Below are 113,466 nucleotides of genomic sequence, written 5' to 3'. Positions count from 1 at the left end.
CCGTGCGGGCGGGCCAGTTCACGGTAGTCGCGCCACAGTGGGTCGCGTTCGATGTCCTCGACCACCACCAGTTGCTTACGGAAGGCGGCGGTGCCGCAACTGCCGGCGTTCGGGCCGATGGCGACGCCGTCGATGGCGCGGTTGTAGGCCTCCGGCAGGCTGGGGGCGGCGCCGGTGTGCAGGTGCTGGCCGTTGTCGTCGAGCAGCAGCACCGAGCACAACGCCTCGGGCTGCTGGATTTCCACCATCTGGCAGATCGCCTCGAGCACTTCGCGCAGTGGGCGGTCGGTGGAAATCATGCTGAGGATGTCGCGCTGGCTTTCCGCATAGGCCTCGTTCTGCACCAGCGCGGTGATATCGTGGGCCACGGCGAACAGGGTCTGCTCCTCCGGCGACCAGTCGGCCGACCAGAGCACGTGCAGCACCTGGCCGTCGCGGTGGCGGTAGCGGTTGCGGAAGGTGCGGGTCGGCCGCCCGGCCATGATGGCGGCGGCCTCCGCCTCGGTCGCCTGGCGGTCCTCGGGCAGCACCAGGTCCAGGTAGCGGCGGCCGATCAGCTCTTCGGGCTTGTAGCCGAACAGCTTCTCGCAGGACGGGCTGATCTCGCGGAAGCGGCCTTCGCCGTCGACCGAGCAGAGCACGTCGAGGGTGAACTGCATGATGCGCTGGTTGAGCTTCTGCGCGCGCATCTGCCCGGCCAGGCTGAACTGCAGCTGGTCGTTGAGCCGTGCCAGGCGCTGCGAGCGCTCGTTGGCCAGCCAGGCCAGGCGCTGGCTGAGCATCAGCAGGAAGCTCAGGGTGAGGCCGAACAGCATCACCAGGGCCGGCAGATAACCGGCGCTGTTGAGCGCCTGCGGCCGGTTGATCACCGACACCAGGCGCCAGCCCGTGCTCTCGGCGATGGGCACCAGGCGCTCGCCCACCGGTGTGTTGAAGCGGTTGTAGCGGGCCTGGTTGGAGTCGTACAGCGGTTGCTCGTGCTCGTAGGCGCGCACGATGAACCCGCTCAACTGCGGGCCCAGCACATGCGCCATGACGTCGTGCACGTTGAGGCTGGCGACCAGCAGGCGAGTCGGCGCGCCGGGCAGGCTCAGCGGCGTGGCGACCAGCGCGTTGAGCCCGGCGGCCTCGCCGTAGGCGCGCACCGGGCTGAGGTGGGCGTGGCCGTCGTCGAACACGTGCTGCAGCCAGGCCTGGTTGTCGCCATCGGCGAGAAAACTGCGCAGCCACTGCGCCTCGTCGTTGCCGCGCGCCTCCAGCCAGTGCGGTTGCAGCTGGCGGTCGAGCACGGCGACCAGTTCCAGGCTGGGGAAGTCGCGCAGGTAGCTGCCGGCCTCTTGCTGCCAGAGGCGCGGCGAGGGCAGCGCGCCGTTGGCCTGCCAGCGTTCGCTCATGCGCTGGATCAGCGTCAGGTGTTCGTCCAGGGTGCGGCTGGTGGCCGTCTGCACCTTGGACAGCAGCAGGTCGCTCTCGCGGCTGAGCGCCTCGATGGCCTGCAGGCTGAGCAGGTACCAGCCGGCGCAGGTCAGCAGCACGCCGAACAGCCCGGCGGCCTGGCTCAGGCGGTCGAGCTGGCCGCGTTGGCCGATCGGCAGCCAGCTATGCAGCACTGCCGCCAGGCCCAGCAGCAGGGTGAAGAGGTTGGCGACATGGGTCGAGGAATACTTGAAACCGAGGTTGAGCAGGCCGGGGCTCGGCTGCTGGCCGGCCAGCTGGGCGAGCAGCGCCAGCAGCATCACCGCCACCCCGATCAGCTGCGCCAGCAGCCGCGCCGGCTTGGGCCCGAGGCCCAGGCAGATGGCCGCGGCAATCGCCAGCAGGATCAGCGCCAGGCCGCTGCGCATGCGCAGGAAACCGCTGACCAGCGACGGGCCCTGATCCGAACCGCCGGCCAGGTGGTTGTGCACCAGGGTATAGAGCGTCAGGCCGGCGAGCAGCGCCGCGCACAGCAGCAGGCTGCGCCAGGCGCGGCGAATGGCGGCCAGCAGCAGCGCGCCGGCGAGCAGCGCCAGCAGCGCGCTGTCCGGCAGCAGCACCACGCTGTGCCGGCTCGGCTGGTCGACCGCGAGAAAGCCGAGCAGGCTGACCAGGCCCAGGCCGAGCAGGGCGAAGGCCAGCACATGCAGGTAGGCTTCGGCGATCAGGTAGCGAGTCTTCATGCCTATTCCTGTAGGTTCTGCGGGCCGAGCAGGCGCAACACTTCTTCCACCGTGGTCAGGCCCTGGGCGATCTTCTCGCGGGCGTCGTCGAGCAGGGTGGTCATGCCCTGTTCGCGGGCGATCGCCTGCAGCTGCATGGCGCCGGCGCCCTGGGCGATGGCGTCGCGCAGGCGGTCGCTCATGGTCAGCACCTCGTGGATGCCGACGCGGCCCTTGTAGCCCTGGTTGCACTGGTTGCAGCCCTTGCCCTGAAAGAAGCGCATGCCGGGCTCGAGAAACTCCGCGCCGAGGCTCTGCAGGCGCTCGCGTGGCGGCTGCACCGGCTCGCGGCACAGGCTGCAGATGCGCCGTACCAGGCGCTGGGCGATGATCGCCTCCAGCGCCGAGGCCAGCACATAGGGTTTGAGGCCCAGGTCGAAGAGACGGGCGATGGTCGCCGCCGCCGAGTTGGTGTGCAAGGTGGAGAACACCAGGTGGCCGGTCAGCGCGGCGTGGAAGGCCACCTCGGCGGTGTCGCCGTCGCGGATTTCGCCGAGCAGGATCACGTCCGGGTCCTGGCGCAGGATGGCGCGCAGCACGCTGGCGAAGTTCAGGCCGATACGCTCGCGCACCGGTACCTGGCCGGCCAGGTCGACGTGGAATTCCACCGGGTCCTCGATGGTGACGTAGTTCTTCTCCGGCGAGGCCTCGTGCTGCAGCAGGGCGAACAGGGTGGTGGTCTTGCCGCTGCCGGTGGGGCCGGTGGCGAGGATGATGCCCTGCGGTTTGCCCACCACATGCAGCAGGCGCCGCAGGTTGTGCGGCGACAGACCGAGGTCTTCCAGCGACTGCGCCGCCGACTGGCGTTCGAGCACGCGCATCACCACCTTCTCGCCGTTGATGGTGGGCAGGGTGGAGATGCGCAGGTCGACGATGCGCATCGGTGTCTTCACCGTGATGCGGCCGTCCTGCGGACGGCGCCGTTCGGTGATGTCCAGCTCGGCCATGACCTTGATCCGCGACACCAGCGACATCAGCAGCGCACTGGGGATCTGGATCTTGTCCTGCAGCACGCCGTCGATGCGGTAGCGCACTGCCACATGCTTGGTGCGCGGGTGGATGTGGATGTCGCTGGCGCCCAGGCGCAGCGCTTCGAGTATCACCGCGTTGACCAGGCGAATGGCCGGCGGATCCTCCGAGCTGCCGAGCAACTGTTCGAGGCTCTCGTTGCCGCTGTCGTCGTCGAGGACGATCTCGATGCCTTCGTAGGGGTCGCTGCTGCCCACCACGGTGGTCAGGTCTTCCAGCTGGTTGCCGGGTGCGCCGAACAGTTCGTGCAGCTGGTCCTGCAACTGGTCCAGGCGACACAGCAGCGGGTGGATGCTCAGCCCGGTCATGAAGCCCAGTTCGTCGATCAGGCCCTGGTCCAGCGGGTCGGCCATGGCCAGGCGCAGGCGCTTGTCCACCACGCGCAGCGGCAGCACCAGTTGGCGGGTGCAGATGGCCTGTGGCACCAGGGCCAGCAGCGGGGCATCGACCTGGAACTCGCGCAGGTCGACTTCTTCGAACATCAGGTCCTTGCGCAGCAGCTCGTAGACCTTCTCGCCGTCCAGCCACTCATGCTGCATCAGCTGGCGCAGCACCGGGGTCTTGTGGGTCTGCATCTCCTTGTGCAGCTGCTGGATCTGCTGGGCGTTGAGCAAGCCCTTCTTGTGCAGGAGTATGGCCAGCTGGCTGCGGTTGGTGACGCTGAGCTTGGCCAGGGTCTCCAGGTCGCGGTGCTGCTTCTGGTTCTCCTGCTCCAGGCTGCGGTTGCGCTGCTGCAGGCTGTACTGCTCCAGGGCCAGGGCGATGGTCAGGCGCAGGTCGTCGTCGTTCCACGGCTTGAGGATGAAACGGTACACCGCGCCGCCCTTGATCGAGCCCATCACCGCCTCGGTGTTGGCATGCCCGGTGAGCATGATGCGGATGGTCTCGGGCCAGCGCTCGCGCACCTGGGCGAGCAGCTCGCTGCCGTTCAGCTGCGGCATCATGAAGTCGCTGATGATCAGGTGTACCGGCTGGTTGGCGAGGATTTTCAGGGCCTCGACGCCGTTGCGGGCGAAGTGCAGCTCGTAGTTCTCGCGCTGGAACACCCGGCGCAACGCGGCGAGGATGCCCGGTTCGTCGTCCACCAGCAGCAGCCGATAGGGCGCTGCCGGCGCCTGCTCCAGCGGCTCGGCACTCGGCTCCTGGCCGACGAACAGCGATGAATAGCGTTTGCCCACGGCGACTCCTCAAAGGCTCAGAAAGCGCAGGGTGACTCGGGTGCCGGCGCCCGGCTTGCTGCGCACCAGGATCTCGCCCTGGTGCGCGGCCATGATGTCGCGCGCCACGGTCAGGCCCAGGCCGGTGCCCGAACCGACCGGGCGCGTGGTGAAGAAGGGGTCGAACAGGCGCGCCTGATCCTCGACGGCAATGCCGCAGCCGTTGTCTTCCACCAGCACCTCCGCCGCGCCCTGTTCGCCCAGGCGGCTGATGACGCGGATGCGCCCCTGTCCGGCGATGGCCTTGGCGGCGTTGTCCAGCACGTTGTACAGCGCCTGGGAAATCTTCGCCGGGTAGCCGGCCAGCTCGGGCAGCTCGGCCAGCTTCAGTTCGACGTCGAGCGCCTGGCTGCTCTCGGCCTGCAGCAGGTGGCAGGTGCTGGCGATCAGGGCGTTGAGGTCGCAGGGGACGAAATCCTCCTGGTCGATATTGGCGAACGTCTTGAGGTCGGCGACGATGGCTGCGATGCGCTGGGTGCCGACTTCCGACTCCTGCAGCAGGGCGCGGAAGTCCTCGAGGATCAGCCCGGTGGCGTGGTCGCCGGGCAGCTTCTCGCCGAGTTCGTCGAGGTAGTCGCCGGCCACCCGCAGGTTGCTGGCGATGAAGCCGACGGGGTTGTTGATCTCGTGGGCGACGCCGGCGGCGAGCTGGCCGACGGCGCGCAGGCGGGCGCTCTCGTAGAGCTGCTGCTGGGTCTGTTCGATGACCTTGACCTGCTCCTCGACGCGCCGTTGCAGCTGCGCCGAGAGCGCCTTGTAGCGCGTCTCTGAGGCCTGCAGGGCGGCATGCTGGCGCTGCAGTTCGGCGAAGCTGGCTTCGCTGGCGTCGTGGTGCAGGTTGGCAGCCAGGCGGTACTTGCCGACGTAGAACAGCACGAATTCCAGTAGGCGCGCGGCGGCCGCCTGCAGTTGCGGCTGGGTCGGGCAGCTGAGCCAGCCGAGGGTTTCCAGGTTGAACTCCACCGCCTCGGCGCCGGGCCCGGGTTGTTCGTCCAGTCGCAGGGCGTGGCCGCTCAGCGCTTGCAGCAGCTGCAGCAGTTGCTGCTGGCGCTCGCCCGGCAGCAGTTCGGCCAGGTGCGGGTCGTCTTCGAAGCTACGCATCGGCATCCCCTTGCGCCGCGCTGAGCAGGCGCACGAAGCTGGCCGCGTCGATGCCCTCGCGCTCGGCCAGGCGGTACTCGCGGTCGAGCTGCGGGTAGAGGCGGGTGAGCAATTGGCGGAAGCTCTCGACCACGCCCCGGCCGTGGAGCGCCGAGGCCATGCTCAGCGGCGCCCAGGGCGTCTGCGCCCAGCGCGCCTGCAGTTCGACCTCGGCCACCGCGTCGGCCACGTCGCGCTTGTTGAACTGCACCACCAGCGGCAGCCGTTCGATGTCCATGCCCAGCTTCTGCAGGTTGTCGGCCAGGTTGTCGAAGGCGTTGGCGTTGTTGTCCTGCTGCGCCGGCTGCGAGTCGGCGACGAAGATCACCCCGTCGGCGCGCGACAGCACGGCCTTGCGCGTGCTGTCGTGCTGCACCTGGCCGGGCACGGTGTAGAGCTTCAGGCGCAGGTCGAGACCGGCGCCGCCGCGCAGGCCGATGGGCAGCACGTCGAAGAACAGGGTGCGGTCGTCGCGGGTCTCCAGCACCATCAGCTCGCCCTTGCGCTGCGGCCGCAGCAGGGTGTGCAGCTGCATCAGGTTGGTGGTCTTGCCGCTCAGCGCCGGGCCGTAATAGACCACCTTGAGGCTGAGCTTGCGCAAGTGCGGCTGATAGTCAGCCATGGCCCGGCTCGTCGCCGTCGAGCAGCACGGCGCCCTGTTCGTCGCGGCGCACGCGGGTGATGCCCGGGTGCTCGGCCTCGAGGCGGCGCAGCTCCTGCTCCTGGCGCTGCAGCGTGCTCTGCTGGCTGCGCACCTGGGCCAGCAGGCGCTGGTTCTCGTCGCGCAGCAGGTAGAGGTCGATGGCCGCCTTCAGCGCGGTCTCGATCTCGTAGTCCTCCCAGGGCTTGGACAGGAAGCGATAGATCTCCGCGCGGTTGATCGCCTGCATCATCGACTGCCGGTCGCCGTGGGCGCTGAGCACCATGCGCATGGCGTTGGGCTGGCGCTGCTTGGCGAACTGCAGGTAGGTGATGCCATCCAGGTTGGGCATCTTGTAGTCGGACACGATCACCGCGTACTCGTGCTCGGTGAGGGCCTGCAGGGCCTGCTGGCCGTCGCTGAAGGCGTGCACTTCCCAGTGATGCGGACGCAGCACCCGCTGCAGCGCGCTGAGGATGTGCGGTTCGTCGTCCACCAGTTGGATCTTGATCATCACCCGTCTCCCGGTTGAGCCCCGTCGGGCTTGCGCACGAACAGGGTGTAGCGCCCCCCTTCGGAGGCCTCGAAGGCGATCAGCTTGTCGATCAGCGCGCGCGTCAGCGGTTTGCCCGCGTTGAGCAGGAGCATGCCGTTGTCGGCGTGCAGGTTGCGCGCCAGCAGCATGCCCGGCTCCAGCCGCCGGGTGTCCAGCGCGAGGATGCTGGCGTCGGCCAGCACCAGGTCCGGCGCCAGGCTGGTGCACAGTTCGATGAAGACGTCGCACAGCGCGGGGTCGTAGAGGCGCCCGGCGTATTTCTTGATCAGCAGCAGCGCTTCGTCGCGGTTGAGTCGGCGCTCCAGCACCAGGCCGCGTTGCAGTTCGATGAAGTCCACCGCCAGCTTGAGCAGGCGCGCGCCGAAGGGGATGGCGTCGCCTTCCAGGCGGTCGGGAAAGCCGTTGCCGTCCCAGCGCTCCTGGTGGTGGCGGATCAGGCGGCCGGCGTCCTGCACCGGCTCCAGGGTCATCAGTAGGCTTTCGCCGAGCACCGGGTACTGGCGGTAGCGCGCGCGCTCCTCCTTGTACAGGGTGTCGGCGGGGCGGCCGAGCAGCTGGTCGTCCCAGGTCAGCTTGCCGATGTTATACAGCGCCGCGGCCATGGCCAGGTCATTGCTGCTGCGCTCGTCGAGCCGGTGGTGCTCGGCGTAGGCCTTGACCAGGGCGATCACCTGGGTGTTGGTCTGGCGCTCCTTGCTCAGGCGCTGGCCCACCAGGTTGGCGAACACCTCGGTGGCGGTGACGTAGCTCTTGCGCAGCTCGGCATAGGCCAGGTCGAGCATGTCGGCGGTCTGTTCCAGCTCGGCGGTGCGGTCGCGCACGCGCTGTTCGAGGCTGGCGTTGAGGTCCTGCAGGCGCTCGTTCTGCTCGCGGGTGAGGGCCTCCAGGCGCAGGCGCTCGCGCTCGGAATGCTGGAAGGCCAGTGCCTGGCGGATGATCAGACGCAGCTCGTCGTCGTCCCAGGGCTTGCTGATGTAGCGGTAGATCTGCCCCTCGTTGATCGCCTTGACCGTGGTGGTGATGTCCGCGTAGCCGGTGAGCAGGATGCGCAGGCACTGCGGCCAGCGCTGCTGCACCTCGGCCAGCAGCGTGGCGCCGTCCATGCCGGGCATGCGCGCGTCGGAGATCACCAAATCCACCGGCTGCTCCTCGAGCAGGTCCAGCGCGGCCTCGCCGCTGCCGGCGGTGAGCAGGCGATAGGGTTCGTTGCGCAGCACGCGGCGCAGGCTGTTAAGGATATTGTCCTCGTCGTCCACCAACAGCAGGGTGGCGAGCGAGGCGGGCGTGGCGCTGGTCATGCTGGCGGTGCGTCCTGTTGCGGCGCGGGGGCGGGCTGGCGCACGGGCAGCCAGACCCGGAAGCGCGTGCCGAGTCCCGGTGTGCTGTCGACCTCGATACGGCCGTTGTGTTTCTGCACGATGCTGTAGGACAGCGCCAGACCCAGCCCGGTGCCCTTGCCCACCGGCTTGGTGGTGAAGAAGGGCTCGAAGATGCGGTTCAGGGTCTTGGCGTCGATGCCCTTGCCGGTGTCCTCCACCTCGATCCAGGCCCAGTCGTCGGCGCCGCCGGTGCGCAGGGTGATGCGGCCGAACTGCTCGATGGCGTGGGCGGCGTTGACCAGCAGGTTCATCACCACCTGGTTGATCTGCGAGGGAATGCACTCCACCTCCGCCAGCACGCCGTATTCCTTGACCACTTCGGCCTTGTACTTGAGCTCGTTGTTGACCACGTTGAGCGTGGTGTCGAGGCCGCGGTGCAGGTCGGCGGGGCGGAACTCCTCCTCCTCGATGTGGGAGAAATCCTTGAGCGCGCTGATGATGCGCTTGACCCGGTCGATGCCGTCCTCCGACTCGTTGACCAGGGCTTCGACGTCACCGCGGATGTAGTCGTACTCCAGGTTGCGCTTGAGCTGGCGCAGCTCGTCCAGATCGGCGGCGCTGTCCACCGCATCGGCGATTTTCAGCAGGTCGCGGACGTAGCCGTCGAGGGTCTTGAGGTTGGAGAACACGTAGCCGATGGGGTTGTTTATCTCGTGCGCCACCCCGGCGGCCAACTGGCCAATGGCTGCCAGCTTCTCCGACTGCAGCAGCTGGCTGTTGGCGGTTTCCAGCTTGCGCAGCAGCTGTTCCTGTTCGCTCTGCTTGCGGTTGAGCGCCTTCAGCGCGGCTTCCAAGTGTTCGCTGGTCTTGGCGATGGCACTGGTGTCGTACATCACCAGGCCGAAATGGCGCTCGCCGTTCGCCGCCTTGAAGGGGAAGAATAGGGTGCTCTGCAGTTGCCGTACGTGTTCGCCACAGTCGCCGCTGAGCTCGACCAGTGGCAGGTTGTCCAGCCAGTGGCTGTAGACGTGCTTGGCGCGTTCGCGGGCCAGTTCAATTACCTTTACGAAGTGCTCGCCGTTGGCTTCGGGGAAAACCTCGACGAAGTCGCGGCCCTGCGCCTGTTGTAGGTTCTTACCGCTACGCTGGCTGATGAAGCTGTTCCAATGGCAGATGCGTAGCTGGTCGTCCAGCACGATAATGCCCAGGTCGATCTGGTCGATAAAGGCATCGAGGAGGTTGACTGGATAGCTGTCCATTTCCTGCTCCAGTGGCGAGGAGTTAACGTGGGACACTCGAGCGCTGGCGCGCTATTTTTATGGCGTCATAATACCGACCGTAATGGCGAAAGGCTAGCTAAGCTGTTCTAGGCACACCAGGAGGTTAGACCATGGCAATGGATACCGAACGACAGACCGTGCGTTACAGGTTGGTTGCCGGGCAGGCGGAGCTGGAACTGCAGGTTCGCCTGGGCGAGCCAGGCGCCCCGGCGCAGAGTGCTCCCGAGTGGACGCGTCTGGCCTTCCAGCAATGCCCGCATTGCCCGCTAGACGTCGAACTGCATCGCGACTGCCCCTTCGCCCTGGCGCTGCAGCAACCGGTGCGCCTGCTTGCTGGGCGCGCCTCGTTCGAGGCGGTTGAGGTGCAGGTCCAGCACCGCGGTCGCGAGGTGCGCCAGCACACCACCGTTCAACGCGCAGCGGGTTCACTGCTCGGTCTGCTCGGCGCCACCAGCGGTTGCCCGCATACCCGTTTCCTGGAGGCTATGGCCTGGTTCCATCTGCCCTTCAGCAGCAGCGACGAGACGCTGTTCCGGGTGCTCGGCACCTACCTGCTGGGGCAGCACCTGAAGGCGCAGAAAGGCCTGGCCGCGGACTGGCAGCTGGATGGCCTGCGCGAGGCCTATCGCAACCTGCGCAAGGTCAATCAGGGTATGGCCAAGCGCCTGCAGGCAGCCTGTAACGAGGACTCCAGCCTCAACGGCCTGGTTCTGTTGGATCTGCTCGCCGCCGATACCCTGTACAGCCTGGAGGAGAGCGAAGGGGATTTGGATAGCTATTTCTCTTGGTACTTTGATGCCTCTATAGATCTCTAGCGGCGATCTACCTGCTCCTGGATGTCGTCCAGCTCCTAGGTGGCGTCTATCCAGACCTGGACACCCTGCCATAGGGCCGGCCGAGGCTCCGGGTTTGGCCCGTCTCCCTATCATGGGGCATCGTCAATTTACCACCTCCAGATCGTAGCGAAAGCAACCTTTAATCGAGTCGATGATTCCGCCTGGCACATGCTCTGGAGGTGGGCAAAGCGCAGGCATCCCGCCAAAAGTGCATGGTGGATCAAGAAGCGGTACTTCCGGACGATCGGAGACCGAACTGGTGACTTCTCCACGAAAGGCTCTGCCGACGGCAGACTATCGGCCTTCGGCTGTTTCGTGCGATGACGGTGGCAATTACTCGCCATGTCAAAGTCCCTGGAGCGGCTAAACCGTCATTCCACCGCTCTCACAGGCGCTACCAGCAAGCGGAGCGCGCAGGCTCTATCGATCCGGCGACAAACGCCCAGAGGCGTTGTTGGCGAGCAGCAGAAATGAGCCATGGCATGTCACAGCCAGTGCGGGAGGCAGGAGACATACTCTCGCTATGTGACCAATGGCCCATCCTGCAGGGTTGGCAGATGGCCGCCACCGAAATATTCTCCGGTCGCTGGACTAGCGAAGTGCAGGCAGTACGCAGACCCCATGCACTCCGTTAGCTCAGAACCATCCTTCCTGGTCTGTTTTAGCAGGCCACTTCGTTGGCATTTGCCATGGCTCAGGTCAGCCCTGACACCTCGCTTCGGCGAGCGTCAGGGTCTTTCTGTTGGCGAAGTAATCACCCGCGGTATAGGTCTCGGCCTGCTCACCGCAGCGATGGTGCGAGCACATGCGCTGGTGGATGCGGCTCAGGAAACCCACTTCAAAAGCTCGCCTCTCAATAGCGCAGGGCAGCAGATCGCGCTCGGCGATCATCACCGCCCAAAGCCATCCGCTACGAACGTTATCGAGCCAGGTCTGGGCCAGCTTCACGCCCTGGTTGAACGCCTCCCTGCAGTCGGCAGCCCAGGCGATCTCCACGCCTGGATGCCCGTCGTGAGGTGGAAGGCAAGTCATGACACCTTTGCTCATCTCGCACCTCCTCGAACTTCAGAGAGGGCGCGGCGGTATAGCACGACCATCTCATCGAGCAGATCCAGAGCTGAATAAGCAGCGATCCGCACGCGCAGATCCTCCGGCTGCAAGCCGTCAGGTTCAGCCAGTTGATCCAGCAGATTGCCAAGCATGACGCCACGCAGTTCAGCGGCAGCTTCAGAGGGTAGGGCAGATCGCTCGGATTCATGCAGCGGGCTTCGCTGCAATGGAAAAGGTACAACGCAGGATTCGAACTCAGCCATGGCGCACCTCCCGCTCAGAGGTGGACAACAAGACTTGAAGCCCAAGGCGGAGCTCTCGGGTAAAAAAGGGGTAGCGCATTCCTTATGCTCCTCGGACAGTTGGAGGAGCCACCAGTGCCGTTTCGACTCGGAAATGGTGGCGAACCGTACGGGGGTCGAAATACCGGCGTCCGAGGGAACCGGCCAGGCAAAAGCCTGCCCCGCACGGCCCGCCATAGAAATGCAGTAGCTAGGTAAAAAGTACCTGCTACGCAGCTATGAACGCTGCCGCGCCCTCAGACAAAGCGGGTTTCGACTCCCGGTCGCGGGACTTACCACGACGGGCGCACTCTAGCCCGAGGGTTTCGGGATGGCAACCTACTGTGGCGTAGTCGGGTTTCCAGTTTTGTGCGGCTGTTCCGTGGGCTACTTGGCGGGGTAGGTGGGGGACTACCCTGCTTATGGCTTTAGGCTTACGCGGCGGCCAACTCGCCGCGGAAGTCGATCAGCCATGCTGAGAGTCACTCTCAAAAGGAGCAACTTATGTCTGCCAGGGAAGAGCAGTTGACCCAACTGCTGGGGCTGATGGCCCGCAGCATGACCCACATGACCGCATCCGTTACCGCCATGGCGTTCGAGCAACTCAGGTGCAGGGACGAAGCTTTGCAAGCCTCAGCCCGGCGAATGATCGAGCGCATGCAGGCCATCAGTGAAGAACTTGACCAACAGTGGGAGCTGATCGGTCGCATTTCCGACCAAAATGAGCGGGAAGTTCTGGTCGAGGAGCTGGAGATCGCTTCGGTGCGCGTAAATAAGGAAGCGGGCGTTTCCTGAGCCAGCAACTATGTTCAGGCTGAGTTCACCACCAAGGAGGGTATCGCCATGTCCCACCTCCTGTTCACCCGTCGTGTCGGCCAATCCATCGTGATCACAGTCGCCCGTATACAAGTTTAGGGCCAATCCAACCTGTAGATCCCTGCGAATGGGCGCATTCTACTGAACTCCTGCTATCGACAACTACGAAGTCGTCGTCCTCGAGCAGCAGGTTCACGGTCGTGGCAGATGGTCTTCAGGTTCGCCTAAGCCACGGTGGCGTTCTTGGTTGCACCTTCTGCCTCGTGCGCGGCACGGCTCTTTACCTCGCTGCCGGCCAGTACGCCGGCCTCGAACAGCAGCCGCATCGGCAGTGCCAGCAGGGTCTGCGAGCTAGATCATAAGGGTTCGATACCGTGGCATTCTGCAGCGTCACCAGATACTCCTCGTCAAGAGGCTGGCGCTTGTGTGCCTGGCGTAGCAATTGAATGAATCGCCGCGACTTGTCCTCGCTCGGCGCTTCGCGCTTGATAGCGAATGAATCCTTGGTCTCATGCAAATAGGCCCAGTTGATCGCCCGATCCATCATGACCGGAGGCAGGGACTCCATTAAGGCTTTCGCCCGACCAAGAAGTCGTGTTCCTAAAGTTCAATCAGTCTGGTGGCCCTTTCCACGGTGGCGCAGTAATCCATGTTGCCGAGGCCGTTGAATTCCACTCTCTATCGCGAGCTTCTCGCTCCAGGGCGGGTCACGTAGCGCTTGGGATCGAAGAGTGGCACGAAAGCGCCCCGAACGGAGCAAAACCGCGTGCGCGATCGTACCGCCGAGCAGCACATGCTCGATCTGTACATGCTGCGCCAGGAGAATCAGCGCCTACTCGACCAGATCAAGGAGCAGCAGAGCACCCTCGATCTGCAGGAGCAGGAGCTGCGCCGGCTGGAGGCGGAGCGCCCGGGAATCACCCGGGTACGCCGCGACGAAGACGGCTCCGTGCTGCTCGACGAGGAACCGAACTGAGTTTCCCGCCGTGACTGGACGTCGCGCGGTGCTGAGCTAGCGTAAAGGTTAAGAGCTAGCGGCAACTGGATGCCTCTATGGACAGATTCTCGGTGCTGCCCTTTCGGCTAGCGGGGCAGCAGTTGGCAGTGCCTTTGGAAAACGTCATCCGGGTGATCCCCGCGTTGAAGTGCACCCCTTTGCCTGGGGCGCCGCAAACCGTTCTGGGCTTGGTAAACCTGCGTGGCCAGATGGTGCCGGTGATCGACTTGGCGCGCTGCTTCTCCTGGCCCTCGTCGCCGCTTGCCCTGTGGCAGCCCTTCCTCTGGCTGCGCAGCCACCAGCGCGACCTGCTGGCCCCGGTCGATGCGGTGGAGACGGCCTGCGAATGCATGGTCGAGCATCTGTTCGAGGCCGACCGGCCGCAGGTTCCGTCGCAGCGCATCCGCGGGGTGCTGCGCACCGACGAAGGCATGCTGCTGATTCAGGATGTCGAGCAGCTGCTTTCCGACGCGGAGGAGCAGCAGCTACAGCGCGCACTGGAGACGGTGGAGAGCGGCGATGACGACGCTTGAGCCGATCTGCTCGCCGCGGGTGCTGGAGGTTCTGGCCGCCAAGGTGCTCCAGCACCTCGGCCTGGACTTCACCGGTAAGCGCACCGCCGACCTGTCGCGGCGCCTGCAGCTGCTGGCCCTGGAGCAGGAGCGCGAACCCGCCGCCTGGATGGAGAGCCTGGCCTTCGAGGATTGGGACGAGGCGCTGATGCGGGGCCTGATTCCCGCCTTCACGGTCGGTGAGACCTATTTTCGCCGTGACGCCGAGGCCCTCGACTGGCTCGCCGGGCATCACCTCAGGCCATTGCTGCAGCGCCGCCGGCAGAGTGGCCATCGCCATCTGCGGTTGTGGAGCGCGGCTTGCTGCACGGGCGAGGAACCCTACAGCCTGTTGTTCCTGCTTGACGAACTGCTCAAGGAGGAGCGCGACGGCTGGAAGCTGGAGCTGATGGCGAGCGATATCAACGACGCCTTCCTCGCCCGCGCGGAGCAGGGCTGCTACGGCCCCAGTGCGTTTCGTGGCAGCGAGGAAGGCTTTCGCCGCCACTATTTCCAGGCCGAGGGGCGACTCTGGAGGGTGCGCCCCGCCTGGCGTGGGCGCATTCGCTTCCTGCGTCATAACCTGGCCGCCGAGGCCTTGCCGGATCCGGCCAAGGGGTTGGCCGCGCTCGACGTCATCCTGTGCCGCAACGTGCTGATGTACTTCTCGGCCGAGCGCGCGGCGGCCACTCTGCACCGCCTGTTGGGCTGCCTGGCGGAGGATGGCGTCCTGCTGCTCAGTGCGGTCGAGGCCGGCCTCGCCACGCAGGCGGGGTTCAAGGGTTTCTGGGCCGGAAGCAACTACGCGCTGAGCGCGTCCGGGCAGGTCGCGGGGCCGGCGCCGCTGCCAGCGGCGGCCTGGGGCGAAGCGGCGCGTCCGCGCCCACGGCCGGTACGGCGAGGCGCATTGCCCGTCCGGCCCCAGGCGCCACCCCCGGTGCCGGTGCAGCAGGCGCCCTTGGTACCACAGAGCGGCGATCCGCTCGGCGATATCGAACGCCTGCTGGCCTGCGCCGAGCAGGCGCAGGCGCGCGAGGCGCTGCTCGCCTACCTGGCTCTGCCCGGGCTCGGCATGGCGCAGCGCCTCGACGCCTGCCTGCTGATGGCGCGCAGCTGGGCCGACCAGCAGCGGATGGGGCAGGCCCGGGAGTGGCTGCAGCGTGCGCTGGATATCGACCCCACCGCGCTTGCCGCCCAGTGGCTGCAGGCGCTGCTGGCCAGGCAGGAGGGTGACTCGCAGGCGGCCCTGCAGGCCCTGCGCAAGGTGCTCTATCTCGATCCGGAATGCGCCATGGCACATCTCCATAGCGGTCTGCTGCTGCGTGCCAATGGCCGCCGCGCGGACGGCGACCGGGCCTTGCGGCTGTGCCTTCAACTGGCGCAGCGGGGGCCGGCGGATGCCCTGGTGCCGCTGGGCGACGGGCTCGGCTACGAGCAGTTGCGCCAGCTGTGTGACCAGCTACTGGAGGGAGCGGCATGTCCGAGCCACTGATCGACGACAGCGCCTGGGTGAAGCTGCGCGAGCGCCTCGCCGAGCTGGAAAACAGCCTGGGCCGCAACGGCCTGGGCGACGAGCACGAGGAACTCCTGCTGCAGCGCACCCGGCAATGGGCACGCAGCGAGACGCAGGAGGACCCGGGCGCGCTGCTGGAGGTGCTGCGCTTCACCCTCGGCGAGGAACTCTACGCGGTGGAGAGTCGCCATGTCGCGACGGTGATGCCGCTGCCGCAGTTCACCCCCCTGCCGGGTACTCCACCCTTCGTGCTGGGCATCGTCAGCGTCCGTGGCCATATCGTTTCGGTGCTGGATCTGCGAGTGCTGTTCGAGCTGCCCATCGAGGGGCTCTCCGATCGCAACTATCTGGTGGTGCTATGCGGCGACGATATGGAGTTCGGCCTACTGGCCGACCAGATCCGCGGCATCGGCCAGCTTCCGCAGAGCGGCTTGCAGCCGGAACTGGCCAACCTGAAGGGCATTCGCGCCGACTATCTGCTGGGCGTCACGCTCGACCAGACCACAGTGCTGGACGGCGCGCGCCTGCTCGGCGACCGCAACCTGCGCATTCGCGCCGATGACTGAACAACCGGCAAGGAGGGCTTCATGTTGGCAAATCTGTTGAACCTGCGCATCGGCAGCAAGCTGATGTTGGTGTTCGCCGCGCTGATCCTGGGCTTCGCCGCGCTGCTGTACATCACCCTGGAGCGTTTCGTCGCACTGCAGCAGCAGGAGGAGGAGCAGTTCAGCCGACGTTATGAGCGGGTGAGCGACGTTAAGGACCTGCTGATCAACATCAACCAGCAGCGCATCGGGATCCAGGCTGCGCTGAGCGGCAAGCTGGACGGTCTCGAAGAGAGCATCGACGTCAGCGTGCGCAAGAACGACCGGCTGCTGAAGCAGCTGGAAGCCCAGGCTCAGGATCAGCATACGAAGGAGCTGCTTGAGGAGATGAAGGGTGTCCGTGCCGCCTACGTCGCCAGTCGCGATAGCGAACTGCTGCCGCTGCTGCGGGCGGGGCGGCTGGACGAGGTCCGTGCCCTGATCGACGGGCCGCAGCGCTCGCGGGTTGAGCGCCTGCATGGCCTGGCCGAGCAACTGGTCGAGCGTACCAACCTGAGCATCGCCGAGAGCGCCGTGCAGTCGCGCCAGGTGCTGGAGAACCTGCGGCGCGACATACTCGAGGCCGGTGTCGTGCTGGTGCTGGTCGGTGCGCTGCTGGCCTGGTTGCTCAGCCGGCATATCGCCCAGCCGTTGGCACGTCTGACCGCCCTGGCCGAGCAGATCGGCCGCGGCGAAATACCCCGCGAGCTGTCCGACAACCCCCGTCAGGACGAGGTCGGCCGCCTGAACCAGGCCTTCGTCAACATGAGCCAGTATCTGCGCGAGCTGGTCAAGGATCTCAACGAGAGCATCTCGGTGCTGGCCAGCGCCAGCGAGGAGATACTCGCGGTGACCACCCAGGTGGCCTCTAGCACCCAGGAGACGGCCACGGCGATCAGCGAGATCGCCACCACGGTGGAGGAGGTCAAGCAGGCGGCGGTGCTGTCGGGCAGCCAGTCGCAGGCGGTCAGCGAGAGCACCGAGCGCACCCGCCAGGTGGCGCAGAGCGGGCTGCAGGCGGTGGAGCAGAACCTGCAGGGCATGGGGCAGATTCGCGAGCAGATGCAGGCGGTGGCGGAGAGCATCATGCGCCTGGGCGAGCAGAGCCAGATGGTTGGCGAGATAGTGGCCTCGGTCAACGACCTGGCCGAGCAGTCCAACCTGCTGGGGGTCAACGCCTCGATCGAGGCGGTCAAGGCCGGCGAGGCGGGCAAGGGTTTCTCGGTGGTGGCGCAGGAGGTGAAGACCCTGGCCGAGCAGTCCAAGCAGGCCACGGCGCAGGTGCGCGGCATCCTCGGCGACATCCAGAAGGCGATGACCCGCGCGGTGTTGCTGGCCGAGGAGGGCAGCAAGGCGGTGGAGGGCGGCTACCAGCGGGCGCAGAGCAGTGGCGAGGCGATCCGCACCCTGGGCGGTAGCGTCGAGGAGTCCAGCGAAGTGGCGCTGCAGATCGCCGCTAGCAGCCAGCAGCAGATGATCGGCATGGAGCAGATCGGCGGGGCCATGGAGAACATCCGCCAGGCCAGCCAGGACAATGTGGCCGGTGCCCGCCAGGTCGATCTGGCGGCGCGCAACCTGCACGAACTCGGCGTCAAACTCAAGGGCCTCGCGGCCCAGTTCAAGCTGTGAGCGGCAGTCAGTCGGGGCCCAAGCAATGCACGGACAAGGAGAAACAAGATGCTGGACAAGCTGGTGAATCTGCGCATAGGCAGCAAGCTGATGCTGGCATTCTGTCTGCTGATCCTGGGCTTCGGGGGCTTGATGTTCGTGACCCTGGAACGCTTTTCCAATCAGCAGAAGGCGGAGGCACTGCTGTTTCAGAGGACCTACGAGCGCGTGTCCGAGGTCAAGGAACTGCTGATCAACATCGTGCGCCAGCGTGCCGATCTGCTGCTGGCGCTCAGTCAGGCCGAGGCGGGCCGGCGCCAGGCCTACCTGGACTCCGTCGGGCAGAGCTCGCGCCAGAACGATGAGCTGCTGCAACAGCTACGCAGCAAGCTCGGCGATGATGCCGAGATGAGCGCCATCCTCAGTGAGTTGCAGCAGATCCGGGAAGACTACGTGGAGACGCGCGATAACGAGATCGCCCCATTGATTCGCGAGGATCGGGTAGGCGAGGCGCGCAGCCTGGCCGTGGGTATTCAGACCCAGCGCATGGAGCGCATGGATGCCCTCGGCGGGCAACTGGTGGCGGTGAGCGGGCGGCGTGTCGCCGAGTCGGTGGAGCGCTCGCAGCAGGCCCTGGCTACCCAGCGCGATTTCACTCTGGCGCTGGGGCTGGTCCTGGTCGGGGTGAGCGTGCTGTTGGCCTGGCTGTTCAGCCGGCACATCGCGCACCCGCTGGCACGCCTGACCGACTGGGCGGAGCAGATCAGCGGCGGCGAGATTCCCCGCGATATCCGCGATGAGGCGCGGCGCGATGAGGTCGGTCGACTGTCCCAGGCCTTCACGCGCATGGGCCATTACCTGCTGGGCCTGACCGCCAAGGCCGAAAGCCTGGCACAGGGCCAGCTGCATGAGGACATCCAGCCTGTCACCGAGCGGGACGTCCTGGGCCGTGCCTTCACCGCCATGGTGTGCAACCTGCGCAACCTGGTCCGCGAGCTGCATGAGGGCATCTCGGTGCTGGCCAGCGCCAGCGAGGAGATACTCGCGGTGACCACCCAGGTGGCCTCCAGCACCCAGGAGACGGCCACGGCGATCAGCGAGATCGCCACCACGGTGGAGGAGGTCAAGCAGGCGGCGGTGCTGTCGGGCAGCCAGTCGCAGGCGGTCAGCGAGAGCACCGAGCGCACCCGCCAGGTGGCGCAGAGCGGGCTGCAGGCGGTGGAGCAGAACCTGCAGGGCATGGGGCAGATTCGCGAGCAGATGCAGGCGGTGGCGGAGAGCATCATGCGCCTGGGCGAGCAGAGCCAGATGGTTGGCGAGATAGTGGCCTCGGTCAACGACCTGGCCGAGCAGTCCAACCTGCTGGGGGTCAACGCCTCGATCGAGGCGGTCAAGGCCGGCGAGGCGGGCAAGGGTTTCTCGGTGGTGGCGCAGGAGGTGAAGACCCTGGCCGAGCAGTCCAAGCAGGCCACGGCGCAGGTGCGCGGCATCCTCGGCGATATCCAGAAGGCGATGACCCGCGCGGTGCTGCTGGCCGAGGAGGGCAGCAAGTCGGTTGAGGGCGGCTATCAGCGGGCGCAGAGCAGCGGCGAGGCGATCCGCACCCTGGGCGGCAGCGTCGAGGAGTCGAGCGAGATGGCGTTGCAAATCGCCGCCAGCAGCCAGCAGCAGATGATCGGCATGGAGCAGATCGGCGGAGCCATGGAGAGTATCCGCCAGGCCAGCCAGGACAACGTGGCCGGTGCCCGCCAGGTCGATCTGGCGGCGCGCAACCTGCACGAGCTCGGTGTCAAACTCAAGGGGCTCGCGGCCCAGTTCAAGCTGTGAGGATGCCATGAGCCTGGATCGGGAGGAACTCAGGAGAAGGCTGCTGGACAGCTTCCGCAGCGAAGTGGCCGAGCGCCTGGTGACACTGGGCGACACACTAGCGAACTGGCGCGAGCGTGGCGCCGGTCAGACCGACATCGAGTCCCTGTTCCGCGAGGTGCATAGCATCAAGGGCGCGGCGCGGGCCGCCGGCGTCGGCGAGATCGAGCGGCTCTGCCATGCCTGGGAGAGCCTGCTCGGCAGCGTACGCCACGGCGAGTTGGAGCTGACCGCGGAGCGTGTGGAGCTATGCCGCCTGGCGTTGAAGGCGGTGAAGCGCTTGCATGCCGGGCAGGTGCTGGATGGCGACGAACTGGCCCAGATAATCGAGAGCCTCGGCGACAGCGGCGCCGAGCGCGAGGTGCAACTGCCCGGACGCGAAACGGCGTTGCCCGAGGCGCAGCCGGAGCCCGCGGCCACGGCCACGGCTGCAGCCACCGTGAGGGTGCCCACTCAACGTCTGGACGGTCTGCTGTTCCACTGCGAGGTACTGCTGCAGCATAAGCTGGAGGCCGCCGCTCACGCCCGTGGCCTGCAGGGGCATGTGCTGGCCTTCGAGCCGCAGCGCAACAAGCGCAGGCTCGGCAGCGGCACACTCAAGCGCCTGCGTGACGGGCTCGAGGAGTTTCCCGCCGCGCTACGCGACGATCTCAAGGGGTTGCTCGACCATCTGGACTGGAGCCAGGACCAGCTCGACCGCCTGCACTTCGGTGCGGCGCGCCTGGCGCGGGCCGGCAACCACCTGGCGCAGGGGCTGGCGCTGCTGTCCGAGGCACTGAGCACAGAGATGCAGGGCGTGCTGCTGCTGTCCGGCAGCAGCCTGCTGGAAGGCATGCCGGCCATGGTCCAGGACCTCGCCGCCCAGGCGGGCAAGCGCGTGGAGCTGCAGGTGCGCGGCGAGAGTCTGCAGATCGACAAGCGCATCCTCGAGGAGCTGCGGGCGGTGCTCACCCACCTGCTGCGCAACGCGGTGGATCACGGCTTGGAGACGCCGCAGCAGCGCAGCGCCGAGGGCAAGAGCACGGTCGGCAAGCTCAGCGTCGAGTTGCTCCAGGAGTCGGCCGATGCCTTCGAGCTGCGCGTCGGCGACGACGGGAGCGGCCTGGACACGCAGGCCCTGCGTGCCAAGGCGGTGGCCGAGGGGCGGCTGACCGAGGAGCAGGCCGAGGGGCTCGACGAGCGTGAGGCACGGGCCTTGATCTTCGCCTCCGGACTCTCCACCAGCGAGATGATCACCGACATCTCCGGGCGCGGCCTCGGCATGGCGATAGTTCAGGACAGCGTGGAGCGCCTGGGCGGGCGTATCGACCTGGAGTCGAGCCCGGGGCGGGGGACCTGCTTCCATCTGCACCTGCCGCTCAGCCTGTCGACCTTCCGCGCGGTGATAGTGCGCAACGCCGAGCGGGTCTTCGCCGTGCCGGCACATGCCGTGGAGCGCTGCCTGCGCCTGCCGGCGAGCGCCGTGCGCACCCTGGAGAATCGCCCGTCGGTGGTCTACGAGGGCGCGGTGCTGCCGCTCTGGCCGCTGGGAGACGTGCTCGGTCTGGTGCAGCCGCCGCCCGCTGGGGACGAACTGACCCTGTTGCTGCTCAGGGTGCGGGGCGAGCGCTTCCTGCTGCTGGTGGAGGAGTTACTGGGGGATCAGGAAATCGTCGTCAAGGGCCTGGGCCGCCAGTTGCTGCGGGTGCGCAACCTGATGGGCGCCACGCTGCTCGGCGATGGCCAGCTGGTGCCCATCCTGCACCCCGTCGATCTCTACAACAGCGCCCAGGCGGCGCAGGGCAGCAGCCTCGGGCAACAGGCGCAGACCCGCAAGGCAGGAGTGGTTCAGCGCCTGCTGGTGGCCGAGGACTCCTTCACCTCGCGCGGCCTGCTCAAGGCGATACTCGAGGCGGCCGGCTACCGGGTCACCACCGCCAACGACGGCCTGGAGGCCTGGAACGCCCTCAAGCAGGCGCAGTTCGACCTGCTGGTATCGGACGTGGAGATGCCGCGTCTGGATGGTTTCACCCTCACCAGCCGCATCCGCGCCGATCGCGAACTGGCCGATCTGCCGGTGGTGCTGGTCACCGCGTTGCATTCCGCCGAGGACCGCGCCCGCGGGCTCGAGGCGGGGGCCAACGCCTATCTGGTCAAGAGCGGCTTCGAGCAGGACAACCTGCTCGAAGTCATCCGCCGGCTCATCTGAGGAGTTGCGAAATGCGCGTATTGGTAGTGGATGACTCGTCGGTAAGTCGCATGCTGGTGCGCGCCGTGCTCGAAGGCGAAGGCTACGAGGTGCGCGAGGCTCAGGATGGCGACGAGGCCTTGCGGTTGCTGGCGGTCTATACACCGGACATCGTCACCATGGACGTGCACATGCCGGGCATGGACGGCTACGAGACCACCGCGCGCATCCTCGAGCTGTATGCCCTGCCGGTGGTGATCCTCACCGCCAGCGTCGACCATTTCGCCTCCAGCACGGCGATACGCGCGCTGGAGGCCGGCGCCTTGGCCGTGCTGGAGAAACCGACGGCACCGACCTCGCTGGACTTCGCCGACTGCGTCGACGAGTTGCTGCGCACCCTGCGCAACATGGCGCAGGTGAAGATAGTCCGGCGCAAGCGCAGAACGGCCGAGGACGTCGGTGAGGCATCCCCCCTGGTGACCTTCGGCGCGGAGTGCGATCCGCAGCTGGTGGTCATCGCCGCCTCGGCCGGCGGGCCGCTGGCGCTCAAGGCCTTGCTGCAGCGGCTGGAGCCGCAGCCCTGGCCCCTGGCGCTGGTGCAACACATAGCCCCCGGCTTCCTGCCCAGCTTCAGGGACTGGCTGGCCACCCTGACCAGCATGCCGGTGGAGGTAGCCGAGCAGAGCCGGCGGCTGTTGGCGAATACCCTGTACCTAGCCCCCGACGGCCGTCATCTGGGCTTCTCCGCCGATCGCCGGGTGGCCCTGTACGACGGCCCGCCCGAGGATCACGTGCGCCCGGCCGCCAATCACCTGTTCCGCTCGGCGGCCCAGTGCTTCGGCAAGCGGGCGATCGGCATCCAGCTGTCCGGCATGGGCCGCGACGGCGCCCAGGGGCTGGCCGCCCTGTGCCGTCGCGGCGCCCTGACCCTGGCGCAGGAGCCCTCCAGCGCGGTGATCGACTCCATGCCCCGGGCCGCCATCGCCCTGCAGGCGGTGCGCCAGGCGCTGCCACCGGAAGACATAGGGCAATTGCTCAACGCTATAGCCGCGCGTTTGGTCGCGCCGAACGGAAGCGACAGGAGGGAATGACATGTTCGCAGGCGCAGACATCCTGGTGGTCGAGGACAGCCCGACCCAGGCCACGGAACTGCAATACATGCTCGAGACGGTGGGCTGCAAGGTACGCCTGGCGCGCAACGGCCGCGAGGCATTGGAAATGGTGGCGAAGAGCAAACCGACCATCGTCATCAGCGACATCGTCATGCCCGAGATGGATGGCTACGAGCTGTGCCGTCAGCTCAAGGGCTCCGCGCAGACCCAAGGCATTCCGATCATTCTTGTCACCTCGCTTGCTGATGCCCGCGACGTAGTGCATGGCCTGGCCTCGGGCGCGGACAACTTCATTGTCAAGCCGTTCGACGAGAAGTATCTGATGTCGCGCATCCGCTACTTCCTCATCAACCTCGAACTGCGAACCCATGAGCGCGTGCAGATGGGCGTGGAGGTGGTACTGGAGGGTGAGCGTCACTTCATCACCGCCGGGCGTCAGCAGATTCTCGACTTGCTGATTTCCACCTACGAACAGGGAGTGCGCCTGAACCACGAGCTGCAGGCCAAGCACGAGGAGCTGACGCGCACCAACTCGCTGCTCAACTGCCTGTTCCACTTCACCAGCGGGCTGACCGACGCAAAAAGCGAACGCCATGTCATCGATGCGGCGCTGAAGCGCATCCTCGAGTTCCCCGATGCCTTGGGTGCCTGGTTGCTGCTCGCCGATGCCAAGGATCCGCACGAGGGCATCAGCGTGAGCGGCTCCTGCGCCCGCGTACAGGGCTTCCCGCTCGACGCGCTGGGCGACTGCGCCAGCCGCTGTCCCTGCCGGCACGCCTGGTTCAGCGACAATCTCGACCAGCCCTGCAATATCGAGGGCTGCCCGGCTCTGGTCGGCACGTCGGAGGAGGCGGTGCATGCCAGCATTCCACTGCAGATGGGCAGCGAGATAGTCGGCATGCTCAACGTGGTGCGTCGCGAGGCCAGCCCCTGGTCCAAGGAGGCCCTGGGCGCACTGGCCTCTATCGGCCGCCAACTAGCCATGGCGCTGGGTCGCGCGCGCCTGTTCGAGAGCATGGAGCAACTGGTGGCGCAGCGCACCGAGGCGCTGAGCCAGAGTGAGGCGCTGCTGCGCAAGGTGCTGGACAACCTGCCGGTGGGGGTGTTCGTCACCGACCAGAAGGGCCGGCTGATCATGAGCAACCCGGAGAGCAGCCTGATCTGGGGCGGCCCACCGCCCAGCGGCGGGGAAGGCTACGCCCGCTATCGCGGCTGGTGGGCCGACAGCGGCGAGCGTGTCACCGAGGACGACTGGTCGATGATGCGCGCCGTGCGCAAAGGTCAGGTCTCGCGCAACGAGGTCATCGACATCGAGACCTTCACCGGCGAGCGCAAGACCATCCTCAACTCGGCCGTGCCCTATCACGACATCAACCGGGTGATTCAGGGCGCCATAGTGGTGATCCAGGACGTCAGCGAGCAGCGCCGCCGCGACCTGGAGATCCGCACCCGCACCCGCGCCGTGGAGGCCAGCGTCAACGCGGTGATCATCACCGACAACCAGCAGCCGGATCAGCCCATCGTCTACGTCAACCCGGCCTTCGAGCGCATCACCGGCTACTCGGTCGAGGAAGCGCTGGGACGCAACTGCCGTTTCCTGCAGGGCGAGGAGCGGGAACAGCCCGGACTGAACAATATCCGCCGCGCGCTGCTGGCCCAGGAGGAGGGCGCGGCGCTGCTGCGCAACTTCCGCAAGGACGGCTCGGAGTTCTGGAACGACCTGCGGGTGGCGCCGGTGGTCAACGACCGAGGTAAGGTCAGCCACTTCGTCGGCATCCTCCACGATGTCACCGAGAGTAAGCGCTACCAGGAGGAACTGGAGCATCAGGCCAACCACGACAGCCTAACCGGCTTGCCCAACCGCAATCTGCTGGGCGACCGCATCGGCCAGGCCATCGCCTTCGCGACCCGCAGCAAAGGCCAGTTCATCCTGGCGTTCATGGACATCGACCATTTCAAGGTGGTCAACGACAGCCTCGGTCACAGCGTGGGCGATCAGCTGCTGATCGAGATCGCCGAGCGCCTGCGCGCCAGTGCCCGCGACATCGACACAGTGGCGCGCCTGGGCGGCGACGAATTCATCATCCTGCTGGCCGACACCGAGCAGCTGAGCGAACAGGTCGGCTGGCTGGAGCGTCTCAAGGACGACATCGCCAGCCCGGTGATGCTGGAAGGCCAGGAGGTGGTGGTCAGCTGCAGCATCGGCTTCTGCTGCTTCCCCAGCGACGGCCGCGATACCGGCATGCTGCTTCGCAATGCCGACACGGCCATGTACCAGGCCAAGCATCAGGGGCGTAACCGCATCTGCGCCTTCATGCCGGCGATGAACGAGCAGGTGCAGATGCGTTTGGCCATGGAGCGCGAGACCCGCCATGCTCTGCAGAATCAGGAGTTCGTTGTCTTCTACCAACCTCAGCTGAACCTGCAAAGTGGTCGTCTCTGCGGCTTCGAGGCTCTGGTGCGTTGGAATCGCGGCGGCACCATAGTGCCGCCGGGAGAGTTCATTCCGCTGGCTGAGGAAACGGGTTGGATAGTCTCGATCGATTTCTACGTGTTCGAGGTGGTGTGCAAGCAGCTGGTGATCTGGCGCGAGAGTTTCAACTCGGACCTTAGCGTGGCAGTGAACTTTTCTGCCATCAGCTTCGCCGAGAACGACTTCATTGAACGCATCCTCGGGGTACTCAAGGCCCAGGGCATTCCGCCCCGTTGGATCAAGATTGAGCTGACAGAGACCATCCTGGCTAGCGATGCCGACATCGTGCAGCAGAGAATGCAGCGTCTTTGCGAGGAAGGCGTGCGTTTCTCCATCGACGACTTCGGCACCGGCTATTCCTCCCTCGGATATCTCAAGCGTTTTCCGTTCAGCCAGTTGAAAATCGACCGTAGCTTCATCACCGACGTGCTGACCGAGCCAGACAGCGCCTCTCTGGCGCGTTCGATGATCTCCATCGGCCACAACCTGGGGATCAAGGTGATTGCTGAGGGGGTCGAGTCGGCCGAGCAGATGAGCTTTCTGCGCGTTGCCGGCTGCGACGAGATGCAGGGCTACTTCTATTCGCCACCCTTGCCGCCGCAAGCCTGTAAGCAGTTTCTGCAGGGCGGGGGCGCGCTCAAGCTGCCGGCCAACATTATCGACGCAGAGGAGCGCTACCTGCTGATCATCGATGACGAGCCCGGCATTCTCGGTGCCCTGCGTCGCGCCTTGCGTCTGGAAAGCTACACGGTTCTAACGGCCAGTAGCAGTCCGGATGCCCTCAACCTGATGGCGACCCATCCCGTGGACGTGGTGCTCACTGACCTGCGCCTGGCCGACATGAATGGCGTCGAGTTCCTGCGCAAGATCAAAATCATCTACCCCGACGCTGTCCGCATGGTGCTCAGCGGCTCCACCGAGGTCAGCAGCATTCTCAAAGCGGTCAATGAGGGAGTCATATACCGTTTCATAACCAAGCCCTGGGAGCCCGAGGATCTGCGCAATCAACTGCGTGAGGCGTTCCAGCAGCGCGAGCTACACCGGGAGAACAAGCGCTTGCGTGAGCAGTTTGGGGGAGAGCACTGAGTGATCTGCTCGAATGCTCAAGGAAATAGCACGCCGACGTCCGCTTTATGGCCGTTCTCGACCTGTTCTAGGGAGCCCGCGTTGTGGGGGCGTCCCAAAATTTAACGGCATGTTGCGGTTAGCGCGAGCTGGCAAGGCCGGCTCGCGAGCATCTGCATTACAGCTCCAGGGAAAGGGGTTTAGCCGACTGGCCGCAGCAGCTGGGTGAACATATGCGCTGGTGAACGCGGCTAAGGAGGCCAACCTCGAACCGCCACGCTATGCAATGAGCTGGCGTATTCACAAACGGAACTAGCTCAGGGGAGATACTCTGAGCGCGAGGACAGGTTGATGAGGGATGAACCGCTGATGCTAAGGATTTGCTAAATCTAGTTTTTGTATTTATTTATCTAATTGAATTTAAAGCAGAAAAATAAAAAGTTCTTCCAATCCATCATCGGCGCGACGCTGAACTTTCTGCTGATAAGGTTCTGATTCGAAATGTCTGTTTGCAATTGTGCGGCCGTCGTCGTGCAGGGTTGTGCCACATGGGGGGCGCCATGGGCAGGCGAGGTACAAGAGCCGGGCATTATACGGCTGTGCCGAGGGGCCTGCGTCGGCATTGCCCAAGCGTCCGCTGGCCGCTGGATAGTCGGCCAGGCAACCGCAGGGGCGTCGGCGGATTTCCGCCATCCCTCGCCCGGGTAGTGGCGTGCGCTCTCCACTCCAGCGCCTGCAGCACCCGGCAAATCGCCGCAACGGCGGCGCTCCGGCCTTCGGGTACAGGTCTTGCAAAAGCTTGAGCAATACGAGACCAGGACTCCAGACCATGCAGAAAGCCTGTCACCATGAACTGCGCAACGCCTTTCGGGCGTTGCTCGCCAGCGGCGCCTGTTGCCACACCGCCTCGGTGTTCGACCCCCTGTCGGCGCGCATCGCTGCCGATCTTGGCTTCGAGGTCGGCATCCTCGGCGGTTCGGTCGCCTCGCTGCAGGTGCTCGCCGCGCCGGACGTCGCCCTGATCACCCTCAGCGAGTTCGCCGAGCAAGCCACTCGCATCGGCCGGGTGGCACGCCTGCCGGTGATCGCCGACGCCGACCACGGCTACGGCAACGCGCTCAATGCGATGCGCACGGTGATCGAGCTGGAGCGCGCCGGCGTCGCGGCGCTGACCCTCGAAGACACCTTGTTGCCGGCCCAGTTCGGCCGCAAATCCTACGACCTGATCAGCGTCGAGGAGGGCGTCGGCAAGCTGCGCGCCGCCCAGGAGGTGCGCGACGACAGCGCCCTGGCGATCATCGGCCGCACCCATGCCGGCGTGCAGCCGCTGACCGAGGTGGTCCTGCGCACCCGCGCCTATCAGGACGCCGGCGCCGACGCCATCTGCCTGGTCGGGGTGAGGGATTTCGCCCACCTCGAAGCCATCGCCGAGGGTCTGCGCGTGCCGCTGATGCTGGTCACCTACGGCAACCCGGATTTACGCGACGACGGCCGTCTGGCCGAGTTGGGCGTGCGCATCGTGGTGGACGGTCACGCCGCCTACTTCGCGGCGATCAAGGCCACCTACGACAGCCTGCGCGAGCAGCGCGGCATCGCCGTCGGCAACGGTCTCAGCGCCTCGCAACTGGTGAGCAAGTACACCAGCCCCGACGATTACATCGCCTGGGCGCGGGAGTATATGGACGTCAAGGAATAGGGCGGTGGTCGGCCGCGGTGGTCGATATTCGCCCGTCGGGCCGCAAGGAATCGCCTACTCGTCCTGTTTGCTGAGTTCTTCGTGGAAGCCTTCGGCGCCCTGACGCCGGTAGGCGGCTACGCGCATGGCCTGCTTGGGGTGGCCCTTGGCGTCCACCAGGATGCGGCGGATGTCTTTCATCAGCGCGGCTTCGCCGGCGGCCCAGGCAAAGCCTTCGCCGGCCGGCAACTGCAGCGCCGCGACGGCGGCCAGCAGCGCCTCGCCATCCTCGAACCAGTGCAGTTGCAGCGGCGCGGCGCAGGCCAGCTCGCGGCTGTCAGTCGCGATAGAACACTTGGATCAGGTGATAGCCGAACTGGGTCTTCACCGGGCCGTGCACTTCGCGTAGCGCTTTCTTGAAGATCACCTGATCCACCGCGCGCACCATCTGCCCCGGGCGCACTTCGCCGAGGTCGCCGCCTTTCTTGCCGGAGGGGCAGGTGGAGTACTTGCGCGCCAGCACGTCGAAGGCTTCGCCGGCGGCGATGCGTTTCTTCAGCGCCGCCGCTTCCGCTTCGGTCTTGACCAGGATGTGGCGGGCCATTGCCTTTGCCATATGACGGGCTCCTCAAAATTGCCGGGCTGCTATTGTGCCAGTATCCGCGGCGCCAGCAGAATGGCGCCAGATTCTGGGTCATGCATTGCCCGCGACGCCGGCGAATCATGGCCTATGGTATTTCAATCGCGCCTCACGGAAACGTCGCCATGGATCTCCACGCAATGCTGAAAATCCTGTCCAGTCAGGACGGTTCCGACCTCTACCTGTCCACCGGGGCGCCGCCCTGCGCCAAGTTCAACGGCGTGCTCAAGGCGCTCAGCCAGGAGCCGATGAAGTCCGGCGACGTGGCGGCCATCGCCGAGTCGATCATGGACGGCGCCCAGCGCGAGGAATTCGAGCGCGAGCTGGAGATGAACCTGGCGATCTCTCTGGCCGGCGTCGGGCGTTTTCGCATCAATATCTTCAAACAGCGCAACGAAGTCTCGATCGTGGCGCGCAATATCAAGCTGGACATTCCGCGCTTCGAGGATCTCAAGCTGCCCGAGGTGCTGCTCAGCACGGTGATGGAGAAGCGCGGCCTGGTGCTGTTCGTCGGCGGCACCGGCTCGGGCAAGTCGACCTCGCTGGCGGCGCTGATCGACTACCGCAACCGCAACAGCGGCGGTCACATCATCACCATCGAAGACCCGGTGGAGTACGTGCACCGGCACAAGAAGTCGATCATCAACCAGCGCGAAGTCGGCGTGGACACCCGCAGTTTCCACGCCGCGCTGAAGAACACCCTGCGCCAGGCGCCGGACGTGATCCTGATCGGCGAGATCCGCGACCGCGAGACCATGGAGCACGCCCTGGCCTTCGCCGACACCGGCCACCTGGCCATCTCCACCCTGCATGCGAACAACGCCAACCAGGCGCTGGACCGCATCATCAATTTCTTCCCCGAGGATCGCCGCCCGCAGCTGCTCAACGACCTGGGCAACAACCTCAAGGCCTTCGTCTCCCAGCGCCTGGTCAAGACCGTCGACGGCAAGCGCCGCGCCGCGGTCGAGGTGATGCTGGGCACGCCGACGGTGCGCGACCTGATCAAGCGCAACGAGTTCTCCGAACTCAAGGAGATCATGGAGAAGTCGAAGAACCTCGGCATGCAGACCTTCGACCAGGCGTTGATCGATCTGGTCCACGAGGGCGCCATCGACGAGGACGAGGCGGTGAAGAACGCCGATTCGGCGAACAACGTGCGCCTGAAGCTCAAGCTCTACCGCGACAACCCGGCCAATGCCGCGCCAGCGGCCACCCCAGCCACCGCAGCCCGGCCGGCAGCGGCGCCGGTCAGCGCGCCGAAGCTGGCCGATGCCGGCGACTGGGGCCTGGAGCTCAAGCTGGAAGACATCGAGGAAGACCTGCCGCCGGAAGATCCGGGGCGCAAGGGGATCTGACTCAGCGCCGCTCGGGCCGATAGGCCTCGATCAGGCGCTGGCTGATGCCTTCCTCGTGCAGGCTCTGCACGGCGGCGCGCAGGTTTGCCACCAGCTGCGCGTCGCAGTCCCTGGAGCAGGCCAGGTAGAGGTCGGTGCTGGCCAGTGCCGGGCTCATCCGCAGCTCGCGCTCGGAGTGCTGTGGCCAGATATACAGCGCCTCCGGCACGCCGGTGAACCAGGCGTCGATGCGCCCGCGCTGCAGCAGCTGGGCGGGGTTGTCGCCGAGCTTGAGGCTGACGATCTGCTCGCGGGCGAACCCCTCGCTTCTGAGAATTTCCACCTGCGCCGTGCCCAGGCCGACGCCGATGCGCCGGTAGCGCTGGCGCGCCTCGGCGAAGCTCTGCACCGGCTCGTCGAGGCTGAAGAAGGCGCGCTCTAGCGGCATGATCGGCGCGATCCAGGTGTACAGCGCCTCGCGCTGCGGGGTGCGCGACAGGGGAATGATCAGCTGGTTGCGGCCACCGGCGACCGTGCGCTGGGCGCGGGGCCCAGGGCTCGACCTTGAGTTCGGCGAGGTAGCCCGCGCGGGCCAGGGCGGCCAGGGTCACGTCGCCGACCATGCCGTAGCCGCCCTCGAACGCGACCAGGGTCAGCGGCGGCGCTTCCGGCATATACAGCTCGACGACTTCCTCGGCCTGGGCGGCGGCGGCCAGGCCGAGCAGGGCGCAGCAGCAGAGTTGACGTAGCGACACGGCAGGGTTTCCGGTGGGACGGTCGTGCTTGAGTATACGCAGCACGCTCAGGGGCAACCTGTGACGCCGCGCGGCTTTCGCGCGCGCGGCGGCAGGCGGCCAGGATCGAGCCCGTGCGCCGACTCAGCGGCGGTCATGGCGAACGCTGCGATTGCGTCCCTGGGCCTTGGCCGCGTATAGCGCCGTGTCGGCCTCTTCGAGGAGTTGTTCGAGGTAGCGCTCGGGGTCTTGTCCCCGCGGTGCGCGGCTGGCGATACCGATGCTCACGGTAAGGCGCTGGTCGGCGATCCGCAGCTGGGAAACCTGCTCGTGCACGCGGCGGGCGATGTCCGCGGCCTCGTCGCCATCGGCGAACGGCAGCCACAGCGCGAACTCCTCGCCGCCGTAGCGCACGACGCTGTCCTGGCTGCGCACGCTCTTGAGCAGTTGCTGGGCCAGTTCGATGAGCACCCGATCGCCCTCGGCATGACCGAAGCGGTCGTTGATCTGCTTGAAGTAGTCGATATCGATCAGCAGCAGGCTGGCGTGCGCCTGTGCGCTGACCGCTGCCGTCCACTGTTCGACGTGCAGCGACAGCGCCCGGCGGTTGCCCAGCGCGGTCAGTGGATCGGTGTGGCTCAACTGCGCGAACTGTTCCGCCTCGCTCTTGATCTCCACGGCGTATTCGGCGAGCTGGGCATAGGCGCTCTGCAGGGCGAGGTTGGCCTTGGCCAGCTGCGCCGCGTTTTCCTGCGCTTGCTCGCGGGCTTTGAGCAACTCGGCCTCGAAGCGCTGGCGATCCTTGGCGACGAAGAACAGCCAGATCACCTCGCGTTCGCCATCCACCTCGCTCATCCGGGCATTGGCCATCACCGGGATGTGCTGTCGATCCGTCGCCAGGAGCTGCAGGTGCAGTTCGTTGAATTCGCCGTTTCTGAGCAGCAGCGGCCAGGCATGGGTGTGCAGGAAGATGCGGCTCGCCGGCGGAAAGTAGTGATCCATGCGGTCGGCCGGCAGGGCGCCGGCCAGGTGCTTGAAGTCGCGGTTGGAGTGCTTGACCTGGCCGTTGCAGTCGGTCACCAGCACCGGGCAGGGCAGGCGTTCAAGATAGAACAAGGTGGTGGCTTCCTTGCAGGTAGCGGTGCATGGCGACGGCGACCAGCTCCGGGTGGCTCATATGGGCGCAGTGGCCGCTGACGTCGAGGATCTCGAGGATACTGTCGCTGAGGTGAGTGTGCAGGTAGTCGGCTACCGCAGGCGGCACCAGCGCATCGCGACGGTGATGCAGGATCAGGCTGGGCACCGGGCAGAGCGGCAGCGCGGCGCGGACATCGGCGAAGAAGGTGGCTTCGGCAAACAGGCGCGCCATCAACGGGTCGGTCGAGCAGAAGCTGTCGGACAGCTGCGCGGTCACCGGCTGGCCCGCTGCCGCGCCGGACACCAGCGGCGCGAAGTGCTGCGTCCAGCCCAGATAATTGTGCGCCATCAGCTCCAGCAGGCCGTCCAGGTCGCTGCGCTGGAAGCCGCCTTCGTAGGCCGGCGGGTCGTTGAGGAAACAGGGCGAGGGGCCGAGCAGCACGAGTCGGGAGAACAACGATGGCCGCTCGATGGCGGCGAGTAGGCCGATGCTGCAGCTGACCGAGTGGCCGACGAAGGTGATGTCGCCGCTCAGTTGCAGGGCATCGCACACCTCCAGCAGATCCTGGGCGTAGCCCGCGAGCAGCCGGTAGCGGTCGGCATCGAAGGCGCTGGCGTCGGAGCGGCCGCTGCCCACGTAGTCGAACAACACCTGCCGGTAGTGCGGGGCAAATGCCGGGGTGAGCTTGCTCCACATCTCCTGGCTGCAGCCGAAACCATGGCCGTAGACCAGCACCGGGGGCCTCGGCATGCGCCGGCAGCAGCTGCTGAACATGGTTGCGCTGGATGATGTTCACGCGGTCACCTCGGCAAGAAGCACCTCGCCGAGCGAACTCGCGAGGGCGGGAAAATGACGCCAGTATAGGTACTTTCGATTGGCAGAAGGCGATTTGCTATCAGTCTTCCGCGGCGCGGGGAGTGCAAGGTTGTGGGCCAATGGCGGCACCGTTCGGCTCGTTGCCTGGCCGGATAGGGCGGGCTGCGGCTATTGCCGCAACTGCGGCAGGTCGCGGAACAGCTCCAGCGCCTGCGGGTTGGCCAGGGCGTCGGTATTCTTCACCGGCCGGCCATGCACCACGTTGCGCACCGCCAGCTCCACCAGCTTGCCGCTGATGGTGCGCGGGATATCGGCCACGGCGACGATCTTCGCCGGCACGTGACGCGAGGTGGTGTTGGCCTGGATCACCCGGCGGATCTCGGCCTGCAGCGCCTCGTCCAGCACCACGCCCTCGCGCAGGCGGACGAACAGCACCACGCGCACGTCGCCGCCCCAGTCCTGGCCGATGGCGATGGATTCCAGCACCTGCGGCACCTTCTCCACCTGACGGTAGATCTCCGCGGTGCCGATGCGCACGCCGCCCGGATTGAGCACCGCGTCGGAGCGGCCATGGATCACCAGGCCGCCGTGCGCGGTAATCTCGGCGTAGTCGCCATGGGCCCAGACGCCGGGGAAGGTGGCGAAATAGGCGGCGCGGAATTTCTCGCCGCCTTCGTCGTTCCAGAAACCCAGCGGCATGGAGGGAAAGTGCCGGACGCAGACCAGTTCGCCTTTCTCGCCGGTCACCGGCTGGCCGCTGTCGTTCCACACCTGCACGTCCATGCCCAGGCCCTTGCACTGCAGCTCGCCGCGCCACACCGGCAGGGTCGGGTTGCCGAGGGCGAAGCAGGAGACGATATCGGTGCCGCCGGAGATGGACGACAGGCACAGGTCGGTCTTGAAGTCGCGATAGACGAAGTCGAAGCTCTCGTGGGCCAGTGGCGAGCCGGTGGAGAGAAGCGCCTTCAGGCGTTGCAATCTGTGCGTTTCGCGTGGCTTGGCGCCGGCCTTCTGCAGCGCGGCGAGGTACTTGGCGCTGGTGCCGAAGACGCTGATGCCCTCGGCGTCGATCAGCTCCAGCAGGCGTTCGGGCCCGGGATGGAAGGGCGAGCCGTCGAACAGCACCAGGGTGGCGCCCAGGGCCAGGCCGGAGACCAGCCAGTTCCACATCATCCAGCCGCAGGTGCTGTAGTAGAACAGGCAGTCGTTGGCCGTCAGGTCGCTGTGCAGGCCGAGCTCCTTGACGTGCTGCAGCAGGGTGCCGCCCACGCCATGGACGATGCACTTGGGCACGCCGGTGGTGCCGCTGGAGTAGAGGATGTACAGCGGCTGGTCGAAGGGCACGGCGGTGAATTCGGGCTCGCCGCCGGGCTGGTAGAAGTCCTGCCATAGCGCCACCCGGGCCTGGGTGCGGAAGTCGGCGGCTTGCGCCTCGGGCCGGGAGTAGGGCACCACGACGAGCTGCTCCAGGCTCGGCAGGCATTCGAGGATTTCACCCAGCTTGGCGGTCAGGTCGAGGTTCTGGCCGGCGTAGCGGTAGCCGGCGGCGGCGATCAGCACCTTGGGTTCGATCTGGCCGAAGCGGTCGATCACCCCCTGGGTGCCGAAATCCGGCGAGCAGGACGACCAGGTGGCGCCGAGGCTGGTGGCGGCGAGCATGCCCACCACCGTCTGCCAGGTGTTGGGCATAAAGGCCGCGACCCGGTCGCCGACACCCACGCCGGCCTCGCGCAGGCTGCGCTGCAGGCCGGCGACATGCCCGGCCAACTGCAGGTAGCTGAGCTGCTCGCGGCTGCCGTCTTCGCCCACGGCCACCAGCGCCGGATGCCGGTTGCGGCGGCGCAGCAGGTGTTCGGCGAAATTCAGCTGGGCGCCGGGGAACCACCGGGCGTCGGGCATGGAGCTGCCTTCCTGAAGCACGCATTGCGGCTGGGGGCTAAAGCGAATCTCGAAGTAGTCGACTATCGCCTGCCAGAACGCCTCGCGCTGCTCGATGCTCCAGGCGTGCAGGGCGGGATAGTCGGCCAGCTCGAGGCCATGGCGCCGGTTGACCAGGTGGCGGAAGGCATCCATGCGGGTGGCGGCGATACGTTCGGCGGAGGGCGTCCAGAGAGGCTGCTGCATGGCCGATCCTCGTCGTTGCTTGTCGGTACTTTCTACCCTAGCGCAAGCAAGAGCGGTTGCCTTGGTTCTGTAGCCCGGGACGTAAGGTGGTTCGGGGCGCATAGGGTGGATGAACAAAGCGTCATCCACCCTACGATGCTTGAGTAGGGCGGACATGGCGAAGCCTTGTCCGCCGCGGAATCCGAATGGTGGACAAGCCTGCGGCATGTCCACCCTACGAACTTATCGGCTCAGGCGTGCCCGCGCCACCCGCGAGCCATTGGCCTTGCCCAGCACTTCGCAGATGCGCGCACCGGCGGCGATCAGTTTGTCCAGGTCGATGCCGGTGTCGATGCCCAGACCCTGCAGCATATAGAGCACGTCCTCGCTGGCGACGTTGCCGGTGGCGCCCTTGGCGTAGGGACAGCCGCCGAGGCCCGCGACCGAGCTGTCGAACACGTTGATGCCTTCGAGCAGACTGGCGTAAATATTGGCCAGCGCCTGGCCGTAGGTGTCGTGGAAATGCCCGGCCAGCAGGTGGCGGGGGATGTCGCGGCCGACCAGGTTGATCAGGTGGCGGGTCTTGCCCGGCGTGCCGGTGCCGATGGTGTCGCCCAGCGACACCTCGTAGCAGCCCATGGCATAGAGTTCCTTGGCCACGCTGGCGACCTGGGCCGGGTCGATCTCGCCGTCGTAGGGGCAGCCGAGCACGCAGGACACATAGCCGCGCACGCGCACGTTGGCGGCCTTGGCCGCCTCCATCAGCGGCACGAAGCGCGCCAGGCTCTCGGCGATGGAGCAGTTGATGTTCTTCTGCGAGAAGGCCTCGCTGGCGGCGGCGAATACCGCCACTTCCTTCACCTCGGCTTCGAGGGCTGCTTCGAAGCCTTTCAGGTTCGGCGTCAGCGCGGCGTAGGTGACACCCGGCTGGCGCTGGATGGCGGCGAACACCTCGGCGGAGCCAGCCATCTGCGGCACCCATTTGGGCGAGACGAAACTACCGACCTCGACGTAGCCAAGGCCGGCGGCGGACAGGTCGTCGACCAAGTGCACCTTGTCGGCGACGCTGATCGGCTGTTTCTCGTTCTGCAGGCCGTCGCGCGGGCCGACTTCGACCAGGCGTACGGATTTGGGCAGGCTCATCGGGGTTCCTCGTGTGTATACGGGCCGTAGGGTGTCGCGGGGCCGCCTAGGCTGTGCGCACCACGGGGTTTGGCTATCTTAGGACGCCTGGTGCGCACGGCGCACCCTACGAAAGCTCCACCAGCACCGCGCCGTCGCCGACCAGCTCGCCTTCGCGGCAGTAGATGGCCTTGACCGTGCCGGCCTCGGGCGCGCGGATGCTGTGCTCCATCTTCATCGCCTCCAGCACCACCAGGGCGGTGCCGGCCTCCACGGCCTGGCCCGGCTCGACCAGCACGCGGACGATGCTGCCGTTCATCGGTGCGGTCAGGCCGCCGTGCGGGTGGTGGCTGGCCTCGGCCGCGGCGATCGGGTCGAAGCGGTTGAGCGCGTGCAGCTCGCCCTGCCATTGCAGGTACAGGGTGTCGCCCTGGCGGATCGCGGGCAGGCGCTGCTGCGCCGCGCCGGGCACCAGCAGACTGTCGCCCTGTAGCTGCACCTGGCCGCTGGCACGCACCTTGCGGCTGCTGCCCTGGCAGCTCAGGTGCAGCTCGATTTCCGTCGGGCCGCCGCTGCGCCAGCCGCTGCGCGCGGTCCAGGGCGAGTGGGCGTCGTCGGCGCGGCGCCGCTCAGGTTCGCTCTGGATAAAGGCATCGGCCGCCAGCTGCCAGAAGGCCTCCGGCAGCTCGCTCGGCGATGGCAGCAGCTGCGCCTCGTGACGTGGGATAAAACCGGTGTCCAGCTCGGCGGCGGCGAAGGCCGGGTGGGCCAGCACGCGACGCAGGAAGGCCAGGTTGGTCTTGACCCCGCCGACCAGGGTTTCGTCGAGCATGGCCAGCAGGCGCAGGCGCGCTTCCTCGCGGTTCTCGCCCCAGGCGATCAGCTTGCCGAGCATGGGGTCGTAGAAGGGCGAGACCACATCGCCCTGGGCCACGCCGCTGTCGGTACGCCGGCCGGGGCCGGCGGCGGCTTCGCGGTACAACTCCAGGGTGCCGGTGGCGGGGAGGAAGTCGTGGTCCGGGTCTTCCGCGTACAGGCGCACCTCGATGGCGTGGCCGTTAAGCGGCACTTGTTCCTGCGTGATCGGCAGGGCCTCGCCGCGGGCCACGCGAATCTGCCAGGCCACCAGGTCCAGGCCGGTGATCAGCTCGGTGACCGGGTGCTCGACCTGCAGGCGAGTGTTCATCTCCATAAAGAAGAAGTCGCCGCGCTCGTCCAGGAGGAACTCCACGGTGCCGGCGCCGACGTAGCCGATGGCCTGCGCCGCCTTGACCGCCGCCTCGCCCATGGCGCGGCGCAGTTCGGGCGACAGGCCGGGAGCGGGGGCTTCTTCCACCACCTTCTGGTGGCGGCGCTGGATCGAGCAGTCGCGCTCGTTCAGGTACAGGCAGTGGCCGTGACTGTCGGCGAACACCTGGATCTCCACGTGGCGCGGCTTGAGTACGTACTTCTCCACCAGCATGCGCGAGTCGCCGAACGACGATTGCGCCTCGCGCTGGGCGCTGGCCAGGGCCTCGGCCAGCTCGCTCTCGCGCTCGACCACCTTCATGCCCTTGCCGCCACCGCCGGCGGCGGCCTTGAGCAGCACCGGGTAGCCGATGCGCTCGGCGGCCTGGCGGAAGGTGTCGATATCCTGCGCTTCGCCGTGATAGCCGGGCACCAGCGGCACGCCGGCGGCCTCCATCAGCGCCTTGGCTGCCGACTTGCTGCCCATGGCGTCGATGGCCGAGGCGGGCGGGCCGAGGAAGATCAGCCCGGCTTCTTCGATGGCGCGGGCGAAGCCGGCGTTTTCCGAGAGAAAGCCATAGCCGGGGTGGATGGCCTGGGCGCCGCTGGCCCTGGCCGCTTCGATCAGCTTGTCGATCAGCAGGTAGCTTTCCGCCGGCTTGGCGCCGCCCAGGTTCACCGCCAGCTCGGCCTCGCGCACGTGCCGCGCCGTGGCGTCGATGGCGCTGTGCACCGCCACGGTGCGGATGCCCATGGCCTTGGCCGTGCGCATCACGCGGCAGGCGATCTCGCCGCGGTTGGCCACCAGCAGGGTGTCGATAGGCTTGAGGTTCATGCTTGTTGCTCCTGCCAGGCGGGCGTGCGTTTTTCGAGGAAGGCGCGCAGGCCCTCCTGGCCTTCGGCGCTGACGCGCAGACGGGCGATGGCGTTCTCGGTGTAGCGGCGCAGGGCCGGCGTCAGCTCGCCGCTACCGACCTCGCGCAGCAGGTCCTTGCTGGCGCGCATGGCCTGCGGGCTGTTGAGCAGCAGATTGGCGATCCAGGCCTCGGCCTGGGCGTCGAGCTCGGCGGCCGGGCAGGTTTCGGCGAGCAGGCCCAGCTCGCGGGCACGCTGGCCGTCGAAGCGCTCGGCGGTCAGCGCGTAGCGCTTGGCCGCGCGCTCGCCCAGGGCCTGGACGACGAAGGGGCTGATCACCGCCGGGGCCAGGCCGATACGCACTTCGGACAGGGAGAACAGCGCATCGTCCGCGCCGATGGCCATATCGCAGCAACTGACCAGGCCCACCGCACCGCCGAAGGCCGCGCCCTGCACCACGGCCAGGGTGGGGATCTTCAGGGCGGCCAGGTTGTACATCAGTTCGGCCAGCTCGCGGGCGTCGCTCAGGTTGGCGTTGTAGTCGAGCTCGGCGGCCTGCTGCATCCAGGCCAGGTCGGCGCCGGCGGAAAAATGCTTGCCGCGACCGCGCAACAGCAAAAAGCGCAGGCTCTTGTCCTCGCCGACGGCATCGATGGCGAGGATCAGCTCGCGGATCATCGCGGCGTTGAAGGCGTTGTTTTTCTCCGCGCGGTTCAGCCACAAAGTGGCGAAGCCGCGCGGGTCTTTTTCCAGTTGGATGGCGGTGAAGTCGGTCATGGCGATGGGCTCGAAATATGCGCTGGCTCTGGTGGGAGGGGCTTTAGCCGCGAGCTTTGCTGTGGCTGTCGCGGCTAAAGCCCCTCCCACGGATTACATGCGGAACACGCCGAAGCGGGTCGGCTCGATCGGTGCGTTGAGGCTGGCCGACAGCGCCAGGGCCAGTACCTCGCGGGTCTGCGCCGGGTCGATCACGCCGTCGTCCCACAGCCGGGCGCTGGAGTAGTAGGCGTGCGCCTGCTTCTCGTACTGCTCGACGATTGGCTGCTTGAGGCGCTGCTCGTCCTCGTCCGAATAGTGCTGACCGGCGCGCTCGGCCTGCTCGCGCTTGACCTGCACCAGCACGCCCGCGGCCTGCTGCGCGCCCATCACGCCGATCTTGGCGTTGGGCCACATCCACAGGAAACGCGGGTCGTAGGCGCGGCCGCACATGCCGTAGTTGCCGGCGCCGAAGCTGCCGCCGATGATCAGGGTGAACTTCGGCACCTGGGCGCAGGCCACCGCGGTGACCAGCTTGGCGCCGTGCTTGGCGATGCCGCCTTCCTCGTATTTCTTGCCCACCATGAAACCGGTGATGTTCTGCAGGAACAGCAGCGGAATGCCGCGCTGGCAGGCCAGTTCGACGAAGTGCGCGCCTTTCTGCGCCGATTCCGCAAACAAGATGCCGTTATTCGCCAGGATCGCCACCGGGTAGCCGTCGATGCGGGCGAAACCGCAGACCAGGGTGGTGCCGAACAGCGCCTTGAATTCATCGAACTGCGAATCGTCGACGATACGGGCGATCACCTCGCGCACGTCGAACGGCTGCTTGGCGTCCGCCGGGATCACCCCGTACAGCTCCTCGGCCGGATAGCGCGGGGCGATGGGCTCGCGCGTGTCGAGCTGGCCGAGCTTGCGCCAGTTGAGATTGGCGATGCTGCGCCGGGCCAGGGCCAGGGCGTGCTCGTCGTCGTCGGCATAGTGGTCGGCAACGCCGCTGGTCTTGCAGTGCACATCGGCGCCGCCCAATTCCTCGGCGCTCACCACCTCACCGGTGGCGGCCTTCACCAGCGGCGGGCCGGCCAGGAAGATGGTGGCCTGGTTGCGCACCATGATGGTCTCGTCGCTCATCGCCGGTACATAGGCGCCGCCGGCGGTGCAGGAGCCCATCACCACGGCGATCTGCGGAATGCCCAGCGCACTCATATTGGCCTGGTTGTAGAAGATCCGGCCGAAGTGCTCGCGGTCGGGGAACACCTCGTCCTGGCGCGGCAGGTTGGCGCCGCCGGAGTCCACCAGGTAGATGCACGGCAGGCGATTCTCGCGGGCGATGGCCTGGGCGCGCAGGTGCTTCTTCACTGTCAGCGGGTAGTAGCTGCCGCCTTTTACCGTGGCGTCGTTGGCCACGATCATGCACTCGACGCCTTCGACCCGGCCGATGCCGGCGATCACCCCGGCGGCGGGCACCTCTTCGCCGTACACCTCATGGGCGGCGAGCTGGCCGATCTCGAGGAACGGCGAGCCGGGATCAAGCAGGCGGTTGATGCGTTCGCGCGGCAGCAACTTGCCGCGCGCGGTGTGGCGCGCCTGGGCCTTCTCGCCGCCGCCCTCGTGCAGGCGGGCGAGCAGGGCGCGCAGGTCGTCCACCTGTTCGAGCATGGCCGCGCTGTTGGCGGCGAACTCCGGGGAGCGGGTATTGATCTGGGTGTGCAGGATGGCCATGGGGACCTCAGGACGTAGGGTGGACATGGCGAAGCCTTGTCCACCTATGACGTGGCACTACGGTGGACAAGCCGCGCTGCGGCATGTCCACCCTACGAATAGGCATCGAGCCCGCAACCATCACTTGGTCTCGTTGAACAGCTCGCGGCCGATCAGCATGCGGCGGATCTCGCTGGTGCCGGCGCCGATCTCGTAGAGCTTGGCGTCGCGCAGCAGGCGGCCAGCCGGGTACTCGTTGGTGTAGCCGTTGCCGCCGAGCAGCTGGATGGTATCCAGGGCCATCTTGGTGGCCATCTCGGCGGTGTAGAGGATCACCGCGGCGGCGTCCTTGCGCGATTCCTCGCCGCGGTCGCAGGCCTTGGCCACGTTGTAGAGGTAGGACTTGGAGGCGTTCATGCCGGCGTACATGTCGGCCAGCTTGCCCTGCACCAGCTGGAATTCGCCGATCGACTGCTTGAACTGCTGGCGCTCGTGCACGTAGGGCAGCACCACGTCCATGCAGGCGCTCATGATCCCGGTGGGACCGCCGGAGAGCACGGTGCGCTCGTAGTCCAGGCCGCTCATCAGCACACGCACGCCGCCGCCTTCGCTGCCTAAGATGTTCTCTTCCGGCACCTCGCAATCCTCGAACACCAGCTCGCAGGTGTTGGAGCCGCGCATGCCCAGCTTGTCCAGCTTCTGGTGGCGGGAGAAGCCCTTGAAGTCGCGCTCGACGATAAAGGCGGTCATGCCTCTGGAGCCGGCGTTGATATCGGTCTTGGCGTAGATCACGTAGGTGTTGGCGTCCGGGCCGTTGGTGATCCACATCTTGTTGCCGTTGAGCAGGTAGCGGTCGCCGCGCTTCTCGGCGCGCAGCTTCATCGACACCACGTCGGAGCCGGCATTGGGCTCGCTCATGGCCAGGGCGCCGACGTGCTCGCCGGAGCACAGCTTGGGCAGGTACTTGGCCTTCTGCTCGTGAGTGCCGTTCTTGCGGATCTGGTTCAGGCACAGGTTGGAATGGGCGCCGTAGGACAGACCGACCGAAGCCGAGGCGCGGCTGATTTCTTCCATGGCCACCACGTGGGCCAGGTAGCCCATGTTGGTGCCGCCGTATTCCTCTTCCACCGTCATGCCGAGCAGGCCCATGTCGCCGAACTTGCGCCACATGTCCATGGGGAACTCGTTGTCGCGGTCGATCTGCGCCGCGCGCGGCGCCAGCTCGGCCTGGGCGAAGTGGTGGACCGCGTCGCGCAGCATGTCGATGGTTTCGCCGAGGCCGAAGTTGAGGGTTGGGTAGCTCATGGTTCCACCTGTGTCTTGTCTTTATTGAAGGGGTTAGGCCGGCGCCGACTCGGTCGCGGCCAGGGCGGCCAAGCAGCGTTCCTCGGCGGTGTCCAACTCCAGCTGCATCTGCTGGATGTCCAGCAGTTGCTGTTCGAGCTGGGCACGGCGCGCGGCGATCTTGCCCATGAAGGTCTCCAGCTGCTTGCGGTTGCCGCTGGACGGGTCGTAGAGGTCGATCAGTTCCTTGCACTCGGCCAGCGAAAAGCCGATGCGCTTGCCGCGCAGGATCAGCTTCAGGGTGACCAGGTCCCGGGGGCTGAAGATGCGCTCCTGGCCGCGGCGCTCGGGGGCGAGCATGCCTTGCTCCTCGTAGAAGCGGATGGCGCGCGGCGTCACGTCGAGCTCGCGGGCCAGGTCGGAGATGGAGTAGGTAGTTGCCATGGTCATTGCTCGTTTACCTTTACGTTAACGTAAACATGTGTAAATCTGGCTGTCAATCTCACCCCACAACAATTACCGAGGTTGAGCATGCATATCGATGAATCCGTGTTCCTGATCACTGGCGGCGGTTCCGGCCTGGGCCTGGCCGCGGCCCGCGAACTGCTGGAGCAGGGCGGCAAGGTGGTGCTGGTGGACATCAATGCCGAGGCCGGCGCCGCACGTGCCGAGGAACTCGGCGCCAATGCCCGCTTCGTGCCGGCTGACATCACCCGCGAGGAGGATGGCCGCGCGGCCGTGGCGCAGGCGCTGGAGGCCTTCGGCGCCGTGCACGGGCTGGTCAACTGCGCCGGTATCGCACCGGCCGAGAAGGTACTGGGGCGCGGCGGTGTGCATGGTCTGGACAGTTTCCGCCGCACCGTCGAGGTCAACCTGATCGGCAGTTTCAACCTGCTGCGCCTGGCCGCCGAGGCCATGGCGCAGAACCAGCCGAATGCCGAGGGCGAGCGCGGGGTGATCGTCAATACCGCCTCGGTGGCGGCCTTCGACGGGCAGATCGGCCAGGCCGCCTACGCCGCGTCCAAGGGCGGGGTGGCCGCCATGACCCTGCCGGCGGCGCGCGAGCTGGCGCGCTCGGGCATCCGCGTGATGTGCATCGCCCCGGGCATCTTCGAGACGCCGATGATGGCCGGTATGCCGCAGGAGGTGCGCGACTCGCTGGCCGCCGGCGTGCCCTTCCCGCCGCGCCTGGGCCGCCCCGAGGAATACGCCGCGCTGGTGCGCCACATAGTCGAGAACCCCATGCTCAACGGCGAGGTGATCCGTCTCGATGGCGCGCTGCGCATGGCGGCGAAATAACGGACAGGTAGCCCGGATGCAATCCGGGACAGCGCCTCCCCGGATTGCATCCGGGCTACGGTGAACTGATCGACTGTGGGAGGGCTTCAGCCGCGACCCCATGGCAAACCAGCGATTTTCAGGAGACAACCATGCCCATTCCAACCGATCCGATAGTGATCGTCAGCGCCGCCCGCACCCCCATGGGCGGCTTTCTCGGCGACCTGGCCGGCCTGTCCGCCAGTGAGCTGGGCGCCGCCGCCATCCGCGCCAGCCTGGAGCGTGCCGGCCTCGCGGCCGAGGCGGTGGATAGCGTGCTGATGGGCTGCGTGCTGCAGGCCGGCCAGGGCCAGGCGCCGGCGCGCCAGGCAGCGCTCGGCGCGGGCCTGAGTCAGGCGGCGCAGTGCACCACGCTGAACAAGATGTGCGGCTCGGGCATGCAGGCGCTGATGTTCGGCCACGACCAGCTGCTGGCCGGCAGCGCCGAGGTGCTGGTGGCTGGCGGCATGGAAAGCATGTCCAACGCGCCCTATCTGCTGCCGCGCGCCCGCGCAGGCTATCGCATGGGCCATGGCCAGGTGCTCGACCATATGTTCCTCGACGGCCTGGAAGACGCCTACCAGCGCGGTCGGCTGATGGGCACCTTCGCCGAGGACTGCGCGCAGAACTACGGCTTCAGCCGCGAAGAGCAGGATGCCTACGCCCTCGAGTCGCTGCGCCGGGCGCAGCAGGCGATGGAGGCCGGCCATTTTGCCGGCGAGATCGTCGCGGTCGAGGCCCCGGCCGGGCGCGAGCGGCGCCTGATCGCCGCCGACGAACAGCCGCCCAAGGCCAGGCCGGAGAAGATTCCAACCCTCAAGCCGGCCTTTCGCGACGGCGGCACGGTGACCGCGGCCAACTCCAGCTCGATCTCCGACGGCGCCGCTGCGCTGCTGCTGATGCGCCAGTCCGAGGCCGAGCGGCGCGGCCTGAGCCTGCTGGCGCGTATCGTCGCGCATGCAGGCCACGCCCAGGCGCCGAATCTGTTCACCACCGCGCCGGTCACCGCGATCCAGCGCGTGCTGGCGCGTAGCGGCTGGAGCCTGGACGAGGTGGACCTGTTCGAGATCAACGAGGCCTTCGCGGTGGTGCCCATGGTCGCCATGCGCGACCTCGACATCCCCCACGCCAAGCTCAACGTGCACGGCGGTGCCTGCGCCCTCGGCCACCCCATCGGCGCCTCCGGCGCGCGCATCCTGGTCACCCTGCTGGCGGCGCTGCAGCAGCGTGATCTCAAGCGCGGCGTGGCGGCGGTATGCATCGGCGGCGGCGAGGCTACCGCGGTGGCCATCGAAAGATTGTGAGGAAAAAATCATGGTGCGCGCGGCGCACCCTACGGGCCGAACGCGATTCGTAGGGTGTTGCGGGGCCGCCTAGGCCGTGCGCACCAGCCACCTGAGCCCGCACTGTGGGAGGGGCTTCAGCCGCGACAGTCGCCGCTGAAGCGCCTCCCACGGATCGATCAAACCGCATCATCGGAGCCAGCCATGCTGCCCAACGAAGAACAACTACTGATCCGCGACATGGCCCGCCAGTTTGCCCAGGAACGGCTCAAGCCCTTCGCCGCCGACTGGGACCGCGAGCACCGCTTCCCGACTGGGGCCATCGCCGCGATGGGCCAGCTGGGTTTCATGGGCATGCTCGTGCCGGAGCAGTGGGGCGGCGCCGAGACCGGCCACCTGGCCTACGCCATGGCCCTGGAGGAAGTCGCCGCCGGCGACGGCGCCTGCTCCACCATCATGAGCGTGCACAACTCGGTGGGCTGTATGCCGATCCTGAAATACGGCAGCGAGGCGCAGAAGCAGCGCTTCCTCCGCCCGCTGGCCGGCGGCGAGATGCTCGGTGCCTTCGCCCTTACCGAACCGCAGGCCGGCTCCGACGCCAGCGACCTGCGCACCCGTGCGCGGCGCGACGGCGAGCACTACGTGCTGAGCGGCAGCAAGCAGTTCATCACCTCCGGCAGCCATGCCGGCATGGTCATCGTCTTCGCCGTCACCGACCCGGGGGCCGGCAAGAAGGGTATCAGCGCCTTTATCGTGCCGACCGACACGCCGGGTTTTTCCGTGGTGCGGGTGGAAGACAAACTCGGCCAGCACGCCTCGGACACCTGCCAGATCCAGCTCGACGAAGTGCGCATCCCGGCCGAGCTGCGCCTGGGCGAGGAGGGCGAGGGTTACCGCATCGCCCTGGCCAACCTCGAAGGCGGGCGCATCGGCATCGCCGCGCAGGCGGTGGGCATGGCCCGCGCCGCGTTCGAGGCGGCGCGCGACTACGCCCACGAGCGGGTCACCTTCGGCAAGCCGATCATCGAGCACCAGGCGGTGGCCTTCCGCCTGGCCGACATGGCCACCCAGATCGCCGTGGCGCGGCAGATGGTGCACCACGCCGCCAGTCTGCGCGAAGCCGGCCTGCCATGCCTGACCGAGGCCTCGATGGCCAAGCTGTTCGCCTCGGAGATGGCCGAGCGGGTGTGCTCGGCGGCGATCCAGACCCTGGGCGGCTACGGCTACCTCAAGGACTTCCCGGTCGAACGCATCTATCGCGACGTGCGCGTGTGCCAGATCTACGAAGGCACCAGCGACGTGCAGCGGATGGTGATCGCGCGCGGGTTGTAGGGCGCTCTGTGGGAGGGGCTTCAGCCGCGACTGGTCGAGCTAAAAGCTCGCCGCTGAAGCGCCTCCTACAAGGCCGGCTACAGCCTCAATCGAATTGATACTGCATCCCGGCGCCCACATACCAGGCCCGTTCCGGCCCAGGTTCGTAGTAGCGGCCATTGCTCTCGCCGACTATCACCGAGCCGATGTATTCGCGATCCAGCAGATTGTCGATGCGCAGCACCTGGTTGAAGGTCAGCGCGCCGAGCTGCTGCTCGAAGCGTGCCTGCCAGTTGAACAGCGCGTAGCTAGGCGCGGCCTTGGCCTGGTTGCTGTCCTCGACATACAGCTTGCTGCGGTACAGGCCCTCGATGGCGGTGCTGAAACCCTCGCGCGGCTGCCAGGCCAGCTCGCCATACAGGGTGCTGGCGGGGATGCCGGGCAGGCGGTTGCCAGACGCGATCGGCCGGCCGCCGCTGGCGAAGTCCTGGCTGTAGACGGCCTCGATATGGCTGTAGGCGAGGGTGCCGCGCAGGGTGTCGCTCAGTTGGCTTGCCAGCGCCAGCTCCACGCCGCGACGGCGGGTCTGTGCGGCGTTCTGAAAGCGCGTGCGGCCGCCGCTGGCCGATTCCACCACCAGTTCGTCGTCGGTGTCGATCTGAAACAGCGCCAGTTGCAGGTCGCTGGCCTGGCCGAGGCGGGCCTTGAGGCCGATTTCGATCTGCTCGCTGGTCGCCGGCTCTAGATCGAAGCCGAAACCGTTGTCGGGGCCGGAATACGACAGTTCGTTGAGCGTCGGCGTCTCCAGGCCCTTGCCCCAGCTGGCGTAGAGATTCAGCTCGGGCAGCAGCGCGTAGCTGGCGCCCAGGGTCGGGGTCAGCTCGCGGTAGGTGACCGCGCCGCTGTCGTCGCCATTGCTCAGGAAGCGGTCGTCCACCTCGAACCGTACTTCGTTGTGGCGCAGGCCGGCCTGCAGGTCGAGCTTGCCCAGTTGCCAGGCGGCCTGGACATAGGGCGACAGGCTGCTGACCTCATCGCGTTCGTCGCGGCGCAGATTGCCCTTCACCCCCAGGGTGCTGCCGACGAAGTTCTCAAAGCCCTGGCGGTCGTCGCGGGCATGGTCGTAGTCCAGGCCGGCGGTAAGGGTCAGCAGGCTGCTGCCCAGGTCGAAGGGCTGGATCCAGCGGTTGCTGGCGCCGAAGAAGCGCCGCTCGAAGTCGATCACCCCGCCTGAGTGCGACGGGTTGGCCTGCACTGCGACAGGGATCGACTGGTACTGAATCACCCGCCGGGTACCGCTGTACAGGGTGCTCTGCCAGGTGCCGGCGGCGAAGCTGCGCTCGTAATTCAGGCCAAGCTGCTGGTGATCCACCGTCTTGCGCGTATCGAACGCCAAAGCGCTGGGGGCGGCGGCGCGGCGGTCGTCCTGCACCTGAGCCCAGGTCAGGCCCTGCGGGTCCTGGGTGTCGTTCTGGTCGAGCTGGCTGAAGCTCAGGCTGAGCTTGCTGAGGTCGTCCGGGTACAGGGTCAGCTTGGCGAAGCTCTTGTCGAGGATGGCGCCGCTGTGCGCGCGATAACCGTCGGTTTCAAAATGCGAGCGGTTGAGAACAAAGCCGGCCTGGTCGTTGCCGCCTTCGGCACTGACTCGCGTGCGGCTAGTGCCCCAGGCCGCCTGCGAGGTGTCGACGGATAGCCTGGGCGCGCCTGCGCCATCGCGCGAGAACAGCTGGATCACCCCGCCGGAGTTGCTGCCGTAGACGCTGGCGAAGGGGCCGCGCAGCACCTCGATGCGCTCCAGGGTATCGAGCTCGAAGGTCGCCGCCTGGCCCTGGCCGTCGGGGTTGGACAGCGGCACGCCGTCGGCCAGCAGCTTGATGCCGCGAATGCCGAAGGCCGAGCGGGCGCCGAAGCCGCGCGAAGACAGCTGCAGATCCTGCGCATAGTTCTGGCGGTTCTGCACCACCAGGCCGGGCACGCTGCCGAGCGCCTCGGACAGGTTGACCCCCGGCTTGCCCAGGGTGGCCTGCTCGGCATCGATGCGGTTGACCGAGAAGGGCAGGCGCCAGCCGCTGGCCTGGTAACGGCTGCCGGTGACCACCAGCGGTTCGGCCTGGTAGTCGGGCGCGTCCTCGGCTTGCGCGGCCAGCGGCAGCAGCAGGGCGACAAGCCAGGGGCGGGGGCGGAATGGAACCATGGGCGAGGGCTCTTCTGCGGTCGAATGCCGCGATGGTGACCGCAGCGGCGGATCGCGGGCTAGAGCCGCTGCGCCGCCTGACGCAGAAATGCTCTACGAAATGTTGCCGCAATAGGGTTGTCGAACGATTTGGATAGCGCTAACATCCGGCCAAACAATGAGCGGCACCACGCAGATGGCGCCCTGGAGTTCCCATGCAGCAACAGCTTTCTATCCTGCCTGCCCGCACCACTTTGGTGGTCATGGGCGTCAGCGGCTCCGGCAAGAGCGAGATCAGCCAGGCGGTCGCCACCTCCCTCGGCTGGCGCCATATCGAAGCCGATCACTTCCATCCCCGCGAGAACGTCGAGCGCATGCGCGCCGGCACCCCCCTTAGCGACGACGACCGCAGCCACTGGCTGGACGCCCTGAGCGAGCAGATGCTGGCCGCCCAGGCGGCGGGCGAGGGCTTCGTGCTGGCCTGCTCGGCGCTCAAGCGCGCCTACCGCGAGCGCCTGCGCGCGGCGGTGCCGGGGCTGCAGTTCGTCCATCTGCATATCGATCAGGCCACCGCGCTGCAGCGGGTCGGCGCGCGTCCCGGACATTTCATGCCCACCTCGCTGGTCGACAGCCAGTTCGCCACCCTCGAAGCGCCGGCCGGCGAGCCGCATGTCCGCGTGCTGAACGCAGCCGCCAGCCGCGAGGCGCTGCTGGCGCAGATCTGCGCCTGGTTGCGCCGCGATCTGCCGGAGGCTGGCTCGGGCGCCGACGCCGCTGGTTCGACGACAGAAATTGATAGCGCTAACCATGCCTCGCAACTGGGCGCCGAACCCATCTACGAAGGCCGCCTGGCGCGGCTGTTCGACCGCCTCACCGATGGCCTGATGGCGACGCTGATGGCCTTTATGGTGCTGGCGGTGTTCGCCAACGTGGTGCTGCGCTACGCCTTCGGCACCGGCTGGGCCGGGGCCGAGGAGCTGTCGCGGCTGGCCTTCGTCTGGCTGGTGTTCGTCGGCGTGGCCTCGAGCATGCGCCGCGGCGAGCTGATGACCTTCCGCATGATCCGCGACCGCTTCCCGCAGTCTGCGCAACGTCTGCTGGACTCGCTGAGCTGGCTGCTGGTGGCCGGCGCCAGCCTGCTGGCGGCCTGGGGCGCCTGGATGCAGGTGCAGTTCGGCTGGGGCAACCACAGCACCGTGGTCGGTTATCCGGTGGTGCTGGCCATGGTGCCGGTGCTGGCCTGCATGACGGTGCTGGCCGTCCTCGCCCTGGTGCAACTGATCAACCTGTGGCGCCGCGCGCCGCAGGCAAGCCTGGCTCACGCGCAAGTCGATTGAGGCTGCGTCATCACTAACAAGAACGGGCACTGCCCACCGAGGACCTGCCGATGACCGTCGCCGTCTTCCTTTCATCCCTGCTGGGCTTCATGGCCTTCGGCATGCCCATCGCCTTCGCCCTGATCCTCACGGCGGCGCTGCTGATGTGGTACCTGGACTTCTGGGACGTGCAGTTGCTGGCGCAGAACCTGCTCGCCGGCGCCGACAGCTTCCCGCTGCTGGCCGTGCCCTTCTTCATCCGCGCCGGCGAGCTGATGAATGCCGGCGGCATCTCCAAGCGCATCATCGCCATGGCCCAGGCCTATTTCGGCCACCTGCGCGGCGGCCTCGGCTACGTCGCCATCGCCGCCGCGGTGCTGCTGGCGAGCATGTCCGGCTCGGCCCTGGCCGACACCGCGGCGCTGGCCACCCTGTTGCTGCCGATGATGCGCCAGCGCGGCTACCCGCTGCATTCCTCGGCCGGCCTGGTGGCCGCCGGCGGCATCATCGCGCCGATCATCCCGCCGTCGATGCCCTTCGTGATCTACGGCGTGGTCACCAACACCTCGATCAGCCAGCTGTTCATGGCCGGCCTGGTGCCGGGGCTGATCATGGGCGCCGGGCTGATCGTCGCCTGGAGCCTGATCGCCCGCGGCTTCACCGAGCCGACCCCGGCCAAGGCCAGCGCCGCCGAGCGTCGCCGCGTGCTGGTCGACGGCGCCGCGGCGCTGATGCTGCCGGTGATCATAGTCGGCGGCCTGCGCTTCGGCCTCTTCACCCCGACCGAGGCGGCGGTGGTCGCCGCGGTCTATGCCCTGGCGGTGTCGACCCTGCTGTACCGCGAGCTGAGCTGGAACGACCTGATCGAGACCCTGACCCGCGCCAGCCGCACCACCGCCTCGGTGATGTTCCTCTGCGCCGCCGCCACGGTATCGGCCTACATGATCACCCTGGCCCAGTTGCCGGACGAGATCGGCGCCATGCTCGGGCCGCTGGCCGACCACCCGCAACTGCTGGTGCTGGCGATCATGCTGCTGATGATCGCGGTGGGCATGGTCCTCGACCTGACCCCGACCATCCTCATCCTCGCCCCGGTGCTGGCGCCGATCGCCATCAAGGCCGGGGTCGACCCGGTGTACTTCGGCGTGATGTTCGTGCTGATCGGCTCGATCGGCCTGATCACCCCGCCGGTGGGCACCGTGCTCAACGTGGTCGGCGGCATCGGCCGGCTGCGCATGGAGGTGCTGGTGCGCGGGGTGATGCCGTTCTTCCTGATCTACCTGGGCATCGTCGCGTTGCTGATCGCCTTCCCGGCCATCGTCACCGTGCCGCTGACCTGGCTGCGCTGATTCGCCCCAACCGGCGCGGGCGCGCCGGCTTCGTTCACAACAATAAGAGGTAGTTCCGATGAAACGTCCGCTGCTCGCCATCCTCACCGCTGCCCTGCTGTGCAGCCCGCTCGCCGCCGTCGGCGTCCACGCCGACGAAGTCCGCTCGCGGATGATCCGCTTCGGCTACGGCCTCAACGAGAACAGCAACCAGGGCCGCGCGGCCAAGCTGTTCGCCGAGGAGGTGGCCAAGGCCTCGGACGGCAAGCTCAAGGTGCGCACCTTCGGCGCCGCCAGCCTGGGTTCGGACGACCAGATGCAGAGCGCGCTGATCGGCGGCGCCCAGGAAATGATGGTCGGCTCCACTGCGACCCTGGTCGGCATCACCAAGGAGATGGCGGTGTGGGACACGCCCTTCCTGTTCAGCAGCGCCGAGCAGGCCGACGCCGTGCTCGACGGCCCGGTTGGCCGCCAGGTGATGGACAAGCTGGAGGAGAAGGGTCTGGTCGGCCTGGTGTACTGGGAGAACGGCTTTCGCAACCTGACCAACAACGCCCGGCCGATCAGCAAGCTGGAGGATTTCGCCGGCATCAAGCTGCGCGTGATGCCCAACCCGGTGTTCCTCGAGACCTTCAAGCTGATGGGCGCCAACGCCGTGCCGCTGCCATTTTCCGAGCTGTTCACCGCGCTGGAGACCAAGGCCGTGGACGGCCAGGAAAACCCCTTCAACACCATCCTCTCCTCGAAGTTCTATGAGGTGCAGAAGTACCTGACCGTGACCAACCACGTGTACAGCCCGTGGATTCTCACCGTATCCAAGCGCTGGTGGGACGGCCTGTCTGCCACCGAGCAGAACATTCTCATGGAGGCGGCGCAGAAGGCCCGCGACTTCGAGCGCCAGGACACCCGCGCCGAGGCCGCCCGCGCCCTGGCCGAGCTGAAGGACAAGGGCATGCAGATCAACCAAGTGGACGCCGCCGAGGTGCAGCGCATGCGCGAGCAGGCCGCGCCGGCGATCCAGAAGGTGGTCGACACGGTCGGCCAGCAGCTGTTCGATCAGGTGCAGGCCGAGGCCGAGAAGGCTGCCTTGTAAGAACCTGTTCACGATCTCGCGAGCTAGAGCCATACAAGGCGCTACGTCAGTAACAGCCTTCGGCTGGTCAAAACAGGCGAGAATCGGTCGGAGTCGCGCTCGACTTTACGGGTTGTAAATGAGCGTTCGAGCCTGTTCTTAACGCAGTAGGGCCGACGCGCAGCAGATCGTGGATGGGTTCGTAGTTTCGCGGGGCACGTTGGGACGGCCGCTCCTTGCATGGTGGCGGCCTCCCGGGCGGCGTGTCCCGCGCTTTATCCGCTGGCGAGGCTGGTAGAATCCCCGCCAGACCATCTCTGGAGGCGCTATGAGTCAACGTCGTCGCCGTTCCGCCGAACGCGTCACTCTGTCGGATGTGGCCAAGGCCGCCGGCTGCTCGCTGATGTCCGCCTCGCGCGCCCTGTCGCAGCCGGGCAGGGTCTCCGATGCCCTGCGCGAGCAGGTGATGCGCGCGGCCAAGGCGCTGGGCTATGTGCCCAATCCGGCGGCGCGGGCGCTGGCCAGCTCGCGCTCGAACCTGGTGGCGGTGGTGATTCCCTCGCTGTCGAACTCGGTGTTCGTCGATACCGTCGAGGCGATCCAGCGGGTGCTGATGCCGGCCGGCTTCGAGATGATGATCGGCGTCAGCCATTACCGGGTCGAGGAGGACGAACGCCTGCTGCGTTCCTACCTGGCGCACCAGCCGGCCGGCCTGCTGGTCACCGGCTTCGAGCGCAGCGACGCGGCGCGCGAGATCCTCGGCGCCAGCAGCTGCCCGCTGGTGACCCTGATGGAGCTGAGCGACGAGCCGGAGGACTACTGCGTCGGTTTCTCCCAGGTCGAAGCCGGCGCCGCCATGAGCCGCGCCCTGGTGCAGCGCGGCTACCGGCATATCGCCTTCGCCGCCGCCCAACTCGACCCGCGCACCCTGCAGCGCGCCGAGGGCTATCGCCAGGTGATGCGCTATCTCAATCGCCACGACCCGGCGCTGGAGCTGCTCACCCCCGAGCTATCGTCCATCGGTCTCGGTGCCGAGCTGCTCGACCGCCTGCTGGCGCAGCAGCCGCAGATCGATGCGGTGTTCTTCAACAACGACGACCTGGCCATGGGCGCGCTGTTCCGCGCCCGTCAGCTGGGCCTCGAGGTGCCGGGGCGCTTGGCCATCGCCGGCTTCAACGACCTGCCGGCGGCGGCCTGGATGCACCCGGCGCTGAGCACGGTGCGCACCACCCGCGGGCGTATCGGCGAGCTGGCGGCGAACATGCTGCTGGCGCTGATGCGCGGCGAGACGCCGGAGCAGCACTGCATCGACGTCGGCTTCGAGCTGGTGATGCGCGACAGCGCCTGACGGCAACTAATGGCTGCGTCTGGCTGCGCTGGGTAGGTTGGCGCTGAGCGCAGCGAAGCCCAACGGGGAGCGCAACGCGCTCCGCCCGACGATCCCGCTCAGGCTTTACCCGGGGATCAGCCGCCGCTCGTGCTGCTGCCAGCCTCGGCCAACTGCTCGGCCGCCTCCAGGCGCAGGCGCTCGCGTTCGTCGAAACGTTCCGCCGCCAGCGCCTCGATGGCGGCACGCTGGTCGCCGCTGCTGAGCCCCTCGTTGGCCTGGATAGCCGCCTTGGCGGCGAGATACTCATCGAGACGCTTCTGCCAGCCCTGGCGTTGGCTGTCCAGCGCCTCCAGGCGCGCGGTGGCCTCGGCGCCGACCAGCTGCTGGCGCAGTTGGCGAATCTGCGCCGCACTGGCGCCTTCGGCCTGCAGGCGCGCGGTGTGCTGGCGCAGCTCCTGCTGCAGCTGCGGCAGCACCATGTCCTGCAGTTCCTCCGGCAGGCTGGCGCGCAGGCGGTCGACGGCCAGGCCCTTTTCCTCGGCGCTCAGCGAGGCGTCCTGGCGGATCGCCAGGCGCTCCAGGGTGAAGCGGTTGTAGCCTTCCTCGCGGGCGAAGAAGGCCTGATGGCTCTCGCTGTCGAACAGCCGCGCGCGCAGCGCCTGTACCGCCGCTTCGCGTTGGCGCATGGCGTCCAGGCTGGCCAGCTGCGGCAGGTCGCGCTCCAGCAGCACCAGCTCGCGCTTGTAGGCCAGGTACTGGTCGAGCAGCGCCTGCGCGCGGGCCCGGGCCGGTTCCCGCAACTGACCGTCGATATAGCCGCGCAGACGCGCGACGCTGGCGTCCAGGCTCTCCTCGCCGAGGCTGGCGAGGAAGTAGTCGAAGATGCGCCGAATGTCTTCGCTGACGATCAGGTTGCCGGCGGCATCGACGCGAAAGCGCCCGTCCACCTCGGTGCCGACGAAGGATGCCGGCAGCGCGAGCCTGGCGGGCTCTTTCTCGGCCTCGACGACCGCGGGGGCGAGATCCTGGGCGATGGGCGATAGGGTCGTGGCCGCGGGCGCGGGTGGATTAAGTCGATCGGGCAGATGCCCAGGCTGGAGATAGAGCATCGACGCCAGGCAGGCGGCGAACAGCAGAGGCAGGGCAAACAGGGCTTTGTTCACGGCAGGTTCCAGTAAAGCGTCGGATCGGGATTGCTCCCGATCCGAAGCGGGGCTCAGAGCTAATGCCTGGTAGGGTGCGCCGTGCGCACCGAAATACCGGCGTTACCGACATCAGGTGCGCGCGGCGCACCCTATGAGGGGCGTCCGGTCTAGAGCCCGGCGTTCTTCAGGCGGTTGGCATGCTGGCGGTAGACGGTCACCGGATCGGTCTCGAACAGGCTGGTCAGGCCCAGGGTCTGGTTGACCTCGTCGAGGTGGTTCATCCGGTAGTTGTCGCGGATCACCTGGCCCATGCGCGAGCTGCAGCGGCCGACCAGGCCGTCGTTGGCTTCGCTGCCGAAGGTCAGCGCGCTGGCGCCCATCAGCAGGTCGCTGGGGTCGAGCAGGTTGGTCAGCGGGCTGGTGCCGCTCCAGGAGTAGTAGCGCACGCCGTTCACGCTGTAGGCGCCTTCGCCGCAGGCGCTGCTGGGAATGCCCTGCGGGAACTTGGCGTTGAAGCGCGCCGCGCCCTCGCTGTTGAGCGACTCCAGCGAGCCGAGGGCGTTCTGCGGGGTGGTGCTGGGGCTGCCGGAGAGGAAGTTGATCAGCGCGCCGAGGCCATTGATGATGCCCGCCAGCAGCGGGGTGGCGACCGGGCCGGCGGGGCCGTCGCTGATGCCCTTGAGGAAGTCGGCGGTGGCCGAGCCCTTATGCGGCGCGCCGACGCTGGTGACCGAGGCGACCAGGTCCGGGCGCACGGCGGCGACGTAGCGGGTGGTGGGGCCGCCGTGGCTGTGGCCGATCAGGTTGACCTTGGCCTTGCCGCTGATGGCGACTATGTCCTCGACCTGCTGCAGCAATTGCTCGCCGCGCGCTTCGGAGGTGTCCAGCTGGCTGACTTCGGTGACGTAGACGCTGGCGCCGTCGCGGCGCAGGGCGGCGGGAATGCCGTACCAGTAGTCGACGCCGAGGATGCTGTCGAAGCCGAGCATGCCGTGGCCGAGGACGATGGGGTATTTGGTCTGGGTATAGCCGGAGGAGCCGAACCAGAAGGCCTGGGTCTGGCCGCTGGCGAGCAGGCCGGCGCCGAGGCAGAGGGCGAGCAGGGTCTTGTTGTTGTTCATGGGCGCTCTCGATGGGTGTGTTGAGGTGCGTCCTGCAACAAAATCGCGCCCATCCCGTGGCACGTATGGCACGAGGGAGAGGGCAGGAAACATGCCATTGCCGAATTTTCCAGACTAACCCCTCTATCGCGGCACTTTTCCAGAGATTGCCCTGTTTTGCCGGCAATATTACCCAGGCTTCGCTGTTACGGGGCGCTACGCCCGGTTGGGGTCGCAGGCCGCAACGGCCACTGGCCGAGCAGGCGATAGCGGCTGCCGTGGCCGTCATATTCCGAGCAAAACAGGGCGAAATGGCGCAGCGGCCAATCGAAGGTTGGGGCGGCGCCGGCCGGCGGCTGCGGGTAATGCCGCGCCAGGGTCAGGTGCGGGCGGAAGGCGCGCGGCTCCAGTTCGAAACCTGCACCGCTCAGGCGTGCGTGCAGCTGCCGCTGCAACTCGTCCAGCGCCTGCGGCACCCGGCTGGGTGCCAGGTGCAGCACGCCGCCGCGCCAGCGGCCGAGGCGATCCAGGCGCAGCTCGCAGCGCTCGCCCTGTATCTCGGCTGCCAGCGCCAGCAGCGGCGCCAGGCAGCTGGCCGGCTGCGCGCCGAGAAAGGCCAGGGTCAGGTGCAGGCTGGCGGCAGCGACCGGCCTGCCGCCGGGCGCTTCGCGCTCACGCCAGGCGCAGATCGCCGCGGCCAGCGGTGGCGGGCAGGGCAGCGCGAAGAACAGGCGCAACGGGTCGGTGGTCATGGCGCTTGGGCGGTGGTGGCTCGCCTTGACAGTATCGCGCGGGCTTCTCTAGGATGCGCGCTGCGCCGATTTAAACAGCTACTTGCGGGGCGCCACAGGGGGCAGTTTCCAGCACCCGAAATTCCGCTAAAGCGCTGGTTCGGTGTCGCCTCCCACCGCTGCCCAGCGGGATTTTTGAGGCGGAGACTCGAGCATGACCTGTCCCCAACCGCACATTCGCCTGGCCCCCATCACCTCGGGGCTGTTGCTGCGCAACCCGCGCATCCTGCTCGGCGGCAATCACCAGCCGACCCTGCTGCGTTACCTCGACGGCTGGCCCAAGCGCTGGAGCGGGCCGCGTACCTTCCGTATCCAGTTCGTGCAGCGCGGCGAGTCGCTGGCGCGCTTTCCGCGCGACAGTTTCGACCTTGCGGTGGTCCAGGCGCCCAGCGCCGATGCCCTGACGGAAACGGTCGCCGAGCTGGTTCGGGTGGCGCGCCAGGGCCTGATTACCCGGCGGTAGGGAGCCTCAGGGATAGTCGATCTCGACTATGTAGCAGGTCTTCTCGCCGCTCGGGCTGTGCACCCGCACCTCGGCGTCCAGCGGCTTGCCCACCAGGGCGCGGGCCAGCGGCGAGTCGATGCTGATCAGCCCCTGTTTCAGATCCAGCTCGTCGGGGCCGACGATGCGGTAGCGCGACTGTTCGCCGTCTTCGTCCTCGATGGTGACCCAGGCGCCGAAATAGACCTTGTTCGGGTCCGAGGGCCTGTCGCCAACCACCTTGAGCTTTTCCAGGCGCTTGGTCAGAAAGCGCACGCGGCTGTCGATCTCGCGCAGCATCTTCTTGCCGTAGGTGTATTCGGCGTTCTCCGAGCGGTCGCCCTGGGCGGCCGCCTCGCTGACCGACTGGGTCACCTGTGGCCGGCGCACGTGCCACAGCTCGTGCAACTCAGCGCGCAAGCGCGCCTCGCCTTCGGGGGTGATCAGTGGCGTGCCGGCGGGGCGAGGGGGGCGGTAGCGGCTCATGGCGTCTCGGAATGATTGGGCAGGCGCCAAGTCTAGGGGCAGCGCTCGTTTCGTCGCAAACTCCGCTGTCGAGTCGGCATCGGTGTGGGAGGGGCTTTAGCCGCGATCACTGCCAGGCAGGTTATGGCCTCAGCCCTCGCGCAGCACGCTTAGCGGGCTGGCATTGAGCGCGCGGCGGGTGCCGAGCACGCCGGCGCTGCCCACCAGCAGGGCGCCGATCAGCGGCAACAGTAGCAGCCAGGGGTGCGGTTGCCAGCTCATGTCGAAGGCATAGCGATAGAGCAGGAAGCTCACCAGTTCGCAGCCCAGTGCGGCGAGCAGGCCGGCGGCGGCACCGAGCAGGCCGAATTCGGCGCGCCGGGCGCTGACCAGCAGCTGGCGTTCGGCGCCCAGGGCGCGCAGCAGGGCGCCCTGGCGGATGCGTTCGTCGAGCGTCGCCTGCAAGCCGGCGAGCAGCACGGTGACGCCGGCGGCGAGGACGAACAGCAGCACGTACTCGATGGCCAGGGTGACCTGGGCGAGGATGCTGCGCAGCTGCGCCAGCAGCGCGTCGACCTGCAGCAGGGTGACGCTGGGGAAGGCGCGGCTGAGCGTTACCAACTCGGCATCCTGACCCGGCGGCAGGTAGAAGCTGGTCAGGTAGGTGGCGGGCAGGTCCTGCAGGGTCTGTGGCTCGAAGATCATGTAGAAGTTGGGCTGGAAGCTGTCCCAGTCCACCTCGCGCAGGCTGCTGACCTGGGCTTCGCGTTCGATGCCGCCGACGTTGAAGCGCAGGCGGTCGCCCAGCTCGAGTTGCAGGCTCTCGGCCAGTTCGGCTTCCACCGATACCCCCGGCAGCTCGCTGGCATGCGCCGCACCCCACCAGCGGCCGCTGGTGATCTGGTTGTCCGCGGGCAATTGTTCGGCCCAGGTCAGGCTCAGGTCGCGCTGGATCGCCCGCTCGCCGCGGCTCTCCTTGCTCACCAGTTGGCGCACCGGTTCGTCGTTGATCGTCACCAGGCGGCCCGGCACCACCGGGTAGAGCGGCGCCGGATGCGGCGAGAGCTGGGCCAGGCGCGCGGCGAAGGCGTCGCGTTCGGCCGGCAGCACGTTGAGGGCGAAGTGGTTGGGCGCGTCTTCCGGCAGCTGATCCTGCCAGGTGTCGAGCAGTTCGCCGCGCAGCAAGGCGATCAGCGCCATGGCCAGCAGGATCAGGCCGAAGGCCAGCGACTGGCCGGCGGCGGCCAGCGGGTGGCGCAGCAACTGACCGAGGCCCAGACGCCAGGGCAGGGCGGCGCGTTGCAGCAGGCGGCGCAGGCTCTGCAGGCCGAGCAGCAGCAGGCCGCCGAGCAGCAGGGCGGCGAGCAGGCCGCCGCCGAGCAGCGCCAGGGTCAGGCGCAGATCCAGGCTCAGGCGCCACATGATCAGGCCGAGCGCCAGCAGCGCCGCGCCGTACACCAGCCAGGAGCTGGCCGGCACCGGCAGCAGGTCGCGGCGCAGCACCCGCAGCGGCGGCACGCGGCCGAGCGCGGCCAGCGGCGGCAGGGCGAAGCCGGCCAGCGCCACCAGGCCGGTGGCCATGCCGGCCAGGGCCGGCCAGACGCCGGCTGGCGGCAGGTCGGCGGGGATCAGCCCGCGCAGCAGGTGGAACAAGACGTGCTGGCCGAGCCAGCCGAGCAGGGCGCCCAGCAGGCAGGCGAGCAGGCCGAGCAGGGCCAGCTGCAGGGCGAACAGGCTCAGCGCTTCGCGGCGCGACAGGCCCAGGCAGCGCAGCAGTGCGCTGGCGTCGAAACGGCGGGCGGCGAAGCGCGCCGCCGACAAGGCCACGGCCACCCCGGCGAGCAGCACGGCGGCCAGGCTGGCCAGGTTCAGGTAGCGCTCGGCGCGGCCCAGCGCGCCGCCGACCTGACGGTTGCCGTCGCGGGCATCTTCCAGGCGCTGGTTGGGTTCGAGGCGGGTTTCCACCGCCTGGCGATAGGCGGCCAGCATGTCGGCATCGCCGCGCCACAGCTCGCGAAAGCGCACCCGGCTACCCGGTTGCACCACCTCGGTGGCGGCCAGGTCGTCGAGGTGCATCAGCACCCGCGGCGTGAGGCTGTAGAAGTCGCCGGCGCCGTCCGGATCGTAGGTCAGCACGCGGGTCAGGCGCAGGCGCTTGGCGCCGATCTCGATCTCGTCGCCGATCTGCAGGTTCAGGGCGACCAGCAGACGCGTCTCGGCCCAGGCTTCGCCGGGCGCCGGACCCGCGCCGGGCTGCTCCGGCTGATAGGGGGCGGCGGCGCTTTTCAGTTCGCCGCGCAGCGGGTAGGCATCGCTGGCGGCCTTGACGCTGGCCAGCTGGATGCCGTCGCCGGCGGCGACCACGCTGGAGAATTCGACTATCTGCGCGTGATCCAGGCCCAGGCGGGTGCCGGCCTCGATCTGTTCGGGGCTGGCCTGTGTGCTGCCACTCAGGCGCAGGTCGGCGGCGAGAAATTCGCTGGCGCGCAGCAGCATGGCGTCGTTCAGCCGCGCGCTGAAGTAGCCGATGGCGCTGCTCGCCGCCACCGCCACCAGCAGGGCGAAGAACAGCACGCGCAGCTCGCCGGCGCGGGCGTCGCGCAGCAACTGGCGCGCGGCCAGTGCCAGCAGGCGAGTGAGCGGTACGCGGTTCATCAGGGCTCCACGCGGTCGATCAGGTGACCGGCCTCCAGGCGGATCAGGCGTTGGCAGCGATGGGCCAGGCGTTCGTCGTGGGTGACCAGCACCAGGGTGGTGCCGCGTTCCTGGTTGAGCTCGAACAGCAGGTCGCTGATGCGTTCGCCGGTGTGGCTGTCGAGGTTGCCGGTGGGTTCGTCGGCGAACAGCACGTCCGGCTCGGCGGCGAAGGCGCGGGCGATGGCCACCCGCTGCTGCTCGCCGCCGGACAGCTGGCGTGGGTAGTGGCTCAGGCGCTGGCCCAGGCCGACCCGCTCGAGCAGGGCGCGGGCGCGCTGGCGGGCATCGCCATGGCCTTCGAGTTCCAGCGGCAGCATGACGTTCTCCAGCGCGTTGAGGCTGTCGAGCAACTGGAAGGACTGGAAGACGAAGCCGACATGTTCGGCGCGCAGCCGTGCGCGCTGGTCTTCGTCGAGTTCGCCGAGGTCCTGGCCGGCCAGCAGCACGGCGCCGCCGCTGGGCAGGTCGAGCCCGGCGAGCAGGCCGAGCAGGGTGGATTTGCCCGAGCCGGAGCTGCCGACTATGGCCAGGCTGTCGCCTTTGGCCAGGCTCAGGTCGAGGTCGTGGAGGATGGTCAGCTCGCCTTCCGCGCTCTCGACCACTTTGCTAAGGTTCCGCGCAGCGAGAATGCTCGAAGTCATGGAGATTCCAATGCGTGCATGGTGGCTGAGTGGTGCCTTGGCCCTGCTGTTCTGGGCCCAGGGGGCGGTTGCAGGCACCCTGCTTGTGGTCGGCGATAGTATCAGCGCGGCTTTTGGCCTGGATAGCCGCCAGGGTTGGGTCGCGCTGCTGGAACAACGCCTGCAGGAGGAGGGTTTCGACCACGCGGTGGTCAACGCTTCGATCAGCGGCGATACCAGCGCAGGCGGCGCCGCGCGGCTGTCTGCGCTGCTTGCCGAGCACCGGCCCACGCTTGTGATCATCGAGCTGGGTGGCAACGATGGCCTGCGTGGCCAGCCGCCTGCGCAATTGCAACAGAATCTTGCATCGATGATCGAACAGTCCCAGGTCGCCGGGGCGCGCGTGCTGCTGCTCGGCATGCGTTTGCCGCCCAACTACGGCGCCCGCTACACCCAGGCCTTCGCCCAGGTGTTCGCCGACTTGGCGCAGGACAAGCAAGTGCCGCTGGTGCCGTTCTTCCTCGAAGGCGTGGGCGGCGTGCCGGCGATGATGCAGGCCGACGGCATCCACCCCACCGCGGCGGCGCAGCCGCTGCTGCTCGATAACGTCTGGCCGGCGCTGAAACCGCTGCTCTGAGACTTTTCCGCCCCAAGCCTTTCGGCTAATGTGGCGGCCCGCCATGGAGCCCCAGATGCCGCGTCTCGCCTGGTCCCTGTATGCCTATCAACTGATCGAGCCGGACGAGCAGCTGGATCTGTTCGCCTGCCGCGAGGCGCGCCTGCACCTGGTCGCCCGCCAGTTGCGCCTGGGCGGCCACGCCGACCGTACCCTGTGCGGCGGTTTGCTGCCGGCGCAGCCGCGCTGGCGGGCACTGGACAAAGCCTTGCTGCGCGACCGCCGCCTGTGTCCGGCCTGCCTGGCCAGGTTCGAGGCCCAGCGCCAGGGGCTGTGCTCGAACTGGGCGGATGGCTGACGGCTGCCCTGGGCTCGAACGGCGGTGTACAATCGCTGCACTTTTAGTCAACCCATCAAGGATTCCCGGATGTTGTCGCGATTCTCTGCGGTCAACCGTTGCCTGACCCTCATGGCACTGTGCACCAGCGCCGCGGTGCAGGCGCTCGAACTTCCCCTGCCGCCGCCCGGCGAAGACGTGGTCGGCCAGGTGCAGGTGATCAAGGCCAAGTACGAGGATACCTTCGCCGACCTGGGAACCACCCACGACCTGGGCTACCTGGAGATGGTCGCGGCCAACCCCGGGGTTGACCCCTGGCTACCGGGCGAGGGCACCGAGATCGTCCTGCCGACCCGCTACGTCCTGCCGCCGGGCCCGCGCGAAGGCATAGTGATCAACCTGGCCGAGTACCGCCTGTACTACTACCCGAAAGGCCAGAACGTGGTGCATACCTTCCCCCTCGGCATCGGCCGCGAGGGCTGGGGCTCGCCGCTGGGCACCGGGCGCATCACCGCGAAGACGCCGAACCCGGCCTGGTATCCGCCCAAATCGATCCGCGAGGAGCATGCCGCCGAGGGCGATATCCTGCCCACCGTGGTGCCGCCGGGGCCGGACAACCCGCTGGGGCCGTACAAGATGGGGTTGTCGTTCCCCGGTTACCTGATCCACGGCTCGAACAAGAAGTTCGGCATCGGCATGCGCGTCAGCCATGGCTGCTTCCGCATGCTCAACCACAACGTGCTGGAGTTGGCGGGCATGGCGCCGGTGGGGACGCCGGTGCGCATCCTCAACGAGCCCTACAAGTTCGGCGTGAGTGGCGGCAAGGTCTATCTGGAGGCCCATGCGCCGCTGGACGACGAAGGCGCGCCCTCGGTCGTCGACAAGCATACGGCGGTGATTAATACCCTGCTCAAGCGCGAGGAACTCAGCGGCCTGCGCCTGGACTGGGAAATGGTCCGCGAAGTGGTGGCTTCGGAAGACGGCCTGCCGGTGCCGATCGCCGCTCAGGGCGACAACGTGGTGGCGAGCAGCGCCAACCCGTTCTAACGCGATCCGTACCGAACAGCCCGCCCGCACTTGTGCCGGCGGGCTTTTTATTGCTGGTAGTGTGCGTGCAACGGGCAATAAAAAAGCCGACCCAGTTGCCTGGGTCGGCTTTCTAAAAGCCGGTCGCCTATTACTTGCGGCTGGCTTTTTCCAGCATGCGCAGAGCGCGCTCGTTGGCTTCGTCAGCGGTCTGCTGAGCCTTCTGAGCGGCAGCCAGAGCTTCATCGGCCTTGCGGTAGGCTTCGTCGGCACGGGCTTGAGCGCGGGCAGCTGCGTCTTCGGTAGCAGTCAGACGAGCTTCGGTTTCTTTGGACATGCTGCTGCAACCGGTAGCCAGAACTGCGGCCAGAGCCAGAGCAGAGAATTTCAGAACGTTGTTCATCGTGTTCCCCTTGAGGTGGAGTTTTCCATAAAAGCAATTCCCCAACTGCGGGAAATTAGCCGGCCTACATACTACCTATTACTTTTAGTAAGTAAACGGAGGGCGAGCAAGAGTTGCGTGTTTTTTTACTGGGTGAGTCGGTTTCAGGCCAGTGGCTATGCTCTTTGGATAAAAAATAGCCAACTCCGATGCTGTTAGGACGTGCGCGCGGCCGAGCTGTTATAACTGTCGCGCAAGGACTACAACAATAAGGGTGGGGACGAAGATGTTGGGTAACTTGGGGTTGTTGCTGGGCTTGGCGTTGCTTATCTACATGGCGCTGCGCGGGGTGAACATTTTCATTGCGGCGCTGGTCTGCGCCATGCTGGTGGCCTTGAGCAACGGCGTGGCCGTGCCCAAGGCCTTGCTCGAGTACTTTCCGTTCGGCCCGTTGGGCGCATTCACCTTTGCCGGCAAGTTCTTCGTGCTGTTTCTCTGCGGCGCCATCTTCGGCAAGGTCATGGCCGCCAGCCAGGCCGCCGGCAGCATCGCCCAGGCAATCACCCGCGGCCTCGGCACCCAGCGCACGCTATGGGTGGCCATGCTGGTCTGCGCGGTGCTGACCTACGGCGGCGTGGTGGTGTTCGTGGTGATCTTCACCATGTATCCGCTGGGCATCACCCTGATGCGCGAGGCCAACCTGCCCAAGCGATTGTTCTGCGCCGCTACTGCACTGGGGGCGGGAACCTTCACCATGACGGCCTTGCCTGGCTCTCCGTCGATTCATAACGTGATCGCAGCCAGTGCGCTGGGTACGGACCTGTTCGCCGGTGCTTGGATTGGTCTGTTCGCCTCGCTGGTGATGATCGGTCTGGGTATGGCCTATCTGCAGCGCGAATGGCGCCTGGCGCGCGAACGCGGCGAGGGATTCGAGCCGAACGCACAGGACGAGCGTATGCAGCAGTTGGCCGGTGTGCCGGGTAGTGGTCCACATTGGGGTATGGCGTTGGTGCCGATCATCGTGGTGTTGGGGATCATTCTCCTGCCGCGTCTGCTCGCTCTGTCTGGTGCAGCTGTGCCAGGCGAGGGGGCACTGGGTGGGCTGTTGGCCTTCAGCCAGGCGCAGCCGATTCTCTGGCCCAGTCTGGCCCTGGTGATCGCTACTGGGGTGGCTGTGCTGATGTTTCCGGCGTTGCGCCGTAATACCGTCGGCTTGCTGGGGCAGGGGGCTGACGATGCGATCATGCCGCTGCTCAATACCGCTGCGGTGATCGGCTTTGGCGGTGTGGTCACTCAGACCGCAGGTTTCGCCCAATTCGCTCAATGGATACTGGGGGTGGATCTGCCGCCGCTGTTGTCGGTGTTCGCCTCGGTCAGCGTGGTCTCGGGGATAGTCGGTTCCTCGTCTGGTGGCCTGCAGATTTTCATGCAGACCCTGGCGCCGCGCTATCTCGAGATGGGTGTGGAGCCCGAGGTGCTGCACCGTATCGCCAACATCACCGCTGGCGGGCTCGATTCGCTGCCGCATTGCGGGGCGGTGATCGCCATGCTGATGATCATGGGCCTGACCCACAAACAGGCCTACAAGGACATCTTCGTCATCACCGTGCTGATCCCGGTGCTGGCCGTGCTGCTGTGCATCACGGTCTTGAGCCTGTGATTGCGCATGACTAGGCGGTCTGCCGCCTGATAAGCTTGAGGCGCCATGCGCCCCGACGGGCGGGTATTTGCGCTTTCGGCAATGCGCCGGTATGAAGTACGGATGTGTCGCGACAGGTTCGCGGCTAGAGGAGCGAAGATGAGCGAGGGGTTGTCCATTCACCACGATCAGGCGGGTCACCAGTTCGTGACGACCGTCGAGGGTGATCGTGCCTATCTGGCTTATATGGATCTGGGCAAGCAGACCCTGGACATCTATCGCACCTTCGTACCCAACGGCCTGCGTGGTCGTGGCATCGCCGCCGCGCTGACCGAGCATGCCCTGCAATATGCCGAAGGCAAGGGCTACACGGTGATTCCGTCCTGCTCCTACGTCGAGCGCTATATGGAGCGTCGTTCGCGCCATCAGTAGGAATGGTTTTGGAGAGTTACAGCCCGCGCTGACCGTCATGGTGGGCTGAAGCCCACCCTAGGTGTGAATGCGGATACGAAAACGCCGGGCAATGCCCGGCGTTTTCTTTGCTGCGGCCCTCAGCCGCGAGGGCGCTTGGGCAGCACGTCCTTGAGCTTGGCGTGCATGCTGCGCAGGCTCTTCTCGGTGGTGTCCCAGTCGATGCAGGCATCGGTGATGGAGACGCCGTACTTGAGGTCGCCGAGATCCTTGGGGATCGACTGGCTGCCCCAGCCCAGGTGGCTCTCGACCATCAGGCCGACGATGGAGTTGTTGCCTTCGAGAATCTGGTTGGCGACGTTTTCCATCACCAGCGGTTGCAGCGCCGGGTCCTTGTTGGAGTTGGCGTGGCTGCAGTCGACCATGATGTTCGGGCGGATGCCGGCTTTGGTCAGTTCCTGCTCACAAATGGCAACGCTGACCGAGTCGTAGTTGGGCTTGCCGTTGCCGCCGCGCAGCACCACGTGGCCGTAGGCGTTGCCCTTGGTGGTGACGATGGAGACGCCGCCTTCCTGGTTGATGCCGAGGAAGCGGTGAGGGCTGGACACCGACTGCAGGGCGTTGATCGCCACGGTCAGGCCGCCGTCGGTACCGTTCTTGAAGCCGACTGCCGAGGACAGGCCGGAGGCCATTTCGCGGTGGGTCTGGGATTCGGTGGTGCGCGCGCCGATGGCCGACCAGCTGATCAGGTCCTGCAGGTACTGCGGGGAAATCGGGTCGAGCGCCTCGGTGGCGGTGGGCAGGCCCATCTCGGCCAGGTCGCGCAGCAGCTGGCGACCGATGTGCAGGCCATCCTGGATCTTGAACGAGTCGTCCAGGTAGGGGTCGTTGATCAGTCCCTTCCAGCCGACCGTGGTGCGCGGCTTCTCGAAGTACACGCGCATGACCAGGAACAGGCTATCGGACAGTTCGGCGGCCAGCACCTTGAGGCGCTCGGCGTATTCGTGGGCGGCCTTGATGTCGTGGATCGAGCAGGGGCCGACCACCACGAACAGGCGATGATCCTTGCCGTCGAGGATGTCGCGCACCACCTGGCGACCGTGGGCCACGGTATTCAGCGCGGCATCGGTCAGGGGAATCTCGCGTTTCAGCTGATCGGGGGTGATCAGGGTTTCGTTGGAGGCGACGTTGAGGTCGTCGATCGGTAAATCAGCCATCGTGCTATTCATCGGGTCAGGTCGTCAGGTCACGGGTGCCGGCCGCCAGCGATCCCCTGTGGCGGTGCACAGCTAGTTGGCGCAGGGGGAGGCCGAACCTTAGCGCGTAAGGGGCTTCGCGACAATGGGCGGTAGGTTCAATGAGGCCTATAGAGGGGCCGCATCAGGCCAGATAGGGAAATTGTGCGGCGTGCTTGGCGATCCATTCGAGGGCGCAGTGTTCGATGGCCATGGGCTCGCCCGACTCCTGCTCCAGTTGCTGGCGGTAATGCTGGATCTGGCACACCTGTTCGACCATGCGCGCGCGGAACAGGGTGTCTTCGTCGAGAAAGGCGATGCCCACCAGATAGCCCTCGGCCTGGCGGCGACACCAGGCGACCACGCCGGGGTAGCGCGCCTGTTCGCCGAACAGGGGAATGCGCAGTTCCACCGAGGTGCCGCGGCGAAAGCCGCGCGTCGAGTTGCACGCCACCCCGCCGAGGCTGATATTGTTCAGCCGTTGCCGCGGAATGCAGGCCTGTCTGCGCAATACCAGTTCCACCGGCATGTCGCTTGGATGACGCAGAAACTTACGCATGAGCACCGACCTCGAATGCAGGCAAACTGATATCACTGATTTCAGTATAGCGACGCAATTGGAACTGACCGATCTGGATGCGGACCGCTGCCTGCTCGATCTGCCCGGCACCTCGCTACTACTCTTCACAAGCACGGGCTGTGCCAGTTGCCGCTGGGCGCGCCGGGTGCTGCCGGCCATGCCCTTGCCGGTGGCACGTTTGTGCTGGGTCGACGCCGGGCACAACGCCGGTCTGGTGACGCGCTACGAGGTGTTTCACCTGCCGGCGCTGTTTTTGATCCGCGACGGTCAGTTCTTTGGCGCGCTGCAGACGCGCCTCACCCACACCGATCTTGTTGCCGCCATGGGCGAAGCGCTGCGTCGCCCGGCTGAGGAGCTTCCCTGATGTCTCAATCCCCTGCGCCGCGTATCGGCATCATCGGCACCGGTGCCATCGGCGGTTTCTATGGCTTGCTGCTGGCGCGCGCCGGCTACGACGTGCATTTCCTCCTGCGCAGCGAATATGCCGCGGTGGCCGAGCGCGGCCTGCAGCTAGGCAGCGCTGTGCATGGCGCCCTGCAGCTGGCGCCGGTGCAGGCCTATCGCAGTGCCGGCGAGATGCCGCCCTGCGATTGGCTGCTGGTCGGTGCCAAGACCACTGCCAACGCCGAGCTGGCGCCGCTGATCGCCCAGGCGGCGGCGCCCGGCGCCAAGGTGGTGCTGCTGCAGAACGGCCTGGCGGTGGAGGACGAGCTGCGTCCGCTGCTGGCGGACGATCTGCATCTGCTCGGCGGGCTCTGCTACATCTGCGTACACCGCAGCGGCCCCGGGGTGATCGAGCACCAGGCGCTGGGGGCGATCAACCTGGCCTATCACTCCGGACCGGCGGCGGAGGTCGACGCGCGCCTGGCGCTGGCCGAGGAGGGGGCGGGCATGTTCCGCGGCGCCGGGCTGGATTCCGCGGCCATGCCCAACCTGGCCCAGACGCGCTGGCAGAAGCTGGTGTGGAACGTGCCCTACAACGGCCTGTCGGTGCTGCTCGATGCCGACACCCGGCAGCTGATGGGCAACCCCGACAGCCGCGCGCTGATCCGCGACCTGATGCTGGAAGTGGTGCAGGCCGCTCAGGCACTCGGCCACGGCATGCCGGACAACTACGCCGACAAGCTGCTGGCGGCCACCGAGCGGATGCCCGATTATCTGCCGAGCATGTACCACGACTTCGCCCAGGGGCGGCCGGCCGAACTGCATGCCATCTACGAAGCGCCGCTGGCGGCCGCGGCGGCGGTCGGGTGCGACATGCCCAGGGTGCGCGCGCTGTATCAGGCGCTCCGTTTCATTCAGGCGCGTCGGGAGGCTTAGGCCATGGGCAAGGGATTGGGCGACAAGCTGGTGCTGGCGATTTCCTCGCGGGCCTTGTTCGACTTGAGCGAGAGCCACCAGATCTACGAGAGCGAGGGGGTGGAAGCCTACCGCCGCTACCAGATCGAGCACGAGGACGAGGTGCTGATGCCGGGCGATGCCTTTCCCTTGGTGGAAAAGCTGCTGGGGCTCAACCAGCGCCTCAGCGAGCAGCGCGTCGAGGTGATCCTGGTCTCGCGCAACAGCGCCGACACCGGCCTGCGCGCCTTCAACTCGATCCAGCATTACGGCCTGGGCATCTCCCGCGCGGCTTTCGTCGGCGGCCGCAGTCCCGATCCCTACCTGGCGGCGTTCGGTTGCCACCTGTTTCTCTCGACCCACGCCGATGACGTGCGCAATGCATTGAAAGCCGGCTTTGGCGCGGCAACCCTGTTGTCCGGTGGCACCCGGCGAGCGAACAGCAACGAGCTGCGCATCGCCTTCGACGGCGATGCGGTGCTGTTTTCCGACGACTCCGAACGGGTGTACCAGAGTGGCGGCCTGCACGCCTTCCAGAGCCACGAGCGCGAGGCGGCGCGGCAGGCGCTGCCGGGCGGGCCGTTCAAGCCGTTTCTGGCGGCGCTGCACAGCCTGCAGCAGGAGTTCCCCGAGGCGGATTGCCCGATCCGCACCGCGCTGGTCACCGCGCGCTCGGCGCCGGCCCACGAACGGGTGATCCGCACCCTGCGCGAGTGGCACATCCGCCTCGACGAATCCTTCTTCCTCGGCGGCCTGGACAAGTCGGCGGTGCTCGAAGCCTTCGCCGCCGACGTGTTCTTCGACGACCAGACCGGCCATTGCGAGAAGGCCCGTCAGGTGGTGGCGACCGGGCATGTGCCGCACGGGGTGAGCAACGAGCTGCAACCCTGAGCGGCTCGTCGCTATATAGCCATTCGTCCTAAATAGCGCCTCCGATCTTGCTTTGCCTGATGCGCTGCTAAGCTCAATCAAGGGCCTGGGCCAGCAGTCAAGGAGGCCGCGTGATCCGCTCGATACTCTACGCCACCGATCTCGGCCTCTATGCCTCCTACGTGTTGCAGCATGCCCTGGCGTTGACCCGCAGTTTCAACGCCGATCTCTACGTGGTGCACGCGGTGGAGCCGATGGGCCTGTTCGCCGAATCCGTGCTGCAGACCTATCTGGACGAAGACACCCTCGGCGAGTTGCGCCGCAACGGCCTGAGCACGGTGATGGCGAGCATCGAACAGCGGGTGCTGGAGGGGTTTCGCGACGAGCTGGGCGAGGGCCAGCAGGACTTGCAGCTGATCCGCGCGGTGCGCGTGCTACAGGGCGACCCGCCGGCGGTGATTCTCGCGGAGGCGCAGAAACTCGGGGTGGATCTGCTGGTCGTAGGCAGTCACAGCCACGGCGCCGATCTGGCCGTGCCGCTGGGGCGCACGGCGGCGCGGGTGGTGCAGCTGTCGGAGGCGCCGGTGTACCTGGTGCCGATGCTGCAACACCGCGGACATGGCGAACTCTAGGAGGCGAATCTGAATAAATGGTCTAGATTGTTGGTTAAAACCAATAATACGGTTATATAAGGTGTCGGCGGCCACGGGCCGGCCTACCAGCTTTGAGGGAAACATATGAAGCTTCAGCAACTGCGCTACATCTGGGAAGTCGCGCACCACGACCTCAACGTATCGGCGACCGCACAGAGCCTGTACACCTCGCAGCCGGGGATCAGCAAGCAGATCCGCCTGCTCGAGGACGAGCTGGGCGTGGAGGTCTTCGCCCGCAGCGGCAAGCACCTGACCCGCGTCACCCCGGCCGGCGAACGCATCATCACCACCGCCGGCGAGATCCTGCGCAAGGTCGAGAGCATCAAGCAGATCGCCCAGGAGTTCTCCAACGAGAAGAAGGGCACCCTGTCCATCGCCACCACCCACACCCAGGCGCGCTACGCCTTGCCGCCGGTGATCGGCGCCTTTATCAAGCAGTACCCGGACGTGGCCCTGCACATGCACCAGGGCACGCCGATGCAGATCGCCGAAATGGCCGCCGACGGCACGGTGGATTTCGCCATCGCCACTGAAGGCCTGGAGCTGTTCAACGACCTGATCATGATGCCCTGCTACCGCTGGAACCGCTGCGTGGTGGTGCCGCAGGGGCACCCGCTGACCAAGCTGCCGAAGCTCACCCTGGAGGCGCTGGCCGAGCATTCCATCGTCACCTACGTGTTCGGCTTCACCGGCCGTTCCAAGCTGGACGAAGCCTTCAGCCATCGCGGCCTGACGCCCAAGGTGGTGTTCACCGCCGCCGACGCCGACGTGATCAAGACCTATGTGCGCCTGGGCCTGGGCGTCGGCATCGTGGCCCGGATGGCGGTGGACGCCAAGCTCGACCCGGACCTGGTGGTGCTCGATGCCAGCGACCTGTTCGAGGCCAGCGTGACCAAGATCGGCTTCCGTCGCGGCACCTTCCTGCGCGGCTTCATGTGCGACTTCATCGAGAAGTTCGCTCCGCACCTGACCCGCGAGGTGCTGGCCAAGGCGGTGCAGTGCCACAACAAGTCGGAGCTCGAAGAATTGTTCCACGGCGTCGAGTTGCCGACTTACTGAAGGTCGGCGTCGCCCCATGAAAAAGCCCGCGTTGCGCGGGCTTTTTGCTGCTCAGTGTTTGGCGATCAGGTTGCCGGCATGCAGGCCGCATTCCTTCTGCGTGGCTTCCTCCCACCACCAGCGGCCCTCGCGCTCGTGCTGGTTGGGCAGTACCGGGCGGGTGCAGGGCTCGCAGCCGATGCTGATGAAACCGCGCTCGTGCAGCGGGTTGTAGGGGATCTCCAGCATGCGGATATAGGCCCAGACCTCTTCGCTGCTCATCTGCGCCAGCGGGTTGAACTTGTACAGGCTGTGCTCCGGAGTGGAGAAGGCCTGGTCCAGTTCCAGCACGGCGACCTGGCTGCGCGTGCCGGGGCTCTGGTCGCGGCGCTGGCCGGTGGCCCAGGCCTTGACCGTGGCCAGTTTGCGCCTGAGCGGGGCGATCTTGCGCACGCCGCAGCACTCCTCGTGACCGTCCTTGTAAAAGCTGAACAGGCCCTTGGCCTTGACCAGTGCCTCGAGCGCCGTGGCGTCGGGGCTGAGCACCTCGATGGCGATGCCGTAGTGTTCGCGCACCTGCTCGATGAAGCGGTAGGTTTCCGGGTGCAGGCGACCGGTGTCGAGGCTGAACACCTTGACGTTCTTGTTCAGCTTCCAGGCCATGTCCACCAGCACCACGTCCTCGGCGCCGCTGAAGGACAGCCAGAGCTCGTCGCCAAAGTGCTCGAAGGCGAGCTTGAGGATGTCCTGGGGTGATTTGCTGGCGTAGGTCGCGGCCAGTTCGGCGACGTCGAAGGGGTGGCTCATCAGGCGGGCTTCCTTATTGATCGGGGTGGCGCTGGGCGCTCTGGCGGCGATGGTAGCAAAAGCCGGTTATGCGTCTAAATAACCAATACCCCTTGCCACTGCGTGATTTGGCTATAAGGCTGCGTTGCGCGGCTTCCGGCGAGCCGTTAGAGTGCCGCCTTCTTTCAAGCTCAATCGAGGAGTGGCCTGTGGAAATCGCGTGTCTCGACCTGGAAGGCGTGCTGGTCCCGGAGATCTGGATCGCCTTCGCGGAAAAAACCGGCATCGAGTCGCTCAAGGCGACCACCCGGGACATTCCCGACTACGACGTGCTGATGCAGCAGCGCCTGCGCATCCTCGACGAGCACGGCCTGAAGCTGCGCGACATCCAGGAAGTGATCGCCACCCTCAAGCCGCTGGACGGCGCGGTGGAGTTCGTCGACTGGCTGCGCGAGCGCTTCCAGGTGGTGATCCTCTCCGACACCTTCTACGAATTCTCCCAGCCGCTGATGCGTCAGCTGGGCTTCCCCACGCTGCTGTGCCACAAGCTGATCACCGACGACACCGATCGGGTGGTGAGTTACCAGCTGCGCCAGAAGGACCCCAAGCGCCAGTCGGTGATCGCGCTGAAGAGCCTGTACTACCGGGTGATCGCCGCCGGCGATTCGTACAACGACACCACCATGCTCAGCGAGGCCCATGCCGGCATCCTGTTCCACGCGCCGGACAACGTGATTCGCGAGTTTCCACAGTTCCCCGCGGTACATACCTATGAGGACCTCAAACGCGAGTTCCTCAAGGCGTCCAATCGCGAGCTGAGCCTGTAAGCTTCGCCCAATGCTACGAGGCCCGCTGCTGCGGGCCTCGTGCTTTTTGCCTTACAGACTTTCCAGGGTCTGCAGCAGCACCTTCACCTTGGTGATGGACTCCTGGTACTCGGCCTGCCAGTCGGAGTCGGCGACTATGCCGCCGCCGCCCCAGCAACTGACCCGGCCGTCCTTGACCAGCAGGCTGCGGATGGCGATGGAGCTGTCCAGTTCGCCGCGCACGTCCAGATAGAGCAGCGAGCCGCAGTACAGGCCGCGGCGGGTCGGCTCCAGCTCGTCGATGATCTGCATGGCGCGGATCTTCGGCGCGCCGGTGATGGAGCCGCCGGGGAAGCTGCCGGCGAGCAGGTCCAGGGCGTCCTTACCTGGCGCCAGTTCGCCGGTCACCGCGCTGACCAGGTGGTGCACGTTGGGGTAGCTCTCCAGGGCGAACAGCTCCGGCACCCGCACCGAGCCGATGCGGCAGCTGCGCCCGAGGTCGTTGCGCAGCAGGTCGACGATCATCAGGTTTTCCGCGCGGTCCTTGCCGCTGGCCAGCAGCGCCTGCGCCTGCGTCTGGTCGTCCGTCGCATCCGCGCCGCGCGGGCGGGTGCCCTTGATCGGGCGGGTCTCGACCTGGCCTTCGCTGACCTTGAGAAAACGCTCCGGCGACAGGCTGAGGATGGCGCTGCCGTCGGCCAGGCGCTGGAAGCCGGCGAAGGGGGTCGGGCAGGCCCGGCGCAGGGCCTGGTAGGCGGCCCAGGGATCGCCTTCGCATGGTGCCTGGAAGCGCTGGGCGAAGTTCACCTGGTAGCAGTCGCCGGCCAGGATATAGCCCTGGATGCGTTCGATGGCGTGGCGGTAGGCGGCCTGGTCGAGGTCGGCGCGAAACGGCTGCAGCAGACGGAAGCGCGCATCCGCCTCGGCTGCCGGTTCGGCGAACAGCTGGCACAGGCGCGTGCGTTCGGCTGGCGCCAGGGTCGGATGGAACAGCAGCTGGCTGGTGCCGAGCAGGTGGTCGCTGATCAGCGCCCAGCCGTACAGGCCGAAACACGCATCGCCCAAGGCCAGGTCGTCGCGGCTGTGCGCGGGCAGGCGTTCCAGGCGCCGGCCGAAGTCGTAGGCGAGGTAGCCGATCAGTCCGCCGACGAACGGCAGCGCGCTGCCGTCCGGCACCTCGGCCGGGCCGAGGCTCTGCAGCGCGCTGCGCAGGCGGGCGAGGAAGTCGTTGGCCGATTCGTCGGCAGCTGGCGCCAGCTCTGCCAATGGCCAGGCGCTCATAAGGTCATAGCGTCCACGCTCGGCACCCGGCCGGCCGGCATCCAGCAGTACGGCGCCGGGAGCCTGACGGATACGTTGGAAATACTCGGCGGGATCGGCCCGGTAGGGCAGAGAATGCAGGGAGCAGCTAGGCATGCGTGGCAGTCGAGAGGGCTGAAGGGGCGATTGTAGTCTGCCGCTAACATTCATCCTAGAGCTTGCGCCCGGGTTTACTCGGGAGCCGCCGGCTGATTAGTATGAGGCCGTGCCGGAACGTTGAACCGCCGTACCAGAACAATAATTAACGAAGGGATCCAGGCCATGGATGAAGTTATAGATCCAGCCGCTGGAAGCCTGCTGCGCTCGAAACTCTCGCCGCCCCAGGCCTCCACCGACCATCTGGCAAGGCCCCAGGTTGAAGCCGCGCTTTCAGCCCATCCGCATGCCCGCCTCGTGCTCTTTTCCGCCCCCGCCGGCTTCGGCAAGACCACCGCCCTGGCGGTGTTCGCCGCCGAGCGCCGCAGTGCCGGTGCCGGCATCGCCTGGTTGTCGCTCGGTCCCGGCGACGACGAGCCGGTGCGCTTCTTCCAGCAACTGCTCGAGGCCCTCGGCCGCGCGGTGCCCGGGTTGGGCGACGACGCCCTGGGTTACCTGCGCAATACCATGCGCGTGCCGGTCGAGGCCGTCATGGAAAGCCTGCTGGTCGACCTGGCGCAGCGCCAGGAGCCGCTGCTGCTGGTGCTCGACGACCTGCACCTGATCCAGGACGGCGAGCTGCTCGGCTCGCTCAATCGCCTGGTCAAGCTGGCGCCGCCGAACTTCACCCTGGCCATCGGCAGCCGCTCGCAACCGCCGCTGAACCTGGCCACGCTGCGCGCCAAGGGGCTGCTGCTGGAAATCGGCAGCGAGGAGCTGCGCCTCAACCCGCAGGAGGCGCGCAGCTACCTCGAGCGTAGCGGCCTGCAGCTCGACGCCGAGGCGTTCGGCGCGCTGTACAGCCACACCGAGGGCTGGATGGTCGGCGTGCACCTGGCCAGCCTGTGGCTGCGTCATCAGCCCCAGCCCGGCGCGCGCATGGCCGAGCTGGGCGCGGAGCAGCACGCGGTGGGCGACTACCTGCTGCGCTCGGTGTTCGAGCAACTGCCGCTCGAGCGCCAGGAGCAGTTGCTCGCCCTCGGCGTGGCGCAGCAGCTCAGCGGCGACCTGGCCAACGCGTTGACCGGCCGGCAGGACGGCCAGCGCCTGCTGGAGGAGCTGGAAGCCATGCAGCTGTTCCTCCTGCCGCTGGATCGCGAGCGCCAGTGGTACCGCTTCCACAACCTGTTCGCCGAATTCCTCCGCAACCGCCTCAAGGAGCGCGACCCCGAGCGCCTCAAGCAGCTGCATTTCAATGCCAGCCTGTGGTTCACCAATCACCACATGCAGAACCTGGCCATCGAGCACGCCTGCCTGGCCGAGGACGCCGAGATGCTCGCCGCGCTGCTCGACGGCTGCGGCCTGGAGCTGATCAATCGCGGCCAGCTCAACCTGATCTACAAGTGGCGCCAGCACGTGCCGGACGAGATCGCCGGGCGCTTTCCCGTGCTGGTGCTGGCCGACGTCTGGACCCGCGCCGCCGAGCTCGGCCTGAGCGAAGCCAACCGCATGCTCGACGAGTTGCTCGAGCGCTGGGGCGAGTCGCGCAGCAGCGGGCCGCTCAGCGACAAGCTGCTGGCCACCCTGGCGATCAAGGCGGTGATCGCCCTGCAGAAGGACGACCTGGACACCTGCGTGAGCCTGGCGCGGCGCATCGAGGCGCAACTCGGCCAGCACACCGCCTTTCTCGAGGTGGCGATCCTCACGGTCGGCGCCCTGGCCCAGGTCATGCTCGGCCAGGCCGAGCCGGCGCGCCGCCTGCTGGCCCTGGCGCAGCAGCGCAACCATTTTCTCGAAGGTCGCTACCTGGACATGCAGCTGGCCAACGTGGAAATCCTGCTGTGCCTGGAGCAGGGACGGATCAAGCAGGCGCAGCTGTTGTTCGAGCAGCTGCGTGCGCGGGTCATGCCCTGGTTCGGCGAGAAGTCCCGCGCCCTGGCCCTGCCGACCATCACGGAGGCGCTGATCGCCTACCGCCAGGGGCGGCTTGCCGGGCTGCAGGAGCGTCTGCGCTGGGCCCTGGCCACGGTCGACGTGATCAACCCCATCGATCTCTACGCCCAGGCCATGCTCTGCCTGGCGCGGGTGCAGCGCATGCAGGACGCACCCAAGGAGGCGGCCGCGACCCTGGTGCTGATGCAGAACCTGGCGGCGCGCAACCATTCCTGGCGCTTCTACGTGCAGGCGGTGGGCGAGGAGATCGCCCTGATCCTGCAGGAGCCGGCCGCCGACCGCAGCAAGCGCGCCGAGCAGCGCCTGAAGGCGGTGGACTGGCACAAGCTGGCGGCGCACTACAAGCAGCGCAGCTTCAACCCGGTGCTCTGGGTGCTGGGCCTGACCCGCATTCGCCTGCAGCAGGCGCGTGGCCATTACAGCGAGGCGCTGCACGAGATCACCCAGCTGCGCAGCCAGCTGCAGGGCGGCTGGCACGGCCTGCAGCGGCTGCGCCTGGACCTGCTGGCGGCGCTTAGCTACCAGCGCCTGGGCTATCAGGAACGGGCGCAGAGCCTGCTGGTGCAGTGCCTGATCGGTGCCGAGCGGGAAGAGGCGCGCAGCCTGTTCGTCGAGGAAGGCGAGGCCATTCGCCTGCTGTTGCAGCAGCTGGAAGCCGCCGAGCGCCAGCCGGCGCTGCAGGGTTTTATCCGCAGCCTGCTGGCGATCTGGCCGGGACAGGAGTCGCGCCAGCCGCAGGACGCGCTGGAGGAGGGGCTGACCGAGCGCGAGCGCGAAGTGGTCTGCCTGGCCGCCAAGGGCCTGTCCAACGACGAGATCGGCCAGCAGCTGTCGCTGGCCCTGGGTACCGTCAAATGGCACCTGCACAACATCTACGAAAAGCTCAAGGTGCGTAATCGCACCCAAGCCATCCGTCGCGCCCGCGAGCTGAGCCTACTCGAATCATGACCAGTCAAAACCAGCCCCGCCTGCAGGGGTTTCCCCTGCTGCGCACCAAGCTCTATCCCGCTCATGGCGAAGGCGCACCGCTGCTGGAGCGCTCGGCGCTGCTAGAGCGTCTGCTGGCGGCGCGCGAACAACGCCTGTTGCTCCTCAGCGCGCCGGCCGGCTTCGGCAAGAGCACGGTGCTCAGCCAGTTGCGTCGGCGTCTGCAGGCGCAGGGCGCGCGCGTCGCCTGGCTGTCGTGCGACGAGGCCGACAGCGAGCCGCCGCGTTTTCTGCAGTACCTGATCGCCTCCATCGAACTGGCCTGCCCGGGTTTCGGCAGCAGCGCCTCGGCGCTGCTGCAGGGCGATATCAGCTGGCCGCTGGAGGCGGTGATCGACGCCTTCATCGACGACCTCAAGGGCCTGCCGCACGCGCTCTACCTGATGCTCGACGACTTCCACCGCATCCGCCACCCGTCCCTTGGCCAGGGGGCGCGCTACCTGGTCGAGCGCCTGCCCGGGCACGTGCACCTGGTGGTCAGCACGCGCTACCAGCCGCGTTTTCTCGACGAGCCGCCGTCGCTCGGCGCCTGGGCCTTCTGGCTCAAGGCCGAGGACCTGCGCCTGAGCCGCGCCGAGACCGCCGCCTACTTCCGCGAGATCAAGCAGCTGGCGCTGGAGGAGGGCGAGCTCAACCAGCTCTATGCGCGTACCGAGGGCTGGATCACCGCCTTGCACCTGGCCGCGCTGGCCCTGCCGCGTCAGCAGGATCGCGCCGCCTTCCTCGCCGGGCTGTCCGGCGCCGAACGCGATATCGCCGACTACCTGGCCGAGGACGTGGTGGCCAGCCTGCCCGAGGCGCTGCAGCTGTTTCTCGACCAGACCGCGGTGCTCGACGAGTTCAACGCCGAGCTGTGCAACGCCCTGACCGGCCGCCGCGACGGCCGCGACATGTTGCGTCGGCTGCAGGGCGAGCAGCTGTTCGTGATCCCGCTGGACGAGCAGGGCGAGTGGTTCCGCTATCACCACCTGTTCGCCGAGTTCCTCCAGGGCCGCCTGGCCAAGCGCGGCGATCCGGCCCACCTGCTGCACGCCGCGGCGCGCTGGTGCGAGAGCCGCGACCTGGCCGACAAGTCGATCAAGTACGCCCTGCGCGCCCGCGACTACGCGTTCGCCGCCGAACTGCTGGAGCGCCAGGGCGCACGGCTGATCGCCGGCAACCGGGTGTACGGCATCCTCGCCATCCTCAAGGACGTGCCGCCGGTGGTGATCGGCGAGCAGCCGGTGTTCCAGATCTTCTATGCCTGGCAGCTGGCCTTCGAGCAGAAATTCGCCGAATCCGAGGCGCTGATCGAGGAGGTCAGCACGCGCCTGACCCAGGGGCGCGGCAAGGGCATGCACTTCGGCTTGATCGAGCTATTGGCGGCGGCGCAGGTGCTCAAGGCGCTGGTGCTGCTGTACCAGGACAAGCTGGAGGCCTGCCTCAAGGTGGCCGGGCACTGGCTGGCGCTGGTGCCGCAGAACCAGCCGGTGTTCCGCGCCAGCCTGGCCTGCGTGCAGGCCGCGGCGTTCGCCCTGCTCGGCGAATTCGGCGAAGCGGCCAAGGCGATTGCCGTGGCGCGGGAGAACCTGCGCCAGTGCGAGAGCGAATACCTGCACGTGATGGCCAGCCTGATCGAGGCGCTGATCTGCAAGGAATACGGCGAACTGGAGCGCGGCCGCGCCCTGGCGGAAACCGCGCGGGCGCGGGTCGAGCAGGTGTTCGGCCGGCGCAGTCGGGTCGGCGGGCCGCTGGGCCTGGCCTACGCCGACCTGCTCTACGAACAGGATCGGCATGGCGCCATTCTCGCCGAGCTGCCGCTGGCCACCACCTGGCGCGACGTGGCCACGCCGGTGGAGCTGATCAGCCGCGGCAAGCTGGTGATGGCGCGTGCGCGCTTCTTCGCCGGCGAGGCCGAGCAGGGGCTGGCCGAGCTCGACGAGTGGCTGGCCGGCCTGCAGGGGCCGGGCTACGAGCGGGTATTCGCCTTGGGCATGGGCTGCAAGGTGCAGTTCCTGCTGTGGCTGCGCCGGCCCAACGAGGCGCAGCGCATCTACCTGCAGCTGGAGCGGCACCTGGCGGCGCTGCCCATCGAACGCTATGGCGATGCCCATACCGCCCTGGCTCTGAGCCAGGCGCGTCTGGCCCTGGCCGAGCGCCGGGTGGAAAAAGCCCAGGCCAGCCTGGAAGCCTGCCTGGTCAAGCAGGGCGCCGAGCACCAGCGCGACCGCCGGCTGCGTCTGGCCCTGTTACTTTCTGTGGCGTACTGGCGCAAAGGTAACAGCGAAAAAGCCTTCGCCTTGCTCCGCGCGACGCTGGAGGAGGCCTGGCAGTGCGGCTACCGCCGCCTGTTCCAGGACGACGCGCTGTGGCTGCTGCCGCTCTGGGACGCCTGGAGCAGCGCCGAACCCAAGCGCGCCGCGGCCTGGCAGGGGCTCGCCGAACTGCTTCGCGAGCAATGTCGGCGACTGGCCATAGATCCGCAGAGTTTCGAGGAAAATCAGGATGTTAGCCATCGCGAGCGGGAGATCCTGCGGCTGGTGGCGGCGGGCCTGTCGAACCGCGATATCGCCCAGGCGGTGCACCTGTCGGAGGCCACCATCAAGTGGCACTTGCACAACCTGTTTTCCAAGCTGGGGGTGCGCAGCCGCACCCAGGCGGTACTCAAGGGCAAGAGCCTGGGCCTGCTTAGCGAGGCCTGAGCTGGCCGGCGAGGAAAGTGAACGGCCGTGCTCCATCCCTTGGATGGGCTGGCAGTCGGGGAGGGGGTTAGTAGCTTGTAGCCAGGTCGAGAAGCACGCTGCTTCGCGAATCCAAGCCTGGCGCGCCTAGGGAAGCAGCGGCAGGCCTGGTGATCGGTATGAGCCGATCCAACTGCTTGCGACAGGGAGTCGCCGGCAGAGCCCCGGGGAACCCCCATTAGAACTGTGGAGATAACAACAATGATGACCCTGAAAAAACTCGCTCTTGCCGCCGCCATCATGGCCGTTCCGTTCATGGCTCAGGCCGACCTGAAGGCGCTGGACGACGCCGATCTGGCCGGTGTCACCGGTCAGGCTGGGATCAGCATCGCCGGTAACTTCGACGCCACCATCGGCTCCATCGTCTACACCGACACCGAGGCCGGCGTCACCGACGGCAGCAACAGCCTGACCCTGGAAACCGTCACCCTGTCCGGTTTCAACATCGACGAAAGCAACCCGCTGACCATCGACGTGGTCGACAGCAAGCTGGAAATCGGCCTGCCGGGCATCAACGGCGGTGTTTCGGTGGGCGCGGTGAAGATCGGTGCCAACAGCATCGGCGGCCTGGCCATCAACGGCCTGGACATGGCCGGTTCCACCGTCAAGGTCTGGGGTCATTGATCCTCGTGTGACCTGATCCACAGGAGCCCTGTCGCCTGGCGCGGCGGGGCTTCCTGCTTCGTTGTACGCAGTCGCGGATTGACCAATGATCGAGATTCTCGTGGGCAGCCTGATCGGTTTGTACGGTTTTACCGAGGCGGTCGACACCAAGCCGCAACCTGCCGGAGTCGTGAATATCAGCCAACCGCTGGTGCCCAATGGCCCGTTGCGCGAGTCGGTGGTGCTGGAGCCGATGAGCCAGCTGCAGTTTCGCAACGTGATCCGCCAGGCCTACGACTACAGCTGCGGTTCCGCGGCGCTGACCACCCTGCTCGACTACTACCTGGGGCGCAATCTGGAAGAGCGCCAGGTGATGGAAGGGCTGCTGCATTTCGGCGAAGCGGAGAAGATCGTCGAGCGTCGCGGCTTCTCGCTGCTCGACATGAAGCGCTTCGTCACCGCGCTGGGCTACAAGAGTGGCGGCTTTCGCGCCGACTTCGCCGACCTCGAGCAGCTCGAGCATCCGGCCATCGTGCCGATCGAGTATGCCGGCTTCAAGCATTTCGTGGTGGTGCGCGACGTCTACAACGAGCACGTCTTCGTCGCCGATCCGGCGTTGGGCAATATCAGTTTCACCCGCGTGCGCTTCGAGCAGATCTGGGACCAGAACGTATTGTTCGTGATCTTCCCCAGCGGCAACGAGCCGGCCAATGCCATGGCCCTGACCGACCGCGATCTGCGCATCATCGACGACCGCACCATCAGTCTGCTGGCCTTCCGCGAGTTTCCGCAGATGGCCAAGTTCACCGCCAATCAGGCCGATGAGCTGGGTTCGGGGGGCGACATTCAATACATTCGCCGCAAGTGATTCACCCGGCATAACAATAACGACCTGGGGATAGCGTCATGGGAGTTTGGGGGTACGCAGGGCTGGCCGCGCTGGCACTGGCCGTGGCACAGCCGGCCTATGCCGAAGAGGCGACGGTCGACGAGGCGCGCGAGGCGCTGACCAAGAAGGAAGACGACGCCGACAGCGCCAAGGCGCTGGAAGAGGTGTTCCAGGCCGCCGAGAAGAGCTACACCCTGCTCAAGAAGGGCGAACGCACCCTGACCTATGGTTTCGACTACTCGCTGCTGCGCGATACCCAGATCCAGACCGTGCGCACCGGCAGCAACGTGTTCAGCGTGATCGGCCAGAGCGAGGCGCAGCACACCTTCACCAACTCCTTCACCTTCGACTACGGGGTGTGGGACAACCTCACCTTCAGCATGCGCGTGCCGTTCCTGGCCAAGTACGACACCGAGCGCGACCTCAGCACCTACAGCCTCGGCGACGTTTCCGCCAGCCTGCGCTGGCAGCCCTGGTCGTCGGCGCGCGGGCGGCCGGTCACCACGCTGTTCGCCACCCTCGGCCTGCCCACCGGCGACAGCCCCTACGACGTCAGCCTGGACAACGGCCTGTCCAGCGGCAACGGCTATTACAGCCTGGGCGTCGGCGCCAACCTGTCCTACGTGATCGACCCGGTCGTGCTGTTCGGCTCGCTCGGTTACACCTACAACCTGCCGATCCGCGACGCCGACCAGGTGCGCGCCGGCCGCCTGTTGGAAGAGGTCGACCCGGGCTCGAGCCTGTCGCTGAGCATGGGCTTCGCCTACGCCTTGTCCTACGACGTGTCGCTGGCCACCTCGTTCCAGATGGCGCACAACCTGGCACCGACCTTCAAGTTCAGCGACGCCAGCTTCGAAGGCAGCGAGCAGACCAGCGCGGTGATGAACTTCTCCCTCGGCCTGCGCACCTCGCCGAACCATATCGTCAATGTCAACGCCGGCTTCGGCATGACCGAAGATTCGCCCGATGTCCTGCTCGGCGTCTCCATGCCCCTGGACATCAAGGGCCTCAAGGCCGAATAAGCAGCGAGCGAAGCCGATATGACCCATCTTGCGACGCTGCAGGCCGTGCTGCTGGTCGGCCTGAGCGCGGGCTGCGCTCTGCAGGCCCAGGCCCAACTGGCCAATAACCTGACCATCGGCAATCCCAAGGCCATGGCCATGGGCAACGCGGTGACCGCCGATTCCACCGGCATCGACGCCGTGCACTACAACCCGGCCGCGCTGAGCAAGCTCAAGGGCCGGCAGACCACGGTCAAGCTGCTCAGCGGGGTGATGGACATCCGCGCCGAATTCGAGGCCAAGGAAGACTACGGCTTCATGGGCTTCGACGACGACCCGTTCAAGAATTCCAGCAGCCGCACCCTGACGCCGACCATGTACCTGCCCGGCGTCGGCGGCATGACCGAGTTGCCGGTGCTGGTGGCGCCGCTGGCGGGGCTGTCGATCAACCCGCCGGGCTCGAAGTTCACCTTCGCCACCAACGTCTACGCGCCCATGGCGCTGGGCTACTCGCGCGATTCCGACAGCGACCCGGGGCGCTTCCAGGGGCGCCAGGTATCGCTGCAGCGCATCACCTACTTTTCCCCCTCGCTGGCCTATCAGGTCAACGACGAACTCTCCGTGGGGCTGTCCGTGGGCTTCTCGCACCAGGCCGTGGCGCTCAACCAGGATTTCCGCAACCCCGGCATGCTCACCGGCCTGACCCGCATCCTCAACGAGGCGCTGTGCCTGCCCGGTCTGGAGGAGATCCTCGGCCCCTTCATCAACGTCTGCAGCGGCAAGATCGGCCCCTTCGACTCGCTGGCCAACCTCGATCTGGACCTGCAGCAGAGCCTGTCGCCGTCCTACAACCTGGGCATCCTCTGGGAGCCCACCGACTGGTTCGCCTGGGGCGCCACCTACCAGAGCGAGGCGCGGATGAACCTGCAGGGCAAGTACCGCATCGACTACACCGACGACTGGGCCGGGTTCTGGTCGGGCCTGCAGAGCTCGCTGTTCGGCCAGGTGCTCAGCCCGATCTTCCCCTTCGGCGCGGACGAGGAGAGCGGCAACGCCTCGCTCAAGCTGACCTACCCGGATGCCTTCAGCACCGGCATCAAGCTGCGTCCGCTGGACAAGTGGCAATTCAACCTCGACCTGCGCTGGGTCGGCTACAGCGACTGGAACAACTTCGAGATCGAGTTCGACCGCGAGCTGGATCTGCTGCGCATCGCCAAGACCTTCGGCGGCGGCAACGCCACCGATCGCAGCATCATCCTCGACCGCGGCTACCGCGACACCTGGAGCTGGGGCGTGGGCGTGCAGTACGAGGTCAACGACCGCCTGGCCCTGCGCGCCGGCTACGAATACCGTCCCTCGGCCATCCCCAAGGACAAGGCCGACGTACTGGCGCCGGTGGGCGACGCCGATCTCTACGGCCTGGGCCTGGGCTACCGCTGGGACAAGGACAGCAGCATCGACATCGGTTTCAACTACTTCGTCTCCAAGCAGAACATCCCCGCCGGCAGCAGCTGCAACCTCAGCTGCGAGGGCCTGGACAACCTGGTCTACAACCCCTATGCCGGGCTCAATATCGAGACCACGGTCAAGGCCTATATCTTCTCCATGACCTATACCTCGAGGTTCTGAGGCGATGCGCAGTCTGTTATTTGTCCTGTTGTTGCTTGCCTGGGGGCAGGCCGGTGCCGGCAGTCGCTATCTGACCTGGGTCGACGATCTGGGGCGGGTGCACAACACCTTCGTCGATACCCGCTTCGCCGAGCAGCAGCGCCTGGCCCAGCACCGCGCGCAGCAGAGCGAGCAGGCCCGCCTCGGCGATGGCGGCGCCTGGCCGGGCAGTGCGCCGAGCACCGGCGAGAGCAAGCGCCGCTATTTCACCTGGGTCGACGGCAGCGGCCAGCTGCAGAACAGTTTCTATGCCGGCGAGCAGGTCGCCGGCGTGGCCCGCCGCGACCGCCTGCTGGCCAGCGGCGAGCGGGCAGGGGACTACATCGATTCGGCGGTGCTGGAGGGGCGCGGCTTCGTCCGCGACGGCGACGACAGCCCCTATTACACCTGGGTCGACGAACAGGGACGGATGCACAACTCGCCGGTCGCCGCCGGTCAGCGCGATGCCGGCGGCAGCGGGCAAAGCGCCTCGGTGCGCTATAGCGACGGCCGGCAGATCGAGTTCGAGCGCGGCCAGCCGGCCCTGCCGCTGCTCGACGGCCAGCCGACCGCGGCCATGCAGGCGCTGCTGGCCGGCAGCCAGAGCCGTGGCGACGGCCTCTACGGCGAACTGCTGACGCGCTGCTGCGGCCAGCTGCGCGACAGCGATTTCACCGCGCTGTCGGCCGACGAGCCGCGCTTTGAAGAGCTCGACCGTTTCTCGCCCAGCTTCGAGTTCCCCATGGGCCGCAGCTACTACGCGGCGCTGAAGCTGCCGGCATCGCGCCAGACCTACGGCCTGCGTGTGCGCAGTTTCGCCAACCGCCAGGTGGTCTACCCCTCGCTGCTGTTTCTCGACGAGGCCAAGCGGCCGACGCGCCTGGTCAGCGATGCGGTATACCAGCTGCACCCGGAAACCTGGTATCGCTACGCCTTTATCGAGGGCACGGTGCAGGTGCGCGCCGAGCGCGGCGAGCGCTACGTGCTGCTGCTCACCACCGACGAGGATCGCAGCCTGCAGACCCTCGACAACAAGCCGTTCAAGCGTCCGCTGCAGGCGCTGGCGACCGATGCGGCGGGCATGCAGCGTCATGCCCATGCCGACGAGGGAGCCTTCGAACTGGCCATCGTGCGCTGAACGAGCCGTAGGGTGCGCCGTGCGCACCAGCTCTCGGGGACAAACGGTGTGCACGGCCTGTAGCCCGGATGAAATCCCGGCTGCTAGGTGGGGCGGGCGTAACCCGCCATTAGCGGGCTGGCGGGTTGCGCCCGTCTTACGAACTGCTGGTGCGCACGGCGCACCCTACGGCCCAGGCGTCAGACTTCCTTGCTGACGACGTGGCCGAACAGCTGCTGGGAGAAGCGCACGCGTTCTTCCGCGCTTTCCTGGATGCCTTTCTTCTTCAGCTCTTCCAGGCGCGCCTCGACGGCGTGGGCGCGGTGGGTCAGGCCGCAGTCGTTGGCGATCTGGATGTTCAGGCCGGGGCGGGCGTTGAGCTCGAGGATCAGCGGGCCCTTGTCCTGGTCCAGCACCATGTCCACGCCGATGTAGCCCAGGCCGCACAGCTCGTAGCAGCCGGCAGCGAGCTTCATGAAGCCGTCCCAGTTCGGCAGCTGCACGCCGTCCACCGCGTTGGTGGTGTCCGGGTGCTTGCTGATCTTGTTGTTCAGCCAGGTACCGCGCAGGGTTACGCCGGTGGCCAGGTCGACGCCGACGCCGATGGCGCCCTGGTGCAGGTTGGCCTTGCCGTTGGACTGGCGGGTCGGCAGGCGCAGCATGGCCATCACCGGGTAACCCATGAGCACGATGATGCGGATGTCCGGCACGCCTTCGTAGCTGATGCTCTTGAAGATGGTGTCCGGGGTCACCCGGTACTCGATCAGTGCGCGGTCGCGGTGGCCGCCCAGCGAGTAGAGGCCGGAGAGGATGCTGGAGATCTGCTGCTCCAGCTCCTCATGGCTGACAATCTTGCCGGACACCGTCTTGAAACGGTCCTCGAAGCGGTCGGCGATCACCAGGATGCCGTCGCCGCCGGCGCCCTGCGCCGGCTTGATGACGAAGTCGGTACGCCCGGCGATGATCTCGTCGAGCTGGTCGATGCCTTTCTCGGTGTCGATGATGCCGTACAGCTCGGGCACGTCGATGCCGGCCTCGATGGCCCGCTCCTTGGTGATGATCTTGTCGTCGACGATGGGGTAGAGGTGCCGTTTGTTGTACTTCAGCACGTAGTCCGCGTTGCGTCGGTTGATGCCCATGATGCCCTTGGCTTCAAGGGCCTTCCACGTCTTGATCAGGCCGAACATGGCGTTAGTCCTTGAGGAAGGCTTTGAAGCGGAACAGTTCGGTCAGGCGGTAGCCGCGGTAACGACCCATCGCCAGCATGAAGCCCACCAGGATCATCAGCACCGCCGGGAAGGTGAACACGAAGTACACCAGCTCCGGCACGCTCATCAGCAGGTGCGCCAGGGTGGCGGCGACCAGGGTGCCGATGGCGACCTTGAAGGCATGGCTGCCGCCGCGCTCTTCCCAGGTGATCGACAGGCGCTCGATGGTCATGGTCAGAATCACCATGGGGAACAGCGCCACCGACAGGCCACGCTCCAGGCCCAGCTTGTGGCTGAACAGGCTGATGGCGGCGATCAGCACCACGACGAAGGTCAGCACCACCGACAGGCGCGGCAGCATCTGCAGCTTAAGGTGCTCCAGGTAGGAACGCAGCGACAGGCCGAGCGCGGTGATCACGGTGAACAGGAAAATGCCGAAGCCCAACTGGGTCTCGCGGAAGGCCAGGGCGATCAGCACCGGGGTGAAGGTGCCGAGGGTCTGCAGGCCGCCGAGGTTGCGCAGGATCAGGATCACCAGCACGCCGATGGGGATGACGATCATGATCTGGAAGGTCTGCTGGGTCGACAGCGGCAGGCCGTACAGCGAGTACTCGAGGAAGTCGGCGTCGGTGGTTTCGTCGGTCAGCTTGGCCAGGCGAATGGCGTTCATCTCGCTGTTGTTCAGGCTGAAGCTGACTTGCGCCTGCTTGCCGCCCTCCAGGCTGACCAGGTCGCCATCGCCGATCCACCACACCAGGCGGTCGGCCGGCAGGCCTTGTTCGCCGCTTTCCGGGTTGAAGTACAGCCACTTCTCGCCGTTGAAGCTGCGCAGCCAGAGTTCCGGCGACTGGCTGGTCTCGGCCTGCAGGCGAATGGTGTGCACGCGCTCCATCGGCACGTGGGCGATGGACAGCAGCAGGTCGATCACCTTGGCCTTGTTGGCCGTGGAGGCGTCGCCGCCGAGCAGCAGCTTGACGTTGTCGTCACCCGCATTGTTGACCCGCTTGATGGTCTCGCTGATGAAGGTCTCGACGTCGGCCGAGTGCTGGCGGATGGGCGCGAGCAGGGCGTCGGCGGCGATCTTTTCCGGGCCTTCGACCGCGATGCTGTCGCGGAAGATCGGCCCCTTGGCCGGCGCCTGTTCGCCGCTGTAGCGCTTGGTCAGCACCAGGCGGTAGTAGAGGGTCTGCTTGCCGCTGGCGCGACGAGCCGACCAGGTGACGCGGCGGTTGCCGTCGGCACGGTTGACGCTGACGCCATAGTTGTTGGAGATGAAGCTCTCGTTGAGGCTGACGTAGTCCTGGTTCAGCGGCGGCACGTACATCTGCAGCTTGACCGGCTCGCGCGGGCTGGCCTGGAACTCGACCTTGGCGTCGATGTTCCACAGGTCGTCGGTCTCGTCTTCGGTCACCGGAATGCCGAGGATGAAAATTTGGTATGCCGTAATCAGAACGCCCAGGGCCACCAACAAGGTGATCAGGACTTTCAGATGCAGGTTCAGAGAGCGCATGGGGAGTTACTCGCCAGGGGTTGCGTCAGAGTCGCAGCCGGGTTTGCCGGCGGCGTATTTAAGGCTTGGATCGACCAGGGCTTCGAAGTGCTTGAGCGCTTCGGAGCCGATCAGCAGCGGGTATTGGAATGCACTACGGTCGGTCAAGTTCACTTCGATGGTGCGCAGGGCCTGACCCATGCACAGCTGCAGTTCGATTACCGGGCGCGCCGTGTAGGTCTTGCCTTCTTCCGGGTCGTAGTCGCCGGCGCGGCGCTTGATCTTGCTGATCCGCGCCAGCGGGCGTTCGATGGTCTGCTCCTGGCCGCCGTCGATGGCCAGGACGAAACGCACCCAGGTCTCGCCGTCGCGCTTGAAGCGTTTGATGTCGCGGGCGCTGAGCGAGGCGGTCTTGGCGCCGGTATCGAGCTTGGCGGCGACTTCCAGGTCGAAGTCGAGCACGCGGGTGTATTCGTTGAGGCCATAGACGGTTTTGCCCACCGCGAGACTCGGGCAGGACAGGGCCAGCAGGCAAAGCAACAAGGCGAAGGGCTTGAGTGTCATAAGTCCTTGAGGGGAATGTTGCCAGGGGCGTGTGGGCGACTGGCGGCGGATGACCGGCGCGTTTGCCTGCCAGGAGTCTAGCAGGCGTGGCCGGGCGCAAGGCCCGGTCTGAGCGGGCGCCATTCTAGCATGGGGTTTTTCCGTGCCGACAGACGCTTATGTAGCTTTCTGCAAGTAAGGTCGGCGGTTGGCGGGGCAGGCGATCAGATACAGATTGTCGACAATGGCTAATTTTTCTTTGACAGGAATCGGCTATAAGCTTATTTTTTCGCCATCACACAGTCATGGTGTCGACAATTATGTTGGTCGAATCAACGCTCGCCGCTGCGCCCCAGGCCGATTCGGAGACGCTTTCCGAGCACGTCTTTCGCCTGATCCAGGCCGCCATCGTCAAGGGCGAGATCGCTCCCGGCAGCAAGATCTCCGAGCCCGAACTGGCGCGCACCTACGGCATCAGTCGCGGGCCGCTGCGCGAGGCGATCCATCGCCTGGAAGGGCAGAAGCTCTTGGTGCGCGTGCCTCATGTCGGCGCGCGGGTGGTGTCGCTGTCGCACGCCGAGCTGATCGAGCTGTACGAGATCCGCGAATCGCTGGAGGGCATGGCCTGTCGCCTGGCCGCCGAGCGCATGAGCCAGGCGGAGATCGACGAGTTGCGTCGGGTGCTGGACACCCATGAGCGCGACGAGGCGTTTCAGGCCGGCCGGGGCTACTACCAGCAGGAAGGCGATTTCGATTTCCACTACCGGATCATCCAGGGCAGCGGCAACGAGACCCTGGCCAAGATGCTCTGCGGCGAACTGTATCAGCTGGTGCGCATGTATCGCCTGCAGTTCTCCTCGGTGCCGAACCGGCCGCGCCAGGCCTTCGCCGAACACCACCGCATTCTCGATGCCATCGCCGAACGTGACGGCGAGTTGGCCGAACTCCTGATGCGCCGCCATATCGGCGCCTCCAAACGCAATATCGAGCGCCATTATCTGGATGCTCAGTCCAAGACAGCCAAGAAACGAGGTGAGTCATGAGTCAGCTTTCCCCCGGCCAGCGCTTCCGCCAGGCCCTCGCCGAAGAAAGTCCATTGCAGGTGATCGGCGCAATCAACGCCAACCATGCGCTGCTGGCCAAGCGCGCCGGTTTCCGCGCCCTCTACCTGTCCGGCGGCGGCGTCGCGGCCGGCTCCCTGGGCCTGCCGGATCTGGGCATCAATACCCTCGATGACGTGCTCACCGACGTGCGCCGCATCACCGACGTCTGCGACCTGCCGCTGCTGGTGGACATCGACACCGGCTTCGGCCCGAGCGCCTTCAATATCGAGCGCACCATCAAGAACCTGATCAAGGCCGGCGCCGCCGCCGCGCATATCGAGGACCAGGTCGGCGCCAAGCGCTGCGGCCACCGTCCGGGCAAGGAAATCGTCTCCTGCGAGGAGATGGTCGACCGCGTGCGCGCCGCCGCCGATGCCAAGACCGACCCGGATTTCTTCCTCATCGCCCGCACCGACGCGATCCAGGCCGAGGGCGTCGATGCCGCCATCGAGCGCTGCCAGGCCTACGTCGAGGCCGGTGCCGACGGCATCTTCGCCGAGGCTGCCTACGACCTGCCGACCTACCAGCGCTTCGTCGAGGCGCTCAAGGTGCCGGTGCTGGCCAATATCACCGAATTCGGCGCCACCCCGCTGTTCACCCGCGACGAGCTGGCCTCGGTCGGCGTGGCCATCCAGCTCTACCCGCTGTCGGCCTTCCGCGCGGCGAACAAGGCGGCAGAAGCGGTCTACACCGCGATCCGCCAGAGCGGCCACCAGAAGGACGTGATCGAGCTGATGCAGACCCGCGCCGAGCTCTATGACCGCATCGGCTACCACGCCTTCGAGCAGAAACTCGACGCGCTGTTCGCCGCGAAAAAATAACAACGCATCAACCGGATTCGAGGAGATAAGAGATGAGCGCCGAAACCACTGCCGGCTTCAAACCGAAGAAGTCCGTCGCCCTGAGCGGCACCGCCGCCGGCAACACCGCCCTGTGCACCGTCGGCCGCACCGGCAACGACCTGCACTACCGCGGCTATGACGTACTGGACTTCGCCAACCGCTGCGAGTTCGAGGAAATCGCCCATCTGTTGGTGCACGGTAAGCTGCCCAACGTCGCCGAACTGGCCGGCTACAAGGCCAAGCTCAAGGCCCTGCGTGGCCTGCCGGCCGGGGTCAAGGCGGCGCTGGAAACCCTGCCGCCCTCCGCCCACCCGATGGACGTGATGCGCACCGCGGTGTCCGTGCTCGGCTGCCTGCAGCCGGAGAAGGACGACCACAACCACCCGGGCGCGCGCGATATCGCCGACAAGCTGATGGCCAGCCTGGGTTCGGCGCTGCTGTACTGGTACCACTTCAGTCACAACGGCAAGCGCATCGAGGTGGAAACCGACGACGACTCCATCGGCGGCCACTTCCTCCACCTGCTGCACGGCGAGAAGCCACGCGAGTCCTGGGTGCGCGCCATGCACACCTCGCTCAACCTGTACGCCGAGCACGAATTCAACGCCTCCACCTTCACCTCGCGGGTGATCGCCGGCACCGGCTCGGACATGTTCTCGGCCATCGCCGGCGCCATCGGCGCGCTGCGCGGGCCCAAGCACGGCGGCGCCAACGAGGTGGCCTTCGAGATCCAGAAACGCTACGACAACCCGGATGAGGCCGAGGCCGATATCCGTGCCCGCGTCGAGCGCAAGGAAGTGGTGATCGGCTTCGGTCACCCGGTCTATACCGTCAGCGACCCGCGCAACAAGGTGATCAAGGAAGTGGCCCGCGAGCTGTCCGTGGAGCAGGGCAACACCAAGATGTACGACATCGCCGAGCGCCTGGAAAGCGTGATGTGGGAAATCAAGAAGATGTTCCCCAACCTCGACTGGTTCAGCGCCGTGAGCTACCACATGATGGGCGTGCCCACCGCCATGTTCACCCCGCTGTTCGTCATCGCCCGCACCGCCGGTTGGTCCGCGCACGTCATCGAGCAGCGCATCGACGGCAAGATCATCCGCCCGAGCGCCAACTACACAGGCCCCGAAGACCTGAAGTTCGTGCCGCTCAAGGAGCGCAAATGATGAACACTCAATACCGTAAACGCCTGCCCGGCACCGCGCTGGATTACTTCGATGCCCGCGAGGCGGTCGAGGCGATCCAGGCCGGCGCCTGGGACAAGCTGCCCTACACCTCGCGCGTGCTCGCCGAGCAGCTGGTGCGTCGCTGCGAGCCACAGGACCTGAGCGCCGCGCTGGAGCAACTGGTCCAGCGCAAGCGCGACCTGGACTTTCCCTGGTACCCGGCGCGGGTGGTCTGCCACGATATCCTCGGTCAGACCGCGCTGGTCGACCTGGCCGGCCTGCGCGATGCCATCGCCGAGCAGGGCGGCGACCCGTCCAAGGTCAACCCAGTGGTGCCGACCCAGTTGATCGTCGACCACTCGCTGGCCGTGGAAGCGCCGGGCTTCGACCCGGATGCCTTCGCGAAGAACCGTGCCATCGAGGATCGGCGCAACGAGGATCGCTTCCACTTTATCGACTGGACGAAAACGGCCTTTAAAAACGTCGACGTGATCCCGGCCGGCAACGGCATCATGCACCAGATCAACCTGGAGAAGATGAGCCCGGTGATCCAGGCGCGCGGCGGCGTGGCCTTCCCCGACACCTGCGTCGGCACCGATTCGCACACCCCGCACGTGGATGCGCTGGGCGTGATCGCCATCGGCGTCGGCGGCCTGGAGGCCGAGACGGTGATGCTCGGCCATCCGTCGATGATGCGTTTGCCCGATATCGTCGGCGTCGAGCTGACCGGCAAGCGCCAGCCCGGCATCACCGCCACCGACATCGTCCTGGCGATCACCGAGTTCCTGCGCAAGGAGCGCGTGGTCGGTGCCTGGGTCGAGTTCTTCGGCGAGGGCGCCGACAGCCTGACCATCGGCGACCGCGCCACCATCTCCAATATGTGCCCGGAATACGGCGCCACCGCCTCGATGTTCTATATCGACGGCCAGACCATCGACTACCTCAAGCTCACCGGCCGCGAGCCGGAGCAGGTGGCATTGGTCGAGCGCTACGCCAAGACCCTCGGCCTGTGGAGCGATGCGCTGAAGACCGCCGAGTACGAGCGCGTGCTGCGCTTCGACCTGGGCAGCGTGGTGCGCAATATGGCCGGCCCGAGCAACCCGCATCGCCGCCTGCCCACTTCGGCGCTGGCCGAGCGCGGCATTGCCGACGAGACCAAGCTGCAAGCCGGCAAGGGCGAAGAAGCCCAGGGCCTGATGCCCGATGGCGCGGTGATCATCGCCGCCATCACCAGTTGCACCAACACCTCCAACCCGCGCAACGTCATCGCCGCCGGCCTGGTGGCGAAGAAGGCCAACGCCCTGGGTCTGGTGCGCAAACCCTGGGTCAAGACCTCCTTTGCGCCGGGCTCCAAGGTTGCCAAGCTGTACCTGGAAGAGGCTGGCCTGCTGCCGGAACTGGAGAAGCTCGGCTTCGGTATCGTCGCCTACGCCTGCACCACCTGCAACGGCATGTCCGGCGCGCTGGAGCCGAAGATCCAGCAGGAAATTATCGACCGCGACCTGTACGCCACCGCCGTGCTGTCGGGCAACCGCAACTTCGACGGGCGCATCCATCCCTATGCCAAGCAGGCCTTCCTCGCTTCGCCGCCGCTGGTAGTGGCCTACGCGATTGCCGGCACCGTGCGCTTCGATATCGAGCAGGATGTATTGGGCACCGACACTGCCGGCAATCCCGTCACCCTCAAGGATCTGTGGCCGAGCGACGAGGAGATCGACGCCATAGTCGCCGCCTCGGTGAAGCCCGAGCAGTTCAAGCAGATCTACATTCCGATGTTCGACCTCGGGACGGTCAAGGAGGCTGACAGCCCGCTGTACGACTGGCGGCCGATGTCCACCTATATCCGCCGCCCGCCTTACTGGGAAGGCGCCCTGGCTGGCGAGCGCACGCTGAAGGGCATGCGGCCACTGGCGCTGTTGCCGGACAATATCACCACCGACCACCTGTCGCCGTCCAACGCCATCCTGGCGGACTCGGCGGCCGGCGAGTATCTGGCGAAAATGGGCCTGCCGGAGGAGGACTTCAACTCCTACGCGACTCACAGGGGCGACCACCTGACCGCGCAGCGCGCCACCTTCGCCAACCCGCAACTGGTCAACGAGATGGCCGTGGTCGACGGCCAGGTGAAGAAGGGCTCGCTGGCCCGCGTCGAGCCGGAAGGGAAGGTGATGCGCATGTGGGAGGCCATCGAGACCTACATGAACCGCAAGCAGAACCTGATCATCGTCGCCGGCGCCGACTACGGCCAGGGTTCGTCCCGCGACTGGGCGGCCAAGGGCGTGCGCTTGGCGGGTGTGGAGGTGATAGTCGCCGAGGGCTTCGAGCGCATCCACCGCACCAACCTGGTGGGCATGGGCGTGCTGCCGGTGGAGTTCAAGCCGGGCACCACGCGCCTGACCCTGGGTCTGGATGGCACCGAGACCTATGACGTCGAGGGCGATATTTCGCCGCGCTGCGAGCTGACCCTGGTGGTCAATCGGCGCAACGGCGAGGTGGTCAAGGTGCCGGTGACCTGCCGCCTGGACACCGCCGCGGATGTCAGCGTGTACAAGGCCGGCGGCGTGCTGCAGCGCTTCGCCAAGGACTTCCTCAAGTCCTCGGTGGAAACCGCGACCGCGTAAGTGAAATACCCGCTGCGGCAACCCCGCAGCGGCTTCGTAGGTTGGCGCTGAGTGCAACGAAGCCCAACGTCCGCGGCGTTGGGCTTCGCAAGCTCAGCACCAACCTACACCCTAACCGGCACCCTGCAGGAGCCAGCTTCGCCGAACGGCTGTCTCCTACAGGCTACCGAACCCCAGATTGCCGCCAAGGAAACGACATGAGCCACGCACCCCAGATCAAAGTACCCGCCACCTATATCCGTGGCGGCACCAGCAAGGGCGTGTTCTTCCGTCTGCAGGATCTGCCCGAGCGCTGCCAGGTACCGGGTGCGGCGCGCGATGCGCTGTTTATGCGCGTGATCGGCAGCCCCGACCCGTACAGCGCGCATATCGACGGCATGGGCGGCGCGACCTCGAGCACCTCCAAGTGCGTGATCCTGTCGCAAAGCAGCCAGCCCGAGCACGACGTCGACTACCTCTATGGCCAGGTCTCGATCGACAAGGCCTTCGTCGACTGGAGCGGCAATTGCGGCAACCTGTCCACCGCCGCCGGTGCCTTTGCCATCCATGCCGGCCTGGTCGATCCGGCGCGGATTCCCGACAACGGCACCTGCGTGGTGCGCATCTGGCAGGCCAATATCCACAAGACCATCATCGCCCATGTGCCGATCAGCAATGGCCAGGTGCAGGAAACCGGCGACTTCGAGCTGGACGGGGTGACCTTCCCCGCGGCGGAGATAGTGCTGGAGTTCCTCGACCCGTCCGACGATGGCGACAGCTCGATGTTCCCCACCGGCAACCTGGTCGATGACCTCGAAGTGCCCGGCGTCGGCACCTTCAAGGCGACCATGATCAGCGCCGGCATCCCGACCGTGTTCGTCAATGCCGAGGATATCGGCTACCAGGGCACCGAACTGCGCGAAGCCATCAACGGCGATCCGGCGCAACTGGCGCGTTTCGAGCAAATCCGCGTGGCCGGCGCGCTGCGCATGGGCCTGATCAAGACGGCGGAAGAGGCTGCGACCCGCCAGCACACGCCGAAGATCGCCTTCGTTTCCCCGCCGAAGAGTTACCAGGCCTCCAGCGGCAAGCAGATAGAGGCTGGCGAGGTCGATCTGCTGGTGCGTGCGCTGTCCATGGGCAAGCTGCACCACGCCATGATGGGCACCTGCGCGGTGGCCATCGGCACGGCCGCGGCGATTCCCGGCACCCTGGTCAACCTGGCGGCCGGCGGCGGCGAGCGCGAGGCGGTGCGTTTCGGCCATCCGTCCGGCACCCTGCGCGTCGGCGCCCAGGCGAAGCGGGTCGACGGCCAGTGGACGGTGACCAAGGCCATCATGAGTCGCAGTGCGCGCATCCTGATGGAAGGCTGGGTAAGGGTGCCTGGCGACGCGTTCTGAGGGTGCGCAGCCGTCGGAAGGGTTTCCATGCCCCGTCATTCCCGCGAAGGCGAGAATCCAGAATAGGCAACTCGGTGAGACGCTAAGAAACGGTGTCGCCGGCAACTGGATCCCCGCCTACGCGGGGATGACGGAGTGGGAGGGGAGGATCTGTCGGCATGGGTATCGGCGCTGCGCGCCTCCACCGATACTACTTGAGCCGGCGCTCAACACCTTTCTCCACCAGGATCTTGGCCGAGATTTCCTCCACCGAGAAATGCGTGGAGTTGATATAGGCGATGTTCTCGCGGCGGAACAGGTTCTCCACCTCGCGCACCTCGAACTCGCACTGGGCGAAGCTGGCGTAGCGGCTGTTGGGCTTGCGCTCGTGGCGGATGGCGGTGAGCCGGTCGGGGTCGATGGTCAGGCCGAACAGCTTGTTCTTGTAAGGCTTGAGCGCGGTCGGCAGTTGCAGGCGCTCCATGTCGTCCTCGGTCAGCGGGTAGTTGGCGGCACGAATGCCGTACTGCATGGCCATATAAAGGCAGGTGGGGGTCTTGCCGCAGCGCGACACGCCGACCAGGATCAGGTCGGCCTTGTCGTAGTAGTGGGTGCGTGCGCCGTCGTCGTTGTCCAGGGCGAAGTTCACCGCCTCGATGCGCTCCATGTAGTTGGAGTTCTGCCCGATGGAGTGGGATTTGCCCACCGAGTAGGAGGAGTGCGAGGTCAGCTCCTGCTCCAGCGGCGCGAGGAAGGTGGAGAAGATGTCGATCATGAAACCGTTGGCGGTGGCCAGTACGTCGCGGATGTCCTGGTTGACGATGGTGTCGAAGATGATCGGGCGTGCGCCGTCCCTTTCGGCAGCCAGATCGATTTGTTGTACCATGGCGCGCGCTTTATCGACGCTGTCGATATAGGGACGCGTCAGTTTGGTGAATTGAATATTCTCGAACTGCGCGAGCAGGCTCTGGCCCAGGGTTTCGGCGGTGATGCCGGTGCCGTCGGAGATAAAGAAAGCGGTTCGTTTCATTTGCGCCAAAGGCCTTAAGCTGAGTTCGATTCTTGGCTATCATAGGCCGCGTTTTTCGCCGGCCCCACCGGGTTCGGCATTGTTACTTATTCAAGGGCAAGGCCACAATCGCATGGCGGCAGGCCGCCAGAGCATTCCAGCCCCCCAAGAGTTTGTGTAAAGGCTTGCGAGCTAGAGTCATGCAAGGCGCAACGACCAACGGGAGTAACAGCCGCAGGCTGGCCCGAAGGGCGAGCGCCAGCGAGTAAAACAGGCGAGAAAGCGGAGTGTGCTGTAGCACATGAGCATTTCGAGTCTGTTTTTAACGCAGCAGGGCCGAAGCGCAGCTGGCTTTACGCAAACTCTGAGCTTTTCCAACATCCTAGTGGAGAGATCACCTTGGTAGAGTACGTAGTTTCCCTCGATAAGCTCGGCAATCACGATGTTGAGCATGTGGGGGGCAAGAACGCATCCCTCGGCGAGATGATCAGCAACCTGGCTGGTGCCGGTGTCTCGGTTCCCGGCGGTTTCGCCACTACGGCTCAGGCCTACCGCGACTTTCTCGAGCAGAGCGGGCTGAACGCGCAGATCCACGCGGCCCTCGATGCCCTCGACGTCGACGACGTCAACGCCCTGGCCAAGACCGGCGCGCAGATTCGCCAGTGGGTGATGGACGCCGAGTTCCCGGCCCAACTGGATGCCGAGATTCGCAAGGCTTTTGCCGAGATGAGCGGCGGCAACGACAATATGGCCGTGGCCGTGCGTTCCTCTGCTACCGCCGAAGACTTGCCGGACGCCTCCTTCGCCGGTCAGCAGGAGACCTTCCTCAATATCCGCGGCGTGGACAACGTGATCCGCGCGGCCAAGGAAGTCTTCGCCTCCCTGTTCAACGACCGCGCCATCGCCTACCGCGTGCACCAGGGCTTCGACCACAAGCTGGTCGCCCTGTCCGCCGGCGTGCAGCGCATGGTGCGCTCGGAAACCGGCACTGCCGGTGTGATGTTCACCCTCGACACCGAATCCGGCTTCCGTGACGTGGTCTTCATCACCGGCGCCTACGGCCTGGGCGAGACCGTGGTGCAGGGCGCGGTCAACCCCGACGAGTTCTACGTGCACAAGCCGACCCTGGAGGCCGGCCGCCCGGCGATCTTGCGTCGCAACCTGGGCAGCAAGGCGATCAAGATGGTCTACGGCGACGAGGCCAAGGCCGGTCGCTCGGTGAAGACCGTGGAAGTCGACCGCGCCGAGCGCGCGCGTTTCTGCATCAGCGACGCCGAGGTCAGCGAGCTGGCCAAGCAGGCGCTGATCATCGAGAAGCACTACGGCCGGCCGATGGACATCGAGTGGGCCAAGGACGGCGACGACGGCAAGCTGTATATCGTCCAGGCCCGTCCGGAAACCGTGAAGAGCCGTGCCAGCGCCACCGTGATGGAGCGCTACCTGCTGAAAGAGAAGGGCACCGTGCTGGTCGAAGGCCGCGCCATCGGCCAGCGCATCGGCGCCGGCAAGGTGCGGGTGATCCACGACGTCTCCGAGATGGACAAGGTGCAGCCGGGCGACGTGCTGGTCTCCGACATGACCGACCCGGATTGGGAACCGGTGATGAAGCGCGCCAGCGCCATCGTCACCAACCGCGGCGGGCGTACCTGCCACGCGGCGATCATCGCCCGCGAGCTGGGCATTCCGGCCGTGGTCGGTTGCGGCAACGCCACCCAGGTGCTGAAAGACGGCCAGGGCGTCACCGTCTCCTGCGCCGAGGGCGACACCGGCTTCATCTTCGAAGGCGAGCTGGGCTTCGACATTCGCAAGAACTCGGTCGACGCCATGCCGGATCTGCCGTTCAAGATCATGATGAACGTCGGCAACCCGGACCGCGCCTTCGACTTCGCCCAGCTGCCCAACGAAGGCGTGGGCCTGGCCCGTCTGGAATTCATCATCAACCGCATGATCGGCGTGCACCCCAAGGCGCTGCTGAACTTCGCCGGCCTGCCGCCGGAGATCAAGGACAGCGTCGAGAAGCGCATCGCCGGTTACGGCGATCCGGTCGACTTCTACGTCGAGAAGCTGGTCGAGGGTATCAGCACCCTGGCCGCGGCCTTCTGGCCGAAGAAGGTCATCGTGCGCCTGTCGGACTTCAAGTCCAACGAATACGCCAACCTGATCGGCGGCAAGCTCTACGAGCCGGAAGAAGAGAACCCGATGCTCGGCTTCCGTGGCGCCTCGCGCTACATCAGCGAATCCTTCCGCGACTGCTTCGAGCTGGAATGCCGCGCGCTGAAGAAGGTGCGCGGCGAGATGGGCCTGACCAACGTCGAGATCATGGTGCCCTTCGTGCGCACCCTGGGCGAGGCCTCGCAGGTGGTCGAGCTGCTCGCCAGCAACGGCCTGGCCCGCGGGCAGGACGGCCTGAAGGTGATCATGATGTGCGAGCTGCCGTCCAACGCCATCCTGGCCGAGGAGTTCCTCGAGTTCTTCGACGGCTTCTCCATCGGTTCCAACGACCTGACCCAGCTGACCCTGGGCCTGGACCGCGACTCCGGCATCGTCGCCCACCTGTTCGACGAGCGTAACCCGGCGGTGAAGAAGCTGCTGGCCAATGCCATCGCCGCCTGCAACAAGGCCGGCAAGTACATCGGCATCTGCGGTCAGGGCCCGTCGGACCATCCGGACCTGGCCAAGTGGCTGATGGAGCAGGGTATCGAGAGCGTCTCGCTGAACCCGGACTCGGTGCTCGACACCTGGTTCTTCCTCGCCGAGACCCAGCCGGCCTGAGGCCTTGCCTGACGGCGACAAAGGGCGGGTCGATCCCGCCCTTTTTTGTGCACCGCCGTCTCGCAAACCGTCGTGAAACGATCTCTCCCGGCACCATTTGGTGTAAGCGCTTCCGGTCATCCGATTCATGCAAAGCAGCAGTGAGCTTTTCCCCGTCGCCCTGATCAGTGCCGAATTGCGCGGCGATCTCAGTGAGGACGTCTACCTCGTCAAACCCAACAACAGCCCGGATCCCAGCGTCGAGCTGGCCCTGACCCGTCTCGGCCTGGCCGGTGCCGAAGATGCACGCGGAGTGCCGGTGGTGCTGCTGCATGGCAGCTTCTCCAACCGGCGCTTCTGGTACTCGCCCAGGGGCGTCGGCCTGGGCGCGTACCTGGCGCGTGCCGGCTTCGATGTGTGGATCGCCGAGATGCGCGGCCACGGCCTGTCGCCGCGCAACGAAGGCTATCGCTACAACAGCGTGGCGCAGTACGTGCGCCACGACCTGCCGGCCATCGCCGCCTTCGTCGCCGAACAGAACGGGCAGGTCGCCCACTGGATAGGTCATTCCCTGGGCGGCATCACCCTGGCCGCGGCGCTCGGCGGCGGCTACCTGGACGCCCGGCAGGTGCGCTCGGCGGCGCTGTTCGGCAGCCAGATCAGCCGCATCCACTGGCCGCTCAAGCTGCCGCCGGTGGAGTGGGGCGGGCGTCTGCTGCTCAAGGGCCTGCCCTATATTTCCGGGCGGCGGATGAAGCAGGGCCCGGAGGACGAACCCATCGGCATCGCCCTGGAGAGCCTGCGCTGGCACGGCCTGTTCGGCCGCTTCGGCGACCGCGAGCAGGATTGGTGGGCGGGGCTGGCGAACATGACGATTCCGCTGCTGGCGGTGGCCGCCGCCGGCGACCGCCAGGACCCGCCCTGGGCCTGCCGCAAGCTGCTGCAGCAATGCGCGGCGGCGCCGCAGCAGTTTCTCCTGCTGAGCAAGCAGGGCGGTTTCTCCAGCGACTACGGGCATGTCGAGATGCTGGTCAGCAAGGAGGCGCAGCGCGAGGTCTGGCCGCTGGCCGAGTACTGGCTGAACCACCTGCAGCTGCCTGCCGGTTTCGCCGAGCAGCCTTCTGCAACGGGGGCTTGAGGCGGCGCAGGCGTTCCTTCGCCGCGCGCATGCCGTTAAGATATGACGCGATAAAGGCTTGTGGTCATTTATCGGCCTTGCCTGTCTTGCGTGTTCGTCGTTGCGACGTGCGGTGAACGTCCATGGTGCCGGGTCGTTCTGGCCGAAAGCGTTCTACGATGGTGTTGCATCGGTGCTGGGCCGTCACACGCCTGATTAATCCATTGCTGAAAGGAGTTTTGCCATGCACTACATCACCCCCGACCTGTGCGACGCCTACCCGGAGCTGGTGCAGGTGGTCGAGCCGATGTTCGCCAACTACGGCGGTCGCGACTCCTTCGGCGGCCAGATGGTCACCGTCAAGTGCCATGAGGATAACTCGCTGGTCAAGGAGCAGGTCGACCTGCCGGGCCAGGGCAAGGTGCTGGTGGTGGACGGCGGCGGTTCGCTGCGTCGTGCCCTGCTCGGCGACATGCTCGCCGAGAAGGCGGCCAAGAACGGCTGGGAAGGCATAGTGGTGTACGGCTGCATCCGCGACGTCGACGTGATCGCCCAGACCGAACTGGGCGTGCAGGCCCTGGCCAGCCACCCGATGAAGACCGACAAGCGCGGCATCGGCGACCTCAACGTGGCGGTGACCTTCGGCGGCGTGACCTTCCGCCCGGGCGAGTACCTGTATGCCGACAACAACGGCATCATCGTCGCCCCGCACGCCCTGAGCATGCCGGAATAAGGCCCATGCAGGATCAGCAATCGGCCCTGCTGCACGCCTTCGTCCTCGACGGACGCGGCGGCGCACGCAGCATCGCGGGCGAAGAGCTGGACGGGCTGCAACTGGCCGAGCAGGAAAGCCTGTGGCTGCACTGGGATCGCAGCCAACCCCAGGCGCAGCACTGGTTGCGCGCGCACAGCGGGCTGGACGAGTTCAGCTGCGACCTGCTGCTCGAGGAAAACACCCGGCCGCGTCTGCTGCCCCTGCCGGACGACGAGCTGCTGCTGTTCCTGCGCGGGGTCAACCGCAACCCCGGCGCCGAGCCCGAGGACATGGTCTCGGTGCGCATCTTCGCCGATGCGCGGCGGGTCATCTCGCTGCGCCTGCGTCCGCTGCGCGCCACCGAGGCGCTGATCGAGGACCTGCAGGCGGGCAGGGGGCCGAAAACCCCGTCCGAGCTGCTGCTGGAGCTGGCGCGCTACCTGACCGACCGCGTCGACGACCTGATCGCCGAATTGGGCGAGCTGCTCGACGGCGAGGAAGATCGCCTGGACGCCGACGAGCGCTACCGTCCCGAACACGGCCTGATGCTCCAGGTGCGCCGGCGCGCGGCCAGCCTGCGCCGTTTCCTGGCGCCACAGCGCGATCTCTACGCCCAACTGGCGCGCAACCGCCAGCCCTGGTTCGTCGAGGACGACGACGATTACTGGAACGAGCTGAACAACCGCCTGACCCGCTACCTGGAAGAGCTGGAGCTGGTCCGCGAGCGCGTCAGCCTGGTGCTGGAAGCGGAGAGTCGGCGCTTGGGCGAGCGGATGAACCGCATCATGTACCGCTTCAGCATCATCACCGGGCTGTTCCTGCCGCTGACCTTCCTCACCGGCCTGCTGGGCATCAACGTCGGCGGCATACCCGGCGCAGAGAGTCCGCTCGGTTTCTTCGTCGCCTGCGGCCTGATGGCGACCCTGGCGCTCGGCCAGCTGTGGCTGTTCCGCCGCTGGCGCTGGCTGTGATGTGTGACTTGGCCGCTCGCCGCCGCGTCTAGCCGTGACATCCCGTGAGGTGCGCATGCACGATCCATTCGAAGAATCCCTACGCGATTTGCTCAAGTCGTCGCCGTCCGATCATGACGACGATGCCTGCCTGCACCGGGTTCTCAAGACCGCCAACCGTCAGGTCGGCGCCGGCGACCTGTTCAGCCTGATGGGCCACTGGCTCGAAGCCCTGATGATTGCCCTGAACAACGGCTCGGCGCATGTCGCGCCGGTTTCGCGCCGTACCCATTCCCCTGCTTCCGCTGATAAGGCCGATTGAAATGGAACTCGACCCCTGGACCCAAAGCCTGATCGCCGCCATGACCGCACTCTGGACCAAGGTCGCCGGCTTCATCCCCAACCTGTTCGTCGCCCTGGTGCTGGTGCTGCTCGGCTTCGTCGTCGCCAAGCTGCTCGACACCCTGCTGTCCAAGCTGCTCGGCAAGGTCGGGCTGGATCGCCTGATGATGGGCACCGGGCTGACCAAACTGCTGGCGCGCGTCGGCATCCAGGCCTCGGTGTCGACCCTGATCGGCAAGATCGTCTACTGGTTCGTGCTGCTGATCTTCCTCGTCTCGGCGGCCGAGTCGCTCGGCCTGCAGCGGGTTTCCGCCACCCTCGACGTGCTGGCGCTGTATTTGCCCAAGGTATTCGGCGCGGCCCTGGTGCTGCTCGCCGGCGTGCTCCTGGCGCAGCTGGTCAGCAGCCTGGTGCGTGGCGCGGCCGAGGGCGTCGGCCTGGATTATGCCCACGGCCTGGGCCGCGTGGCCCAGGGCCTGGTGATCATCATCAGTATTTCGGTGGCCATCGGTCAGCTGGAGGTCAAGACCGATCTGCTCAACAACGTCATCGCCATCGTGCTGATCTCGGTCGGCCTGGCGGTGGCGCTGGCCCTGGGGCTGGGCAGTCGGGAGATCGCCAGCCAGATCCTGGCCGGCATTTATGTGCGCGAGTTGTACCAGGTCGGGCAACAAGTGCAGGTTGGTGAGGTCGAAGGCCAGATCGAGGAAATCGGCACGGTCAAGACTATCCTGTTAACCGATGCGGGTGAGTTGGTCTCGGTGGCCAACCGCGTGATGCTCGAGCAACGGGTAAACAGTCGCTAACGCGCCAATCCTGCTACTTTATGCCGCCGCCCGACAGGTATAGCCTGTTGGGCGGTTTTCGTCCCGACTCTCGGCCCAACTTGTTTTGAACAAAGCCCAAACCTTGCCCACGCGTTACGACCCCCGCGAGCTCACCGATGAGGAGCTGGTGGCGCGCGCTCACGACGAGTTGTTCCACATCACCCGTGCCTATGAAGAACTCATGCGCCGTTACCAGCGCACCCTGTTCAATGTCTGCGCGCGTTATCTGGGGAACGAAAGGGACGCCGACGATGTCTGTCAAGAGGTCATGCTGAAAGTTCTTTATGGTTTGAAGAACTTCGAGGGTAAATCCAAGTTCAAGACCTGGCTCTACAGCATCACCTATAACGAGTGCATTACCCAGTACCGCAAAGAGCGCAGGAAGCGGCGTTTGATCGACGCCCTGAGTCTCGATCCGCTGGAAGAGGCGTCCGAGGAAAAGACGCCGAAAGTTGAGGAGCGCGGCGGTCTGGATCGCTGGTTGGTACACGTCAACCCGATCGATCGGGAAATTCTGGTGCTACGTTTTGTCGCAGAGCTGGAGTTCCAGGAGATCGCCGACATCATGCATATGGGCTTGAGCGCCACGAAAATGCGCTACAAGCGAGCTTTGGACCGGTTGCGCGACAAATTTTCGGACACTGCCGAAACTTAGTTCAGCTAACCGACCACTAAGGGAGGGGCGAACCCTGCTAAAATCGCCGCCAAGTTGCCGACTGAAACTTCAGGCGACTTATTAACCACCAAGATGGGGATTTAACGGATGAAACTGAAAAACACCTTGGGCGTAGTCATTGGCTCTCTCGTTGCCGCAACTTCCTTCGGCGCGCTGGCGCAAGGCCAAGGCGCTGTCGAGGTGGAGGGCTTCGTCAATCGCTACTTCGCCGACACCCAGCGTGACTTCGCTCACGATGAAGGCAACCTGTTCGGCGCCAGCATTGGCTACTACCTGACCGACGATGTCGAGCTGGCCCTGTCCTACGGCGAGTACCACGACCTGCGTGGCGAAGGCGCTGCCGGCAGCAAGAACATCAAAGGCAACCTGACCGACCTGAAGGCCCTCTACCACTTCGGTCAGCCGGGTGCAGGCCTGCGTCCCTACGTGTCTGCCGGCTTCGGCCATCAGAGCATCGGCGACGCCAACAGCGGCGGCCGTGACCACTCCACTCTGGCTATCGCCGGTGCCGGTGCCAAGTACTACTTCACCGAGATGTTCTACGCCCGTGCCGGCGTCGACGCTCTGTACAACATCGACCAGGGCGACACCGAGTGGCAAGCCGGCGTCGGCGTCGGTCTGAACTTCGGTGGCGGCAGCAAGCCGGCCCCGGCTCCGGCCCCCGTAGCCGCTGTCGAGCCGATGCCCGAGCCCGCTCCGGAGCCGGTAATGGAAGCCGTGCGTGTCGAGCTGGATGTCAAGTTCGACTTCGACAAGGACCGCGTGAAAGAAGAAAGCTACGGTGACATCAAGAACCTGGCCGACTTCATGAACCAGTACCCGCAGACCACCACCACCGTTGAAGGTCACACCGACTCCGTCGGCAGCGACACCTACAACCAGGGTCTGTCCGAGCGTCGCGCCAACGCCGTTCGCGACGTGCTGGTCAACCAGTACGGTGTCGACGGCAGCCGCGTGAACACCGCCGGTTACGGCGAGTCGCGCCCGGTAGCCGACAACGCCACCGACGCTGGCCGCGCCGTCAACCGTCGCGTTGAAGCCGAAGTGGAAGCCCAGATCCAGCAGTAATGCTTCTGGTGCGCTAAGAAAAACCCGGCCTCGGCCGGGTTTTTCTTTTCTGGAATAAAAAAGCCCGCCGAGGGGGCGGCGGGCAAACAACGACTTCGCAGGAGCGCGAAGCGGTCAGGCATGCAGGAGCTGGGGCATGCTGATCTGGGCGCTGGTGCGGGCGACTTCGCCGATCACCAGGATGGCCGGGCTCTTCAGGGCGAAGGCTGTGGCATCGTCCTGCATCGCGCCCAGCTGGCTGCGGCATTCGCGTTGCTCGGGCAGCGAAGCGTTCTCGATCATCGCCACCGGCATTTCGCCGCTCATGCCGCCGGCGAGCAGGCCGGCCTGGATATCCGCCAGCTTGGCTACGCCCATATAGACCACCAGGGTGGTGCCGCCCTGGGCCAGGGCCGCCCAGTTCAGGCTGCTGTCGTCCTGGGTATGGGCGGTGACCAGGGTCACGCCGCGCGCCACACCGCGCAGGGTCAGGGGAATGCCGCAGTTGGTGGCACCGGCCAGGCCGGCGGTGATGCCGTTGACCAGCTCCACCTCGATGCCGTGCGTGCCGAGCCAGTCGGCTTCCTCGCTGCCGCGGCCGAAGATGCACGGGTCGCCGCCTTTCAGGCGCACCACGCACTTGCCCTGGCGCGCGTAGCGCAGCATCAGGCGATGGATAAAGGCCTGCGGGGTGGAGCGGCAGCCGCCGCGCTTGCCCACCGAGACGATGCGCGCGCCGGGGCAGTGCTCGAGCACGGCCGGGTTGACCAGATCGTCGATCATCACGATTTCGGCCTGGTTCAACGCCTTGACCGCCTTGAGAGTCAGCAGCTCGGGATCGCCAGGGCCAGCGCCCACCAGCCAGACTTTCGCATTCATATCGCCTACCTCGTAGGGTGCGCTGTGCGCACCGAATTATTTTGCAGCGGTGCGCACAGCGCACCCTACGCTTGTGTCGCCACTGGCTGCTGAGCCAGCAGGCGTTTGATTTCGGGGACGCAGGAACCGCAGCTGGTGCCGCACTTGAGCTCCTGCTTGAGGCCGTCCAGGTCCAGGCCGCGCTTGATGCCGGCGCACACCGCGCCTTCGCTGACGTTGAGGCAGTTGCACAGGGTCTTGCCGCGCACCGAGGCGCCAGCGTCGCCTGGCGGCGCGGAGACCGGGGCGAGCAGCCAGCGGCGCAGGTCGGCATCGGCCTGACCGTCCAGCCACAGGCTTCTGAGCCATTCGCTGGCGGCGGTTTCGCCGGCCAGGCGGATGCTGACGATGCGGCCGTCCTCGATGCGCACGCGCTTGCCCACTGCGCGGCGTGGATCGTCGTAGGCCAGCACCGGGCCCTGATGCAGGCGCAGCAGGCGGTCGATCTGCGCCAGCAGCTCGGGCTGCGGCGCCACGGCGCTGGCGGCGCGGATCAGCAGGGCGGGGCGTTCGCGACCGGTGGGGGTCAGGCTGGCGTAGGCGAAGTCCTCGAACAGCGGACGCAGCGCCTCGAAGCGGCTCTGCACCTCGCCCTCGACCAGGGCGAACAGCTGCCAGGGCAGCTCGACCTTGTCCACCTCGACGCCGGCGTGCTTGAGCTCCGGCTGCTTGGACAGCGGATCGAAGGCTGGCTGGGTCAGCACGTTGGTGCCCAGACCCTTGAGGAAGCGGTCGCCCCAGTGCATCGGCAGCCAGGCCTGGCCGGGACGTACCGACGCGTCGGCCTGCACCGGCAGGATCAGGCTGCCGCGACGGCTGCGCAGCTTGACCAGATCGCCGTCCTGCAGGCGGCGGCGACGCAGCTCGTCCGGGTGCAGGCCGAGCACGGCGGCCTCGACGTGGCCGAACAGGCGTGCGGCGGTGCCGGTGCGGCTCATGCCGTGCCACTGGTCGCGCAGGCGACCGGTGTTGAGGGTGAGCGAATAACGCGCCTCGCGCTTTTCCTTCGGCGCGCGGTACGGGTCGGCATGGAACTGCGCGCGACCGCTGGCGGTGGGGAAGCGGCCGTCGGCATAGAGCCGCGCCGTTCCCTGATAGGCGCCGGCCGGGAACGGCCATTGCTGGGGACCTTGGTCGTCGAGCAGCGCGTAGCTCAGCCCCGAGAGGTCGAGGTCGCGCTGGGCGGTCAGGTGCTTGTATTCCTCGAACAGCGCTTCGCTGTCGGCGAAATCGAACAGGCTGGGCAGGCCGGGGCGGAGCAAAGTTTCCAGGCGACGGGCGAAGTCGCAGGTGATCGACCAATCGGGCCGCGCCTCTGCGGGCGCTGGCACGGCGCGGCGCACATGGCTGACGCGGCGCTCGGAGTTGGTCACCGTGCCTTCCTTCTCGCCCCAGCTGGCGGCGGGCAGCAGCAGGTCGGCGTAGCGGCAGGTCTCGGTGGTGAAGAAGGCTTCCTGCACCACGACGAAGGGGCAGGCGGCCAGGGCCTCGTGCACCTTGTTCTGGTTCGGCAGCGACTGTGCCGGGTTGGTGCAGGCGATCCACAGCGCCTTGATACGCCCGTCGTGCAGCGCATCGAACAGTTCGATGGCGGACAGACCGGGCGTCTCCGGCAGCGCGTCGACGCCCCAGTAGGCGGCGACTTCGGCGCGGTGCTCGGCGTTGCCGGCCTCGCGATGGCCCGGCAGCAGGTTGCTCAGGCTGCCGGTCTCGCGGCCGCCCATGGCGTTGGGCTGGCCGGTCAGGGAGAAGGGGCCGGCGCCGGGCTTGCCGATCTGCCCGGTGGCCAGGTGCAGGTTGATCAGCGCGCTGTTCTTCGCGCTGCCGGATGAGGACTGATTGAGCCCCATGCACCACAGCGAGAGGAACGACGGCGCGCGGCCGATCAGTTCGGCGCAGCGCTGCAGGGCGTCCAGGCTGATGCCGCAGATATCGGCGGTGGCCGCCGGGCTGTAGTCGCGCACCAGGTTCTTCAGCGCCTCGAAGCCTTCGGTATGGGCGTCGATATAGCGGCGGTCGACCCAGCCTTCCCACAGCAGGATATGCAGGATGCCGTGGAACAGCGCGACGTCGGTGCCGGGCAGGATCGCCAGGTGCAGATCGGCCAGCTCGCAGGTGTCGGTGCGCCGCGGGTCGACGACGATGATCTGCATCTCGGGACGCCTGGCCTTGGCTTCCTCCAGGCGGCGGAACAGCACCGGATGGGCGTAGGCCATGTTGGAGCCGGCGATCAGCAGGCAGTCGCTCTGCTCGATATCTTCGTAGCTGCAGGGCGGGGCGTCGGCGCCGAGGCTGCGCTTGTAGCCCACCACCGCGCTGGACATGCATAGCCGCGAGTTGGAGTCGATGTTATGCGTACCCACCAACGCTCTCGCCAGCTTGTTAAAGGCGTAGTAATCCTCGGTCAGCAGCTGGCCGGAGATGTAGAAGGCCACGCTGTCCGGGCCGTGCTCGCGGATGGTCTCGGCGAACACCGCCGCGGCGTGGTCCAGGGCGCTGTCCCAGTCCGTGCGCGAACGGGCCAGGCCCTTGCCCAGGCGCAGCTCGGGGTACAGGGCGCGGGCGTCGAGGTCGCCGGTCAGGTGCAGGGTCGAACCCTTGCTGCACAGCTTGCCGAAGTTGGCCGGGTGGCTGGGGTCGCCGGCGACGCCGAGGATCTGCTCGCCGTCGTGCTCGATCAGCACGCCGCAGCCCACGCCGCAGTAGCAGCAGGTGGAGGCGGTGACTTGAGTGGGGCTGGCCATGTTCGCAATTCCTAGCGCAAGCGGGGGAAAGGGTGGGAGGGGCTTTAGCCGCGACAGTCGCCGCTGAAGCGCCTCCCACGGGGCGGACTAGTTGCGTTGCGCGAATGCCAGCAACACGCGGCCGCTCTCCACCTTGGCATGGTGTCGATGGGCGCAGCCCACATCCGGCGCCACGGCCTCGCCGGACTCCAGCTCGATCTGCCAGTTGTGCAGCGGGCAGGCCACGCGCTTGCCGTAGATCAGACCCTGGGACAGCGGGCCGCCCTTGTGCGGGCAGCGGTCGTCGAGGGCGAAGACCTCGTCGGCGGCGGTACGGAAGATGGCGATATCGCCTTTGGGACCGTTGACGATGCGCGAGCCGAGCACGTTGATCTCGTCCAGGGCGCAGATATCCAGCCAGTTCATACGGTGGCCTCCTCGATTTGCACGACCTTGATGGTGTCGAACTCTTTCTTCAGTTGCGGCGTTTCGATGCGCTCCTTCCACGGGTCCTGTTCGAACGACAGGGCGTAGTGCAGGCGCGCGGCCAGGGCCTTGCGGTTGGCTTCGTCTTCCAGCACCGCCTTCTTGATGTGCTCCATGCCGACGCGCTGCATGTAGTGCACGGTGCGCTCGAGATAGAAGGCCTCCTCGCGGTACAGCTGGAGGAAGGCGGCGTTGTACTCGCGCACTTCCTCGGCGGTCTTGACCTTGACGAAGAACTCCGCCACCTCGGTCTTGATCCCGCCGTTGCCGCCGATGTACAGCTCGAAGCCCGAATCCACGCCGATGATGCCGACGTCCTTGATGCCGGCCTCGGCGCAGTTGCGCGGGCAGCCGGAGACCGCCAGCTTGACCTTGTGCGGCGACCACATGTTGAACAGATCGTGCTCCAGGTCGATACCGAGCTGGGTGGAGTTCTGCGTACCGAAGCGGCAGAACTCGCTACCGACGCAGGTCTTCACCGTGCGGATGGACTTGCCGTAGGCGTGGCCGGAGGGCATGTCCAGCTCCTTCCACACCGCCGGCAGGTCTTCCTTCTTGATTCCCAAGAGGTCGATACGCTGGCCGCCGGTGACCTTGACCATGGGCACCTTGTACTTGTCGGCCACATCGGCGATGCGGCGCAGCTCGGACGGGTTAGTCACGCCGCCCCACATGCGCGGCACCACCGAGTAGGTGCCGTCCTTCTGGATATTGGCGTGGGCGCGTTCGTTGATCAGGCGCGACTGCGCATCGTCCTTGGCCTCGCCCGGCCAGGTGGAGATCAGGTAGTAGTTGAGCGCCGGACGGCAGGTGGCGCAGCCGTTGGGCGTGCTCCAGTTGAGGAATTCCATGGTCTGCGCCATGGAGGTCAGGTGCTGCTCGCGGATCGCCTTGCGGATCTGCCCGTGGTTGAAGTCGCTGCAGCCGCAGATGGCCTTCTCGCTCTTGGGCTTGACGTCGGCGGCGCCGCCGACGGTGCTGATCAGGATCTGCTCGACCAGGCCGACACAGGAGCCGCAGGAGCTGCCGGCCTTGGTGTGCTTCTTGACCTCGTCGACGGAGAACAGGCCGTTTTCCTGGATGGCCTTGACGATGCTGCCCTTGCACACGCCGTTGCAGCCGCAGATCTCCATGCTGTCGGGCATGTTCGCGGTCTTGTCGGCGCCCTGGTGGCCGACGTCGCCGATGGCGCCTTCGCCGAACATCAGGTGGTCGCGGATCTCGCCGACGTTGTGGTTCTCGCGGATCTGGCGGAAGTACCAGCCGCCGTCGGCGGTGTCGCCATACAGGCAGGCGCCGACCAGCACGTCGTCCTTGATCACCAGCTTCTTGTAGACGCCGCCGATAGGGTCGGAGAGGGTGATGGTCTCGGTGCCTTCGCCGCCCATAAATTCCCCGGCGGAGAACAGGTCGATGCCGGTGACCTTGAGCTTGGTCGAGGTCACCGAGCCCTGGTAGCGGGCGAAGCCGAGCTGGGCCAGATGGTTGGCGCAGACCTTGGCCTGCTCGAACAGCGGCGCCACCAGGCCGTAGGCGATGCCGCGGTGGCTGGCGCATTCGCCGATGGCGTAGACGCGCGGGTCATAGGTCTGCATGGTATCGTTGACCAGGATGCCGCGGTTGCAGGCGATACCGGACTGCTCGGCCAGCTCGCTGTTGGGGCGGATGCCGGCGGCCATCACCACCAGGTCGGCGGGAATCACTTCGCCGTCCTTGAACTTCACCGCGCAGACGCGGCCTTCGCCGTTGTCCAGCAGTTCGGCGGTGTGCTTGGGCAGGAGGAACTTCAGGCCGCGGTCTTCCAGGGATTTCTGCAGCAGCTCGCCAGCGGTGCGATCGAGCTGGCGTTCCAGCAGCCAGTCGCCGAGGTGCACCACGGTGACGTCCATGCCGCGCAGCTTGAGGCCGTTGGCTGCTTCCAGGCCGAGCAGGCCGCCGCCGATGACCACGGCGTGCTTGTGGGTCTTGGCGGTGTCCATCATGGTCTGGGTGTCGGCGATGTCGCGGTAGCCGATCACCCCGGCCAGGTCCTTGCCCGGGATCGGCAGGATAAAGGGGTTGGAACCGGTGGCGATGAGCAGGCGGTCGTACTCGGCCTCGCTGCCGTCGTCGGCGATCACCAGGCGCTTCTTGCGGTCGATCTTGACCGCCTTGCGCCCCAGCAGCAGCTTGATGTCGTTTTCCGCGTACCAGCTGAGATCGTTGAGCACGATCTCCTCGAAGGTCTGCTCACCGGCCAACACCGGCGAGAGCAGGATGCGGTTGTAGTTGGGGTGCGGCTCGGCGCCGAACACGGTGATGTCGTAGAGATCGGGGGCGAGCTTGAGCAGCTCCTCGAGGGTGCGCACACCCGCCATGCCGTTGCCGATCATCACCAGCTTGAGTTTTTGCATGCCGGCCATCTCCTGAAAAATCACGGTAGAAAAGAAAAAACAAAAAAGGCGTCCCGCTAGTCACCTAGCGAGGACGCCTTTGTCCAGGTCCCGTTCTATCGGGAAGTGCAGCCCTCTTCGTTGAAGGTCGCGCTTTATTTAACTCGTGGCAGTTGCAATGCAGCGCCTGTGCCAACTTTACAAAATCACGGTTTTTCAGGCTTTTCAGGCACTTGCCGACCTCTGTCGAGCATGCTCGTGCACCTTTGCGAGGCGGTTTGCGCTGCTTTGGTGCGCGCTTGGCTATTTGAGCAGCAGCAGCGCCAGCAGCAGGTTGAGCAGCAGCGACACCAAGGCCACCGTGCGCCAGACCACCAGCGGCTCGCGCTCCAGCAGCGGCCGCGGGCGGCTGCCGATGGACTGGCGCTCGCCGCTTTCCAGGGCCAGCAGCCATTCCTCGGCGGTTTCGAAGCGCTGCGCCGGGGCGGCGGCCACCGCGCGGTTCAAGACCTCGTCGAGCCAGGCCGGCAGATCCGGGCGGTAGCGGCTGGCCGGCACCGGTTGGCCGAAGCGCGGGTGCTGGAAGGCCTCGACCTCGCCATGGGGGTAATGGCCGGTGAGCAGGTGGTAGAGGGTCACACCGGCGGCGTAGAGATCCTGTTGCGCGCTGGGCGGGCTGCCGGCGAAGGCCTCCGGGGCGATATAGCTGGGCGTGCCGGGCAGGCTGTGCGCTTCGTCGCGGGTCAGGCCGGGGCAGTAGGCCAGGCCGAAGTCGAGTACGCGCAGTTCGCCGTCGTCGCCGAGCAGCAGGTTCTCCGGCTTGATGTCGCGGTGCAGGATATTGCGCCGGTGCAGCAGGCCGAGGGCCTTGATCAGGCGTGGCGCCAGGTCCTGCCAGTCGGCCAGACTCAGTGGGCCGTGCTGTTGCAGGCGTGCGGCCAGGGTCTGGCCGGCATACTCGCGCTGCACGTAATAGAGGTGCTGGCGCAGCGGCAGGGCATGCTGCTCGGGGAAGTGGCGGCCGGCGACGCGGCGCAGGAACCATTCCTCCTGCAGCAGCGCCGGGCCGGCCTGCTCTTCGCCGGCGCGGCTGGGCGGCAGGGTCTTGAGCAGCCAGGGTTGGTTGTCCGCGTCGCGCACCCGGTAGATCAGCGACTGGCGCGATTCGCCGAGCAGGTCGTCGACCTGCCAGCCCTCGAACTCCTGGCCGTCGCGCAGGCGCGGCGGCAGCGGCCAGTGCTCGAGCTGGGCCAGGGTGTCGGCCAGCGCCGCCTCGGGCAACTGCTCGACGTGCACCAGCAGGGCGCTGGCGTTGTCCTGGCTGCCGGCGCGGTGGGCCTCGCCGACCAGCGCCTGGCAGGTCGCCTGGGCGTCGTCGTCTTGCTGCAGCAGTTCGCCGATGCGTTTGTCGCTGAGGCAGGCCCAGACGCCGTCGCTGACCAGCAGGAAGCGGTCGCCGGCCTGCAGCTCGCCGTCGCGGTAGTCCACCACCAGGTGCTGATCCAGGCCCATGGCGCGCTTGAGCACGTGCTGCATGCCCGGCTGTTCCCACACGTGGTCCTCGGTCAGGCGCAGCAACTGGCCATCGCGCCACAGGTAGGCGCGGCTGTCGCCGATATGCGCCAGGGTGTAGCGGCGGCCGCGCAGCACCAGGGCGGTGAGGGTGGTGAGCAGCGGCTGACCGCCGCCGTTGGCTTGCAGCCAGCGGTTGTGCGCGATCAGCAGGCGGTCCAGGCTGTGCTGTACCGGCCAGGTTTCCGGGGTGGAGTAGTAGTCCAGGGCCAGCGCCTGCAGGGTGGCGCGCGCGGCCAGGCCGCCGTCGGCGCACTGACTGACGCCATCGGCCAGGCCCAGCAGGTAGCCCTTGCTGGCGGCCAGGGCCGGCGCCGGGGTGACCACGCGCAGGGCGTCCTGGTTCTCGCTACGCGGGCCGGTGGCGCTGGTTTCGCCGATGCTCAGTTGCAGGGCCATGGAGTGGTTTCCGCAGATCGTTTATTCGGGGAAGGGCTGAGGCAAAGGCGGGGCCGAAGCCCGCGGCACGAGTTGGTCGTTGCCGACTTCACCCGCTTTTCCTGACCAGTGCAATGCCGCGCGGCCGCTCGGTCCCGCCTTTGCCTCAACGCTTCGGATCGTAGGGTGCGCCGCGCGCACCAGCGCTCGACGCGAATTGCTGGTGCGCATGGCGCACCCTACGAAGGGCGCTAATCGCCGAAGGTTCGCTTACACCCGTGCCGCGGTCACCGCGGCGCTGCCCCAGGTGGTGCGCCAGCGTTGCTTGACCCCGTGCAGGCCGACCCAGGCCAGCACGCCGAGGCTGGCGAACAGCCACAGGCCGAGTTGGTAGTCGCCGGTGTGCTGCTTGATGGTGCCCAGGCCGGCGGCGAGGAAGAAGCCGCCGACGCCGCCGGCCATGCCGATCAGCCCGGTCATCACGCCGATTTCCTTGCGAAAGCGCTGCGGTACCAGCTGGAACACCGCGCCGTTGCCGGCGCCGAGGCCGAGCATGGCGGCGACGAACAGGGCCAGGGCGGCGGTCGAACTGGGCAGGTTGAAGCCCACCGCGGCGATGCACAGCGAGGCGATGGTGTACATCATCAGCAGCGAGCGGATACCGCCGATGCGGTCGGCCAGGGCGCCGCCGAGCGGGCGCAGCAGGCTGCCGGCGAAGACGCAGGCGGCGGTGTAGTAGCCGGCGGTCACCGGGTTCAGCCCGTACTGGTCGCTGAAGTAGCCGGGCAGGGCGCTGGCCAGGCCGATGAAGCCGCCGAAGGTGACGCTGTAGAAGAACATGAACCACCAGCTGTCGCGGTCGCCGAGGGCCTTGAGGTAGTCGCCGAAGGCCTTGGCCTTGGGCCGTTCCGGCGCGTTCCTGGCGACCAGGGCGAAGATCACCAGGGTCGCCAGCAGCGGGATCAGCGCCCAGCCGAACACGTTCTGCCAGCCGGACAGCGCGGCCAGGCCGGGGGCGAACAGCGCCGCCAGGACGGTGCCGGAGTTGCCGGCGCCGGCGATGCCCATGGCCT

General features: G+C 66.6%; 95 protein-coding genes and 2 pseudogenes (2 of these 97 cut by a window edge). 53 read left to right on the top strand and 44 right to left on the bottom strand.

Annotated elements, in window-relative coordinates; all coding sequences use genetic code 11:
- The 7 genes in view from ACIGKL_RS01530 to ACIGKL_RS01500 are tightly spaced (at most 9 nt apart) and all read right to left on the bottom strand, a layout consistent with a single transcriptional unit that may run on beyond the window.
- Positions 1–2,159, bottom strand: partial view of a PAS domain S-box protein gene (locus ACIGKL_RS01530; RefSeq protein WP_397484974.1) — the beginning only. It extends 3,265 nt beyond the left edge of the window; only the first 2,159 of its 5,424 coding nucleotides appear in the window; the start codon lies at positions 2,157–2,159; its stop codon lies beyond the left edge, outside the window.
- Between the two features lie 2 nt (positions 2,160–2,161).
- Positions 2,162–4,405, bottom strand: coding sequence for an ATPase, T2SS/T4P/T4SS family (locus ACIGKL_RS01525; protein ID WP_397484973.1), 2,244 nt, complete (start codon positions 4,403–4,405; stop codon positions 2,162–2,164).
- A gap of 9 nt (positions 4,406–4,414) precedes the next feature.
- Positions 4,415–5,545 (bottom strand): sensor histidine kinase, encoded by a 1,131-nt coding sequence (locus ACIGKL_RS01520; protein WP_397484972.1) that lies wholly within the window; start codon positions 5,543–5,545, stop codon positions 4,415–4,417.
- Positions 5,538–6,206, bottom strand: a complete 669-nt coding sequence (locus tag ACIGKL_RS01515) for a GTP-binding protein (protein WP_397484971.1) — start codon at positions 6,204–6,206, stop codon at positions 5,538–5,540. Before ACIGKL_RS01515 ends, ACIGKL_RS01520 begins: the two co-directional genes overlap by 8 nt.
- The gene (locus ACIGKL_RS01510; RefSeq protein ID WP_397484970.1) at positions 6,199–6,738 is read right to left on the bottom strand and encodes a response regulator; all 540 of its coding nucleotides are present in this window, start codon (positions 6,736–6,738) and stop codon (positions 6,199–6,201) included. Before ACIGKL_RS01510 ends, ACIGKL_RS01515 begins: the two co-directional genes overlap by 8 nt.
- Positions 6,738–8,078, bottom strand: a complete 1,341-nt coding sequence (locus tag ACIGKL_RS01505; protein WP_397484968.1) for an HD domain-containing phosphohydrolase — start codon at positions 8,076–8,078, stop codon at positions 6,738–6,740. Before ACIGKL_RS01505 ends, ACIGKL_RS01510 begins: the two co-directional genes overlap by 1 nt.
- Positions 8,075–9,358 carry an ATP-binding protein gene (locus tag ACIGKL_RS01500; protein WP_397484967.1) on the bottom strand — a complete coding sequence of 428 codons (1,284 nt, stop codon included), beginning with the start codon at positions 9,356–9,358 and terminating at the stop codon, positions 8,075–8,077. The genes ACIGKL_RS01505 and ACIGKL_RS01500 overlap by 4 nt, the downstream gene beginning before the upstream one ends.
- A 131-nt stretch (positions 9,359–9,489) precedes the next feature.
- On the opposite strand from ACIGKL_RS01500, the gene ACIGKL_RS01495 reads away from it, so the two are divergent.
- Complete coding sequence (locus ACIGKL_RS01495; protein WP_397484966.1) at positions 9,490–10,194, top strand: DUF6901 family protein; 705 nt, start codon at positions 9,490–9,492, stop codon at positions 10,192–10,194.
- A 39-nt stretch (positions 10,195–10,233) separates the two neighbouring features.
- The gene (locus ACIGKL_RS01490) at positions 10,234–10,539 is read left to right on the top strand and encodes a group II intron maturase-specific domain-containing protein (RefSeq protein WP_397484965.1); all 306 of its coding nucleotides are present in this window, start codon (positions 10,234–10,236) and stop codon (positions 10,537–10,539) included.
- A 375-nt stretch (positions 10,540–10,914) separates the two neighbouring features.
- On the opposite strand, the gene ACIGKL_RS01485 is transcribed toward ACIGKL_RS01490, so the two are convergent.
- Together ACIGKL_RS01485 and ACIGKL_RS01480 are read right to left on the bottom strand one after the other, a co-directional pair.
- On the bottom strand, positions 10,915–11,262 hold the full coding sequence (locus ACIGKL_RS01485; RefSeq protein WP_397484964.1) for a LasR-specific antiactivator QslA: 348 nt from the start codon (positions 11,260–11,262) through the stop codon (positions 10,915–10,917).
- On the bottom strand, positions 11,259–11,528 hold the full coding sequence (locus tag ACIGKL_RS01480; protein ID WP_397484963.1) for a hypothetical protein: 270 nt from the start codon (positions 11,526–11,528) through the stop codon (positions 11,259–11,261). The genes ACIGKL_RS01485 and ACIGKL_RS01480 overlap by 4 nt, the downstream gene beginning before the upstream one ends.
- Positions 11,529–12,050: 522 nt before the next feature.
- Between ACIGKL_RS01480 and ACIGKL_RS01475 the strand changes: the two genes are divergently transcribed.
- Complete coding sequence (locus ACIGKL_RS01475) at positions 12,051–12,341, top strand: hypothetical protein (RefSeq protein ID WP_397484962.1); 291 nt, start codon at positions 12,051–12,053, stop codon at positions 12,339–12,341.
- A 370-nt stretch (positions 12,342–12,711) separates the two neighbouring features.
- Here ACIGKL_RS01475 and ACIGKL_RS01470 read toward each other — a convergent pair.
- Positions 12,712–13,115, bottom strand: a pseudogene (locus ACIGKL_RS01470) (cell filamentation protein Fic); the annotation flags it as partial.
- 13 nt (positions 13,116–13,128) lie between these two features.
- Here ACIGKL_RS01470 and ACIGKL_RS01465 point away from each other — a divergent pair.
- The 10 genes from ACIGKL_RS01465 to ACIGKL_RS01420 all read left to right on the top strand — a co-directional run bounded on the left by ACIGKL_RS01465 (position 13,129) and on the right by ACIGKL_RS01420 (position 27,994).
- On the top strand, positions 13,129–13,338 hold the full coding sequence (locus ACIGKL_RS01465; protein WP_397484961.1) for a hypothetical protein: 210 nt from the start codon (positions 13,129–13,131) through the stop codon (positions 13,336–13,338).
- Between the two features lie 77 nt (positions 13,339–13,415).
- Positions 13,416–13,892, top strand: coding sequence for a chemotaxis protein CheW (locus tag ACIGKL_RS01460; protein WP_397484960.1), 477 nt, complete (start codon positions 13,416–13,418; stop codon positions 13,890–13,892).
- Positions 13,879–15,402, top strand: coding sequence for a CheR family methyltransferase (locus ACIGKL_RS01455; RefSeq protein WP_397484959.1), 1,524 nt, complete (start codon positions 13,879–13,881; stop codon positions 15,400–15,402). The genes ACIGKL_RS01460 and ACIGKL_RS01455 overlap by 14 nt, the downstream gene beginning before the upstream one ends.
- Positions 15,387–15,989, top strand: coding sequence for a chemotaxis protein CheW (locus ACIGKL_RS01450; protein WP_397484958.1), 603 nt, complete (start codon positions 15,387–15,389; stop codon positions 15,987–15,989). Before ACIGKL_RS01455 ends, ACIGKL_RS01450 begins: the two co-directional genes overlap by 16 nt.
- 21 nt (positions 15,990–16,010) lie before the next feature.
- Positions 16,011–17,636, top strand: coding sequence for a methyl-accepting chemotaxis protein (locus tag ACIGKL_RS01445; RefSeq protein ID WP_397484957.1), 1,626 nt, complete (start codon positions 16,011–16,013; stop codon positions 17,634–17,636).
- Between the two features lie 48 nt (positions 17,637–17,684).
- Positions 17,685–19,442, top strand: a complete 1,758-nt coding sequence (locus ACIGKL_RS01440) for a methyl-accepting chemotaxis protein (RefSeq protein WP_397484956.1) — start codon at positions 17,685–17,687, stop codon at positions 19,440–19,442.
- Positions 19,443–19,449: 7 nt separating this feature from the next.
- Positions 19,450–21,669 carry a response regulator gene (locus ACIGKL_RS01435; RefSeq protein WP_397484954.1) on the top strand — a complete coding sequence of 740 codons (2,220 nt, stop codon included), beginning with the start codon at positions 19,450–19,452 and terminating at the stop codon, positions 21,667–21,669.
- 11 nt (positions 21,670–21,680) lie between these two features.
- Positions 21,681–22,739 carry a chemotaxis protein CheB gene (locus ACIGKL_RS01430; protein ID WP_397484953.1) on the top strand — a complete coding sequence of 353 codons (1,059 nt, stop codon included), beginning with the start codon at positions 21,681–21,683 and terminating at the stop codon, positions 22,737–22,739.
- A 1-nt stretch (position 22,740) separates the two neighbouring features.
- On the top strand, positions 22,741–26,319 hold the full coding sequence (locus ACIGKL_RS01425) for an EAL domain-containing protein (RefSeq protein WP_397484952.1): 3,579 nt from the start codon (positions 22,741–22,743) through the stop codon (positions 26,317–26,319).
- Positions 26,320–27,127: 808 nt separating this feature from the next.
- A complete protein-coding gene (locus ACIGKL_RS01420) occupies positions 27,128–27,994 on the top strand; it encodes an oxaloacetate decarboxylase (protein ID WP_397484951.1) in 867 nt (288 codons plus the stop codon).
- A gap of 54 nt (positions 27,995–28,048) precedes the next feature.
- Here ACIGKL_RS01420 and ACIGKL_RS01415 read toward each other — a convergent pair whose 3' ends face one another.
- Complete coding sequence (locus tag ACIGKL_RS01415; protein ID WP_397486229.1) at positions 28,049–28,276, bottom strand: SIP domain-containing protein; 228 nt, start codon at positions 28,274–28,276, stop codon at positions 28,049–28,051.
- A 34-nt stretch (positions 28,277–28,310) separates the two neighbouring features.
- Positions 28,311–28,589 carry a peptidylprolyl isomerase gene (locus ACIGKL_RS01410; protein WP_279922944.1) on the bottom strand — a complete coding sequence of 93 codons (279 nt, stop codon included), beginning with the start codon at positions 28,587–28,589 and terminating at the stop codon, positions 28,311–28,313.
- Positions 28,590–28,738: 149 nt separating this feature from the next.
- On the opposite strand from ACIGKL_RS01410, the gene ACIGKL_RS01405 reads away from it, so the two are divergent.
- On the top strand, positions 28,739–29,968 hold the full coding sequence (locus ACIGKL_RS01405; protein ID WP_397484950.1) for a PilT/PilU family type 4a pilus ATPase: 1,230 nt from the start codon (positions 28,739–28,741) through the stop codon (positions 29,966–29,968).
- 1 nt (position 29,969) lies between these two features.
- Here ACIGKL_RS01405 and ACIGKL_RS01400 read toward each other — a convergent pair.
- The 10 genes and pseudogenes from ACIGKL_RS01400 to ACIGKL_RS01355 all read right to left on the bottom strand — a co-directional run bounded on the left by ACIGKL_RS01400 (position 29,970) and on the right by ACIGKL_RS01355 (position 42,127).
- Positions 29,970–30,621: pseudogene (locus tag ACIGKL_RS01400) on the bottom strand (substrate-binding periplasmic protein).
- Between the two features lie 204 nt (positions 30,622–30,825).
- Positions 30,826–31,797, bottom strand: a complete 972-nt coding sequence (locus ACIGKL_RS01395) for a diguanylate cyclase (RefSeq protein ID WP_397484949.1) — start codon at positions 31,795–31,797, stop codon at positions 30,826–30,828.
- Complete coding sequence (locus ACIGKL_RS01390) at positions 31,784–32,569, bottom strand: alpha/beta fold hydrolase (protein ID WP_397484948.1); 786 nt, start codon at positions 32,567–32,569, stop codon at positions 31,784–31,786. Before ACIGKL_RS01390 ends, ACIGKL_RS01395 begins: the two co-directional genes overlap by 14 nt.
- Before the next feature lie 234 nt (positions 32,570–32,803).
- Positions 32,804–34,759, bottom strand: coding sequence for an acetoacetate--CoA ligase (locus tag ACIGKL_RS01385; protein WP_397484947.1), 1,956 nt, complete (start codon positions 34,757–34,759; stop codon positions 32,804–32,806).
- 222 nt (positions 34,760–34,981) lie between these two features.
- Positions 34,982–35,881, bottom strand: coding sequence for a hydroxymethylglutaryl-CoA lyase (locus ACIGKL_RS01380; RefSeq protein ID WP_397484946.1), 900 nt, complete (start codon positions 35,879–35,881; stop codon positions 34,982–34,984).
- Between the two features lie 106 nt (positions 35,882–35,987).
- Complete coding sequence (locus ACIGKL_RS01375) at positions 35,988–37,922, bottom strand: acetyl/propionyl/methylcrotonyl-CoA carboxylase subunit alpha (RefSeq protein WP_397484945.1); 1,935 nt, start codon at positions 37,920–37,922, stop codon at positions 35,988–35,990.
- The gene (locus ACIGKL_RS01370) at positions 37,919–38,719 is read right to left on the bottom strand and encodes a gamma-carboxygeranoyl-CoA hydratase (RefSeq protein WP_397484944.1); all 801 of its coding nucleotides are present in this window, start codon (positions 38,717–38,719) and stop codon (positions 37,919–37,921) included. The genes ACIGKL_RS01375 and ACIGKL_RS01370 overlap by 4 nt, the downstream gene beginning before the upstream one ends.
- Before the next feature lie 93 nt (positions 38,720–38,812).
- Positions 38,813–40,420 carry a carboxyl transferase domain-containing protein gene (locus ACIGKL_RS01365; protein WP_397486228.1) on the bottom strand — a complete coding sequence of 536 codons (1,608 nt, stop codon included), beginning with the start codon at positions 40,418–40,420 and terminating at the stop codon, positions 38,813–38,815.
- A 120-nt stretch (positions 40,421–40,540) separates the two neighbouring features.
- Positions 40,541–41,704 carry an isovaleryl-CoA dehydrogenase gene (locus tag ACIGKL_RS01360; protein WP_397484942.1) on the bottom strand — a complete coding sequence of 388 codons (1,164 nt, stop codon included), beginning with the start codon at positions 41,702–41,704 and terminating at the stop codon, positions 40,541–40,543.
- A 33-nt stretch (positions 41,705–41,737) separates the two neighbouring features.
- Positions 41,738–42,127: a MerR family DNA-binding transcriptional regulator gene (locus ACIGKL_RS01355; RefSeq protein ID WP_397484941.1), complete on the bottom strand. Its 390-nt coding sequence runs from the start codon at positions 42,125–42,127 to the stop codon at positions 41,738–41,740.
- Positions 42,128–42,214: 87 nt separating this feature from the next.
- Between ACIGKL_RS01355 and ACIGKL_RS01350 the strand changes: the two genes are divergently transcribed.
- The 3 genes from ACIGKL_RS01350 to ACIGKL_RS01340 all read left to right on the top strand — a co-directional run bounded on the left by ACIGKL_RS01350 (position 42,215) and on the right by ACIGKL_RS01340 (position 45,615).
- A complete protein-coding gene (locus tag ACIGKL_RS01350; RefSeq protein ID WP_397484940.1) occupies positions 42,215–42,982 on the top strand; it encodes a 3-hydroxyacyl-CoA dehydrogenase in 768 nt (255 codons plus the stop codon).
- Positions 42,983–43,113: 131 nt separating this feature from the next.
- Positions 43,114–44,304 (top strand): acetyl-CoA C-acyltransferase, encoded by a 1,191-nt coding sequence (locus ACIGKL_RS01345; protein WP_397484939.1) that lies wholly within the window; start codon positions 43,114–43,116, stop codon positions 44,302–44,304.
- Between the two features lie 183 nt (positions 44,305–44,487).
- Positions 44,488–45,615, top strand: a complete 1,128-nt coding sequence (locus ACIGKL_RS01340) for an acyl-CoA dehydrogenase family protein (RefSeq protein ID WP_397484938.1) — start codon at positions 44,488–44,490, stop codon at positions 45,613–45,615.
- Positions 45,616–45,700: 85 nt separating this feature from the next.
- Here the strand turns inward: ACIGKL_RS01340 and ACIGKL_RS01335 are convergent, their stop codons facing one another.
- Entirely contained in the window at positions 45,701–47,788 is a 2,088-nt protein-coding gene (locus ACIGKL_RS01335) for a TonB-dependent receptor family protein (RefSeq protein ID WP_397484937.1), read from the bottom strand.
- A gap of 194 nt (positions 47,789–47,982) precedes the next feature.
- Here ACIGKL_RS01335 and ACIGKL_RS01330 point away from each other — a divergent pair, with 194 nt between their 5' ends.
- The 4 genes from ACIGKL_RS01330 to ACIGKL_RS01315 all read left to right on the top strand — a co-directional run bounded on the left by ACIGKL_RS01330 (position 47,983) and on the right by ACIGKL_RS01315 (position 52,831).
- Positions 47,983–49,104 (top strand): gluconokinase, GntK/IdnK-type, encoded by a 1,122-nt coding sequence (locus ACIGKL_RS01330; protein ID WP_397484936.1) that lies wholly within the window; start codon positions 47,983–47,985, stop codon positions 49,102–49,104.
- Positions 49,105–49,154: 50 nt separating this feature from the next.
- Positions 49,155–50,432 carry a TRAP transporter large permease gene (locus ACIGKL_RS01325; RefSeq protein ID WP_397484935.1) on the top strand — a complete coding sequence of 426 codons (1,278 nt, stop codon included), beginning with the start codon at positions 49,155–49,157 and terminating at the stop codon, positions 50,430–50,432.
- A gap of 58 nt (positions 50,433–50,490) precedes the next feature.
- Entirely contained in the window at positions 50,491–51,504 is a 1,014-nt protein-coding gene (locus ACIGKL_RS01320) for a TRAP transporter substrate-binding protein (RefSeq protein WP_397484934.1), read from the top strand.
- Positions 51,505–51,811: 307 nt separating this feature from the next.
- A complete protein-coding gene (locus tag ACIGKL_RS01315) occupies positions 51,812–52,831 on the top strand; it encodes a LacI family DNA-binding transcriptional regulator (protein WP_397484933.1) in 1,020 nt (339 codons plus the stop codon).
- Positions 52,832–52,947: 116 nt separating this feature from the next.
- On the opposite strand, the gene ACIGKL_RS01310 is transcribed toward ACIGKL_RS01315, so the two are convergent.
- From ACIGKL_RS01310 to thpR, 3 genes are all read right to left on the bottom strand, one after another.
- Positions 52,948–53,976: a lipase secretion chaperone gene (locus ACIGKL_RS01310; protein ID WP_397484932.1), complete on the bottom strand. Its 1,029-nt coding sequence runs from the start codon at positions 53,974–53,976 to the stop codon at positions 52,948–52,950.
- Positions 53,977–54,125: 149 nt separating this feature from the next.
- The gene (locus ACIGKL_RS01305) at positions 54,126–55,079 is read right to left on the bottom strand and encodes a triacylglycerol lipase (RefSeq protein WP_397484931.1); all 954 of its coding nucleotides are present in this window, start codon (positions 55,077–55,079) and stop codon (positions 54,126–54,128) included.
- 185 nt (positions 55,080–55,264) lie between these two features.
- Positions 55,265–55,810 carry an RNA 2',3'-cyclic phosphodiesterase gene (gene thpR / locus ACIGKL_RS01300; protein ID WP_397484930.1) on the bottom strand — a complete coding sequence of 182 codons (546 nt, stop codon included), beginning with the start codon at positions 55,808–55,810 and terminating at the stop codon, positions 55,265–55,267.
- A gap of 193 nt (positions 55,811–56,003) precedes the next feature.
- Here thpR and ACIGKL_RS01295 point away from each other — a divergent pair, with 193 nt between their 5' ends.
- On the top strand, positions 56,004–56,312 hold the full coding sequence (locus ACIGKL_RS01295; RefSeq protein ID WP_021446298.1) for a hypothetical protein: 309 nt from the start codon (positions 56,004–56,006) through the stop codon (positions 56,310–56,312).
- Positions 56,313–56,318: 6 nt separating this feature from the next.
- Here the strand turns inward: ACIGKL_RS01295 and greB are convergent, their stop codons facing one another.
- From greB to ACIGKL_RS01280, 3 genes are all read right to left on the bottom strand, one after another.
- Complete coding sequence (greB, locus tag ACIGKL_RS01290) at positions 56,319–56,816, bottom strand: transcription elongation factor GreB (RefSeq protein ID WP_397484929.1); 498 nt, start codon at positions 56,814–56,816, stop codon at positions 56,319–56,321.
- 129 nt (positions 56,817–56,945) lie between these two features.
- Positions 56,946–59,450: an ABC transporter permease gene (locus tag ACIGKL_RS01285; protein WP_397484928.1), complete on the bottom strand. Its 2,505-nt coding sequence runs from the start codon at positions 59,448–59,450 to the stop codon at positions 56,946–56,948.
- Entirely contained in the window at positions 59,450–60,133 is a 684-nt protein-coding gene (locus ACIGKL_RS01280) for an ABC transporter ATP-binding protein (protein ID WP_397484927.1), read from the bottom strand. Before ACIGKL_RS01280 ends, ACIGKL_RS01285 begins: the two co-directional genes overlap by 1 nt.
- A 10-nt stretch (positions 60,134–60,143) precedes the next feature.
- Here ACIGKL_RS01280 and ACIGKL_RS01275 point away from each other — a divergent pair, with 10 nt between their 5' ends.
- The 3 genes from ACIGKL_RS01275 to ACIGKL_RS01265 all read left to right on the top strand — a co-directional run bounded on the left by ACIGKL_RS01275 (position 60,144) and on the right by ACIGKL_RS01265 (position 62,112).
- Positions 60,144–60,749, top strand: coding sequence for an arylesterase (locus ACIGKL_RS01275; RefSeq protein WP_397484926.1), 606 nt, complete (start codon positions 60,144–60,146; stop codon positions 60,747–60,749).
- Between the two features lie 55 nt (positions 60,750–60,804).
- Positions 60,805–61,086 carry a hypothetical protein gene (locus ACIGKL_RS01270; RefSeq protein ID WP_397484925.1) on the top strand — a complete coding sequence of 94 codons (282 nt, stop codon included), beginning with the start codon at positions 60,805–60,807 and terminating at the stop codon, positions 61,084–61,086.
- 69 nt (positions 61,087–61,155) lie between these two features.
- Entirely contained in the window at positions 61,156–62,112 is a 957-nt protein-coding gene (locus ACIGKL_RS01265; RefSeq protein ID WP_397484924.1) for a L,D-transpeptidase family protein, read from the top strand.
- Between the two features lie 130 nt (positions 62,113–62,242).
- Here the strand turns inward: ACIGKL_RS01265 and oprI are convergent, their stop codons facing one another.
- Complete coding sequence (oprI, locus tag ACIGKL_RS01260; protein WP_003239826.1) at positions 62,243–62,494, bottom strand: outer membrane lipoprotei OprI; 252 nt, start codon at positions 62,492–62,494, stop codon at positions 62,243–62,245.
- Between the two features lie 265 nt (positions 62,495–62,759).
- Between oprI and ACIGKL_RS01255 the strand changes: the two genes are divergently transcribed.
- Positions 62,760–64,133, top strand: a complete 1,374-nt coding sequence (locus ACIGKL_RS01255) for a GntP family permease (RefSeq protein WP_397484923.1) — start codon at positions 62,760–62,762, stop codon at positions 64,131–64,133.
- A gap of 138 nt (positions 64,134–64,271) precedes the next feature.
- Positions 64,272–64,544 carry a GNAT family N-acetyltransferase gene (locus ACIGKL_RS01250; RefSeq protein WP_397484922.1) on the top strand — a complete coding sequence of 91 codons (273 nt, stop codon included), beginning with the start codon at positions 64,272–64,274 and terminating at the stop codon, positions 64,542–64,544.
- Positions 64,545–64,663: 119 nt separating this feature from the next.
- Here the strand turns inward: ACIGKL_RS01250 and ACIGKL_RS01245 are convergent, their stop codons facing one another.
- Positions 64,664–65,740 carry a 3-deoxy-7-phosphoheptulonate synthase gene (locus ACIGKL_RS01245; RefSeq protein ID WP_397484921.1) on the bottom strand — a complete coding sequence of 359 codons (1,077 nt, stop codon included), beginning with the start codon at positions 65,738–65,740 and terminating at the stop codon, positions 64,664–64,666.
- Positions 65,741–65,903: 163 nt separating this feature from the next.
- The gene (locus ACIGKL_RS01240) at positions 65,904–66,317 is read right to left on the bottom strand and encodes a PilZ domain-containing protein (RefSeq protein WP_397484920.1); all 414 of its coding nucleotides are present in this window, start codon (positions 66,315–66,317) and stop codon (positions 65,904–65,906) included.
- On the opposite strand from ACIGKL_RS01240, the gene ACIGKL_RS01235 reads away from it, so the two are divergent.
- The 5 genes from ACIGKL_RS01235 to cysB all read left to right on the top strand — a co-directional run bounded on the left by ACIGKL_RS01235 (position 66,316) and on the right by cysB (position 70,258).
- On the top strand, positions 66,316–66,702 hold the full coding sequence (locus ACIGKL_RS01235) for a thioredoxin (protein WP_397484919.1): 387 nt from the start codon (positions 66,316–66,318) through the stop codon (positions 66,700–66,702). The two genes, ACIGKL_RS01240 and ACIGKL_RS01235, sit on opposite strands and share 2 nt — an antisense overlap.
- Positions 66,702–67,658 (top strand): putative 2-dehydropantoate 2-reductase, encoded by a 957-nt coding sequence (locus ACIGKL_RS01230; protein WP_397484918.1) that lies wholly within the window; start codon positions 66,702–66,704, stop codon positions 67,656–67,658. The genes ACIGKL_RS01235 and ACIGKL_RS01230 overlap by 1 nt, the downstream gene beginning before the upstream one ends.
- A gap of 3 nt (positions 67,659–67,661) precedes the next feature.
- Positions 67,662–68,567 (top strand): 5'-nucleotidase, encoded by a 906-nt coding sequence (locus ACIGKL_RS01225; protein WP_397484917.1) that lies wholly within the window; start codon positions 67,662–67,664, stop codon positions 68,565–68,567.
- A gap of 110 nt (positions 68,568–68,677) precedes the next feature.
- The gene (locus tag ACIGKL_RS01220; protein WP_021445799.1) at positions 68,678–69,178 is read left to right on the top strand and encodes a universal stress protein; all 501 of its coding nucleotides are present in this window, start codon (positions 68,678–68,680) and stop codon (positions 69,176–69,178) included.
- Between the two features lie 105 nt (positions 69,179–69,283).
- On the top strand, positions 69,284–70,258 hold the full coding sequence (gene cysB, locus ACIGKL_RS01215) for an HTH-type transcriptional regulator CysB (RefSeq protein ID WP_397484916.1): 975 nt from the start codon (positions 69,284–69,286) through the stop codon (positions 70,256–70,258).
- A 51-nt stretch (positions 70,259–70,309) separates the two neighbouring features.
- Here cysB and ACIGKL_RS01210 read toward each other — a convergent pair whose 3' ends face one another.
- On the bottom strand, positions 70,310–71,044 hold the full coding sequence (locus tag ACIGKL_RS01210; protein ID WP_397484915.1) for a phosphoadenylyl-sulfate reductase: 735 nt from the start codon (positions 71,042–71,044) through the stop codon (positions 70,310–70,312).
- Between the two features lie 188 nt (positions 71,045–71,232).
- Between ACIGKL_RS01210 and thrH the strand changes: the two genes are divergently transcribed.
- Complete coding sequence (thrH, locus tag ACIGKL_RS01205) at positions 71,233–71,850, top strand: bifunctional phosphoserine phosphatase/homoserine phosphotransferase ThrH (RefSeq protein WP_397484914.1); 618 nt, start codon at positions 71,233–71,235, stop codon at positions 71,848–71,850.
- A 51-nt stretch (positions 71,851–71,901) separates the two neighbouring features.
- On the opposite strand, the gene pabB is transcribed toward thrH, so the two are convergent.
- Positions 71,902–73,245 carry an aminodeoxychorismate synthase component I gene (gene pabB / locus ACIGKL_RS01200; protein WP_397484913.1) on the bottom strand — a complete coding sequence of 448 codons (1,344 nt, stop codon included), beginning with the start codon at positions 73,243–73,245 and terminating at the stop codon, positions 71,902–71,904.
- Positions 73,246–73,410: 165 nt separating this feature from the next.
- Between pabB and ACIGKL_RS01195 the strand changes: the two genes are divergently transcribed.
- From ACIGKL_RS01195 to ACIGKL_RS01165, 7 genes are all read left to right on the top strand, one after another.
- On the top strand, positions 73,411–76,125 hold the full coding sequence (locus ACIGKL_RS01195) for a LuxR C-terminal-related transcriptional regulator (protein ID WP_397484912.1): 2,715 nt from the start codon (positions 73,411–73,413) through the stop codon (positions 76,123–76,125).
- A complete protein-coding gene (locus ACIGKL_RS01190; protein WP_397484911.1) occupies positions 76,122–78,845 on the top strand; it encodes a LuxR C-terminal-related transcriptional regulator in 2,724 nt (907 codons plus the stop codon). Before ACIGKL_RS01195 ends, ACIGKL_RS01190 begins: the two co-directional genes overlap by 4 nt.
- Before the next feature lie 240 nt (positions 78,846–79,085).
- The gene (locus tag ACIGKL_RS01185; protein WP_397484910.1) at positions 79,086–79,508 is read left to right on the top strand and encodes a DUF6160 family protein; all 423 of its coding nucleotides are present in this window, start codon (positions 79,086–79,088) and stop codon (positions 79,506–79,508) included.
- Between the two features lie 85 nt (positions 79,509–79,593).
- Positions 79,594–80,355 (top strand): C39 family peptidase, encoded by a 762-nt coding sequence (locus ACIGKL_RS01180; protein ID WP_397484909.1) that lies wholly within the window; start codon positions 79,594–79,596, stop codon positions 80,353–80,355.
- A gap of 38 nt (positions 80,356–80,393) precedes the next feature.
- Positions 80,394–81,398, top strand: coding sequence for a transporter (locus ACIGKL_RS01175; RefSeq protein WP_397484908.1), 1,005 nt, complete (start codon positions 80,394–80,396; stop codon positions 81,396–81,398).
- An 18-nt stretch (positions 81,399–81,416) separates the two neighbouring features.
- Positions 81,417–83,006: an outer membrane protein transport protein gene (locus tag ACIGKL_RS01170; RefSeq protein ID WP_397484907.1), complete on the top strand. Its 1,590-nt coding sequence runs from the start codon at positions 81,417–81,419 to the stop codon at positions 83,004–83,006.
- 4 nt (positions 83,007–83,010) lie between these two features.
- Positions 83,011–84,162, top strand: coding sequence for a MalM family protein (locus ACIGKL_RS01165; protein ID WP_397484906.1), 1,152 nt, complete (start codon positions 83,011–83,013; stop codon positions 84,160–84,162).
- A 179-nt stretch (positions 84,163–84,341) separates the two neighbouring features.
- Here the strand turns inward: ACIGKL_RS01165 and ACIGKL_RS01160 are convergent, their stop codons facing one another.
- The 3 genes from ACIGKL_RS01160 to ACIGKL_RS01150 are packed head-to-tail and all read right to left on the bottom strand — an operon-like array spanning position 84,342 to position 87,402.
- The gene (locus tag ACIGKL_RS01160; RefSeq protein WP_397484905.1) at positions 84,342–85,328 is read right to left on the bottom strand and encodes an alpha-L-glutamate ligase-like protein; all 987 of its coding nucleotides are present in this window, start codon (positions 85,326–85,328) and stop codon (positions 84,342–84,344) included.
- 4 nt (positions 85,329–85,332) lie between these two features.
- Entirely contained in the window at positions 85,333–86,859 is a 1,527-nt protein-coding gene (locus ACIGKL_RS01155; RefSeq protein WP_397484904.1) for an inactive transglutaminase family protein, read from the bottom strand.
- 6 nt (positions 86,860–86,865) lie between these two features.
- Entirely contained in the window at positions 86,866–87,402 is a 537-nt protein-coding gene (locus ACIGKL_RS01150) for an ATP-dependent zinc protease (RefSeq protein WP_397484903.1), read from the bottom strand.
- Positions 87,403–87,701: 299 nt separating this feature from the next.
- Here ACIGKL_RS01150 and ACIGKL_RS01145 point away from each other — a divergent pair, with 299 nt between their 5' ends.
- The 5 genes from ACIGKL_RS01145 to prpF all read left to right on the top strand — a co-directional run bounded on the left by ACIGKL_RS01145 (position 87,702) and on the right by prpF (position 94,492).
- Positions 87,702–88,424: a GntR family transcriptional regulator gene (locus ACIGKL_RS01145; RefSeq protein WP_397484902.1), complete on the top strand. Its 723-nt coding sequence runs from the start codon at positions 87,702–87,704 to the stop codon at positions 88,422–88,424.
- The gene (gene prpB, locus ACIGKL_RS01140) at positions 88,421–89,305 is read left to right on the top strand and encodes a methylisocitrate lyase (protein WP_397484901.1); all 885 of its coding nucleotides are present in this window, start codon (positions 88,421–88,423) and stop codon (positions 89,303–89,305) included. Before ACIGKL_RS01145 ends, prpB begins: the two co-directional genes overlap by 4 nt.
- Before the next feature lie 32 nt (positions 89,306–89,337).
- Positions 89,338–90,492 (top strand): 2-methylcitrate synthase, encoded by a 1,155-nt coding sequence (gene prpC, locus ACIGKL_RS01135; protein ID WP_397484900.1) that lies wholly within the window; start codon positions 89,338–89,340, stop codon positions 90,490–90,492.
- A complete protein-coding gene (gene acnD, locus ACIGKL_RS01130) occupies positions 90,492–93,113 on the top strand; it encodes a Fe/S-dependent 2-methylisocitrate dehydratase AcnD (protein ID WP_397484899.1) in 2,622 nt (873 codons plus the stop codon). The genes prpC and acnD overlap by 1 nt, the downstream gene beginning before the upstream one ends.
- Positions 93,114–93,310: 197 nt before the next feature.
- Complete coding sequence (prpF, locus tag ACIGKL_RS01125) at positions 93,311–94,492, top strand: 2-methylaconitate cis-trans isomerase PrpF (protein WP_397484898.1); 1,182 nt, start codon at positions 93,311–93,313, stop codon at positions 94,490–94,492.
- 190 nt (positions 94,493–94,682) lie between these two features.
- Here prpF and ACIGKL_RS01120 read toward each other — a convergent pair whose 3' ends face one another.
- Positions 94,683–95,501 carry a pyruvate, water dikinase regulatory protein gene (locus tag ACIGKL_RS01120; RefSeq protein WP_397484897.1) on the bottom strand — a complete coding sequence of 273 codons (819 nt, stop codon included), beginning with the start codon at positions 95,499–95,501 and terminating at the stop codon, positions 94,683–94,685.
- Positions 95,502–95,879: 378 nt separating this feature from the next.
- Between ACIGKL_RS01120 and ppsA the strand changes: the two genes are divergently transcribed.
- The 8 genes from ppsA to ACIGKL_RS01080 all read left to right on the top strand — a co-directional run bounded on the left by ppsA (position 95,880) and on the right by ACIGKL_RS01080 (position 103,965).
- On the top strand, positions 95,880–98,252 hold the full coding sequence (gene ppsA / locus ACIGKL_RS01115) for a phosphoenolpyruvate synthase (protein ID WP_397484896.1): 2,373 nt from the start codon (positions 95,880–95,882) through the stop codon (positions 98,250–98,252).
- Positions 98,253–98,379: 127 nt separating this feature from the next.
- The gene (locus tag ACIGKL_RS01110; RefSeq protein ID WP_397484895.1) at positions 98,380–99,369 is read left to right on the top strand and encodes an alpha/beta fold hydrolase; all 990 of its coding nucleotides are present in this window, start codon (positions 98,380–98,382) and stop codon (positions 99,367–99,369) included.
- 223 nt (positions 99,370–99,592) lie between these two features.
- Positions 99,593–100,081, top strand: coding sequence for a ribonuclease E activity regulator RraA (gene rraA, locus ACIGKL_RS01105; protein ID WP_397484894.1), 489 nt, complete (start codon positions 99,593–99,595; stop codon positions 100,079–100,081).
- A gap of 5 nt (positions 100,082–100,086) precedes the next feature.
- Positions 100,087–101,073 (top strand): zinc transporter ZntB, encoded by a 987-nt coding sequence (locus tag ACIGKL_RS01100; RefSeq protein ID WP_397484893.1) that lies wholly within the window; start codon positions 100,087–100,089, stop codon positions 101,071–101,073.
- A gap of 49 nt (positions 101,074–101,122) precedes the next feature.
- Positions 101,123–101,374: a CrfX protein gene (locus ACIGKL_RS01095; RefSeq protein ID WP_397486227.1), complete on the top strand. Its 252-nt coding sequence runs from the start codon at positions 101,123–101,125 to the stop codon at positions 101,372–101,374.
- A gap of 1 nt (position 101,375) precedes the next feature.
- Complete coding sequence (locus ACIGKL_RS01090) at positions 101,376–102,200, top strand: mechanosensitive ion channel domain-containing protein (RefSeq protein ID WP_021443662.1); 825 nt, start codon at positions 101,376–101,378, stop codon at positions 102,198–102,200.
- 85 nt (positions 102,201–102,285) lie between these two features.
- A complete protein-coding gene (sigX, locus tag ACIGKL_RS01085; protein WP_397484892.1) occupies positions 102,286–102,876 on the top strand; it encodes an RNA polymerase sigma factor SigX in 591 nt (196 codons plus the stop codon).
- A 108-nt stretch (positions 102,877–102,984) separates the two neighbouring features.
- Entirely contained in the window at positions 102,985–103,965 is a 981-nt protein-coding gene (locus tag ACIGKL_RS01080; RefSeq protein WP_397484891.1) for an OmpA family protein, read from the top strand.
- Between the two features lie 114 nt (positions 103,966–104,079).
- Here the strand turns inward: ACIGKL_RS01080 and cobA are convergent, their stop codons facing one another.
- The 6 genes from cobA to ACIGKL_RS01050 all read right to left on the bottom strand — a co-directional run.
- Positions 104,080–104,823 carry a uroporphyrinogen-III C-methyltransferase gene (cobA, locus tag ACIGKL_RS01075; protein ID WP_397484890.1) on the bottom strand — a complete coding sequence of 248 codons (744 nt, stop codon included), beginning with the start codon at positions 104,821–104,823 and terminating at the stop codon, positions 104,080–104,082.
- 65 nt (positions 104,824–104,888) lie between these two features.
- On the bottom strand, positions 104,889–107,606 hold the full coding sequence (locus ACIGKL_RS01070) for a molybdopterin-dependent oxidoreductase (protein ID WP_397484889.1): 2,718 nt from the start codon (positions 107,604–107,606) through the stop codon (positions 104,889–104,891).
- 87 nt (positions 107,607–107,693) lie between these two features.
- Positions 107,694–108,011, bottom strand: coding sequence for a nitrite reductase small subunit NirD (nirD, locus tag ACIGKL_RS01065; RefSeq protein WP_397484888.1), 318 nt, complete (start codon positions 108,009–108,011; stop codon positions 107,694–107,696).
- On the bottom strand, positions 108,008–110,464 hold the full coding sequence (gene nirB / locus ACIGKL_RS01060) for a nitrite reductase large subunit NirB (RefSeq protein ID WP_397484887.1): 2,457 nt from the start codon (positions 110,462–110,464) through the stop codon (positions 108,008–108,010). The genes nirD and nirB overlap by 4 nt, the downstream gene beginning before the upstream one ends.
- Positions 110,465–110,746: 282 nt before the next feature.
- Entirely contained in the window at positions 110,747–112,414 is a 1,668-nt protein-coding gene (locus ACIGKL_RS01055) for a protein kinase (protein WP_397484886.1), read from the bottom strand.
- Positions 112,415–112,663: 249 nt separating this feature from the next.
- On the bottom strand, positions 112,664–113,466 hold the 3' portion of the coding sequence (locus ACIGKL_RS01050; protein ID WP_397484885.1) for a nitrate/nitrite transporter. 409 nt of this gene lie beyond the right edge of the window; 803 of the gene's 1,212 nt are visible here — the last part of the coding sequence; its start codon lies off the right edge, out of view — the gene reads right to left on this strand; it ends in the stop codon at positions 112,664–112,666.

It is taken from the genome of Pseudomonas sp. NPDC077186, assembly GCF_044543505.1.
Lineage (GTDB): Bacteria > Pseudomonadota > Gammaproteobacteria > Pseudomonadales > Pseudomonadaceae > Aquipseudomonas.
This window is presented reverse-complemented; position numbering and strand designations above follow the sequence as displayed.

What these genes read in the sequence shown, in the direction of transcription:
- ACIGKL_RS01520 (WP_397484972.1), bottom strand. Translation starts at nt 5,545, where the DNA reads ATGCGTAGCTTCGAAGACGACCCGCACCTGGCCGAACTGCTGCCGGGC.
- ACIGKL_RS01515 (WP_397484971.1), bottom strand. Translation starts at nt 6,206, where the DNA reads ATGGCTGACTATCAGCCGCACTTGCGCAAGCTCAGCCTCAAGGTGGTC.
- ACIGKL_RS01510 (WP_397484970.1), bottom strand. Translation starts at nt 6,738, where the DNA reads ATGATCAAGATCCAACTGGTGGACGACGAACCGCACATCCTCAGCGCG.
- ACIGKL_RS01505 (WP_397484968.1), bottom strand. Translation starts at nt 8,078, where the DNA reads ATGACCAGCGCCACGCCCGCCTCGCTCGCCACCCTGCTGTTGGTGGAC.
- ACIGKL_RS01500 (WP_397484967.1), bottom strand. Translation starts at nt 9,358, where the DNA reads ATGGACAGCTATCCAGTCAACCTCCTCGATGCCTTTATCGACCAGATC.
- ACIGKL_RS01495 (WP_397484966.1), top strand. Translation starts at nt 9,490, where the DNA reads ATGGCAATGGATACCGAACGACAGACCGTGCGTTACAGGTTGGTTGCC.
- ACIGKL_RS01485 (WP_397484964.1), bottom strand. Translation starts at nt 11,262, where the DNA reads ATGAGCAAAGGTGTCATGACTTGCCTTCCACCTCACGACGGGCATCCA.
- ACIGKL_RS01480 (WP_397484963.1), bottom strand. Translation starts at nt 11,528, where the DNA reads ATGGCTGAGTTCGAATCCTGCGTTGTACCTTTTCCATTGCAGCGAAGC.
- ACIGKL_RS01475 (WP_397484962.1), top strand. Translation starts at nt 12,051, where the DNA reads ATGTCTGCCAGGGAAGAGCAGTTGACCCAACTGCTGGGGCTGATGGCC.
- ACIGKL_RS01460 (WP_397484960.1), top strand. Translation starts at nt 13,416, where the DNA reads ATGGACAGATTCTCGGTGCTGCCCTTTCGGCTAGCGGGGCAGCAGTTG.
- ACIGKL_RS01455 (WP_397484959.1), top strand. Translation starts at nt 13,879, where the DNA reads ATGACGACGCTTGAGCCGATCTGCTCGCCGCGGGTGCTGGAGGTTCTG.
- ACIGKL_RS01450 (WP_397484958.1), top strand. Translation starts at nt 15,387, where the DNA reads ATGTCCGAGCCACTGATCGACGACAGCGCCTGGGTGAAGCTGCGCGAG.
- ACIGKL_RS01445 (WP_397484957.1), top strand. Translation starts at nt 16,011, where the DNA reads ATGTTGGCAAATCTGTTGAACCTGCGCATCGGCAGCAAGCTGATGTTG.
- ACIGKL_RS01440 (WP_397484956.1), top strand. Translation starts at nt 17,685, where the DNA reads ATGCTGGACAAGCTGGTGAATCTGCGCATAGGCAGCAAGCTGATGCTG.
- ACIGKL_RS01435 (WP_397484954.1), top strand. Translation starts at nt 19,450, where the DNA reads ATGAGCCTGGATCGGGAGGAACTCAGGAGAAGGCTGCTGGACAGCTTC.
- ACIGKL_RS01430 (WP_397484953.1), top strand. Translation starts at nt 21,681, where the DNA reads ATGCGCGTATTGGTAGTGGATGACTCGTCGGTAAGTCGCATGCTGGTG.
- ACIGKL_RS01425 (WP_397484952.1), top strand. Translation starts at nt 22,741, where the DNA reads ATGTTCGCAGGCGCAGACATCCTGGTGGTCGAGGACAGCCCGACCCAG.
- ACIGKL_RS01420 (WP_397484951.1), top strand. Translation starts at nt 27,128, where the DNA reads ATGCAGAAAGCCTGTCACCATGAACTGCGCAACGCCTTTCGGGCGTTG.
- ACIGKL_RS01410 (WP_279922944.1), bottom strand. Translation starts at nt 28,589, where the DNA reads ATGGCAAAGGCAATGGCCCGCCACATCCTGGTCAAGACCGAAGCGGAA.
- ACIGKL_RS01405 (WP_397484950.1), top strand. Translation starts at nt 28,739, where the DNA reads ATGGATCTCCACGCAATGCTGAAAATCCTGTCCAGTCAGGACGGTTCC.
- ACIGKL_RS01390 (WP_397484948.1), bottom strand. Translation starts at nt 32,569, where the DNA reads ATGCCGAGGCCCCCGGTGCTGGTCTACGGCCATGGTTTCGGCTGCAGC.
- ACIGKL_RS01385 (WP_397484947.1), bottom strand. Translation starts at nt 34,759, where the DNA reads ATGCAGCAGCCTCTCTGGACGCCCTCCGCCGAACGTATCGCCGCCACC.
- ACIGKL_RS01380 (WP_397484946.1), bottom strand. Translation starts at nt 35,881, where the DNA reads ATGAGCCTGCCCAAATCCGTACGCCTGGTCGAAGTCGGCCCGCGCGAC.
- ACIGKL_RS01375 (WP_397484945.1), bottom strand. Translation starts at nt 37,922, where the DNA reads ATGAACCTCAAGCCTATCGACACCCTGCTGGTGGCCAACCGCGGCGAG.
- ACIGKL_RS01370 (WP_397484944.1), bottom strand. Translation starts at nt 38,719, where the DNA reads ATGACCGACTTCACCGCCATCCAACTGGAAAAAGACCCGCGCGGCTTC.
- ACIGKL_RS01365 (WP_397486228.1), bottom strand. Translation starts at nt 40,420, where the DNA reads ATGGCCATCCTGCACACCCAGATCAATACCCGCTCCCCGGAGTTCGCC.
- ACIGKL_RS01360 (WP_397484942.1), bottom strand. Translation starts at nt 41,704, where the DNA reads ATGAGCTACCCAACCCTCAACTTCGGCCTCGGCGAAACCATCGACATG.
- ACIGKL_RS01355 (WP_397484941.1), bottom strand. Translation starts at nt 42,127, where the DNA reads ATGGCAACTACCTACTCCATCTCCGACCTGGCCCGCGAGCTCGACGTG.
- ACIGKL_RS01350 (WP_397484940.1), top strand. Translation starts at nt 42,215, where the DNA reads ATGCATATCGATGAATCCGTGTTCCTGATCACTGGCGGCGGTTCCGGC.
- ACIGKL_RS01345 (WP_397484939.1), top strand. Translation starts at nt 43,114, where the DNA reads ATGCCCATTCCAACCGATCCGATAGTGATCGTCAGCGCCGCCCGCACC.
- ACIGKL_RS01340 (WP_397484938.1), top strand. Translation starts at nt 44,488, where the DNA reads ATGCTGCCCAACGAAGAACAACTACTGATCCGCGACATGGCCCGCCAG.
- ACIGKL_RS01335 (WP_397484937.1), bottom strand. Translation starts at nt 47,788, where the DNA reads ATGGTTCCATTCCGCCCCCGCCCCTGGCTTGTCGCCCTGCTGCTGCCG.
- ACIGKL_RS01330 (WP_397484936.1), top strand. Translation starts at nt 47,983, where the DNA reads ATGCAGCAACAGCTTTCTATCCTGCCTGCCCGCACCACTTTGGTGGTC.
- ACIGKL_RS01325 (WP_397484935.1), top strand. Translation starts at nt 49,155, where the DNA reads ATGACCGTCGCCGTCTTCCTTTCATCCCTGCTGGGCTTCATGGCCTTC.
- ACIGKL_RS01320 (WP_397484934.1), top strand. Translation starts at nt 50,491, where the DNA reads ATGAAACGTCCGCTGCTCGCCATCCTCACCGCTGCCCTGCTGTGCAGC.
- ACIGKL_RS01315 (WP_397484933.1), top strand. Translation starts at nt 51,812, where the DNA reads ATGAGTCAACGTCGTCGCCGTTCCGCCGAACGCGTCACTCTGTCGGAT.
- ACIGKL_RS01305 (WP_397484931.1), bottom strand. Translation starts at nt 55,079, where the DNA reads ATGAACAACAACAAGACCCTGCTCGCCCTCTGCCTCGGCGCCGGCCTG.
- thpR (WP_397484930.1), bottom strand. Translation starts at nt 55,810, where the DNA reads ATGACCACCGACCCGTTGCGCCTGTTCTTCGCGCTGCCCTGCCCGCCA.
- ACIGKL_RS01295 (WP_021446298.1), top strand. Translation starts at nt 56,004, where the DNA reads ATGACCTGTCCCCAACCGCACATTCGCCTGGCCCCCATCACCTCGGGG.
- greB (WP_397484929.1), bottom strand. Translation starts at nt 56,816, where the DNA reads ATGAGCCGCTACCGCCCCCCTCGCCCCGCCGGCACGCCACTGATCACC.
- ACIGKL_RS01285 (WP_397484928.1), bottom strand. Translation starts at nt 59,450, where the DNA reads ATGAACCGCGTACCGCTCACTCGCCTGCTGGCACTGGCCGCGCGCCAG.
- ACIGKL_RS01280 (WP_397484927.1), bottom strand. Translation starts at nt 60,133, where the DNA reads ATGACTTCGAGCATTCTCGCTGCGCGGAACCTTAGCAAAGTGGTCGAG.
- ACIGKL_RS01275 (WP_397484926.1), top strand. Translation starts at nt 60,144, where the DNA reads ATGCGTGCATGGTGGCTGAGTGGTGCCTTGGCCCTGCTGTTCTGGGCC.
- ACIGKL_RS01270 (WP_397484925.1), top strand. Translation starts at nt 60,805, where the DNA reads ATGCCGCGTCTCGCCTGGTCCCTGTATGCCTATCAACTGATCGAGCCG.
- ACIGKL_RS01265 (WP_397484924.1), top strand. Translation starts at nt 61,156, where the DNA reads ATGTTGTCGCGATTCTCTGCGGTCAACCGTTGCCTGACCCTCATGGCA.
- oprI (WP_003239826.1), bottom strand. Translation starts at nt 62,494, where the DNA reads ATGAACAACGTTCTGAAATTCTCTGCTCTGGCTCTGGCCGCAGTTCTG.
- ACIGKL_RS01255 (WP_397484923.1), top strand. Translation starts at nt 62,760, where the DNA reads ATGTTGGGTAACTTGGGGTTGTTGCTGGGCTTGGCGTTGCTTATCTAC.
- ACIGKL_RS01250 (WP_397484922.1), top strand. Translation starts at nt 64,272, where the DNA reads ATGAGCGAGGGGTTGTCCATTCACCACGATCAGGCGGGTCACCAGTTC.
- ACIGKL_RS01245 (WP_397484921.1), bottom strand. Translation starts at nt 65,740, where the DNA reads ATGGCTGATTTACCGATCGACGACCTCAACGTCGCCTCCAACGAAACC.
- ACIGKL_RS01235 (WP_397484919.1), top strand. Translation starts at nt 66,316, where the DNA reads ATGAGCACCGACCTCGAATGCAGGCAAACTGATATCACTGATTTCAGT.
- ACIGKL_RS01240 (WP_397484920.1), bottom strand. Translation starts at nt 66,317, where the DNA reads ATGCGTAAGTTTCTGCGTCATCCAAGCGACATGCCGGTGGAACTGGTA.
- ACIGKL_RS01230 (WP_397484918.1), top strand. Translation starts at nt 66,702, where the DNA reads ATGTCTCAATCCCCTGCGCCGCGTATCGGCATCATCGGCACCGGTGCC.
- ACIGKL_RS01225 (WP_397484917.1), top strand. Translation starts at nt 67,662, where the DNA reads ATGGGCAAGGGATTGGGCGACAAGCTGGTGCTGGCGATTTCCTCGCGG.
- cysB (WP_397484916.1), top strand. Translation starts at nt 69,284, where the DNA reads ATGAAGCTTCAGCAACTGCGCTACATCTGGGAAGTCGCGCACCACGAC.
- ACIGKL_RS01210 (WP_397484915.1), bottom strand. Translation starts at nt 71,044, where the DNA reads ATGAGCCACCCCTTCGACGTCGCCGAACTGGCCGCGACCTACGCCAGC.
- pabB (WP_397484913.1), bottom strand. Translation starts at nt 73,245, where the DNA reads ATGCCTAGCTGCTCCCTGCATTCTCTGCCCTACCGGGCCGATCCCGCC.
- ACIGKL_RS01195 (WP_397484912.1), top strand. Translation starts at nt 73,411, where the DNA reads ATGGATGAAGTTATAGATCCAGCCGCTGGAAGCCTGCTGCGCTCGAAA.
- ACIGKL_RS01190 (WP_397484911.1), top strand. Translation starts at nt 76,122, where the DNA reads ATGACCAGTCAAAACCAGCCCCGCCTGCAGGGGTTTCCCCTGCTGCGC.
- ACIGKL_RS01185 (WP_397484910.1), top strand. Translation starts at nt 79,086, where the DNA reads ATGATGACCCTGAAAAAACTCGCTCTTGCCGCCGCCATCATGGCCGTT.
- ACIGKL_RS01180 (WP_397484909.1), top strand. Translation starts at nt 79,594, where the DNA reads ATGATCGAGATTCTCGTGGGCAGCCTGATCGGTTTGTACGGTTTTACC.
- ACIGKL_RS01175 (WP_397484908.1), top strand. Translation starts at nt 80,394, where the DNA reads ATGGGAGTTTGGGGGTACGCAGGGCTGGCCGCGCTGGCACTGGCCGTG.
- ACIGKL_RS01170 (WP_397484907.1), top strand. Translation starts at nt 81,417, where the DNA reads ATGACCCATCTTGCGACGCTGCAGGCCGTGCTGCTGGTCGGCCTGAGC.
- ACIGKL_RS01165 (WP_397484906.1), top strand. Translation starts at nt 83,011, where the DNA reads ATGCGCAGTCTGTTATTTGTCCTGTTGTTGCTTGCCTGGGGGCAGGCC.
- ACIGKL_RS01160 (WP_397484905.1), bottom strand. Translation starts at nt 85,328, where the DNA reads ATGTTCGGCCTGATCAAGACGTGGAAGGCCCTTGAAGCCAAGGGCATC.
- ACIGKL_RS01155 (WP_397484904.1), bottom strand. Translation starts at nt 86,859, where the DNA reads ATGCGCTCTCTGAACCTGCATCTGAAAGTCCTGATCACCTTGTTGGTG.
- ACIGKL_RS01150 (WP_397484903.1), bottom strand. Translation starts at nt 87,402, where the DNA reads ATGACACTCAAGCCCTTCGCCTTGTTGCTTTGCCTGCTGGCCCTGTCC.
- ACIGKL_RS01145 (WP_397484902.1), top strand. Translation starts at nt 87,702, where the DNA reads ATGTTGGTCGAATCAACGCTCGCCGCTGCGCCCCAGGCCGATTCGGAG.
- prpB (WP_397484901.1), top strand. Translation starts at nt 88,421, where the DNA reads ATGAGTCAGCTTTCCCCCGGCCAGCGCTTCCGCCAGGCCCTCGCCGAA.
- prpC (WP_397484900.1), top strand. Translation starts at nt 89,338, where the DNA reads ATGAGCGCCGAAACCACTGCCGGCTTCAAACCGAAGAAGTCCGTCGCC.
- acnD (WP_397484899.1), top strand. Translation starts at nt 90,492, where the DNA reads ATGAACACTCAATACCGTAAACGCCTGCCCGGCACCGCGCTGGATTAC.
- prpF (WP_397484898.1), top strand. Translation starts at nt 93,311, where the DNA reads ATGAGCCACGCACCCCAGATCAAAGTACCCGCCACCTATATCCGTGGC.
- ACIGKL_RS01120 (WP_397484897.1), bottom strand. Translation starts at nt 95,501, where the DNA reads ATGAAACGAACCGCTTTCTTTATCTCCGACGGCACCGGCATCACCGCC.
- ACIGKL_RS01110 (WP_397484895.1), top strand. Translation starts at nt 98,380, where the DNA reads ATGCAAAGCAGCAGTGAGCTTTTCCCCGTCGCCCTGATCAGTGCCGAA.
- rraA (WP_397484894.1), top strand. Translation starts at nt 99,593, where the DNA reads ATGCACTACATCACCCCCGACCTGTGCGACGCCTACCCGGAGCTGGTG.
- ACIGKL_RS01100 (WP_397484893.1), top strand. Translation starts at nt 100,087, where the DNA reads ATGCAGGATCAGCAATCGGCCCTGCTGCACGCCTTCGTCCTCGACGGA.
- ACIGKL_RS01090 (WP_021443662.1), top strand. Translation starts at nt 101,376, where the DNA reads ATGGAACTCGACCCCTGGACCCAAAGCCTGATCGCCGCCATGACCGCA.
- ACIGKL_RS01080 (WP_397484891.1), top strand. Translation starts at nt 102,985, where the DNA reads ATGAAACTGAAAAACACCTTGGGCGTAGTCATTGGCTCTCTCGTTGCC.
- cobA (WP_397484890.1), bottom strand. Translation starts at nt 104,823, where the DNA reads ATGAATGCGAAAGTCTGGCTGGTGGGCGCTGGCCCTGGCGATCCCGAG.
- ACIGKL_RS01070 (WP_397484889.1), bottom strand. Translation starts at nt 107,606, where the DNA reads ATGGCCAGCCCCACTCAAGTCACCGCCTCCACCTGCTGCTACTGCGGC.
- nirD (WP_397484888.1), bottom strand. Translation starts at nt 108,011, where the DNA reads ATGAACTGGCTGGATATCTGCGCCCTGGACGAGATCAACGTGCTCGGC.
- nirB (WP_397484887.1), bottom strand. Translation starts at nt 110,464, where the DNA reads ATGCAAAAACTCAAGCTGGTGATGATCGGCAACGGCATGGCGGGTGTG.
- ACIGKL_RS01055 (WP_397484886.1), bottom strand. Translation starts at nt 112,414, where the DNA reads ATGGCCCTGCAACTGAGCATCGGCGAAACCAGCGCCACCGGCCCGCGT.